This is a genomic window from Streptomyces sp. YJ-C3 (genome assembly GCF_053891275.1).
In genome coordinates, this window is record NZ_CM132685.1 from 970472 (window position 1) to 1082468 (window position 111997).

Genomic DNA, 111997 nt, shown 5'->3' on the forward strand with positions numbered 1-111997 from the left:
GCTGAACCAGGGATGAAGCGCCACACCATCCAGCCCCGCGACGGCTGGCAGCAGACCGTCGAGGAACAAGGGCTGATCTACCCCCTCACCCGCTACCCGGACGACTCCCTTCGCCCCTACTGGGACGAGAGCGCCTACTACGAGTTCTCCTTGCCCGAGGTCGAGGCGCTCGAGGAGGTCGTCGAGGAACTGCACGGGATGTGCCTGGCCGCAGCCGAGCACCTCGTCACCCAGGACCGCCTCGCCGACCTCGGAATCACCGACCCGCGCCTCGCATCACTCGTTCGTGAGTCCTGGCGCCGACGCGATGAACTCCCTTCCGTGTACGGCCGTTTCGACCTCCACTACGACGGCCGCACAGGAGGCCCGGCGAAGCTCCTGGAGTACAACGCCGACACGCCCACCTCCCTCGTCGAGGCCGCCAGCCCGCAATGGTTCTGGATGGAGGAGCGCTTCCCCGGCGCCGACCAGTGGAACTCCCTTCACGAGCGGCTGGTCGACGCCTGGAAGAAACAGGCCGCACTCCTCCCGCCCGGCAGCCCGCTGCATTTCGCGCACTCCGCCGAGGACGAACTCGGCGAGGACCTGATGACCGTGGCCTATCTGCGCGAGACCGCCGAGCAGGCCGGACTGGACACGGAATCCATCTCCGTGGAGGACATCGGCTGGGACCCGCTGTCACGGCGCTTCGTCGACAAGAAACTCCGCTTCATCCGCAGCTGCTTCAAGCTCTACCCCTGGGAGTGGCTGACCACCGATCGCTTCGCCCCGTACGTCCTGGACACACTCGACAACGGAGGCGGCACCGGCACCACTCTGTGGATCGAACCCGCCTGGAAGATGCTCCTGTCTAACAAGGCACTCCTGGCCGTGCTCTGGGAACTCTTCCCGGGCCATCCGAACCTCCTCCCCGCCTACCTGGACGGCCCGCGCGAACTCGCCCGCACCACCGGGTACGTCGCCAAGCCCCTCCTCGGCCGCGAAGGCGCCGGCGTCACTCTCCACGAACCGGGCCGCTCACCAACCGAAACGACGCCTCGTGAAGAGGCCTGCTGTTACCAGGAACTGAGCCTCTTGCCCGACTTCGACGGCAACCGGGTGGTGCTGGGTGCCTGGGTCGTGGAGAACGAAGCCGCGGGTCTCGGCATCCGTGAATCCTCGGGCCCGATCACGGACGAATACGCCCGCTTCCTGCCCCACGTCATCCTCTAGCGCCGACCGGGTCTGGGCCGCCGACCCCAGACCCGGCCTCGGGCCCTGATACGCCCCGGGGCGTCATCACTCTTCAGGTGTCAAGGAACTCTCGGATGTCTCCGGGCGCCGCCGTTCACGCGCCGAGTACCGCACGGAGCTGATCGAGCCCCCAGTCCAGATCCTCCTTCCTGATCACCAGGGGCGGGGCGATCCGGATCGTGGAGCCATGGGTGTCCTTCACGAGCACACCCCGATCCATCAACTTCTCCGAGATCTCCCGTCCCGTCCCGTACGCCGGATCGATGTCCACACCCGCCCAGAGCCCACGGCCCCGCACCTCGGTCACCTTGCCCGTCCCGGCCAACAGGCCCAGCTCGGCGTGCAGATGCTCACCCAGCTCCGCGGCCCGCTGCTGGAACTCCCCGCCCCGCAGCATCGCGATCACCTCGAGCGCCACAGCACAAGCGAGCGGATTGCCGCCGAACGTCGACCCGTGCTCGCCCGGTCGGAACACCCCCAGCACCGCCTTGCTCGACACGACCGCCGACACCGGCACGACACCGCCCCCGAGCGCCTTGCCCAGCACATACATGTCGGGCACCACGCCCTCGTGCTCGCAGGCGAACGTCCGCCCCGTCCGCCCGAGCCCCGACTGGATCTCGTCCGCGATGAACAGCACGCTGCGCTCGCGCGTCAGCTCCCGCACCGCCGGCAGGTATCCGGGCGGCGGCACCAGCACCCCCGCCTCACCCTGGATCGGCTCCAGAAGGACCGCCACCGTGTCCTCGGTCATCGCGTCCCGGAGCGCTTCCAGGTCGCCGTACGGGACGATGTCGAACCCCGGCGTGTACGGCCCGAAGTCCGCTCGGGCCTCCGGATCCGTGGAGAAGCTGACGATGGTCGTCGTCCGGCCGTGGAAGTTGTCGCTCGCGACCACGATCCGCGCCCGGCCGTCCGGCACGCCCTTGACCCGGTACCCCCACTTACGGGCGGTCTTCACCGCGGTCTCCACCGCCTCCGCCCCCGTGTTCATCGGCAGCACCATCTCCATGCCGCACAACTCGGCGAGCTGCGTACAGAACTCGGCGAACCGGTCGTGATGGAACGCCCGAGAGGTCAGGGTGACGCGCTCCAGCTGGGCCTTGGCCGCCTCGATCAGCCGCCGGTTTCCATGCCCGAAATTGAGGGCGGAGTACCCGGCGAGCATGTCCAGATAGCGGCGCCCCTCGACGTCCGTCATCCACGCGCCCTCCGCCGTGGCGACGACGACGGGCAGCGGATGGTAGTTGTGCGCGCTGTGCTCCTCGGAGGCGGCGATCAAGCCCTCCGTAGCAGCACGTGGGTCCTCGGCGGTGTGGGCGGGAGTCACAGAAGTCACGGGATCTCCGTTCTTACGGCTCTGAAGGCCTTGCGGCTCTTACGGCGCGAGACGGGTTTGTGGCCCCTTCCTATCGTCGCTCGCATCCTGGACGCGGAAACCTCGCGCACCGGCGCGCCCGGTAATGTGATTCCCGGGCCGTGACTGGCGCGCTGGGATGGGACCGACCATCGGGGAGCGGCCCGCGAACTGTGTGCCGTGCGCCTGGGCCGAACCGTGCAGCGCCCCGTCTGTCCGAGCCCGCTCGGACCGGGGAGAACCCGTCCCGGAGGTCCTTCATGCCAGAGCCCACCCCTTCCTCCTCCCTTTCCACCGAGTCAGTCGCCTTCCGCAGCGCCCTCGACGTGATCCGGAGCGTGGAGCCCCGGGTCGCCGACGCCATCGGCCAGGAGATCGCCGACCAGCGCGAGATGCTCAAGCTGATCGCCAGTGAGAACTACGCCTCTCCGGCCACCCTGCTGGCGATGGGCAACTGGTTCAGCGACAAGTACGCCGAGGGCACCGTCGGCCGCCGCTTCTACGCGGGGTGCCGCAACGTCGACACCGTCGAGTCCCTGGCCGCTGAACACGCCCGAGAGCTCTTCGGCGCCCAGCACGCGTACGTCCAGCCGCACTCCGGCATCGACGCCAACCTCGTCGCCTTCTGGGCCGTCCTCGCGGACCGCGTCGAGGCTCCCGCCCTGCAGCGAGCCGGGGTGCGCAACGTCAACGACCTGTCCGACGCCGACTGGGCAGAGCTGCGCCAGGCCTTCGGCAACCAGCGCATGCTCGGCATGTCCCTGGACGCCGGCGGCCACCTCACGCATGGGTTCCGACCCAACATCTCCGGCAAGATGTTCGACCAGCGCAGCTACGGCACCGACCCGGCCACCGGACTCCTGGACTACGAGGCGCTGCGCGCCACGGCCCGCGAGTTCAAGCCGATGATCATCGTCGCCGGCTACTCCGCCTACCCGCGCCTGGTGAACTTCCGCATCATGCGGGAGATCGCCGACGAGGTCGGGGCAACGCTGATGGTCGACATGGCTCACTTCGCCGGTCTTGTCGCGGGCAAGGTCCTCACCGGCGACTTCGACCCGGTGCCGCACGCCCAGATCGTCACCACGACCACCCACAAGTCGCTGCGCGGCCCGCGCGGCGGCATGGTCCTGTGCGACGACTCGCTCGCCGACCAGGTGGACCGCGGCTGCCCGATGGTGCTGGGCGGTCCGCTGCCGCACGTCATGGCCGCGAAGGCTGTCGCGCTCGCCGAGGCCCGCCGTCCTGACTTCCGTGGCTACGCCCATGCCGTCGTCGACAACTCCCGCGCCCTCGCCGAAGGCCTCACCCGGCGCGGAGCGACCCTGGTCACCGGCGGTACGGACAACCACCTCAATCTGATCGATGTCGCCACCTCCTACGGTCTGACCGGCCGACAGGCCGAGTCCGCGCTTCTCGATTCCGGCATCGTCACCAACCGCAACGCCATTCCTGCCGACCCGAACGGCGCGTGGTACACCTCCGGCATCCGTATCGGCACCCCCGCCCTCACCACCCGCGGCCTGGGCGCCACCGAGATGGACGAGATCGCCGCGCTCATCGACCGCGTCCTCACGGCGACCGAGGCCGGCACCACCAGCAAGGGCGCCCCCTCCAAGGCCCAGCACGTCCTGGAGGCCAAGGTCGCCGACGAGGTCTCCCACCGGGCCGGCGATCTGCTCGCCGGCTTCCCGCTCTACCCCGCCGTCGACCTCACCTGAGCCTCGACCCGCCGCCTTCGGAAGGGGCCCGTCCCTGACGGAGGCGGCGGCTGCGCCGGTCCGAGAACCTGCTCGCCAGGCGGTCATATGTCCCGCAGCTCCTGCCGTGGGCCTGACTCCCAGCGCCTGCGAGACGACGCCAGCGTCTCCGGCAGACGCATGACCAGCGGTCGAAGCAGCAGGGCTGCCGCCGCTCCAGCGCCCGCACAGGGGACCGCCCACCACCAGTCGATCCCGCTGCCCCGGGCCGTCGCCGCGGACGTGGCAGATGCAGTGGCGGCCGCTCCTGGAGCCGCTGCCGCGGGTGTCCCGGATATCTCCGAGCTGGGAAATACGGGAGGCGCCCCACCGGGAGCCCGCTTGCCCATCACACCCAGCCTGTGCAGCAGCGACCGCAGCTCATCCGGCTTCTGAGCCGTGTGCCAGTAGCCGCTGAACTTCTCCGGGATATCCGTCGACGTATGGATCCAGACCTCCTTGCTGCCCGGAGTGTCGGGATAGACGCGGTCCACCCGCCAGGGCTGCACATCGTGCAGCAGCCACGTCATGTTGAGCTGTCGTCCCGCACCGACACCGAGGCCGGGTGGCACCTTCTCCTGTCCCTCGCCCGGCTCACCGAGCAGGCTGCTCAGACGGCCGTACTCCTTGTCACTGAAGTAGAGCGACGCGCTCTGCTTGCTCTCCGGTGAGACGACGAGGACGCTGGTGGGCCCGCCGGCCAATGCTTGCGAACCGCTCCACAGCACCATGACCAGTGCCGCAGCCAGCGCTGTGGCCAGTGCCGCCACGCTTCGTACCGTACGCATTCGAACCCCCAGCCGATCCCTGCACGGCTCCTCCGTGCACTGTCACTTCTGGTACACCGCTCGAGCTGTCCGGGTTCCCGATTCGCCGGGATGTCTTTTCGTCTGCGTCGGCTATGGCCTGCCCGGCGGATCTTGCCGCCGGGGGTGCGTGCGTTGTGCCCTGAGACACATGGCGGGGTGCGAACGGGCGTCGTTGGCGACACTCACCGTCATCGAAGGGGGCTGTCACCTCACGCGGTCTGAGGCACCGGACGTGACCTAGCGCCGACCGCGCACCGACTTCGCGATTCTCAACGCTTCGTCCTCGGACTCGATGCCCTCCAGACGCAGCGTGAGGTCGGAGCCGTGTGTCCACAGCAGCGTCGGCCCAGCTGTGCGCTCCGCACGGTTCCACTGCTTGCCCTGCTCGTCGAGCATCCGGAAGCTCAGCCGATGCTCGTTCCTGAACCAGAGCCCGGTGTCCCCGGCCACCGTGACCCACTTCGGCGGCACAGCGACGGTCTTCACGAAGCCGATGTCGAGACGCGCCGGATACTCGTCGAGCCGAACCGTGCGGCCCGCGTCTCGCCAGCACAAGGTCAGCAGCGCGCGATCGTCCTGCTCGCGAGTGACCATGATCGCGTCGGGCGAGCCCAGCCCGGACGGGACCAGAGGCGTGAAGCCGGCCCGACGCACGGCCTGAGCCAGCGAGACGGAGTCACCGCAGCCAGGGACGTGGGCGCCCGTCGACGGTGCGGACGACGGGTCGTAGCGCACTTCGACCCCGCCGAAGCCGAACCAGTCCGCGACCGCAGCTCGCACGGGCGGGGTGAACACAACGATGGTCGCCACCCCACACAGTGCGGCGGCGAGCGCCCGCCAGCGAAGCCGTACCCACCCTCGTATCCGACGCAAGAAGCTGCGCGGCCCGCGAGGCTCGGCGACCGGCGTGGGCACACGCTCGGCGAGTATCTGCGCCAGCACGCGCTCGGCCATCGTCTCGCCCGCGCCTTCCGGGCCCTCCATCAGTCGGCCCAGCGAGCGCAGTTCGTCAGGCAGTCCTGGCTCGTCATCGCGACGCCCGCCCATGCTTGTCACCTCCCTCCCTCAGCCGCTGTGCCGGTACCGATGCGGAATCCTGCCGTGCGGGAAGCAGCTGGCCGAGCTTGCGCAGCGCGCGATTGAGCCGGGATTTGACCGTGCCGCGCGGCCAGCCGAGCGCCTGCGCCGTCTCCGCCTCGTCCATCTCCAACAGATAGCGGTAGGTGACGACGAGCCGATGCTCCTCGCTCAGCAGCTCCAGCGCGGCGAGCAGCTCGGACCGGCGCTCTATCTCGATCGCCGCCACCGCGGGATCAGCCGATTCCGGTATCAGCGGCTCGGCCTCGACCATCGCGGCTTCCCGGCCGATGGCGGAGCGCTGCCGCCCTGCCGATCTCACTGTGTTCCTCGTCTCATTGGCGACGATCTTGAGCAGCCACGGCCTGAACGCCGAGCCGTCCTTGAACCGCCCCAAGCTGCGATACGCCTTGAAGAAGGACTGCTGCACCACATCTTCCGCGTCCGCGCCCGCGCCCAGTGCCACCGCTGCCCGCAGCGCGATCCCGGTGAAGGCGCGGACCAACTCCGCGTACGCCTCCGGCTCCCCGGCGCGCACGCGTGCGATCACCGCACCCTCGTCGACGACGCGGCCCCCCTCCAGGACTTCCCCCTGTGCCCTCACACCTTTGATACACCGGCCGACAGCGATCGGTTCCCACCCGTCACGCACGAGTTCTCACAGTCCGTCACGTCTCGGCCTGTGCCCGCGCGCACGTTCTTTTTTCACAGAGCGTGTCCGCGTGGTGCACCTGGGCCCGAGCAATGAGAGACACCTGAGAGAATGAGGGGCATGGCCTCTGATAGTCCCCGCGTGCTCTCCGGTATCCAGCCCACCGCAGGCTCGTTCCACCTCGGCAACTACCTCGGCGCCGTCCGCCAGTGGGTGGCGCTGCAGGAGTCTCACGACGCCTTCTACATGGTGGTGGACCTGCATGCGATCACCGTTCCGCAGGACCCGAAGGAACTGCGTGCGAACACTCGACTCGCCGCAGCCCAGCTCCTGGCCGCCGGCCTCGACCCGGACCGCTGCACGCTGTTCGTCCAGAGCCATGTCCCCGAGCACGCTCAGCTCGGCTGGGTCATGAACTGCCTCACGGGATTCGGCGAGGCGAGCCGCATGACGCAGTTCAAGGACAAGTCCGCCAAGCAGGGCGCCGACCGCGCCACGGTGGGCCTCTTCACGTACCCGATCCTTCAGGTCGCGGACATCCTCCTGTACCAGGCCAACCAGGTTCCGGTGGGCGAGGACCAGCGCCAGCACATCGAGCTCACGCGTGACCTGGCCGAGCGCTTCAACGGCCGTTTCGGGGAGACCTTCACGATCCCGGCGCCGTACATCCTGAAGGAGACGGCCAAGATCTACGATCTTCAGGACCCGTCGATCAAGATGAGCAAGTCGGCATCGACCCCCAAGGGCCTCATCAACCTCCTCGACGAGCCGAAGGTCACCGCGAAGAAGGTCAAGAGCGCGGTCACCGACACCGACACCGTGATCCGCTACGACGCGGAGAACAAGCCGGGCGTGAGCAACCTCCTCACCATCTACTCCACCCTCACCGGCACCGGTATTCCGGAACTGGAGCAGAAGTACGAGGGCAAGATGTACGGTGCGCTCAAGACGGACCTGGCTGAGGTCATGGTGGACTTCGTGACGCCGTTCCGGACCCGCACCCAGGAGTACCTGGACGACCCGGAGACGCTCGACTCGATCCTGGCCAAGGGCGCGGAGAAGGCGCGAACCGTCGCCGCCGAGACCCTTTCCCAGGCGTACGAGAAGGTCGGCTTCCTGCCCGCCAAGCACTGAGACCGGACCGGCCGCACCTCGCGCCCGCACGCCCACCACACGACGACAGGAGTATGACGTGGGGACCGTAACGATCGGTGTTTCGATCGCGGTCCCGGAGCCTCATGGCAGCCTGCTCCAGGAGCGGCGTGCGGGCTTCGGTGACCCCGCGGCGCACGGCATTCCCACGCACATCACCCTGCTTCCGCCCACCGAGGTGGAAGCAGGGGACCTGCCGGCGATCGAGGTGCACCTGACGGAGGTCGCGGGCTCCGGCCGTCCCTTCGCGATGCGCCTCTCGGGGACGGGAACGTTCCGTCCGCTGTCACCCGTTGTGTTCGTGCAGGTCGTCGAGGGCGCGGAGGCCTGCACCTGGCTGCAGAAGCAGGTGCGCGACGCGTCAGGGCCCGTCGCGCGTGAGCTGCAGTTCCCGTACCACCCGCATGTCACCGTGGCGCACGGCATCGCCGAGGAGGCGATGGACCAAGCCTTCGACGAACTCGCCGACTACGAAGCGGCGTGGCCGTGCAACGGCTTCGCTCTCTACGAGCAGGGTGCGGACGGCATCTGGCGGAAGCTGCGGGACTTCACGTTCGGTAAGCCCAAGCTCCCTGCCCAGGCACCGGACCGCTCGACGCGCGGACGCCGTCTGCCCGCGCGCTGATCGGGCCCGGCCACCGCGTCAGGCGGCGGCACCGACCTTGATCTCAGGGAGCACCGCCTCCCGACGCAGGTCTCACCGGAACTGCACCGCTCAGCGCGTCCCGCGCGGGAGCGTCAGACCGGGAGCCTGCGGAACACCGGCCTCGGCACGTGGCGCAGCGCCGACATGACCACCCGCAGCGTCCCCGGCACCCACACCATCTCCGACCTGCGCCGCAGCCCTGTCTCGATGGCCTGGGCCACGGCCTCCGGAGTCGTGGCCAGCGGAGCTTCGGCCAGGCCCGCCGTCATCTTCGACCGTACAAATCCGGGGCGCACCACCATGACGTGGACCCCCGTGCCGTGCAGCGCGTCACCCAGCCCCTGCGCGAAGGCGTCGAGACCCGCCTTGCTCGACCCGTAGATGAAATTGGCGCGGCGGGCCCGCTCGCCCGCGACCGACGACAGCACGACCAACGAACCATGGCCCTGCGCCTGCAACGCCCGAGCACAGACCAGGCCGGCCGAGACGGCGCCGGTGTAGTTGGTCTGGGCGACGCGTACCGCCGACATCGGCTCGCCCTCGTCGCGGGCCTGGTCGCCGAGAACTCCGAAAGCCAGCAGCACCATGTCGATGTCGCCGTCGGCGAAGACCTTGCCGAGAGTCTCCTCGTGGGACTCCGAGTCCAGGGCGTCGAAGGGGACGGTGCGGGCGTCGGCACCCATGTCGCGCAGCTGCTTCGCAGCACTGTCGAGCGCAGGGGACGGCCGGCCCGCGAGCCACACCGTGCGAGTGCGCCGGGCGACGAGCCGGCGCGCTGTCGCGAGCGCGATCTCGGACGTGCCGCCGAGGATGAGCAGGGACTGGGGGGCGCCGAAAGCGTCCTTCATGAAAACCGAACTCCAATGGGGCGGGGCTGGTTGGCGGTGTGCCGGGCGGGAGTGAGCCGATCAGGTGCCGGGTGCCGGGTGCCGGGTGCCGGGTGCCGGATACGGAAATCGGGGATCGAGATCGGGAACCCGGTCGGCTCGAGCGGTGTATCAAAAGTGACGAGGGCGCGGAGAGCCGCGCAGGGAACGGAGCAAAGGGGGAAACGACGGTGCGAGTGGGTGAGTCGAGCGAAGCGCAAGCGGTCCGAATGACGGAATGGAGCGGAGAGCCGCGCCGACGCGCTCGCGTGTGGATAGGGGGAGCGGCCCGTGTTGCTTCTGAGCGCTCAGAGATCCAGCCGCCGCGAAAGATCCGAGCGGAATACGCCTCGCGGGTCCAATCGCGCCCGCAGGGAGCGGAATTCCTCCAGCCGCGGATACATGGTGGAGAGGAGTTCGGGGCGCAGTCGGGAGTCTTTGGCGAGGTAGATGCGCCCGTCGGCAGCGGCCACCTCCTCATCGAGTTCATCGAGGAACGCGCCGAGTTCCGGAAGGTTCGCGGGGATGTCGAGCGCCAGGGTCCAGCCCGGCATGGGAAAGGACAGCCAGCCGGGATCCCCTTCACCGAAGCGCTTGAGCACGGCCAGGAAGGACGGGCAGCCGCGCTCCGAGATGCGCTGCACAATCCGGCGCAGCGCTTCTTCCTTCCCATATCCGACGACGAATTGGTACTGCACGAAGCCGCTGCGGCCATAAATGCGGTTCCAGTGCGGGACACCGTCGAGGGGGTGGAAGAACGTCGACAGTTTCTGAATCTCGCCGACGCGGGAGCGAGGCGCTTTGCGATACCAGAGCTCGTTGAAGAGGCCGACGGTGGTCCGGCCCAGTAGGCCTTCGGGCAGGAAGGAAGGGGCGGAGGGCAGCCGGCCCGGGCGGAAGGCCAGCGGAGCCCGGCGTGCGCGGACGGGCAGCGCGTCCAAGGGAGCGTGGTCTCCACGGGTGAGAACTGAGCGGCCCATCGCGGCACCACGGGCCAGCAGATCGATCCAGGCGACCGAGTAGCGGTAGCGGTGATCAGTGGCGGTGAGGCGGGCCATCAAGTCATCGAGATCCACGGCGCGTTCGGTGTCGACGGACATCAGCGAGGTCTCGACGCGCTGCAGTTGGACGGTGGCCGTGAGGATGATCCCTGTCAGTCCCATGCCGCTGGCCGTGGCGTCGAAGAGCTCGGTGCCGCGCTCGACCATACGGACTTCGCCGTCGGCCGTGAGGAGTTCCAGCGCGAGGACGTGGCGGGCGAAGGATCCGGAGACGTGGTGGTTCTTGCCGTGGATGTCGGCACCGATCGCGCCGCCGACCGTGACATAGCGCGTGCCCGGGGTCACCGGGACGAACCAGCCGAGAGGAAGGAGGACTTCCATCAGCCGGTGCAGGGAGACGCCCGCGTCGCACAGCACGGTGCCGCCGTTGGCATCGATGGCGTGGATCCGGTTCAGACCGGTCATGTCCAGCACGGCGCCGCCCGCGTTCTGTGCCGCGTCGCCATAGGCCCGTCCCAGGCCACGGGCGATGCCGCCCCGGCGGCCGGGGGCAGCGCATTCCCGCACCGCCGCCACCGCCTCCTGGTAGGAACGGGGGCGAACCAGATGCGCGGACGTGGGAGCCGTGCGGCCCCAGCCGGTGACGGGCACGGTGTCGTAACCCGGGGCAGTCGGGTGCGGTGATGCACTGGGTGAGGAGCCGGCAGCAGATGCGGAGGACTCCTGTGCTGGAGCGGGAGTTGGCGCCGAGTTCGAGGGTGAGGCCGGAGGAGTCGCAGTCGTGGCCGTGGACTCGCGTGCGGATGCGGAGGTGGGGCCGGACAAGGGGGCGGCGACAGGTGTGGGTACGGAAGTGGGGGTGGAGACAGGGTCGGCAGCCATGTGCGCGACCGTATCGCCCGACAAAGGGGGCTTTGCACCAAATATAGCGATCCCTCACCGAAATGGGTGATTGAGGGAGTTTCACACTAAATTGCGCAAGCTGTGCGTCTTGTGGCATTCAGAGTGAGCCACATGGACGACATGGACCGCCGACTGCTGTCGGCACTGCGCGACTGTGGCACCGACCGGCGCATTGCCACGGCTGCGCGTGCGCTGTCCTGGGCCGGTGAGCACGGGGCGTTGTGGCTGGCCGCAGGCCTCGCCGGGGCTGCGGTCGACCGTGAGCGGCGCACAGCGTGGCTGCGCGGTACGGCTCTCACCGCTGGGGCCCATCTGGCCAGCATGGGGGTGAAGCGGGTGGTGCGCAGGCCCAGGCCCAGCGCGGAGACGGGCGTCGAGCCACTGGTGCGGACCGCGGGGAAGCACTCGTTCCCCAGCTCGCATGCGACATCGGCGGCAGCCGCAGCCGTCGCCTACGGGGCGCTGAGGCCGGTGGGCGCGCGTCTGGTGCCGCCCGTGGCCGCTGCGATGTGTGTCTCGCGGATGGTTGTCGGCGTGCACTACCCCTCCGATGTCGCGGCGGGAGCGGTCTTGGGTGCGCTGACGGCGAGGCTGGGGGCGCGCTGGATGAACGGGGGTGAGGTGCGGTGACAGAGCGCATGGAGAGGGCGGAACAGCAGCGCGGGGGAGTGGACGGCGCAGGCGAGGCAGGCGAGTTGGGTGTTCGCGGGGTGCTCGGCGACGGACCGGACGGACGGGGTGGGCTCGATGGTCATCGAGGGCAAGGGGGTGAGGAAGAGATGGTGAGCGGGAGCGGAGCTCGGCTCGTCGGGTCGGCACGGGGCGGCGGCGCTGCCACGGCGGTGCTGGAGCGGCCACGCGAACCGATGTCGATGGCGAAGGCGGTGACACCACTCGGGTTGCCCGCAGGGCTGTTGCGGACGGCGCGGCCCAGACAGTGGGTGAAGAACGTCCTGGTGGTGGCCGCGCCTGCGGCGGCGGGAGTGTTGTTCTCGCGGCATGCGCTGGTTCAACTGGCGCTTGTCTTCATCCTGTTCACGGCGGCCGCCTCGGCGGTGTACTTGATCAATGACGCGCGGGACGCCGAAGCGGATCGGGCGCACCCGGTGAAGCGGAACCGGCCCGTGGCGGCCGGGCTCGTTCCCGTACCGGTCGCCTATGCCGTCGGGGGGACGCTGGCCGTGCTCGCGCCGGCTGCGGCGGCGGTGCTGTGCAATCCGGCGACCGCGGCGCTGCTGACCGCCTATGTCGGCATGCAGTTGGCGTACTGCGTCAGCCTCAAGCACGTCTTGGTCGTCGACCTGGTCGTGGTGACCACCGGCTTCTTGATGCGGGCGATGATCGGCGGGCTGGCGCTCGGGATTCCGCTCTCGCGATGGTTCCTGATCACGACGGGATTCGGCGCGCTGTTCATGGTCTCGGCCAAGCGGTACTCCGAGGCGGTGCAGATGGCTGGCAAGGCGGGCGCCACGCGGGCTCTCCTGAACGAGTACACGACGGGATATCTGCGGTTCGTCTGGCAGCTGGCGGCGGGGGTGGCCGTGCTCGCGTACTGCCTATGGGCGATGGAGGAGGGGGGTGTCGCGCGCAGCAGTCTGTTGCCGTGGCGGCAGTTGTCGATGGTGGCGTTCATTCTCGCGGTCCTCAGATATGCGGTGTTCGCCGACCGGGGCACGGCGGGTGAGCCGGAGGACGTGGTGTTGAGGGATCGCGCGTTGGCGGTGATCGGGCTCGTGTGGCTGGCGATGTACGGGCTCGCGGTCGCGGACTGGTGAGAAGCAGGGGCAGGGGCGACGCGGGAAGAGCGGCGGAAGGCGCCGAGGGAGCGGGAGGCGACGTGGGGGAAGCAGCGGGGGCTCGGCGTGGAGTGGGCGCGCGGGTAAGGGAGTTGGGGCCCGAGTTGGTGGGTTTTGCGGTGGCCGGGTTGTGCGCGTACGCCGTCGACCTGGGGCTGTTCGTCTGGCTGCGGGGGACGGTCGGGCTGGATCCGATCTCCGCGAAGGCATTGTCGTTCGTGGCCGGTTGCTCGGTGGCCTACCTGGGGAACACGCTGGGGACGTACCGCAGGAGAGCGGCCGGGGTGTCGCGACTGCGGCAGTACGGGGTGTTCTTCGCGGTGAACGTGGCGGGGGCACTGGTCCAGCTGATGTGCATCGTGGTGTCCCACTATGCGTTGGGATTCACCTCGCCTCGGGCGGACACGATCTCGGGCGCAGGGGTGGGGATGGCCTTGGCCACGGTGTTGCGGTTCTGGGGTACCCGGACTCTGGTATTCGGTGCGAGGCCGAGTCGGAGGTCGGTCGGCGAGAGATCGGTCGGAGCAAGACCGGTCGAACCGGTCAACTAGGGCAGGCTGAGATCATGGACTGGCTGAAGAAACTACCCGTTGTCGGGCCGTTGGTCGCTTGGTTGATGCGCACCCATGCCTGGCAGGCGTACGAACGGCTCGACGAGGTGGTGTGGGCGCGGCTCGCGGCAGCGATGACGTTCATCAGCTTCCTGGCGTTGTTCCCGCTGCTCACCGTGGCGGCGGCGATCGCGGCCGGCACGCTCGGCGCCGATCAGCAGAAGACACTCGAGTCCAAGATCAGCGATCAGGTTCCCGGGATCGCCGATCAGCTGGATCTCGGAGCGCTGATCGACAATGCAGGCACGGTCGGGCTGGTGGCCGGAGCGTTGCTGCTGTTCACCGGTGTCGGGTGGGTCGGGTCGATGCGGGACTGTCTGCGGACCGTGTGGGAGCTGCCGGACACCGAGGAGAACCCGGTCCTGCGCAAGCTCAAGGACGCCGGGGTGCTGGTGGGGCTCGGGGGTGCGGGGCTCGCATCGTTGGTGGCGTCGACGGTGGCGTCCACGGCGGTGGGGTGGACCGCGGATCAGCTGGGACTCGACCGGGCGGGATGGGGCGGGGCGCTGTTGCAGGCCCTGGCATTCGGGATCGCGGTCCTGGCGGACTTCCTGTTGCTGTTGTACGTGCTGACGTTGCTGCCCGGGGTGCAGCCGCCGCGGCGGGACCTGATCACGGCGGCGTTGATCGGAGCGGCCGGGTTCGAGCTGCTGAAGCTGCTGCTCGGCGGCTATATGAAAGGCGTCGCGGCGAAGAGCATGTACGGGGCGTTCGGTACGCCCGTCGCGTTGCTGCTGTGGATCAACTTCACGGCGAAGCTGCTGCTGTTCTGTGCGGCGTGGACCGCGACGGGGCGGGCCACGGCGGAAGCGCAGGAGGAGGGGGATGCAGAGTCTGGTGAGGTCGGGGCGGACAGGGCCGACGGGTCGACTGGTGTCGGTGCCGGAGAAGCCGCTTCAGGTGGGGCTATTGCGGGTGGATCCACTGTCGCGGGGGCTGCGGGCGGGGATGCCGGGCCTGTGGCCGAGGCTGACAGGCCCTCTGGGAAGGGGAGTTGACGGGCTGCGCCGGTTGCTCGCCGGGGTGCGGGGCGGCGGACGGGCACCGTCCCCGGGAGCATCGGGCTGACAGGTCTGAGCAGCTGGTGCGAGCGCGGATCCAGTCGGGCAGATCCGGCTCGGCGGCTCGGGTAGCCCCGACCTGGCGACTCGGCGGCAGCTCCGGTTCGGCGGCTCGGGCAGCCCCGACACGGCGACTCGGGGTAGCCCTGGCTTGGCGGCTCGGGCAGTCTCGCCCCGGGACTCAGCGGCAGCCCCCGCCCGGCAATTCGGCGGTAGCCCTGGCTCGGCGGCTCGGGCAACCCTCGCCCGGTAACTCGGCGATAGCCCCGGCTCCGCGGCTCGGGTAGCCCCCGCCCGGCAGCTCGGCGGCAGCCCCGGATCGGCGACGCGGGGAGTCCCAGCCTGGGACTCAGCCGCAGACCCGGCCCGACGGCTCGGGTAGCCGCAGGACAGCTCAGCCCCGTCCGGCGCGGGGCATCGCAGGACAGCTCAACCCCGTCCGGCACGAGGCGGCGCAGGAAAGCTCAGCTCGTTGTGGCTCCGGCCGGCCCGCGACAGTTGGGCCGGCCCGCGTCGCGGTTCAGCCCTTCGTACGGAGGGGCCACTTCTTGCGGACGGCGAAGGCCGCGGCGGCGAGGACGACCAGGACGCCGCCGGTGATGGCGAGGGCGATGCCCATGCCGCTGGAGCCGCTCGTGGAGACCGCGGCGTGGGCGGCGGGCTTGGCGGGACCGGCGTCGCCCTGGGGGCTGGCCGCGCCGGAGGCGTCGGAGCCGGGGGAGGCGGCGCTCTTCGGAGGGACGAGCGTGCCGACGGGGGTGACCTTGCCGTCGGCCTGGAAGCCCCAGTCGAGGAGGCGGGCGGTCTCCTTGTAGACCGCGTGGCTCTCCTTCGAGTCGGGGTTCATGACGGTGACGAGGAGGACTCTGTTGTTGCGTTCGGCGACGCCGGTGAAGGTGGCGCCGGCGTTGGTGGTGTTGCCGTTCTTGACGCCCGCGATGCCCTTGTAGGCGTCGAGGCCCACGTCACCGGTGAGGAGGCGGTTGGTGTTCTGGATCGCGAAGCGTTCGGTGGTCTTCCCCTTCTTCTGCTTCATGGGGAACTTGGCGGTGGCCGTGGCGGCGTACTCGCGGAAGTCGCTCTTCTGCAGGCCGGAGCGGGCGAAGAGGGTGAGGTCGTAGGCGGAGGAGTGCTGGCCGGGGGCGTCGTATCCGTCGGGGCTGACGACGTTCGTGTCGTAGGCCTGGAGTTCCTGGGCGTGGGCCTGCATGTCCTTGACGGTCTGCGGGACGCCGTGGTTCATCGCGGACAGGACGTGCACCGCGTCGTTGCCGGAGCGCAGGAAGACGCCGAGCCACAGGTCGTGGACGGTGTAGGTGAAGTTCTCCTTGACGCCGACGAGGCTGGAGCCCGCGCCCATGCCGGCGAGGTCGGAGGGGACGACCTTGTGTGTCGTGGTCTTGGGGAACTTGGGGAGGAGGGTGTCCGCGAAGAGCATCTTGAGGGTGCTGGCGGGGGGCAGTTTCCAGTGCGCGTTGTGCGAGGCGAGTACGTCGCCCGACTCGGCGTCCGTGACGATCCAGGACTTGGCGGTCAGGTCCTTCGGCAGGACGGGGGCGCCGGCCCCCAGATTCACCTGGGTGCCCGACTTCCCCAGGAGGGGGCCGCCGATCTTCGACATGTCGGCCGGGGGCTCGGCCTTGTTCGCGGCGCTCTTGGTCGGCTTGTTGTCCGGCTTGTCCGTGGCGGACGCGGGGAGCGCGGCCGTCAGGGACAGAGCGGAGGCCGTGAGCAGGACCACGGAAGTCGTGAGCAGCGTGGAGCGCAGCGGGCCGGTCGCGCGCGCGGACTGTGTGGACTTCTTCTCGTACGACATGTACGACGCAGGGGAGGCAGACACGGTCGAGAACGTACATGTACCCGGCCCGTAAGTCTCCGCCGAGGTGTTCTGTGTCTCTCCGGCCCCACCCCGGCGGCGGTGCGTGAAGGCGCTTGGCGATACTGAACGCATGAAGCTCAGCCGCCCCGTCTCCTGGTTCCTGCTCGCCTTCGGGGTGTGGAGCTGGATCATCTGGATCACTTTCGTCAAGAACCTGTGGAAGGACGGCAGCGGCCTCGCCTTCGACGACGCCGGGGATCCGACGGCGTACTTCTGGGTGCACCTGACGCTCGCCGTCGTCTCCTTTGTCTTGGGGACGGTGGTCGGAGGCATCGGGTTCCGCGGAGTGCGTGCTCTGCGGCGGACTTCATAAGCGGAATCCAAAAGCGGAATCCGTAGGTGGAATCCATAGTCAGAACGGGCGAACGGGCGTACGGGGTCATGGTCGTTGTCTTTGTGCTGATCGCCCTGGCCGTGCTCGCGGCCCTCGCGGGGCTGCATTACTACGCGTGGCGCCGTCTCGTGCGGGACACGACGGCGGGGCCGGGGTGGCCGAGACGCGTGGGCACGGTGGTGTTCGTGGCGGGCCCGGTGCTGATGTTCGCGGCGGTGGCCGCGGAGCGGGCCGGGGCGCCGTTCCTGGTGCAGCGGATCCTGGCGTGGCCGGGGTTCCTGTGGATGGCGTTCGCGCTCTATCTGGTGCTCGCGTTGCTGGTGGGGGAGGTCGTGCGGCCGCTGCTGCGGCGGGTGCTGGACCGAAAGGCGGTCCCGAGCCCGGCCGCTGCCGAAGCCCCCGGCAGCGCTGTCGACCCTGCCAGCGCTGCCGGCGCTGCCGCCCCCGCTGAGACCACGGCCAGTACCCGAGCCTCCGCCCCAGCAGACCCCGAAGCACCCATCTCACCCCAAGAGACCTCATCCCAAGAGACCTCATCCCAAGAGACCTCACCCCAGGACCCGGCACCCCAGAACACCGCCCCCACCCGCCGTCTCCTCCTCGCCCGCACTGTCGGGGTCGCCGCCACCGTCGCCGCCGCGGGCATCGTGGGCCATGGTGCGTACGGGGTGTTGCGGGGGCCGAAGGTGAAGCGGGTGACCGTTCCGCTGGCCAGGCTTCCGCGCGCGGCCCATGGGTTCAGGATCGCCGTGGTCAGCGACATCCACCTCGGCCCTGTGCTCGGGCGGGGCTTCGCCGAGCGCGTCGTCGACACGATCAACGCCACGCAGCCCGACCTGATCGCGGTCGTCGGTGACCTGGTCGACGGGAGCGTGGAGGACCTCGCTCCCGCGGTCGCCCCGCTCGCCCGGCTCCGCGCCCGGCACGGCACGTTCTTCGTCACCGGCAACCACGAGTACTTCTCCGGCGCGGACCCGTGGGTCGCGCACGTCCGCGACATCGGTCTGCGCCCGCTGGAGAACGCCCGCGTCGAGATGGGCGCCTTCGACCTCGCGGGTGTCAACGACATCAGCGGGGAGAACTACGGCGAGGGGCCCGACTACGCGAAGGCGCTCGGCGACCGGGACCGGTCCCGCGCTGCCGTCCTCCTCGCCCACCAGCCGGTGATGATCCACGAGGCGGTGCGGCACGGCGTGGATCTCCAGCTGTCCGGGCACACCCACGGCGGCCAGTTGTGGCCCGGGAACTTCATCGCCGATGCGGCCAATCCGACCCTCGCGGGCCTGGAGCGTTACGGCGACACCCAGCTCTACGTCAGCCGGGGCGCGGGCGCCTGGGGCCCGCCGGTCCGGGTCGGCGCGCCGTCCGACATCACGGTGGTCGAGCTGGCCTCGAAGCAGGCCTGAACCCCTCCGCGCCCGCCCTGGTCCACCCGGGGCGGGTCCGCGCCGCGCGACGGCTCGTCTCACGCCTCGGATACCTCACGGACCTCTCTTCCCACGGCTCAAACTCCTGTGGTTCAGTGACCTTCGTCACTGGGGAGTGACGTGGGGAGGGACGCCGAATGCGCACGGTTCGCATACGGATCATCGCGACGCTCATGGTGCTCGTCGCGGCGGGGGTCGGCGGCTGGCAGCTGCTGCCGCAGAAGGACGACCCGGGGCGCACGGTCACGGTCGGCACGACGGACGTCATCACCTCGCTCGATCCGGCGGGGGCGTACGACGCGGGGTCATGGGCGCTGTACAGCAATGTGTTCCAGTCGCTGCTGACCTTCGAGCCGGGCAGCACCACGCCCGTGCCGGACGCGGCGCGCGGCTGCCGCTTCCTGGACGCGGGGCTGCGCACGTACCGCTGCGAGGTGCGCGCGGGCATCCGGTTCCCCAGTGGCCGGGCGATGACCGCGCAGGATGTGAAGTACTCCTTCGACCGGGTCAGGGAGATCCACGCGCGGGTCGGCCCGTCCTCGCTGTTCGACACGCTCCGCACCGTCGAGGCGCGCGGCCGCACGGTCACCTTCCATCTCTCCTCGCCCGATGCCACCTTCCCGTTCAAGGTCGCCACGGGCGCGGGTTCCATCGTCGACCGCAACGTCTACCCGGCGGACACGCTGCGCGCCGGCGGCAGCGCGAGTGCGGGCGACAGCGGCGTGGACGGCACGGGCCCGTACACGCTGAAGGTGTACAAGCCCGGCAGCCAGGCCGCGCTGGTCCCCAACTCCCGTTACAAGGGCGCCGCGAAGGTCCCCGACCACCCCACGACCCTGCGCTACTACAAGGACTCCGCCGCGCTGGAGACGGCCTGGAAGCGGCACGCCGTCGATGTCGCGGCGCGCCAGCTGCCGCCGTCGCTCCTCGCGACGCTGTCCACGAGCGACCCCGATCAGCGGCTGACGGAGGTCGACGGGGCGGAGACCCGCAACCTCGTCCTGAACGTTCGCGACGGCAAACCGCTGCATGATCGACGGGTGCGGCAGGCGCTCGCGTCGTTGATCGACCGGGACGAACTGGTCGAGTCGGCGTACCGGGGGACGGTCGACTCGCTGTTCTCCCTCGTTCCGCGCGGCATCACCGGGCACACGACCGCGTTCTTCGACGCGTATCCGAAGCCGGACCCGGCGCGGGCGCGCGAGTTGCTGCGCGGGGCCGGGGTGAAGGTGCCGGTCAGGTTCGAGTTCGCGTACTCGCGCGGGGCCGCGTCCAAGGCCGAGGCGGCGGAGATCGAGCGGCAGTTGGAGCGGTCGAAACTGTTCGAGGTGACGACCAAGTACTACGACTGGGAGGAGTTCCAGGAGCGGTACGCGGCGGGGAAGCTGGACGCGTACGCGGTGGGGTGGCTGCCCGACTTCCCGGATCCGGACACGTTCACCGCGCAGCTCGTACGTACCGGCTCCGGGATGCACAACGGGTACAGCAGCAAATCCGTGGACCAGTTGATCATGGCGAGTCAACAGTACGAGGATCGCAGCCGCACACTTAAGGACTTTCGCAGGCTGCAGGAGCTCGTGGCCCGTGACGTGCCGATCGTGCCGCTGTGGCAGCGCAAGGAGTACGTGCTCGGCACGGAGGACATCACGGGCGGCCAGTATTTGTCCGACGGGACCGGTGTGTTCCGGCTCTGGGAACTCGACTGGATCTGACCGGATTGCGGCGGGGGGACAGTGTTCGCAGTGACACACAGAGTGGCCGTAGCGCTACATCATGTGTCGAATCTGTGTTCATGAAGGTGGGGGAGGTGGCTACGTGTGTTGCGGCGCAGTGCGTTCAGACTGCCCCGACACCCGGCCTCGGTGGGGGTGGCGCGGCTGCGCGTGCGCGATCACCTGGCTGTCTGGGGTCACACGGGACCGGCCGACGCGCTCGACACCGCCGTCCTGCTCGTCTCCGAGCTGGCGACCAACGCGGTGCGGCACGGTCCGGCACGTGAGCGGGAGTTCGAGATCGCGGTGACGGTCCTGGCGGACGGCTCGTGCTTCATCGAGGTGTCCGACGAGTCGACGGCCGACCCCGAGATGAGACCTCCTCGCACGACCAACGACGAGAACGGACGCGGTCTGCACCTGGTCGACGCGCTCGCCGAGGCGTGGGGGGTGTGGCACCGGGGTCGCTACGGCAAAACGGTCTGGGCGTTGGTGCGTTCCTGATCCCGACCCTGATCTTGCCCTTGCCCTTGCCCCCGCCCCACCGAGCCGGGCCCTGCCCCCGCCCTCTCCGACTCCGACTCCGACTCCGGCTCCGACTCCGGCTCCGACTCCGCGGACGATGCCTTCGTGGACGGCCCCCGCGTGGACAGCCCCCGCGACGACGACCCCTCCGCGCACGAGTCCTCCAAGCCCACGGCCCTCCCCGCGCGGGCCGTCGGCTGATTCACCGGCGGACTCACCGGCGGATCCGTCGGTGGATCCACCGGCAGAGCCACCGTCACGGTCAGCCCCGCCCCCGGCCGGGTCCGCACCGACACCTCGCCCCCGTGGGCCGTCACCACCCCTTGCACGATGGCCAGGCCGAGCCCGCTGCCCGCGCCCCCGCCGGCGCGGAAGAAGCGGTCGAAGGCGCGGGCCGCGTCCTGGGGCGCGAGCCCGGGCCCCCCGTCGGCGACGGCGAGCCGCACCATCCCCGCCGCACGCGTCACGGACAGCGCGACCGGCGCGTCGCCGGGCGTGTGGACGCGTACGTTGCCGAGGAGGTTGCCCAGTACCTGCCGCAGCCCGGACTCGTCGGCGCGGACCAGGACCGCCCCGTCGGCGGCCACCGTCACCGGCCGTTCGGGCTGCTGCACCCGCAGATCGTCCGCCGCGTCGCGGACCAGGCGGCTCAGGTCGACGTTGCGCAGCCGCAGTTCGGGCCGCTGGTCCAGGCGGGCCAGGGTGAGAAGCTCGTCGACGAGCCGCTGCATGCGGTCGGCCTCGGCGTTCACCCGCTGCCAGGCGCGGGCCCGTTCGTCCGGGTCGCGCAGCATCCCCTTGTCGTAGAGCTGGAGGTAGCCGCGGATCGCCGACAGAGGGGTGCGCAGTTCGTGGGAGGCGTCGGCGACGAACCGGCGGAGCTGGGACGCGCTGCGCTCGCGTGTCTCGAAGGCCGACTCGACCTGGTGGAGCATCGAGTTGAGGGCGAGGCGCAGCTGCTCGGTCTCCTGGACGGGCGCGCGGCGCGAGGGCACACGCCGGGTCAGATCGCCCTCGGCGATCGCGGACGCCGTCTCCACCATGTCCTCCAGGGGACGCAGACGGCGGTGGGTGCCGAGCATCGTGACAACGGCGAGCAGCAGCAACAGTCCGATACCGAGCGCCAGATCGAGCCGGAGCGCCTTGCGGATGCCGGACTGCACGGCGCTGGTGGAGGTCGCCATCAGGATGGTGGTGTCGTCGGCGAGGCGGGCGCCGACCAGGCGGTACGGGTCGCCGCCGACCGTCAGATCGTGGACGGACGTGTCGCGTGCGAGGGCGGCCGGATCGTCGACGGCGGCGGCCAGTTCGCGCTGCCGTCCGGTCGGCCGCAGTGTGCCGACGGCGACCGGCTCACCGTTCTCGCCGACGGCGACGAACACCGACTCGGACCGCGGCAGCGACCCCACGTGCCCGGCTCCGCCCGGCGACATCTTGTCGAGGGCGATCCCCAGCTGGCTGAGCGCCTGCACCTGTTTGAGGGTGATCCCGGTGCGCTGGATGGAGGTGCGGGAGGCGCGCAGCTCCTGGTCGATGTTGTCGAGGAGGTAGTGCCGCATACCGATCAGGCTGACCGCGGTGGCGGCGGCGATGCCGAGGGCGAGCAGCGCCACGTTCGCGAGGGTCAGCTTGGCGCGCAGCGAACTCATGCCGCGCCGACGCCGCTTCATATCGCCGCCAGCCCGTATCCGACCCCGCGCCGCGTCATGATCAGCGGCGGTCCCAGCGCGTCGAGCTTGCGCCGCAGGTAGCTGATGTAGGTCTCGACGACGGTCGACTCGGCGGTGTGCTCGTACTGCCACACATGGCGCAGGAGCTGCTCCTTGGGCACGATCCGCCCGCCGTTGCGCACGAGGAACCGCAGCAGCGCGTACTCGGTCGGTGTCAACTGCACGGCGGTGCCTGCCCGGTGCGCCGTGTACGTCGCCTCGTCCAGTTCCAGGTCGCCGTACGTCAGCGGGGGCCGCTGCGGCAGGACGTCCTGGGGGCGAGTGCGGCGCAGTACGGCGTGGAGCCGGGCGACGACCTCGTCGATGTTGAACGGCTTGGTGATGTAGTCGTCGCCGAAGCCGAGGGCGCCGACGACCTCGGCGGGCGCGTCCCGCGCGGTCAGGAAGACCAGCGCCAGCTCGGGCCGGCGCGCGCGCAGTTCACGGCCCAGGCTGCGGCCGTCGCCGTCCGGCAGCATGATGTCGAGCAGCGCCGCGTCCGGCCTGGTCCGCTCGGTGAGGGCGAGGGCCTGGCGCACGGTGCCGGCCGTCATCACCTCGAAGTGGTGGTAGCGCAGTGCGATCGCGAGGACGTCGGCGATGCTCGGCTCGTCCTCGACGACGAGCACCGTCGCGGGACTTCCGCCGTTGACAGTCATGGCCCCAGTATCGGCGCGCGCCCCGTGGCAACGGCCGCGGGACTTCTTGGAGTTCCTTGAGAGTCATGGCCGCGTCGCGGAAATCGGGCGGCCCGCCGTCGGATGCTCGGAGCCCGGGGGACGACCACCGGCGCGAGAGGAGCACCGGCGCGAGAGACGCACCGGCGCAGGAGACGCACCGACGGCGGCGACGCATCGACAAGGAGCGAGCACGTGACGGCATTGGCACGGTGGTGCTATCGGCATCGTCTTGTGGTCCTCGTGCTGTGGCTGGGGGCGCTGTTCGGCCTCGGGGCCGCGGGCACGACGGCGGGCACCGACTACGCGAACGTCTTCTCCCTCCCGGACACCGACTCCAAGACCGCCCACGACCAGCTGACGAAGGAGTTCCCGGAGCGCTCGGGCGACACCGACACCGTGGTCTGGAAGACGGACGAGGGGTCCGTACGGGACCCGGCGGTCCGGTCCCGGATCGAACCCGCGCTGAAGGACATCGCCGCGATGAAGGGCGTCGGCGCGGTCACCGGCCCCTACGGCGGCGGCGCGCAGGGCGGGATCAGCGAGGACGGCACCATCGCCTACGCCCAGGTGACCTTCACCGCGCAGGCCAACGAGGTGCCGAAGCAGCTCGTCCAGGACGTCGTCGACCGCGCGCAGGACGCCGGGCGGAGCGGGCTCCGGGTCGACCTGGGCGGTCAGGCCATCACCCGGATCCAGGAGCCGCCGCAGGGTCTGTCCGAGGCCGTCGGTGTCGCGGCCGCCGCGGTCGTCCTGTTCCTGGCGTTCGGCTCGCTGTTCGCGATGGCGCTGCCGATCGTCGTCGCGATCATGGGCGTGGGCACGGGCCTGATGTCGACGGCGCTGCTCAGCCATGTCACCGACGTGCCCGAAGTGGCGCCGCTGCTCGGCTCGTTGATCGGACTCGGCGTCGGCATCGACTACGCCCTGTTCATCGTCACCCGGCACCGCAGGGGCATCCAACGCGGCCTGGAGCCCCAGGAGTCGGCCGTCCAAGCGCTCAACACCTCGGGCCGCGCGGTGCTGTTCGCGGGCGGCACCGTGTGCATCGCCCTCGCCGGGATGCTGGTGATGAACATGCGCTTCCTCGACGGCGTCGTCATCGCCACGTCCCTGACCGTCGTGCTCTCCGTCCTCGCCGCGATCACCCTGCTGCCCGCGCTGCTCGGCCTCCTCGGCCCGCGCGTGCTCAGCAGCCGCCAGCGCCGCCGGCTCGCCGCGCAGGGCCCCGACCCGGCCGAACCGAGCGGGCTCGCGGCGCGCTGGGCGTCGTACGTGCAGAAGCGGCCGCGCACGATCGGCGCGGCGGCGGTCGTCGTCATGCTGGTCCTCGCGATCCCGGTGCTCTCGCTGCGCCTGGGCGCCACCGACCAGGGCAACCACAAGGAGTCGACGACCACCCGGCAGGCCTACGACCTGCTCGCCGAGGGCTTCGGCCCCGGCTTCAACGGACCGCTGCAGGTGGTGGTGCCGGGCGGCGCCGACGCGACGGACCTGGTGGCGAGGATCCGGACGACCGAGGGCGTCGCGCAGGTCGCGGCGGCGCCGCCCGCGCACGGCGTCTCCGTCGTCCAGGTGGTCCCGACGACCTCGCCGCAGTCGGTGCGGACGGACGAGCTGATCGACCGGCTGCGCGACGACGTGATCCCCCGGTCCGGGGTCACGGCCCATGTCGGCGGCGTGACCGCGGTCTTCAAGGACTTCGCGTCGGTGACGGGCGACCGGCTCCCGTACTTCGTCGGCACGATCATCGCCCTCGGCTTCCTGCTGCTGCTCATCGCGTTCCGCTCGCTGGTCGTGCCGCTGACGGCGGCGCTGATGAACCTGATCGCCGCCGCGGCCTCCTTCGGCGTCCTCGTCGCGATCTTCCAGTGGGGCTGGGGCGCGGAGGCGCTCGGCCTCGGCAAGGAGGGGCCCATCACGGCCTTCCTCCCCGTCATCATGCTGTCGCTCCTCTTCGGCCTGTCCATGGACTACCAGGTGTTCCTCGTGAGCCGGATGCACGAGGAGTGGGTGCACACGAAGGACAACGCGCGGGCCGTGCGCGTCGGACTCGCCGAGACCAGCCGGGTCATCAACTGCGCGGCGCTGATCATGGTGTGCGTGTTCTCGGCGTTCGTCCTCAGCGGCGACATGGAGGGTGCGATGGCGGGCATCGGGCTCGCGGCGGCGGTCGCCCTCGACGCGTTCGTGCTGCGTACGGCGCTGGTGCCGGCGGCGATGCATCTGCTCGGCCGCGCCAACTGGTGGCTGCCGGCCGGCCTGGAGCGCAGGCTGCCGCACCTCGCGGTGGAGCCGCGTGAGGCCCCGCCGGCAGCGGAGCCGGTGGCGAAGGTGCCGGTGGCGAAGGTGCCGGAGCAGTCCGGCGGGGCCACGGTGGTCCACGGCTTCCTGCGCACCCCGGACGGCGACCCGCCGGCCGAGGCCACGGTCACGCTGATCTCGCGGGGCGGCCGCCAGCTGGACCGGGTCCGGTCGCTCGCCGACGGGGCGTACATCGTGTCGGCCCCCGCGCCCGGGTCGTACGTCCTCGTGGTGACGGACCGCCGACTGGCCCCGCTGGCCCGGCACATCACGGTGGGGGACCGGCCCCTGGTGTACGACGTCGAGCTGCCGGACGACGTGGATGCGGCGCCTCGGGGAGGGGGCTGAGCCGCCGGCCCCTCAGGCGCGCCGCCTCCCGGTCGGCCTCGCCCGGCGCCGCAGGGCCAGCAGGCCGCCGCCCGCCACCGCCGCCACCGCGGCGGAACCGCCCAGCGCCCAGCCCTCGCCGTGCCGGGCGGTGCCCGAGGAGACGACGGCCGGGGCGCCCGCCGCCGGGGACGCCGACTTCTTCGGCTGCTCGCTCAGCGGCGTGACCAGCTCGCCGACCGCGCTCACGGTGGAACCCGCCGCGAACCCCCAGTCCAGCAGCGCGGCCGTCTCCTCGTACACCGCCTCGTAGCCGGACGCGGGGTGCATCACGGTGACCAGGAGGGTGCGGCCCTTCCTGGTCGCGGCGCCGGTGAAGGTGTTCCCGGCGTGCGAGGTGTAGCCGTTCTTCACGCCGATGAGGCCCTGGTACGCGGCGACGCCCTGCCCGGTGAGCAGGCGGTCGGTGTTCTGGATCTGGAACGTCTTGCCGCCGCCCGCCGGGAAGTCGGCGACCTTCGTGGCGCAGTAGCCGCGGAAGTCGTCGTTCTTCAGGCCCGCCCGGGCGAAGAGCGTCAGGTCGTACGCCGACGAGACCTGCCCCTTGTGGTCGAAGCCGTCCGGGCTGACCACACGGGTGTCGCCGGCCTGGAGGTCCTCGGCGCGGGCCTGCATCGCCGCGACCGCCTTGCCGACACCGCCGTACATCGAGGCGAGCACGTGCACCGCGTCGTTCCCGGAGCGCAGGAAGACGCCCTGCCACAGCTGATGGACGGTGTACGTCGTCCCGGCCTGGATGCCGACGAGGCTGGAGCCCGCCGGGATCCCGGCCAGGTCCTCGGCCGTCACCTTGTGCTCCAGGCCGTGCGCGAACTTTGGCAGCACCGTGTCCGCGAACAGCATCTTCAGCGTCGAGGCGGGCGGCAGCGCGCGATGCGCGTCGAACGAGGCGAGCACCTCGCCGCTGTCGTGATCGGCGACCAGCCAGGCCTTCGCGTTCAGCTTCGGCAGCTTCGGCGCCCCCGCGCCGCGCGCCACCTGCACCCCGGGCGCCGCGAGCCGGGCGCCGCCGACGGCCGTCGCGGCGGACGCGCGCTGCGCGGGCAGGGCGAGGGCGGCCGCGGCGCCGAGGCCCATGCCGAGGGCGGTGCGGCGGCTGAACTGGGGGGACGGCGAGGGTGTGGGGTTCCCGGGCATCCCGTGACCGTACCGGTCCGATCTGAGGCCGAGGTAAGAGGGGCCCACGCCAGCCCCTACGGCCTGGACCGCGTCATCCCCGGCAGGAAGTCGATGAACAGCTCGTGCACCTCGAGCACCAGCGGCCGCAGCACCCGGAACCGGGCGAGTGCCACGCCCCGTGTGGTCAGCCGGGCCCCGCGGTCGGCGAGCCGCCGGCTGCGCTCCCGCCCCTCCGAGCTGTCGAAGACCCAGTACAGGACGAGCCCCATCTGGGACAGCCACATCAACTCGGGCAGGATCTGGGCCAGTTCGGCCGGGACCTTCGCCTTCGACCCTGCGAGCACCTCGCGGTGCAGATTGATCGCGGCCTCCCGGGCCCGTTCCGACTCGGCGGAGAACGGGCTGAGCGGCGAGTCCGGGTCGGCCGCGTTCTTGAAGAACTGGGCCGCGAACTCGTGGTACGGCTCGGCGATCTCCAGCCACGCCCGCAGCACGCCCGCGAGCCGCGCCTGGAGATCGGTCTCCGTGTCGAGGACGGACCGGACCGCCGCCTCGTGCTCGGCGGTGATCCGGTCGTAGAACCCCTGGATGAGGTGTTCCTTGCCCGCGAAGTAGTAGTACGCGTTGCCGACGGAGACGCCGGCCTCCTGCGCGATGGCCCGCATCGTGGTCCTGTCGTAGCCCCGCTCCCGGAACAGCCGCATCGCGGTCTCCAGGATCAGCGCCCGCGTCTGCTCGCTCTTGGCGGGCTTCTCGGCGGGTTTCCCGGCGGACGTGTCCGCGCTGCTCTTCTTCACGGCTTTCTCTGCTGCCACGGTCCCCGAGCCTAATCGGCCGCGCAGCGTCCGCTGTCACAGGACGGCGGCCCGCCCCCGTATCCGTACGCCTCCTGGAACCAGCCGCTCCCGGGGTCGTACGTCCACCCGTCCTTCGGGTCGTACCGCCAGCCGTCCTGCCGCCGGTACGCCCCGCCGCCGGCCTGCCGCCGCTGGTAGAGCTCCCGGTACTTGGCGGCGCCGAGCACCACCTGCTTGGCGACCTTCATCCCGGCGGGGGTGGCCATCCGGTGGGCGGTCGGCCGGTGCTCGCGCAGCGCCCACATGCACACGATCCAGGCGGCGGACCCGCGGTAGATCTGGCCGCTGTCGCCGATCACCGTGATGTCGCCGAGCGTCGCCGCGTGGTCGAGGTCCGGGAAGAGGGCCCGGGCCCGGGAGTGCCCCGCCGGCACCAGGTCGAGCGGCACCAGCTGGCGCTGCTTCACCAGCCAGTTCCGTACGAAGGTGCACAGCGGGCACTCCGCGTCGTACAGCACGGTGAGCCGGCGGACCGGGACGTCCCCCCGGGCGTCCCGGTCCACGGCCTTCCCCGTGCTTCCCACCGCTGTCACGCCCCGGCCACCGGAGCGGCCCACCCCTGCGGCGGGACCGGCGGCTGCTGTTCGCGCTCCATGACGCCGCGCCGCCGGATCTTGTTGAGGACGAAGACGTTGCCCAGGTGCATCACGCCGAGCACGAGCAGCACCACGCCGAGCTTGGTCGACAGGGCCTCGAAGACCTCGCGGGCGGTCCCGATGGTCTCGTCGCCGCTCAGGTAGAGGGCGACGAAGCCGAGGTTCACGAGGTAGAAGCCGACCACCAGGAGGTGGTTGACGGCGTCGGCCAGCTTCTCGTTCCCGTGCAGCACGTCGGAGAGGAAGACCCGTCCGTTACGGCTCAGGGTGCGCGCCACCCAGATGGTCAGCCCGATGCTGACGACGAGGTAGACGATGTAGGCGACAACTGTGAGGTCCATGCCCCACCCTCCTTGAACGCGTTCAAAAACGCTGACAGGCATGAATGTAGACCTGTTTTTGAACACGTTCAAGCGAGAGTTGTCGGACGTGACGCGGGTCTCAGGCGGTGCCTCGGGAGGCGGCCCGGGAGGGCCCGGGCGGAACGCTCAATTCCGCGCCAGCTCGGGGCGCTTGAGGTAGTCGGTGAACCCGATGACGTTGCCCCACGGGTCGGCGATCTCGACGACGTACCCGGTGGAGGTGGAGAAGGGCGGGTCGAGCGGCTCGATGTCCTCGGCGGTCAGCGCCCGGGCCGCGGCCCGGGCGTCGGGCACCTCCAGCCACAGCCGCGCCGCGGGCCACGGCGCCGGGCGGTGCCCGAAGCCGTCCTCGGCGCGCAGCAGCAGGCCGGGCGTCTCCTTGCCGACGGCGAGCAGCGCGATGCCGGCCTCGTCGAGGCGGAACTTCACGGGGAATCCGGCGCGCTCGTAGAAGGCGACGGCCTCGGGCAGGTCGCCGACGGGGAGCAGGGCGTTGTCGAACCCGAGGATCTGCAGGCCAGCTTCTTGTGACATACCGTCAGATTAGCCATGGATCGGGCAAATGCCGCTGAAGTGCTCAGCGGCGGATCCGTGGCGCCCCGGTCACGGCGGTCATCAGGGAGTACGCCGACGTCGAACCGGATGTTGTCGAACCGGCCGAGCCCCTCTCCCGCCTCGGCGAACACCTTGCCGTCGGAGAGGGTCCCGTCGTCGCGCACCTCGAAGACGCGCAGGGCGCCGCCGCGGGTGTCGGACACGTACAGCCGCGTCTCGTCGAGCGAGAAGACGAGCCCGTTCGGCGCGCCGAACCCGTCGGCCACGAGCCGCACCTCACCGCTGTCGGGGTCGATCCGGTAGACGTTGTCCGCGCCGATCTCGGACTCGGCGCGGAACCCCTCGTAGTCGCTGGTGATCCCGAAGTCCGGGTCGGAGAACCACACCGAGCCGTCCGAGCGCACCACCGCGTCGTTCGGACTGTTGAGCCGCTTGCCCTGCCAGCGGTCGGCGAGGACGGTGATCCGGCCGTCGTGCTCGGTCCGGGTCACCCGCCGGTTGCCCTGCTCGCAGCTGATGAGGCGGCCCTCACGGTCCAGCGTGTTGCCGTTGCTGTGTCCGGCGGTGGAGCGGAAGACGCTCACGGCCCCGGAGGCCTCGTCCCAGCGCAGCATGCGGTCGTTGGCGCCTCGGTCCTGGTGAAGGGGCGGTCGGCGACGACGGAGCAACTCCAGGACGTACTGGAGCGGTTGTACGCGATCGAGGGCGTGAGCGGGACGCAGGCGACGGTCGCGCTGGAGACGTTCTTCGAGCGGCCGGTGGCCGTCGTGACGGACTGATTGTCAGTGGTGCCTCGTAGCGTTCCTCGACATGGGAACGGTGACGTTCGTCGACGAGACGACATCAGGGGACAGGGGCGCGGCCTTCGGGCTGGAGATCGCCGAGGAGCGGCTCACCGTACGTGAGTTGATCCGCCGGCGGGTCTTCCAGGAGGTCGCGGAGCACAACGCGCGGTCCGCCCCGCGCGTGTTCCAGGGGCTGGTGCAGCCGAAGGACACGGAGCGCGTGCTGAACGGGTACGCGCTGCGCACCCCGCGCCGCATCGACCCCGAGGCCCAGACGGAGCGCGCGCTGGCCGCGTTCGCGGGGAACGGGTTCCTGGTGCTGGTCGGCGACCGCCAGGTCACCGAGCCGGACGAGGAGATAGAGCTGGCGCTCGGCGCCGAGGTCACCTTCCTGAAGCTCGTACCGCTGGTCGGTGGCTGATGGTGCATCTGCAGAGCCACATCGACAAGCTGCGCAACCACGTGGTGGCGCGGGACCCGCACCGCCTGGCGCGCGAGGCACTCAAGTCGGCCGTGGGCAACGACGGTTACCGGGGCCCCGCCCGGGACCGGATCATCGGGACGCTCCGGGAGCTCGACCCCGCCCTGCGCGCGCGGGTCGCGGACCAGCTGGCCCGGCAGTACGCGGACCTGGACGCCGACGCGCCCGCCCGGCTGAACGTCCTGGTGCTGCTCGTCGTCGTCGGCGCGGACCTGCCCGGCGACCCGCTGGCCGCCGAGCGCGCGGCGGAGCTGGCCAAGCTCGGCCGGGAGTCCTCGGTCTGGCGCGGCAGTTACGCGCAGGTCGTCGTGGAGGCCGAGCGGGCGGCGGGCCGTCCGCTGCCCGCCCCGGTCGTCGCGTTCTTCCGCAGATGCGCCCTGGAGGCGTACCGCGACCCGGAGTCGGTCGCCCTGGCCAAGACGATGCGGGAGCCCGTGCTGAACGTCGGGGAGGAGTGGGCCGAGCGCGCCCTCGCGGCCCTCGGCGGCGACCCGGACGACCCGTGGCGCGCCCTGCTCGCGCACGCCGCGACCGCCACCTCCGCGAAGCCCTCCGCCAAGTGGGACAAGGCCGCGCACGCCCTGATCGGGGCGCTCGGCCCGGACCGGGTGCGCGAGGCCGTCCTGCCCTGGCTCGCCCTGGTCGGCCGGCCCCGCACCTTCCCCCTTCGGGTCCTGCGGTACGGGCCCGACGCCAACCTCTGCTACGACCCGTTCAACGCGAACGCGCTGCGCGGTCTGACCTGGGTGCTGTCCCTGCTGCCCGCCCACCCGGACACCGCACGCGCCCTCGGCGCCCTCGTCGAGACCTCGCTCAAGAAGGTGGCCGGCCTCGGCCCGCGCAACCCCAAGGTCGCCAACGCGGGCGTGTTCGCCCTCGCCCGCATCGACAGCCAGGCCGCCCTCGCCGAGCTGGCCCGCCTGGCCACGCGGATCACGTACAAGGCGACGGCCAAGCTGCTCGACACCGCCCTCGAAGCCCGTGCCGAGGCCCTCGGCCTCACCCGCGAGGAGATCGAGGAACTGGCCGTCCCCGCCTACGGGCTGACCGAGGTGGGCCGCGCGGAGGTCCGGCTCGGAGACATCACCGCACTGCTGGAGGTCCAGGGCGCCAGGGCCGTCCTGCGCTGGCGCGGCGCGGCCGGCAAGGAGGCCAAGTCCGTCCCCGCCGCCGTGAAGCGCGACCACCCCGACGAGCTCAAGGAACTCAAGGCCGCCGCCAAGGACATCGACAAGATGCTCGGCGCCCAGGCCGAGCGCCTCGACCGGCAGTTCCTCGCCCGCCGCACCTGGTCGTACGGCACATGGCGCGAGCGCTACCTCGACCACCCGCTCGTCGGAACCCTCGCCCGCCGCCTGCTGTGGATCGTGGACGGCACACCGGTCGGCTTCGCGGACGGCGCGCCGCGCACCCTCACCGACGACCCGGTGACCACGGGCAGCGAGGTGACGCTCTGGCACCCCGTCGACCGCGAGCCCGCCGAGGTCGTCGCCTGGCGCGACTGGCTGGAGCGGCACGCGGTCACCCAGCCGTTCAAGCAGGCCCACCGCGAGGTGTACCTGCTCACCGACGCCGAGCGGACCACGGGCACGTACTCGAACCGGTTCGCGGCGCACATCGTCCGCCAGCACCAGTTCCACTCCCTGGCCGCCGTCCGAGGCTGGCGCAACAAGCTGCGGCTGTGCGTCGACGACGAGGCGCCGCCCGCCACCCGCGAACTCCCGCAGTGGGGCCTGCGCGCCGAGTACTGGATCGAGGGCGAAGGCGAGGAGTACGGCGTCGACACCACCGAGTCGGGCAGCTATCTGCGGCTGCGCACCGACCAGGTCCGCTTCTACCCGATCGACGCCCCGGGGAACTCGGCCCACTGCCACGGCGGCGAGTACCGCATGTGGCTGAGCGACGGCGCGGACCCGGTCGAGCCGCTCCCGCTCACGGAGATACCGCCGCTGGTCCTGTCCGAAGTCCTGCGCGACGTCGACCTGTTCGTCGGCGTGGCCAGCGTCGGCAACGACCCGACGTGGCAGGACGGCGGCCCCGGCGGCCGGTTCCGCACGTACTGGACGTCCTACGGCTTCGGCGAGCTGAACCAGAGCGCCGAGACCCGCCGCGTCCTCCTGGAGCGGCTCGTGCCGCGCCTCGCGATCGCCGACCGCTGCACCATCGAGGGCCGGTTCCTGCACGTCAAGGGCGAGCTGCGCACGTACAAGATCCACCTGGGGTCGGGGAACATCCTGATGACGCCCAACGACCAGTACCTGTGCATCGTCCCCAGGTCGAGCGCCGGCACCTCCGCGCAGACCGGCTATCTGCCCTTCGAGGGCGACCGGACCCTGGCCGTCGTGCTCAGCAAGGCGATGATGCTCGCGGACGACACGAAGATCACCGATCCGACGATCACCAGCCAGATACGCCGGTGATCTGCCGCTGAACGGCCGCGGGCCCCGCTCCCATCGAGGAAGCGGGGCCCACGGACCGGGACGACCCGGAAGATCAGTAGCGGCGCGTGATCAGCGCGCGCTTCACTTCCTGGATCGCCTTGGTGACCTCGATGCCACGCGGGCAGGCGTCCGTGCAGTTGAAGGTCGTGCGGCAACGCCACACACCGTCACGGTCGTTGAGGATCTCCAGGCGCTGCTCCCCGGCCTCGTCACGCGAGTCGAAGATGAAGCGGTGGGCGTTCACGATGGCGGCCGGACCGAAGTACTGGCCGTCGTTCCAGAACACCGGGCAGGACGACGTGCACGCGGCGCACAGGATGCACTTGGTGGTGTCGTCGAACCGCTCGCGGTCCTCGGCGGACTGCAGACGCTCACGCGTCGGCTCGTTGCCCTTGGTGACCAGGAACGGCATGACGTCCCGGTACGCCTGGAAGAACGGGTCCATGTCGACCACGAGGTCCTTCAGCACGGTGAGGCCCTTGATGGCCTCGACCGTGATCGGCTTCTCGGGGTTGATGTCCTTGATGAGCGTCTTGCAGGCAAGGCGGTTCTTGCCGTTGATGCGCATCGCGTCGGACCCGCAGATGCCGTGCGCGCAGGAGCGACGGAACGTCAGCGAACCGTCCTGCTCCCACTTGATCTTGTGGAGGGCGTCGAGGACGCGCTCCTTCGGGTCGATGTCCAGCTGGAAGTCGACCCAGTTCGACTCCGCGGAGACCTCCGGGTTGAACCGGCGGATCCGGAAGGTGACCGTGATGAGGTGCGAGCCGTTGTCCGCCTCGAGCGCCTCGAGCTTGTCCATGGTCGGAGTAGCCATCAGTACTTACGCTCCATCGGCTGGTAGCGGGTCTGGACGACCGGCTTGTAGTCGAGACGGATCGTCTCCGTGCCGTCGTCGCCGACCTCGCGGTACGCCATGGTGTGGCGCATGAAGTTGACGTCGTCGCGGTTCGGGAAGTCCTCGCGGTAGTGACCGCCGCGGGACTCCTTGCGGGCCAGCGCGGAGGTCGCCATGACCTCGGCCAGGTCGAGCAGGTTGCCCAGCTCGATGGCCTCGAGCAGGTCGGTGTTGAACCGCTTGCCCTTGTCCTGGATCGACACGTTGAGGTAGCGCTCGCGCAGCTCGGCGATCTTCTCGACGGCCGTCTTGATCGTCTGCTCGGTGCGGAACACCATCACGTTGGCGTCCATGCACTCCTGCAGCTCGTTGCGCAGGACCGCGACGCGCTCGGTGCCCGTCGAGTTCCGCAGGCGCTCGACCTGCTCCTCGACCAGCGACGCCGGGTTCTCCGGGAGCTCGACGAAGGACGCCGTGTGGGAGTACTCGGCGGCCGCGATGCCCGCACGACGCCCGAAGACGTTGATGTCGAGCAGCGAGTTCGTACCGAGGCGGTTGGCGCCGTGCACGGACACGCAGGCGACCTCACCGGCGGCGTACAGACCGGGAACGACGGTGGTGTTGTCCGCGAGGACCTCACCCTCGACGTTCGTCGGGATGCCGCCCATGGCGTAGTGCGCGGTCGGCTGGATCGGGATCGGGTCCGTGTAGGGCTCGATGCCGAGGTACGTGCGCGCGAACTCGGTGATGTCCGGCAGCTTGGCGTCCAGCTGCTCCGGCGGCAGGTGCGTGAGGTCGAGGTAGACGTGGTCGCCCTCGGGACCGCAGCCGCGGCCCTCACGGATCTCCGTGTAGATGGAGCGGGACACGACGTCACGGGACGCGAGGTCCTTCATGACCGGCGCGTACTTCTCCATGAAGCGCTCGCCGTCCTTGTTGCGGAGGATGCCGCCCTCACCGCGGGCGCCCTCCGTCAGCAGGATGCCCATGCGCCAGATGCCGGTCGGGTGGAACTGGAAGAACTCCATGTCCTCCAGCGGCAGCCCGCGCCGGTAGCAGGCGGCCTGGCCGTCACCGGTCAGCGTGTGCGCGTTCGACGTCACCTTGAAGAACTTGCCGGTGCCGCCGGACGCGTAGATGACCGACTTCGCCTGGAAGACGTGGATCTCACCGGTCGCGAGCTCGTAGGCCACCACACCGGCGGACTTCTTGACGCCGTCTTCCTCGACGATCAGCTGGTCCAGGACGTAGAACTCGTTGAAGAACTCCACGCCCTCCTTCACGCAGTTCTGGTACAGCGTCTGGAGGATCATGTGGCCCGTGCGGTCCGCGGCGTAGCAGGACCGGCGCACGGGCGCCTCACCGTGGTTACGGGAGTGACCGCCGAAGCGGCGCTGGTCGATCGTGCCGTCCGGGGTGCGGTTGAACGGCAGGCCCATCTTCTCCAGGTCGAGGACCGAGTCGATGGCCTCCTTCGCCAGGATCTCGGCGGCGTCCTGGTCGACCAGGTAGTCGCCGCCCTTGATCGTGTCGAAGGTGTGCCACTCCCAGTTGTCCTCCTCCACGTTGGCCAGCGCGGCGGCCATGCCGCCCTGCGCCGCGCCCGTGTGGGAGCGGGTGGGGTAGAGCTTGGTCAGCACGGCGGTGCGGCTGCGCTTGGTCGACTCGATGGCCGCGCGCATGCCCGCGCCACCGGCGCCGACGATGACGGTGTCGTACTTGTGAATCTTCACGGGTTCGCTCGCCTCGGCTTTAACGGATGTTCGGGTCGAAGGTGAAGATCACCAGCGTGCCCAGCAGGACGGTGAAGACCGTCGCGGCGTACAGCAGGCCCTTCAGCCACAGGCGGGTCTGGGGGCGCTCGGCGTAGTCGTTGATCACGGTACGCAGGCCGTTGGCGCCGTGCAGCATCGCGAGCCACAGCATCAGCAGGTCCCAGCCCTGCCAGAACGGGGACGCCCAGCGGCCCGCGACGAACGCGAAGCCGATCTTGGAGACGCCGCCGTCGAGGACGAGCTGGATCAGCAGGTGGCCGAGGACGAGAACGACCAGGACGACGCCGGACAGACGCATGAAGAGCCACGCGGCCATCTCGAAGTTGCCGCGGCTGCCCTTGCCGGTCTTCGAGGTGCGCTTGCGCGGCGCCTCGATGTACGGCGCGGGGTTGTCGACGTCGTAGAGCGAGACGCCCTCGACGGGACCGACGCCGGACGTGCCGTCCGTCTTGGTGAGGGTGGTGTCAGACATGTCTGGCCTCAGCTCCCGAAGAGTTCACGGACGGCGTGGCCGAGGACGGGGTACAGCGCCCCGACCATCAGGACGACCCAGATGCCCACGACGGTCCAGAGCATCTGCTTCTGGTAGCGCGGGCCCTTCGACCAGAAGTCGACGGCGATGACACGCAGGCCGTTGAGCGCGTGGAAGAGGATGGCGGCGACGAGGCCGTACTCAAGGAGCGCGACGATCGGCGTCTTGTAGGTGGAAACGACGTCGTCGTACGACTCCGGGGAGACGCGGACGAGAGCGGTGTCCAGCACGTGTACGAACAGGAAGAAGAAAATGAGGACACCGGTGACTCGATGAGCCACCCACGACCACATGCCTTCCCGGCCGCGGTACAGCGTTCCAGCCGGCACGGAAGAACCCTCCGGGAGCGGGGACTAGGGGCCGGCCGGCTTCGGTGTCGGACGAGCCCGGCCGGGTACGGTCCACCGGCCGCTCGTCATCGTATCGACGAGTTGTCGGCTCGTTCGCCCGGGGGCCACTGGTGTGATCAAACAGGCAATCAAACAGGCACGTACGGGCTATTGCCGATGCTTTCCCGTCGTGTGGTGCCCGGGGTCCCGGGCCGGGCGAGCGGCAGATCCGGCAGATCCGGCAGATCGCGGACAAGACGGGTGATGCGGCCCCGGGCGAGTCGGCGCAGCTCTTCCGCGGCGACCACCCGCTCCTCCTCCTTGTCGTTGCCGAGACGGTCCCGCAGCCCGGCGAGGAGGTGGTCGAGGGCCTCGGCGGGAGCGATGTCGTCCAGGCAGATCACGAAGGCGTGCCCGAAGCGGCTCTCGTAGGCGCAGTGCGCCGCGGCGAGCGCCGTGTGCGCGGCCGTGTAGCCGGCGGCGCCCGGCACGTGCGGCAGTTCCTCGCAGGCCAGAGCCTCGGCGAGGTCGTCGCGGGCGAGGTCGTACGCCGCCTCGTCGGCCGCGGCGAGCAGCGCGTCGAGGTCCGGGTACGGGCGGTGCGCGGCGACCCGGCGCGCCCACGCGCGGCTTCCGCAGCAGACGCGCAGGGCGTCCTCGGCGGCGTGCTGCGCCAGCGCGTTGAAGTCGGTGAGGCCCCCCGATGACGCGGCCCGTGCCGGTATGGGCAGACGGCCGGGATCGTGAGGGGCGCGGTGCGCGGCCAGCGGAAGCCTCCGGCGGGGACAGGTGGGGGGCGTGCGGTGCGTGTGTTTGTGGCGTAACGCTAGCGATGGCTGATTGCGGGTGTCCGACGGATGCGCGAATTTCACCCGGACGGGAGAGTTTGAGGGCCTGGGGTGGACTCTCGCCGGGCGCCGACTCGTCGTGACCGGTCGCGCGGGTCCCCGCGCCCCTCGGGGGCGGCGGTTACGGTCGGTCGGAGACAAGATCGTGAACGGAGGCGGGCGTGGAGCGAGAGCGGAAGGCTCTGTTGGCCGGGGGCGGGATCGTCGTGGCCGGGGCCGTGGTGGCCGCGGCGGTGCTCTGGCCGGACGGCGGCGACTCCTCCGCGGGCCAGGCCCCCTCCGACGGCAGGACCGGGCAGTCGAGCGCCTCGGCCACGCCGTCGCCCAGCCGGTCGTACCCGCTGTCCACGCCCCCGCGCACGATCCCCTCGGTGCGCGACTTCACCCCGGCGCGCGGCCCCGGCTGGAAGCCGGACGGCGGCCGGGTCGTCGTGCGGGACAAGGACCTGGCCGACGAGGGAGCGCTGATCGCCGGCGAGCTGGGGCTCGACTACGGGGGCGAGGGCGCCGAGGCCGGGCCCGGGGACGTCGAGCTGGCGCTCGGCGGGGCCGGCGGCGCGCAGGCGGAGTCGTACCGGATGACCGTGCGGGACGGGCGCGTGCGCATCGTCGGGCCGAGCGACACCGGCGTGTTCTACGGCACGCGCACCCTCAAGCAGGAGGTGCACGGCGGCGCCACCGCGCCCGAGGGCGTGGTCGCCGACGAACCGGCGAAGCCGCAGCGCGGATTCATGATGGACATCGCGCGCAAGAACTTCTCCGCCGACTGGATCAAGGACCGGATCCGGGAGATCGGCGACCTGAAGTTCAATCAACTGGGGCTGCACTTCTCCGACGACCAGGCGTTCCGGATCGAGTCCGACACGCACCCGGAGATCGTGTCCGCCGAGCACCTGAGCAAGGCGCAGGTCCGGGACATCCTGGCGCTGGCCGCCGAGCGGCATGTGACGGTCGTGCCCGAGATCGACTCGCCCGGTCACCTCGGCGCCGTCATCAAGGCGCACCCCGACCTCCAGCTGCGCGATGCGGGCGGGGCGGCGACGCGCGGCGCCGTCGACATCTCCAAGCCGGGCTCCGCGAAGATCGTGGACGATCTGCTGAAGGAGTACGCGGGCCTCTTCAAGGGCGCGTACTGGCACCTGGGCGCCGACGAGTACCAGGCCCTGACGCGGAGCAACCCGGAGGCGTCGTTCCCGCAGCTGGCCGCTGCCGCGCGGCAGAAGTACGGGGCGAACGCGCGGGTCAAGGACCTCGCCCAGGGCTGGCTCAACGACCGGGCGAAGACCATGGCCCCCTTCGACCGGAACCTGAAGGCCTGGAACGACGGGTTCTACACGGGCGGTGTCGTCGAGGCCGACAAGGACCTGGAGGTCGCGTACTGGACCGGCAAGGAGATCGGGGCGCGCGAGCCCGTCTCGTACCTGAGCCAGGGCCGGAAGCTGACCAACTACAACGACGAGTTCCTGTACTACGTCCTCGGCCAGCCCAACACCTTCGTCTACCCGACCGGGCAGCGGATCTACGAGAGCTGGACGCCGCTCGTCGTGCGCGGCACGACCCCCGTGCCCGCGAAGTACGACGACCAGATCCTCGGCGGCACCTTCGCCGTCTGGTGCGACCTCGCGCAGGCCCAGACCCAGGAGCAGGTCGCGCGGGGCATCCGGATGCCGCTGCGGGCGACGGTGCAGAAGCTGTGGGATCCGGACAAGCCGGAGCTGACGTGGCCGCAGTTCGTCGAGCTGGCGGGCCGGCTCAACGGCTGACCTGCGGATACGAGTGGACACTGCGGGCCGGTGGAACGTATGTTCCGCTGGCCGCGCGGCCGGGGGGCCGGAGTGTCAGCGGCGGTTCCCCGGGGAGGGCGCGCAGCCGTGCTGTGCAAGAGATGCGGGAAGAACAACGCGCTGGTCGAGGACGGGCTGTGCGCGCGCTGCGCGGACGAGGCGTTCGGGACGCTGACGGCCGCGCCGGGGCCCGACCCGGTGCCCGACGAGCCGGGGCCGCCCCGGCCGGTGCCGGGCCCGGGGTGGGGCGTGCCGTTGTCGCCGAACGGGCTCGCCGCGGCGGTGACCGTGCTGCTCGGCGTGGTGATCGCGGCCGATCTGTTCGCCGTGGTGACGGGCGTCCTGGAGTACCGGTTCGCGGCGGATCTGCTGGCGGACGGCTGGAAGGGCCGCAGCGAGGCGGATCTGGACCGGCTCGACGACCTGTACGCGCTGGCCGGCGCGGCGCAGCTGTTCACGTACGTCGCCGCGGGCATCGCGTTCGTCGTGTGGTTCTCCCGCGTGCGGCACAACGGTGAGGTCTTCGCGCCGGACGGGCACAGCAAGGCGCGGCCCTGGGTGCTCTTCGGTTTCGTGGTGCCGATCGCCAACCTGTGGTTCCCGCGGCGGATCGCACTCGACATCGCGCAGGCCAGCGCCGTGGAGGGGCGCGGGGTGCGTCGGCAGATCGAGTGCTGGTGGTTCCTGTGGCTGGCGAACCAGACCGTGACCTGGTTCATGGAGGCCTGGTACGAGAGCGCCGAGCGGCTCCCCGACATCAAGGACGCCACCGGCGCCGTGGTCCTGGCCGACCTCCTCGACATCGTCAGCGCCGTCTTCGCGATCGCCTTCGTGCGGGCCCTGACCGGGCTGCAGAACCGCAAGGTGGCTCACGCGCACGCCTAGTTCGCCTTTCCGGTGGCGAAGTCACGTATCGCTGTGGTGTATTCGGCCCGAGCCGTGAAGTACATCGGGACGGGGGCACGGGGTATGGGCTACTGGGGCTACTACGTGGTGGCCAGGAGCGAGCGTCCGCTGAAGGAACTCGAGGCCCTGAGCGGGGTGCGGGACGAGCTGACGCTGCTGGAGGAGCGGGCCGGGGCCTGGCAGGTGTGGGAGTGCCCCGGCGGGGGCGGCGAGCAGCCCAGGGACGTGGGCAGCATGAACGCCCTGGCCGCGGAGACGGGTTCGCCCGCTCTGTTCGCGTACGTCATGGACAGCCGCTGCGCCGTGGTCGAGGCGGCGGCGCCGCAGAGCGGGGCGTGGACGACGTGTCTGGGGCGCACCGCGATGACGGGGTACATCGGCGGGGACGAGCGGTCCCTGGAGGACTACTTCCTGCCGCCGCGGGACGCCGCCGAGCGGGCGGTCGCCTGGGCCGCGGAGGGCGGGCGGACGGTGGTGGCGCAGCCGCTGTCGGACGTGCTGCGGGCGGACGCGGAGCCGTCGGCGGAGGAGCTGTTCTTCCGGTTCCTGGACCGGCTCGGCGTGGCGGCGCGGTGACGCCGATGTGACGTTCCCGGCGGTCCAGGCGCAGTAAGTCCCAGTAGTCCCCAAGGGGAGCGGCGGGTCCGGGAGGCATACGTCCATGAGCCTGGTGGAACTGATCGCGCGGGCCGACGCACGGGCGCTCGCCGTGAGCGGCCTCGGCTGTCTCGACCGGTGTGTGCCGCTGCTCGGCGCCGACCCGGCCCACGACGAGGCGCTGCGGCCGCTGTGGACCTGCCTCGCGGGGGACCGCGCGGGCTGGGACGAGCGGCTCGTGGCGGCGCGGGCCGCGCTGGACGGCGGCGATGCGACGGGGGAGGCCGCGCAGGAGGTGCGGCGGATGCTGGCGACGGCGCCGCGGCAGACGGCGTCCGACGGCTGGCACGAGTGGGCCGACGCCTGCTCGGTGGCCGCGTTGCAGGCGCACCTGACGCTGGACGCGGCCGGGGCCCCGGTGACCGCCGCGGCGGCCTGGCGGGAGGGGCGTACGGAGGGCATGTCGCCGTTGCTCGCGGCCGAACTGCAACGCCAGACACGGATCTTGAGGCTGCTGGCCGAGAGCGGCGCGGGCGGGCTGCGCGAGGCGCTGGACGTGGCGACGGAGGGGCGCCGGGTGGTGCGTGCCGTGCTGTCGCGGCGGGCCCGCAGCGGCGCCTGACGTACCGGCCGGGCCGGCCCGCGGCGGACAGCCGCGGGCACGGACCCGGCCGCCCCCTCCTGCGGTCGGGGCCGTGCCCGTGGGGTGTAGTGATTAACCCAAGTTGCGTGTGTGACGCAAGCGTTGGCACAAATCGGGCGGCCTTTCGGCGCCGGGCCGTGGGGACCGAACGGCCCCCACGGCCCGGCGTGATCCGACCCGACCGCTACGGCGCCAGGTTGGTGCCCAGGCGGGCACCGTTCGGGGTACCGAGCGTGGCGTTGTTGAAGGTCTTCGCCGAGCTCAGACCCGGACCGCTGCTGTTGCTCGGCACGTACATCAGGGTGCCGTTGCCCGTGTCCTCGCCCGCCGTGCCGATGACCAGGTCGGCGCGGCCGTAGCCGGAGAAGTCGCCGAGGGCGACCGCCGAGCCGAGGTTGTCGTTCGTCTCGGTCGAGCCGGGAATGCCTTCGGTGTCCTGCGAGACGGCGATCGCCCCGGTGCCGGTCAGACCGGTCGACGAGCCCTTCAGGAGCAGCGACGTACCGGCGTTGGAGCGGTTCGAGGTACGGGTGATGTCCTCGTTCGGGGCGCCGGTCAGGACGTCCGCGTAGCCGTCGAGGTCGTAGTCGCCGACCGCGACCGACCAGCCCATCGCGTCGCCGGACTCGGCGGCGCCGGGCACGCCGGACGTGGACTGGCTGACCGACTTGGCGCCGGTGGCGGTCAGGCCGGTGCCGGCCACGCCCTTGACGAAGGTGACCTGGCCGCCGGCCGTCGCGCCGGACTCGGCGGTGTAGGGCTGGCCGATGGCGATGTCGTCGACGCCGTCGCCGTTGATGTCGCCGGCGCCGATGGAGCGGCCGCCCTTCACGGTCAGCGTGGCCGCCTTGCGCAGGCCGCCGGAGCCGCCCTTGTACCAGGTGACGCGGCCGATGCCGGTGGCGTCGCGGTAGTTGAGGGCGACGTCCGCGTAGCCGTCCTGGTCGAAGTCGCCGGACGCGGCGTCCGCGTAGGCCAGGTTCCCCTCGCTGCCGGTGATGGTGGAGTCGGTCTCCCAGCCCTCGCCGTAGCGGGCCGTCCAGGTGCCGCCGAGGCCGGTGGAGGCCGCGAACACGTCGGCGGTGCCGTCCGCGTTGAAGTCGCCGACGGCCACGGCCGAACCGAACCGGGCGCCGGTCAGCGCGTAGCTCGCGTCCAGGTTGATGCCGAAGCCCGAGGTGAAGTCCGGCCCGTACACGACGGTGGCGGCGCCGCGGTCCGCGTGGCCCGAGGTGTCGTCCTCGCCGGGCTGGCCGACCACGAGGTCGGTGTAGCCGTCGCCGTTGATGTCGCCGGTCGCGGTGGACGCGCCGAACTCGTCGCCGGACTCGGCCGCGCCGGGTACGTCCCCGGCCTGCGAGACGACCTTCTTGCCGGTGGCGCTCGGGCCGGACGCGGTGCCCGGCACGACGACGACCTGGCCGCCGCTCGCGCCCTTGGGCAGCCCGGTGACGATGTCCGCGGTGGCGTCGCCGACCACGTTCTGGGAAACCAGGGCGTGCGAGATGCCCGGGGTCGCGGCGAGGGTGCGGATGCGGGACAGCTTCGGGTACAGGTTCGCGCCGGGGCAGGCGGTGGCGTTGGTGTCCTTGTGGCCGAAGACGCGCGGCAGGGTCTTCGTCGTGCCCTTGGGGACGAGGTTGCCGTCGACGTTCAGGTCACCGTTGGAGGTCATCGTGACGGTGCCGGTCGGCGAGATGCCGTACTGGCCGAACTTCCAGGCGACGACCCGGGCTATCGCGTCGAGCGCGGCCTTGGTGGGCTTGGCCGTCTCGAAGTTGCCTATGTAGGAGATGCCGACGGTGTCCGTGTTGAAGCCGTAGTCGTGGGCCCCGTGCACCGGCAGGTCCACGCCACCGGTACGGCCCTCGAATATCTGGCCGCAGCGGTCGACGACGAAGTTGTAGCCGATGTCGTAGTAGCCCTTGCCGACGTGGTCCTGCTGGATCTGGCGCAGGCGCTCGGCGGACCTGGCGCAGGGGACCTGGTTGTCCGCGTCGACACCGGTGTGGTGGACGACGGCGGCCTTGATCTCCGTGTCGTAGGCGGGTGTTCCGTCGTGCGAGAGGCCCGGGCCCCACACCGACTGCGGGATGATCTGCGGCTCGGCGACCGTCGACGGGAGGGGCTCGGGGACGGTCTCGGTCGGATCCGGTGTCGGGGCGGCCGTCGTGGACGTGCTGTCCGAGGGGGCCGGGGACGTGGACGCCGGGGGCGTCGCGGTGTCGGTCGCGGCGGGCGTGGGGCTGTCCGTCGCCGTCGGGCCGGGCGTCGGCGTGGCCGTGTCCTCGCGGTACGCGGCCGGCTCGGCGAGGTCCGCGGCGGAGGGGCCGGTGCCGGGGTCGATCAGCTTGACGTCCATGCCGGCGGGCAGGCCGGAGGCGGTGCCGTCGGCGGCGATCACCCGGACCTCGACGCCGTTCGAGTCGTCCTCGGTCGGCACCGACGCGGTGCCGCCGCGGATCGCGGAGTGCTCGCGCTCGGCGCCGTCGGCGTCGTTCGTCTCCTGGGGCAGCGTCGTCCAGGCGCCCCAGGTGCCGCTCTCGGCGTCGCGGGCCCGGAACTGGGCCTTGCCGTCGATCTCGGCGTCGGGGTCCTTCCAGGTCACCGACACGGCACTGAACGTCCGGGTGGACTTCTGCGGCACGACCTTGCGGTCGCCCTTCGTCTCCAGCTTCAGCGTGTGGACCGCCGCGGCCCGGTGCTCGGCGCCCTTGGCCGAGGTGACCGGATCGGCCGCCATGGCGTACGTCGCCGCACCGGCGCCGCCGAGCACGACCGCGCCGACCGTGATCCACGCCCTGCGCCGCAGACTCAGCGGCTTGTACGCGTGCGAACTGCGCGCATTCTGGTGCCTGGCGCGCGAATGTCGCGGGCTCAAATGCCCCACCCCTTGAAGAAGTTCACAGAATTCCCGCGAGTACCGCGGGCAGATGTTCTATTCAGCGAAAGACAGTCGACGAGCGTCACAGGTTGCACACGTGTGTCGTGCGTCACGGCGGGACCGGAGGCGCCGCATGTGCGCCGGCAACTCACCTTCTTCTTTTGGCCAGTTGGCGGAATCCTTCGCTCGCGGAATCCTTCGCTCGCGGAGTCCTCCGCGACCGATGAGACGGGCGAAGGGTTGTAGGCCCGCGGCGAATCTCCTGTGTGAGAAGCGACATGTGAGAAACCTGTGACGTCTCCGTGCGTCCGGGCGCTGGGGGAGTGCGGGAAGAGCCGGAACCGCGCTCACCGCACGACCGGACCAAGGGGTGCACACCATGCCTGAGGGCGACAAACGGGCCGCTGAGATGCGGCGGTACGCGGCGGGCTTCGTCACGCGGATCGCCTCGCAGCGGCTGCCGCTCGACTACTCCGTCGCCAGCCTGCGGGTCGTCGACTTCCTCATCGACGGCCTGCGCAAGGGGAGTTCGGACCGGGCCCGGGCCGACACGGTCCTCACCGGGCTCGGCGCGTACGTCGGCGAGGTGCTCGTGCGGCGGGCCGGCGCCGTGTGGGTGGACCTGGACGAGGCGCAGCGCGCGTACTTCGGGCAGAGCGTCGGTGTGCGGATGCCGGACGGGCGGGTGTGGAACCCGCTGGGCAAGGTCGTCAACCGGTACGAGGCCGGGCCCGAGGAGTCCCTCGCGACCTTCTATCTGACCCTGCCGGGACGGAGCCGCGCGTGCGCCGCCCTGTGATCACCGGTGTGTTCGTCGTCGCGCTCGCCGCGGGCGGCGCGGTCTTCCGGCCCGTCGTACCGTCCGCGACCGTGACGGCGCTCGCCGAACCGCCCGCGAGCACCCGCCCGGCCGCCGACGCCGACGCCTCGGAAGCGCCCAGGCCGGTCGACCAGGTGCGCGGGGAGAAGCTGTTGAAGGAGTCGGGCACGCTGCTGCGGGACGCGCCCTCCGTGCGGATGGTCAGCGACGTCACCAAGGGCACGACCCACGTGCACAGCGACATGCGCATGGACCACGACGGGAACTGCGCGGGCACCGTCGCCGTCGAATCCGGCATCCGCGCCGAGATCGTCTTCCTCGCGGGCGACGGAGACGACGGAGACGACGGAGACGACGGGGACGACGGGGGCAAGGGCGGTTCGGCGGCTGAGGCGTACCTGAAGTACACCGACGCCTCCCTCGACGTGCTGCGGCGCAGGGCCGAGACGCAAGGCCCTGAAGTGGCCGAGCGGATGCGGCAGTTCGCCCTCCGGGCGCGCGGCAAGTACGTGAAGGCGATGCCGGGTCCGAAGGGCGCGAAGGCGATCGGCGCGCAGTGCGGCCTCGGCCGGTCCCTGGCCACGCTGATGACGGCGAACGCCGAGGGCACCCGGGCACGGCCCGTCGTGCGGCGCGCCGGGGACCGGATGGTCCCGCTCGTTCCGCCGGCCCGCGACGGCGAGAGCGGCGCGGTGTACGTCGAGGCGGACGGCGCCCCGTACCTGCGCTCCATCAAGGGGAAGGCCGGCGGCATGGAGGTCGACGTCGCGTTCTCCGCCTACGGCGCCCCGGTGCGTGTCCAGCGCCCCGACCCCGCGCAGGTCGTGGAGCCCCCGACGGACGGCGGCGCGGTGTTCGAGGTCTGACGCGCCCACCGGTGCCTGTGACGTTTCCGTACGGGCGGGCGCTGATCGGTACAAGGGGTCGCGGGCGGACGGGGATCCGCCCTCGAGGACGATCCGTCCCCGAAGACGTACGAAGAGGAAAGCGGTTGGGCCAGGGAGGGCAGCCCCGGCGTACACAGGCGTACGACGAGGAGTTGGGCGCGGCCGTCGAGCGGGCCCAGGCAGGTGACGAGGCGGCGTTCGCCGTGGCCTACCGGCTCGTGCAGCCGGGTCTGCTCGGCTATCTGCGCGGCCTCGTCGGCGACGAGGCCGAGGACGTCGCCGCCGACGCCTGGCTGGAGATCGCCCGGGACCTGGGGCGCTTTCGCGGGGACGGGGCGGGCTTTCGCGGCTGGACCGCGACCATCGCCCGGCACCGCGCACTCGACCTGCTGCGCCGTCAGAAGGCGCGGCCGCGGCCGTCCGCGCTGGAGCAGGACGTCCTCGAACTGCCCGCCGCGCACAACACCGCCGAGCAGGCCCTGGAGACCATCTCCACGGAACGCGCCTTCGCCCTCCTCGCCGCTCTCCCGCCCGACCAGGGCGAGGCGGTCCTGCTGCGGGTCGTCGTCGGGCTCGACGCGGCGGCCGCCGCGCGCGTCCTCGGCAAACGGCCCGGCGCCGTGCGCACCGCCGCGTACCGGGGGCTGCGACGGCTGGCGAAACAACTCGGTGTGACGGATGACGGGCCGCACACGCTGGGGGAGTCGAGATGACTGACAACACCCCGTCACCGGTCGGCCCGGGCCCCGCCGTGCCGGTGTCACTGGGCGACCTGCTGGCCGGCGCGGTCCGGCCGGACGCGCCCGGCGCGGAGGGCGAGCGGGCGGCGCTCGCCGCGTTCCGCGCCGCGCGCGACTCCGGTGCGCACACGGCGCAGGGGCGGACCCGGCGCCGCGACGACTGGCGGCCGCGCCGCCGGGCGCGCTGGTCGCTGCGCGCCGCCGCCGGGGTCCTGCTCGCGAGCGTCGCGGTCGTCGGGGGCGTCGCGGTCGCCGGGATCGGGACGGGCGGGAGCGCACCGTCGTCGGGCGGCCCGGAGCGTGCGCCGCGGCCCGCCCCCACCGTGACGGGCCCGCCCGCGCGGACCTCGCCCCCCGCGGCGTCGCCGTCGCGGCGGACCCCGCTCCCCGCCGCGTCGCCGTCGCGGCGGACCCCGCTCCCCGCCGCGTCGCCGTCGCAGCGGACCTCGCCCCTGGCGGTGTCGTCGTCCGAGCGGCCGGCGCACGGCCGCGACCGCGCGGCGCGCTGCACGTCCTACGAGAAGGGGCGCGGCCTCGACCGCTCGGAGCGGGCCTTCGAGGCATGCGGAACGCCGACGGCCGGCCCGCCCGGCAAGGGCGAAGGGCGCGACAACGGCCACAAGCACCAGGGCGAGAAGTAGCCACGCCGGCAACGGGCGCCACGGTGGCCACAGCGGTGACGCGGCGGACCGGAATCGGCCACGACGCCCACCCGGGCCGGGATCGGCGGGGCCGGAGGCCGCCACGGAGGACCGGATCCGGAAGGCGCCCGCACGGGGGCCGGAAATACGGGACGGCCGAGGTCGCCACCCCCCACAGGAGAGACCCCGGCCGCCGCGCGGTACGGGTCGCGAGCGGCCCGTACTCTCTTCAGCGCCACGGGTGCGTTTTCTGTCACACCCCGCTGGGTGACCCACTAGTTGCCCGTTGTACAAACATGGACGTGGGGGATTTCAGGCCGTAGCGTGCTGATTCGCGCTGGGGGCGCACGACGCCGAGTGGGCAGGCAGGGACTGGGAGTGCTGGGGGACGACGCGGAGCTGACCGCCGCGGTGCTTGCGGCACAGGACGGGGACGAGACCGCGTTCCGGACTGTGTACCGCGCCGTGCACCCACGGCTGCTCGGGTACATACGCACACTCGTCGGCGACCCGGACGCCGAGGACGTCGCCTCCGAGTCCTGGCTGCAGATCGCCCGGGACCTGGAGCGGTTCGAGGGCGACGCCGACCGGTTCCGCGGCTGGGCCGCCCGGATCGCCCGCAACCGGGCCCTGGACCACATACGCATGCGGGGGCGCCGGCCCGCCATCGGCGGCGACGAGACCGAACTCACCGGCAAACCCGCGCTCTCCGACACCGCCGACGAGGCGATGGAGTCCCTCGCCACCGGCACCGCCATGAACCTGATCGCCCAACTCCCGCAGGACCAGGCCGAAGCCGTCGTCCTGCGCGTCGTCGTCGGCCTCGACGCGAAGAGCGCCGCGCAGACCCTCGGCAAGCGGCCCGGAGCCGTCCGCACCGCCGCGCACCGCGGACTGAAGCGGCTGGCCGAACTGCTCGACAAGGACCCGAAGACCGCCGGCAGCCTCGGCGCCGTACCGCCTCCGAGGCAGCCGAGCACCCGCACGGTGACGTCCGCCGGTGTGACGCAATCGCGTACGCGGACGCAGAAGGACATGTGATGGCCGACGAGCACGACAAGTGGCTGGACCGCGACGCGGCGGAACGCCTGCTGCGCGGGGAGCCGCTGAAGGCCGTCACCGACGACGACATCCGGCAGGCCGAGCGGATCATCACGGCGCTCGACGCGCTGACCGTGCTTCCGGCCGGGCCCGAGGGCGAACTCCCCGGTGAGGAAGCCGCGTTGAAGGCGTTCCGGGAGGCCCGCGCCGTCCGTGCCGTGGACGACGCCGTGGACCGGGTGGTGATCGGCGCCGACCGCCCCGCCCGGGCCGGGCGGCACCGCGCGGGCGCGTCCGGAGCGCCGGCGCCGGCCGGTCCGGGGCGCGAGGCCGGGGACGGTCCGCGCTGGGGACGGCCGGTGCGGTTCGGGATGGCCGCCGCGCTCGCCGCGTGCATGGTCGGCGGCGTCGCCGTCGCCGCCGGGACCGGGGTGCTGCCCTCGCCGTTCGGCGGCGGGAATCCGACACCGGCCGCCTCCGTGTCGGGTGCGGCCAGCCCCGACCGGCCGCTCGTCTCGTCCTCGCCCTCGCCGAGCGACACGGACCGCGACGAGGTGCTGCCCGACGGCTCGGCGACACCCGACGGCTCCGGCGCGCCGAGCGCGGATCGCCGCGAGGAGAGACCCGAGCGCAAGAGCACGACCCGCGCACCCGCCCCGCGCACCGGCGACAGCGGCCGGACGGCCGAGGGAGTGCGCCGCCGCCTGGTCGAGGCCTGCCTCAGATACCGCGGCGGACAGCTCGGCTCGGACGAACAGCAGCGACTGCGCGACTCCGCGAGGAAGTACGGCAGGAGCGCGGCCGACCTCAACCGGTTCTGCGACCGCGTGCTCGGCCGCTCCGACGGCACCTACGGCTTCGGCGGGTCGAACGGCTCGGGCGGCTCCGACGGCTCGGGCGGCTCGGGCGGCTCGGACGGCCACAACGGTGGCCAGGACGGCGACGAGGACGACGACGCCGGCGGCGACGACGGACAGCACGCCGGGAACACCCCTGCCCCGCCCGCCCCCGAACCCTCACCGGGCCTCTCCTACAGCGCCGCGCCCGGCCTCCCCACAGCGACGGCCACGCCCTCCCCGTCCGTCTCGTCAGCCCCGTAAAAGCGGCCCCTGACCTGCGCAGATGCAGTTGTCCAAAAAAGAGTCGCGACAGGTGTGACGTTTTTGGCGGGGGAGACGCAGTACTGAGTGAGCCGACTGGTCATCGGCCGGCGCGCGAGCCGGGGTTCCCCCCGTACCTACGGCTCAGTGCCACCGGCGTGGGTGGGACACGTTCCCCCGGTCCCACCCACGCCCCCAACATCCAGGAGCCGGAGCCGTGGCCGGCACCGCCCTCACCAGTAGATGACGACCTTGTCGCCGTTGCGCACCTGAGCGAACAGGCTCGCGATCTTCCCTTCGTCCCGTACGTTCACGCAGCCGTGCGAAGCGCCGGCGTAGCCGCGGGCCGCGAAGTCCGACGAGTAGTGCACCGCCTGGCCCCCGCTGAAGAACATCGCGTACGGCATGGGCGAGTCGTAGAGCGTCGAGACGTGGTGCCGGGACTTCCAGTACACCTGGAAGACGCCCTCGCGGGTGGGCGTGTACTGCGCGCCGAACCGCACGTCCGTCGTCATCAGCCGCTTGCCGTCCACCATCCACGACAGCGTCCGGCTCGTCTTGCTGATGCACAGCACGCGCCCCGTCATACAGCGCGGGTCCGGCTTCGCCGGGGGCCGGCCGCCCGACGCGTACAGCTCGTCGCGGGTCGGCTCGTGCGTCATCGCGAGCAGTCGCTGCCAGGTGACGGTGTCGGTGGTGCCGGTGCGCGGCAGACCGCGCTTGCCCTGGAACCCCTTGACCGCCGCGGTCGTCGACGCCCCGTACGTGCCTGTCGGCCCGTCGAACAGCCACGCCACCTGACGCAGCCGCGCCTGCAGCGCGCGCACGTCCTTGCCCTGGTCACCGGGGGCGAACAGGACCTTGGGCGCGGGAGTCGCCGACGCCCGGGGCGTGCCGGACGGCTTGGCGTCGACCGGGTCCGGGGCCCGCGACGGGGCGGAAGCGGAAGGCGCGGACGCACTCGGCGCGGCCGGCTGCCTGCCGCCCGTGCCGGCCGCCTGCGCCGTGCATCCGCCGACCAGGGCCAGTACCCCGGTGGCGGCGAGTGTTCTCCGTATGACAGCTGTCCGCATGACGTCCCCCGCCTGCCGCGCCCATCTCTCTTGTCACCTCAGATGCTGCCCGCGCCCGAATGGTTGCGAACAGAGGGCCCGGCAGCGGGTACAACCCTGATGCGGCTCTGTGAGGAAGGTCCCAGCGCGGTCCTCTCCACTCGCCGCACGCCCGCCGCTACAGTCCGTCGCGAGAGCCGCGACTACTGATGAGTAACACGTGCGGGCGTCGCAGGCACACACGATCAATCTGCAGATCGCTGGAGGCACAACCATGGCGCGCGAATCCGAGTCCGGACTGCCCATCGAGCCGGTGTACGGCCCGTCGGCCCTGGACGGCTGGGACCCGGAGCGGAAGCTGGGGGAGCCGGGCGCCTATCCGTTCACGCGGGGTGTCTATCCCTCCATGTACACGGGCCGTCCGTGGACGATGCGCCAGTACGCCGGATTCGGCACGGCCACCGAGTCCAACGCCCGCTACAAGCAGCTGATCGCGAACGGCACGATGGGCCTGTCGGTCGCCTTCGACCTGCCGACCCAGATGGGCCACGACTCCGACGCCCCCATCGCCTCCGGCGAGGTCGGCAAGGTCGGTGTCGCCATCGACTCGATCGACGACATGCGCGTCCTGTTCGGCGGGATCCCGCTGGACAAGGTCTCCACGTCGATGACGATCAACGCCCCCGCCGCCCTGCTGCTGCTCATGTACCAACTCGTGGGCGAGGAACAGGGCGTACCGGCGGACCGGCTCACCGGCACGATCCAGAACGACGTGCTCAAGGAGTACATCGCCCGCGGCACCTACATCTTCCCGCCCAAGCCCTCCCTCCGGCTGATCGCGGACATCTTCAAGTACTGCCGGGCAGAGATCCCGAAGTGGAACACCATCTCGATCTCCGGCTACCACATGGCCGAGGCGGGGGCCTCGCCCGCGCAGGAGATCGCCTTCACGCTCGCCGACGGCATCGAGTACGTGCGCACCGCGGTGGCGGCCGGCATGGACGTGGACGACTTCGCGCCGCGGCTGTCCTTCTTCTTCGTGGCCCGCACCACGATCCTGGAGGAGGTCGCCAAGTTCCGTGCCGCGCGCCGGATCTGGGCGCGGGTGATGAAGGAGGAGTTCGGCGCGCAGAACCCCAAGTCGCTGATGCTGCGCTTCCACACCCAGACGGCCGGGGTGCAGCTGACCGCGCAGCAGCCGGAGGTGAACCTGGTCCGCGTCGCCGTCCAGGGCCTGGGCGCGGTGCTGGGCGGCACCCAGTCCCTGCACACCAACTCCTTCGACGAGGCCATCGCGCTGCCCACCGACAAGTCCGCCCGCCTGGCCCTGCGCACCCAGCAGGTCCTGGCCTACGAGACGGACGTGACGGCCACCGTCGATCCGTTCGCCGGGTCCTACGTCGTCGAGAAGATGACCGACGACGTCGAGGCCGCCGCCCTCGCCCTCATGGAACGCGTCGAGGACCTGGGCGGCGCGGTGAACGCCATCGAGCACGGCTTCCAGAAGTCCGAGATCGAGCGCTCCGCCTACCGCATCGCCCAGGAGACCGACTCCGGCGAGCGCGTCGTGGTCGGCGTCAACCGCTACCAGCTCGACGCGGAGGAGCCCTACGAGCCGCTGCGCGTCGACCCCGCCATCGAGGCCCAGCAGGCCGAACGGCTGGCGGCCCTGCGCGCCGAACGCGACCAGGCCGCCGTCGACGCGGCCCTCGCCGCCCTGCAGAAGGCCGCCGAGGGCGACGACAACGTCCTCTACCCGATGAAGGACGCCCTGCGCGCCCGCGCCACCGTCGGCGAGGTCTGCGACGCCCTGCGCGAGGTGTGGGGCACCTACATCCCCTCCGACGCGTTCTGACCGGCGAACTCCCCGCTGACCTGTGATCTTCCGCCAGCTGGAACCCCTGGGCGGAGTGTCGAGCAGCTGTGCGACACTCCGCTCATGCTGGGTGTCATCGATCTTCCGACCTATCTCGCGGGTCTCGTCCTCATCGTCCTCCTCCCCGGACCGAACTCGCTGTACGTGCTCTCCGTCGCCGCCCGCCGCGGCATACGCACCGGCTACAAGGCCGCCGCCGGAGTCTGGTGCGGCGACACCGTTCTGATGACGCTGTCCGCCGCCGGTGTCGCCTCCCTCCTCCAGGCCAACGCCGTGCTCTTCGGGATCGTGAAGTACGCGGGCGCCGGATACCTGACCTGGCTCGCGGTCGGGATGCTGCGCGCCGCGTGGGGGATGTGGCGGACCCGCCGCGAGCGGATCGCCGCCGCCGAGGCCGGCACCTCCGAGGTCCCCGCGGCCCAGGAGCGGCCCTTCCGCCGGGCCTTCGTCATCAGCCTCCTCAACCCGAAGGCGATCCTGTTCTTCATCGCCTTCTTCGTGCAGTTCGTGGACAGGTCCTACGCCTATCCCGCCCTCTCCTTCGTCGTGCTCGGCGCCTTCGCCCAGCTCGCGAGCGTGCTGTACCTGTCGGCCCTGATCTTCAGCGGCACCCGGCTGTCCGCCGCCTTCCGCCGCCGCAAGCGGCTGTCGGCCGGTGCGACCTCGGCCGCCGGGGTGCTGTTCCTGGGCTTCGCGGTGAAGCTGTCGCTGGCCAGCGCATAGCCCCTCCGGCAGCCGGACCCCGCTCGGGGTGAGCCCGGCCGGAGCGACCCCCTCCGGGTCGACCCCGGCCGGGGCGAGCGCCCGGCGCCCGCGTGCGGGGACGTCACTCAGGAGCGGCCTCACCGCGTCCCGGCACCACCCCGACCTCCGCCAGGTACTCCCGTACCCCCTCCGCCGTCTCGCCGGCCCACCCCACATATCCGTCCGGCCGCACCAGGAACACCCCGGTGCCATAGGCCTCGTACGCCGGGATGCGCACCGCCCGTATGCGCTCGCCGTCCACCGGCGGCAGCTCGGCGTCCGTGCCGACCGCCAGCAGCGTCCAGTGCGGCCCGCGGAAGGCGTCGAACAGCCGGACCCCGCCGCGCCGCCCGTCCGGCGCCCGGTCCCCGGCCCGCAGCGCGCCCTCCGGAAGGCCCGTCCGGGTCTCCCGGGTCAGCGCCGACTCCCGGTACCCGATGCCCAGTTGCTGCACTTCCTTGCCGCGCTGCACGGCCCTGCTGTCCGCGCCCGCGCGGTGGATACGGGTACTGATGCCGAGGATGTCCTCCGCGATCGGCACCCGCTCCTCCTCGTACGTGTCCAGGAGCCGGGCGGGGGCGCCGCCGAGCACCGCGGCCAGCTTCCACGCCAGGTTGTAGGCGTCCTGCACGCTCGTGTTCAGCCCCTGTCCGCCTGCGGGGGAGTGGACGTGTGCCGCGTCGCCCGCCAGGAAGATCCGGCCCTCGCGGAAGCGGTCGGCCAGTGCCGCGCGCGCCCGGAAGTCCGAGGCCCAGATCACCTCCGCGACGTGCTCCTCCCGCAGCGGCGTACGGGTCGCGAGGAGCTTGGCCACCGCGCCCGGTGAGGTGTCGGGGACCGCCGCCTCGTCCGCGTACTGCGCGGCCAGCTGGAAGACGCGGCCCTCGTCCGACGGCAGCGGGCAGAAGGCCACGCCGCCCTCCGGCGCCTTCGGCCACACGTGCCAGTGCGTGTCCGGGACCGGCGCGTCCTCGGTGATCCGCACGTCCGCCACCAGCATCGGCTTGGGGTCGACGGTCTCGCCGGTCATGCCGATGCCGAGCGCCCGGCGCACCGTGGAACGGCCGCCGTCCGCCGCCACCGCGTACCGCGCGCGCACCGTCGAGCCGTCGTCGAGCGTCGCCGTCACCCCCTCGGCGTCCTGCTCCAGGCCCGTCAGGCCGGCGCCGAAGCGGACCTCGCCGCCCAGCTCCCGCAGCCGCGCGTACAGCACCGCCTGCGTGCGGGCCTGCGGTATCAGCCAGCCGTTCGCGAACGGAACCTGCTCGGTCGGCTCGGTGCGCTCGAGCATGTCCCACTCCTGGCCCGGCTCGTCGCCCTCCCAGATCAGCATCGTCGGGTACTCCGTGCCCGCCGCGCGGACCGCGTCCAGCACCCCGAGGTCGAACAGCACCTCCTGCGTGCGCGGCTGCAGGCCCTTGCCGCGCGAGCCGGGGAACAGGCTCTCCGCGCGCTCCACCAGCAGCGCCCCGACCCCGCGCCGCGCCAGGTCCGCCGCCAGCACCAGGCCGGTCGGGCCCGCGCCCACGATCAGGACATCCGTCGTCACCGCACCCGCAGCAGCCATCACCGTCTCCTTAACGTCGTTAAGTCCGCCGTTCACCGAGCATGGGCTTAACGGCGTTAAACTGTCAAGCGTGGCTGAGCAGAGGAACCCGAAAGAGCAGAAGAAGGCCAAGCCGGAGAAGGCCAAGCTCGACAAGGCGTACGTGGCCGACACCGCGCTCGACCTGCTGAACGACGTGGGTCTGGAGGGCCTGACGCTGCGCGCCATCGCCAAGGAGCTGAACGTGCAGGCGCCCGCCCTGTACTGGCACTTCAAGAACAAGCAGGCGCTGCTCGACGAGATGGCGACGGTGATGTTCCGGCGGATGACCGGCGCCGGCCGGGCGGGCGCCGGGGAGGTCGCGTACGAGCCCTCCGGCAGCTGGCAGGAGTGGCTGATGCGGGGCAACCGGCAGCTGCGCGCCACGCTGCTGCGCTACCGCGACGGCGCGAAGGTCTTCAGCGGATCGCGGTTCACCGGGACCGACCACGGGCCCGAGATGGAGGCGAACCTGAGGTTCCTCGTGGCCGCCGGATTCGAGCCGGACCAGGCCGCGTGGGCGAGCTCCACCGCGTACATGTACACGCTCGGCTTCGTCACGGAGGAGCAGGGCATGCGGCCCTACGCCGAAGGGGAACCGCCGGCCGTCGATGTCGCCGAGCGGGCCCGGACGCTGGCCGACTACCCGCTCGCCGCCGCCGCGGGCGGTCAGCTGTTCGCGGCGTACGACGAGCGGTTCGAGGAGGGGCTGCGGCTGATCGTGGCGGGGATCGAGGTGCGCTACGGGGTGAGTTGAGGCTGGGGCCGGCGGTTCAGCACCCGGCGCAGCAGCGGCGTCGCCCACTCCTCGACGTAACGGTTCAGCAGCCAGGCCAGCGTCAGCATCACGCCGATCGTCGCCCCGAACGTGACCCACGACGGCAGGCCGGCGTGCCGGTGCAGGGCCTCGATCGCCACCCAGCCCAAGTGCTCGTGCACCAGATAGAACGGGTACGTCAGCGCGCCCGCGACGGTCAGCCAGCGCCAGTTCGCCCACGCCGTCCAGCCGAGCGCGATCGCCGCCACCGCCGCGAAGCCCACGGTGACGACCGCGATGATGCCGACCGAGGTGCGGTACGAGAAGAAGTCCGGGTTCGGGGTGTGCCACAGCCGGTCGACGGCGAAGTGCTGCCCGATCAGCCAGCTGACCGCGACGATGCCCCAGGCCGTCACGTCGCGCCGGTCGCGGTGCACCAGGTACAGGCCGATGCCGCCGATGAAGAACGGGGCGTACTCCGGCATCAGCGCCAGGGTCAGCAGGGGTTCGCCGGTGGCCTCCGCGAGCGCCGCGGCCAGCGTCCACACCGCGCAGAACAGCACGACGCGGTGCCGGGTCGCGCCCGGCAGGACGACGCACAGGGCGAACAGCGCGTAGAAGCGGAGCTCCGCCCACAGGGTCCAGCACACGCCCAGCACCCGGTCCGCGCCCAGGGGCTGCTGGAGCATCGTGAGGTTCACCAGGGCGTCGCTGGGCGAGACCGTCCGATACACCACCACGGGCAGCGCGAAGACCGCGGTGACCAGCACGATCGCCACCCAGTACGACGGCAGCAGGCGGGACGCGCGGGAGGCGAAGAAGGAGCGCAGGGGCCTGCCCCAGCCGCTCATGCAGATCACGAAGCCGCTGATGACGAAGAAGATCTGCACCCCGAGACAGCCGTACGCGAACCAGCCGTGCAGGGACGGGAACTGGACGCGCGGCGAGGTGCCCCAGGCGTGGGACACCTCGCCGTCGCGCCCGCCGTAGTGGTACGCCGCCACCATCAGCGCGGCGATCAGCCGCAGCCCGTCGAGGGCGTACAGGCGCGGTGCGGCGCGCCTGGCCCGTGGGGGCGGGGCGGCCGCCGACCCGGGTGCGGCCTCGGGGAGCGCGGTCGTGTCGGTGACGGTCATCCGAGTGCGGCCCGTTTGAAGGAGCGGGCCCGTCGCGCGACTCTGCGCACCGCCGCGTTGCGCGGGATGAACGCGAGCTGCGTCGGGATCGCGCCGGGCAGGCCGAGGGAGGTCAGCCGACGGCGCTTGAAGTACCGCCAGGTGTGATCGTTCAGCCGGGTCGAGAGGAAACGCTCGGCCGCGGGCCGCAGCTCCGGGTAGATCTTGGCCTGCATCGCGAAGCCGACCGCCCGCAGGAGATCGGTCAACTCGGCCACGGACAGGGGCTGTTCCTGCGAGGCGACGCCCGGCCGGTCCGTCAGTTCGGGCAGCAGTGCGTCGACGATCGTGACGGGGACCCGGTTGCTGTTCTGGTACGGGGCGAGGCGGTCCAGCAGTATGGACGTGCCGACCCGGGCCACCGGGATCCCGTACAGCGCCGACGCGGTGAGCAGTGCCGTGGAGAAGCAGCCGACGACCAGCGCCGGGCGCATCCGCTGGTACAGCACCTCGGCGAGGACCGGTGTGGTCAGGACGGTCAGCTCGATGCCGAGTCGCTCGGCCTCCTTCTCCAGCGTGCGCGACCAGCGGGCCGGTGCCGTAGGGTGCGGCTTGAACACGATGTGCCGGTGCCCGAGTTCGGACGCCCCGCGCATCATCCGTACGTGCAGGTCCTCTTCCTCCTCGGCCGAGAGGATGTCGAGGGCGGAGAGGTACTGGCCGAGCAGGAGCGCCGGTTCACCTTCTACGTGCGGCAACTCGCCCGCCGTGTCGCCTAGTTCGGCGAGCACCTTGACGAAGGCCTCCGTCGGGACGATCTCGGGCTCGACGTCGAACTCCGTGAGCAGCAGCGGCTTCAGGCCCGGCACGAGGTCGAGGTGGAGCAGACGCCGTACGCGCGTGCCGACCAGCGGGTCGATCTTGTTCCGGGTCGGTCCGTAGCTCATCAGGCCGTCCGCGTACACGTCGACCGGCGCGCCCGTGAAGATCTGCGCGACCGCCATCGCCGGGTTCACCTGGATGGACTCCACGGCCAGCTCGACCTCGTCGTCCCCGAGGCTCCAGAGCAGCCGCAAGTGCCGCTCCCACAAGGGGAGATCGTCCGAGCGCGGTGTCCAGCCGCCCGGGTGGAACGGGGAGATCGCCTCGTTCCAGGACAGGACGTCGTCGAAGCGGCCGCGCAGCAGCTCGAAGCCGGGCATCTCGTCGACGGCCGGGGTGGTCTCGGGCGTCGCCGCGTTGTTGGCGACCAGCAGGATCGTGCGGTCCGCCGGGGCGAAGCGGTCGGTGTCCAGTGCGGCCGCGAGCGTCGCGGTGCCGTACAGGGTCGAGGCGAGGAGAATGCGCGTCGTCATGCGGCGGCCTCCGCGCTCACCGGGCGGCGGCGCAGCCGGCGCAGCCGGGTGGCGCGCTCGACGTCCATCGAGTCGAGCGCCTCGTCGAGCACCTGTTGGGGCATGCGCTTGAGCGCCGCCGCGCTGAGGGACTTCAATTTGCGCGCCACGGCCGGTTCGAACCTTTCGATGGATCCCAAGTGATGGGAAATGATGGCGCAGTACGTGCGCACGGCTTTCGGGAGAAGCTGATCCGCGTCCCGGTCCTCGGCTGTTTCCCGTACGACCTGGTCGAATGCGCGAATGAAATCGAGCTGGCGTACGTCGCCGATCTGGGTGAGCGAGGACGCGACACCGCGCCGATAGAAGACGCCCAACAGACTCACCGCGGCGAAGGATTTGGCCTCGCGGTGCAGCCGCCAGATCCACGGCCGGTCCTCCGCCGTGCGCAGCCCGTCGGTGAAGTGCAGCAGCCCCTCGTCGGCGAGACGCCGGTGGTACATGCCGGCCCACGCGTACGCGTAGTCGACGGACGTCGAGCGGTCCGCCGGCAGGATCGCCCGCCGCGGATCGAGGACGACACCGCGCAGCCCGTGCGGCACCCGGTGGATCGTGCGGGCCCGGGCCGTGCACTGCACATGGTCCGCGCGGACGAAGTCGCAGCCCAGCCCCTCCATGGCGGCCAGGAGCCGCGGGTAGTAGCCCGGCGCGAGCCAGTCGTCGCCGTCCAGGAACGTGAGGTACTCGCCGCGCGCCGCGTCCAGGCCGGTGTTGCGGGCCGTGGCGAGTCCCCCGTTCTGTTCGTGTCGCACGACGACCGCGCCGGGCAGCTCGCGCTCGGCGCGCGCGAGAATGTCCGGTGTCCCGTCCTTGGAACAGTCGTCGACGAGAATGAATTCGAAGTCGTCACGTGCGTTCGCACGGAGACTTCTCAGAGTGTCGGGCGCGTATTGCTGCACGTTGTAGAACGGCACGATGACGGAGAGCTTGACCACGTCGGTGACGTTAGGCGGCGGCCCGGCATTCGTCTTGACCGGCGGCTTGATGTCAGGTGAACGACGTGTGGCGGGACCGTGAACCGGCCCCTCCGAAAGGCAATTCCCGGGCTGATTCGCCATTCGTCGGCATGCTGTTAACCGTTTGTTGCACTCCGGTTGGGCCGCGGCTCTCCATGCCTTCCTAACTTCTTCGACGTGCCAGCAAGTACAGCCGAGCAACGGCGGATCGCCGTACTCGCAGACTCCGACACCCGATGGAAATGGGGCGCGCTCACCGCGGCCCGCATCGCCTCCGACAACGTCGCGCTCGACGGATTCCTGCTGCGCGGCCGTGCCACCCCCACCGCCCGCCAGCTCACCGAGGTCGGCGTGAGCGCCGACTCGCTCCGCGAGGTCACCGCGGTCGAGTTCCTGCGGGAGATGGAGCGCTCCGGCCGGCAGGAGTCCGGATCGTACGACGTGGTCGTCCTCGCCCTCGTCGGCGGCGCCGTCCAGGCCGTACTGCACGGACTCGCCCACGCCTGGCAGGGGCGGGCCGAGCGCCCCGTCGTCGTCACCGGCTACGTCGGCGTCGTCTACGAGAAGCTCGCCGACGGGCTGCTGCTGCGCCACGGCGCGGACGTGGTGCTCGCCAACTCGGCCTACGACGCGGAGCGGTTCCGCGCCGTGTACGAGGGCGTGGGCGCCGACGCCTCGGCGGTCACCGAGTGCGCGCTGCCGTTCCTCGGCGGCGCCGCCTACCAGGACGTGCACGACCCGTACACGGTGGTCTTCGCCGCGCAGCCGTCCGTGCCGGACACCCCGGCCGACCGGATGTACCTCCTGGAGCGACTGGTGCGGCACGCCCGCTCGCACCCGGAGCGCGAGGTCCTCCTGAAGCTGCGCAGCAAGCCCGGCGAGCACACCACGCACATCGAGGAAGTGCCCTACCAAAAGCTCGTCCAGCGGCTGGATCCGCCGCCCAACTTCCGTCTCGTGTACGGGAACATGGGCGAGGTCCTCGACCGTACGGACCTGCTCGTCACGGTCAGCTCCACGGCCGCGCTGGAGGCACTGCACCGGCGCATCCCCACTGCGCTGCTCACCGACCTCGGGGTGCGCGAGGCGCTCGGCAACCACCACTTCACCGGCTCCGGCTGCCTGCTCTCCTGGGACCGGCTGGACGCCGGGGAGCTGCCCGCGCCGGACCCCGCGTGGGTGGCCCGGCAGGGCGTCGCCGCCGACGGGTCGTACGAGAGCGCCTTCGACGGGGCCCGCGCCAGGGTCGCCGCGCTGCTCGGCCGGGACCGCCCGGCCCTCGCCCCTTACTACAGCCGCACCACCGCCCCCGGCTATCTGCCGCGCATCCTGGCCCGCCACCACCTGGCGCCCGACGGCAGCCCGCTGCCCGGGGCGCCCGCCGCCGACCGGGAGCCCGGCGCCGTCCGGCAGATCGTCCGGCGGGCCGCCCGTGGCGCCTACCGGCACGGCGTGCAGCGCGTCGCCCCCGTGATCCGGCGGATGGGGGAGCTGTGACCCCGCGCGCCGGCCGATCCCCCGAACTCCCCGAGCTCCCCGAACTCCGCGAAGGAGAACCCCACATGACCGACCCGGAAGCGGGACAGGCGGCCCCGGTCCGCCGCGTCCTCGCCGTGATCCCCGCCCGCGGCGGCTCCAAGGGAGTACCGGCCAAGAACCTCGCCCCGGTCGGCGGCGTGCCCCTGGTGGTCCGCGCCGTGCGCGAGTGCCTCGCCACCCGGCAGGTGACGGACGTGGTGGTCTCCACCGACGACGCGGCCATCGCGGCCGCCGCGCGGGAAGCCGGCGCGGAGGTCGTCACCCGGCCCGCCGCGATCGCCGGCGACAAGGCCACCTCCGAGGCCGCCGTGCTGCACGCCATGGACGCGCACGAGGCGCTGCAGGGCGCTGCCGTGGACGTGGTGCTGCTCGTGCAGTGCACCAGCCCCTTCATCGTCCGCGAGGACATCGACGGGGTGGTCGCCGCAGTCGTCGAGGGCGGGGCCGACAGCGCCCTGACTGTCGCCCCCTTCCACGGCTTCGTGTGGCGGGACGGATGGGACGCTGTCGATGAGCCGCGGGCGATCGCCGGCGAACGGGCCGCGTCCGTGGGCGGCACCGGCACCCTCCTCACCGAGGCGCCCGCGACCGGCGGCGGCTACGGCGTCAACCACGACAAGTCCTTCCGGCCCCGCCGCCAGGACCGCCCCCAGGACCTCCTGGAGACCGGCGCCGTCTACGCGATGGAGGCCACCGGCTTCCGCCGCCACGAGCACCGCTTCTTCGGCCGTACGGAACTCGTCCGCACCGACCCCGCGCGGGTCCTGGAGATCGACGACCCGCACGACCTGGCCCGCGCCCGCGCGCTGGCCCCCCTCTTCGACCAGCGCGCCCTCCCCACCCGGGAGGACATCGACGCGGTCGTCCTCGACTTCGACGGCACCCAGACCGACGACAAGGTGCTGATCGACTCCGACGGACGGGAGTTCGTCACCGTGCACCGCGGTGACGGCCTCGGCATCGCGGCCCTCCGCAGGAGCGGCCTGTCGATGCTGATCCTGTCCACGGAACAGAACCCGGTGGTCGCCGCCCGGGCCCGGAAGCTCAAGATCCCGGTCCTGCACGGCATCGACCGCAAGGACCTCGCACTGAAGCAGTGGTGCGAGGAGCAGGGCATCGCGCCGGAGCGCGTGCTCTACGTCGGCAACGACGTCAACGACCTCCCGTGCTTCGCCGTCGCCGGCTGGCCCGTGGCGGTCGCGAGCGCCCATGACGTCGTACGCGGCGCCGCACGCGCGGTCACCACCGTCCCCGGTGGCGACGGCGCGATCCGAGAGATCGCCAGCTGGATCCTCGGCCCTTCTCTCGACTCCCTCGACAAGTAAGGAACGTATTCCCCATGTCTGCCCAGTCCGCCCAGTCCTCGCCCTTCGGTCTCAACTCCCGCCTCCGCACCTTCGGTTCGCGCACCGCGGGCCCCGGTCAGCCCGTCTACATCACCGGTGAGATCGGCATCAACCACAACGGTGACCTGGAGAACGCGTTCAAGCTGATCGACGTCGCCGCCGAGGCCGGCTGCGACGCCGTCAAGTTCCAGAAGCGCACCCCCGAGATCTGCACCCCGCGCGACCAGTGGGACATCGAGCGGGACACCCCCTGGGGCCGGATGACGTACATCGACTACCGCCACCGCGTCGAGTTCGGCGAGGACGAGTACCGCGAGATCGACGAGCACTGCAAGAAGCGCGGCATCGACTGGTTCGCCTCCCCGTGGGACACCGAGGCCGTCGCCTTCCTGGAGAAGTTCGACGTCCCCGCCCACAAGGTCGCCTCCGCCTCGCTCACCGACGACGAGCTGCTGCGCGCCCTGCGCGCCACCGGTCGCACCGTCATCCTCTCCACCGGCATGTCGACGCCGAAGCAGATCCGCCACGCGGTCGAGGTGCTCGGCTCGGACAACATCCTGATGTGCCACGCCACGTCGACCTACCCGGCGCAGGCCGAGGAGCTCAACCTCCGCGTCATCAACACCCTCCAGGCCGAGTACCCGAACGTCCCGATCGGCTACTCCGGCCACGAGACCGGCCTGCAGACCACGCTCGCCGCGGTCGCCCTCGGCGCCACGTTCGTCGAGCGCCACATCACCCTCGACCGCGCCATGTGGGGCTCCGACCAGGCCGCCTCGGTGGAGCCGCAGGGCCTGCAGCGCCTGGTCCGTGACATCCGCACCATCGAGCAGTCCCTCGGTGACGGCGTCAAGAAGGTCTACGAGTCCGAGCTCGGCCCGATGAAGAAGCTGCGCCGGGTCGCGGGCGTCGTCGCCGAGTCGGAGATCGCCGTCGCGGCCGGCGAGCCGGTCGGCGTCTGATCATCAACTCCCCGGCGGTCCGGCGCGGTCGAGCGCGCCGGACCGCCACGGCGTCCCCGGGGAGGGCCGCATGTCTGGCAATGGCAGTACGTTGTGCTTCGTCGAGAGCCCGGTACAGCTCCTCAACGTCCTGGAGTGGGCGCACCACGACCAGGTCACCGCGACCGTCGTGGTGCTCTCGCCCACCGACCCGATGACCCGCGGCCAGCTGCGCCGCATGGCCGAACTCGCCCGCGGGGAAGGCCACTCGGTGCGCTGGGAGGAGGCGCGCGGCGGCGCGGGAGCCCCCTTCCAGACCGTCGGCGGTCTCGCAGGCGCGCTGCGCGGCGCCGACCGGATAGTGATCGGCGACCCGTTCTCCCGCTACGTGCAACTACTGCTGATGATCACCCGCGCCCGCGACCTGGTCGTCGTGGACGACGGCACGGCCACGATGGAGTTCATCTCCCAACTGGCCCGCGGCGAGAAGCTCGTGCGCTGGCACCGGCGCGGCGGCCGCCCCGGCCCCCGCGACCTGGTCTTCGGCCCCGTCTCCGCCGCCGCCCGCCGAAGACTCACCCCGCGCCCCGGCCGGCGCACCGTGTCCGTGTTCACGTCCATGCCGGTGGACGAGGTGCCCGACGGGGTGACGGTGACGGCGAACGACTACGCCTGGACCCGCGCCCGCTTCGGCCCGCCCCGCCTGACGCGCGGCGCCGACCTGGTCGGGACGTCCCTGGTGGAGACCGGGGTCGTCGACCTCGACCGCTACCTGGAGGCGGTCCGCGAACTCGCCGCGGCCCACGGCGCCACCCGCTACTTCGCCCACCGCCGCGAGGCCGCCGACAAACTCCACCGGCTCGCCACCGAGACCGGTCTGGAGGTCGTCCGCCCCGACCTGCCGCTCGAACTCATCGCCCGCCGCGGCCCCATAGGCCGTACGATCCTCAGCTTCCCCTCGACGGTCGTGCACACCCTGCCGATCGCCCTGGAGGGCACGGGGGTGAAGGTCGCGGTCTGCGAGATCGACCCCGCCTGGCTCAGCCAGGGAGTCTCGGACCACGCGCAGGGATTTCTCGCGGGGATCGCCGGGTCGGCGCGGGGGGTGCGGACCGTGTGAGTTCCGGGCGCGGTCGGCGGGCGGTCGCGTCGCGGTCCGGGGACCTTCGCCGGGCGGCCTGGGCCGACGCCTGTCCCGCCCAGGCGAAATCCGCTGGCCCTCCCTCGACCGCGCCCCCTACCCTGCCCTGCATGAGCAGCCCCGAGTCCGACAGACTCCGGCCACCGGTAGCCGTCCGGTGGCCTTCTTCCGCGCGGCGTTGAGACGGTCCCGTCTCCGCTGACGCCTGCCATCGCCCGGACTGCCGTACCGCGACCTCTCTCCTTCTCGCACGGTCACGGAGTCCGCTGTGCCCTTCCCGCTGTACCTGCTCGCCCTTGCCGTCTTCGCGCAAGGAACCTCCGAGTTCATGCTGTCCGGCCTCGTCCCGGACCTCGCCCATGACCTGGGCGTCTCCGTCCCCGCCGCCGGATCCCTCACCTCCGCGTTCGCCGTCGGCATGATCGTCGGCGCGCCCCTCGCCGCGGTGCTCGCCGCGCGGTGGTCGCGGCGCGCGGCCCTCTCCTGCTTCCTCGCGGTGTTCCTGCTGGCCCATGTGGCGGGAGCCCTGACCGGCAGCTACGGCGTCCTGCTCGGCACCCGCTGCGCGGCCGCGCTCGCCAACGCCGGGTTCCTCGCGGTGGCCCTCACCACCGCCGCGTCCCTGGTCGCCCCCGACGCCAAGGGGCGGGCCACCTCGGTCCTGCTCGGCGGCACCACCCTGGCCTGCGTCGCCGGTGTGCCCGGCGGGGCCTGGCTCGGCCAACTCCTCGGGTGGCGGGCCGCTTTCTGGGCGGTCGCGGCGCTCTGCCTGCCCGCGCTGGCGGCGGTGGCGCGCTGGGTGCCCGCACAGGCGCCGACCGGCGCGCGACCGGACGTGCGCGCGGAGCTCCGGGCCCTGCGCGGCCCCCGGCTGCGCACCGTCCTGCTCCTCGGCGCCCTGGTGAACGCGGCGACCTTCTGCACGTTCACCTACCTCGCGCCCCTCGCCACCGAGGTGACCGGCATCGGCGCGGACCGGGTGCCCGCGCTCCTCGCCCTGTTCGGGCTCGGGGCGTTCGCCGGTGTGAGCGCGGCCGGGCGGCTCGCGGACACCCGGCCGGTGCCCCTGCTCGCCGGCGGCGGGGCGGCCCTGCTGCTGGGCTGGGTCCTGCTGGCGCTGACGGCGGGCAGCCCGGGGGCCGCCCTCGCCCTCGCCTTCGTCCAGGGCGCCCTGGCCTTCGCCGTCGGCTCGACCCTGATCGCACGGGCCCTGTACGCGGCGAGCGGCGCGCCCGCCCTCGCGGGCGGACTCGCCACGGCCGCCCTCAACGTCGGCGCCGCCCTCGGCCCCTGGGCCGGCGGCCGGGCGATCGGGGCGGGACTCGGGTACCGGGCCGTGCCCCTGGTGAGTGCGGGGCTCGTGGCGCTCGCCTGCGCGGTGGCGGCCGGCGTCGCGGTCCGCGCCCCGCGCCGCGGCCCCGTCTCCCGCTGACGCCCCACCGGCACCAGCCGTGACGCAGCGGCGGCCGGTGCCGGAACCCGCAGGTCGAAAGAGTTGTCTTACCCCCTCCGCGCGATCGACATGCGCACCAGCGCCAGATTTCTTACGTCAATCTGGCTGAACTTTTGTTGATCGAGGGTTAGTTGGCCCGTGCATCGCCCTACCCTTCAGAGGGTGAACCAGTTGATGTCCCGAGAGTCCGAGGCCGACCGGCCGGGGGAAGCCGTCCCCGGCGACGCGCTCCCCGGTGTCCTGCCCGAAGCGCTCCGTGCGGAACTCGTCGCCTTCCGACGCGACTTGCACATGCACCCCGAGCTGGGCAATCAGGAGTTCCGTACCACCGTCGCACTCAAGACCCGCCTGGAGAAGGCCGGGCTCGCGCCGCGCGTGCTCGGGATCGGTACCGGCCTCATCTGTGACATCGGTACCGAGACGGGCGAGTGGACCGGCGGGCCCGGCATGCTCGCGCTGCGCGCCGACATCGACGCGCTGCCCATCCCGGACACCAAGGCCGGCTGCGCGTACCGGTCCACCGTCCCGGACCGCGCGCACGCCTGCGGCCACGACGTGCACACCACGGTCGTGCTCGGCGCGGGCCTCGTCCTCGCCGAGCTGCACCGGCAGGGCCGGCTCCCGCGCCCCGTGCGGCTGATCTTCCAGCCCGCCGAGGAAGTGCTGCCCGGCGGCGCCCCCGACGCGATCGAGTGCGGCGTCCTCGACGGCGTACGCAAGATCGTCGGCGTGCACTGCGACCCGAAGGTGGACGCCGGGCGGATCGGACTGCGGCACGGCGCCATCACCTCCGCCTGCGACCGCCTGGAGGTCGCCCTCGACGGGCCCGGCGGCCACACCGCCCGCCCGCACCTGACCACCGACCTCGTCACGGCCGCCGCCAAGGTCGCCACCGAGGTCCCGGCGCTGGTCGCCCGCCGGATCGACGCCCGCTCCGGGCTCGCCGTCACCTGGGGCCGCATCGAGGCGGGCCACGCGTGCAACGTGATCCCCCAGCACGCCGAGCTCTCCGGCACCGTCCGCTGCCTGGACCTCGACGCGTGGCGGCAGGCGCCCGACCTGGTGCACGGCGCCATCCAGGAGATCGCCGAGCTGTACCGGGCCAAGCCCGTCGTGAACTACATCCGCGGCGTGCCGCCCGTCGTCAACGACCCCGCGGTCACCGACCTCCTCCGGGACGCGATGATCTCCCGGCTCGGCCCCGACGCCGTCGAGGACACCCAGCAGAGCCTGGGCGGCGAGGACTTCTCCTGGTACCTGGAGCACGTGCCCGGCGCGATGGCGCGCCTGGGCGTGAAGACCCCGGGGGACCGCACGTCGCGCGATCTGCACCAGGGCGACTTCGACGCGGACGAGTCGGCGATCCGGGTGGGCGTGGAGCTCTTCACGGCCACCGCGCTGCTGGACGCGGTCGAGGTCGTGCCGGGCGACTGACCGGTCGGTGCCGCGTCAGCCCCGGTGACCCGTTCGGTCCCCTTCGCCGGAGTGGTTCACCGGGGCGTAACCGACCAGCGGCACGAATCGGTAACGGCAGGCACCAAGGGCGTTCCTCGGCGTGTCTACGCGCGTTATCGTGCGCCGAACTGAGCGCCGTACAGGGCGTGTTGGACGAAGGGGAACTTCCTGATGCGTCGAATATCGCGGGTCACGCGTATCGCCGTCGCCGTCACCGGCCTGGCGCTCGCCGCCACCGCCTGCGGCGGCACCAGCAGTGAGAGCGACAAGGGGGGTTCGTCCGGCAAGGGCGACCTGGGTCTGGCCATCGCGTACGACGTCGGCGGCAAGGGTGACCAGTCGTTCAACGACTCCGCCTACGAGGGCCTGCAGAAGGCCCAGAAGGAGTTCGGCTACAAGACGGCCGACCAGGAGCCGAAGGACGGCGAGTCCGACGACGACAAGGCCCAGCGCCTGGTCCAGCTGGCGAAGGCCGGCTACAACCCGGTGATCGGCATCGGCTACGCCTACGGCCCGGCGATGGAGAAGGCGGCGAAGAAGTACCCGAAGACCACCTTCGGCATCGTGGACTCGGTCGTCGCGGGCAAGAACGTCACCTCCCTCGTCTTCGCCGAGAACGAGTCGTCGTACCTCGCCGGTGTCGCCGCCGCCAAGGCCACCAAGAGCAACCACGTCGGTTTCGTCGGCGGTGTCGACAACGAACTGATCAACAAGTTCCAGGCCGGCTTCGAGCAGGGCGTCAAGGACACCAAGAAGGGCGTCGAGGTCGAGGTCCAGTACCTCGACGAGGACCCGGCCAAGGGCTTCGCCAGCCCCGACCTCGGCGAGGCCGCCGCGGACAAGCAGCTGGAGGACGGCGCCGACGTGATCTACCACGCGGCCGGTCTCTCCGGGCAGGGCGTCATCAAGGCGGTCGCCGAGCAGAAGAAGTGGGTCATCGGCGTCGACTCCGACCAGTACAAGCAGGCGTCGCTGGCCAAGTACAAGAAGTACATCCTCACCTCCGCGCTCAAGGAGGTCGGCGGCGCCGTCTACGCGCTGGCCAAGTCGGTCAAGGACGACAAGCCGCTGACCGGCACGCAGACCTTCGACCTCAAGGTCGACGGCGTCGGCGCCGCCGAGTCCAACCCCGAGTTCACCAAGATCGACGGCCTGGCCGACGCGGTCGCCAAGGCCAAGCAGGGCATCGTCGACGGCTCGATCAAGGTGGCGACGAAGCCGTAGCGACCGACGGGCGTCGCACGGACGCGCAGTCGCCGCACCGTCGGGGACGTCATACGTACAACGCCAAGGGCGGGCACGGAACCTCTCCGGGCCCGCCCGTTGTTGCGTTCGGGAAGGGCGCCCGAGCGTGTGTCAAAGGTCCTGCATCGCCCCGATAACGAGATGGACAGAAGGGGTTTTATGTTTTGTCTACGCGCGTTACTCTGCGGCGAACTCAGCGTCGGACCCCTCCGTTTCGGCGCTTGTACGAAGGAGCACTTCCCCATGCGCCGGGTTTCCCGCATAGCGGTCGCAGGCACCGCCACCGCCTCTCTCGCCCTCGCACTCGCCGCCTGTGGCGGGACCTCGTCGGACAAGCAGTCCGACGGCGGCAAGGACAAGGGCCTCGCCATCGCCTACGACGTCGGCGGCAAGGGCGACCAGTCCTTCAACGACGCCGCCTACGAGGGCCTGCAGAAGGCCAAGTCCGAGTTCGGCTACGAGGTCGCGGACCAGGAGCCGAAGGACGGCGAGTCCGACGACGACAAGACCCAGCGCCTGGTGCAGCTGGCGAAGGCCGGCTACAACCCGGTCGTCGGCATCGGCTACGCCTACGCGCCCGCCGTGAAGGAAGCCGCGGCCAAGTACCCGGACACCACCTTCGGCATCGTCGACGACGCGACGGTCGACGCCAAGAACGTCGCGGACCTGGTCTTCCAGGAGAACGAGGTCTCCTACCTCGCCGGCGTCACCGCCGCCCTGAAGACCAAGACCGACCACGTCGGCTTCGTCGGCGGTGTGGACAACGCGCTGATCAACAAGTTCCGCGCCGGCTTCGAGCAGGGCGTCAAGGACACCAAGAAGAACGTCAAGGTCGACGTCCAGTTCCTCGACGAGGACCCGGCCAAGGGCTTCGCCTCGCCGGACCTGGGCAAGGCCGCCGCCGAGAAGCAGCTGGAGGACGGCGCCGACGTCGTCTACCACGCCGCCGGCCTCTCCGGCCAGGGCGTCATCGAGGCCGCCGCCACCGCGAAGAAGTACGCGATCGGTGTCGACTCCGACCAGTACAGCCAGAAGCCGCTGGCGAAGTACAAGCAGGCGATCATCACCTCCGCCACCAAGGGCGTCGCCGAGTCGATCTTCAAGCTGGCCAAGTCGGTCAAGGACGGCAAGCCGGAGACCGGTGTCATCACCGGCAACCTGAAGTCCGGCGAGGTCTCGCTCGCCGACTCCAACCCGGAGTTCAAGAACGACAGCAAGCTCCAGGCCGCGCTGAAGAAGGCCGAGGCGGGGATCGTGGACGGCACCATCAAGGTCGCCGCCAAGTAGGACCGCGAGCCGTGACGCCGTAGAGGCGACGGAGACGCCCGGACCGCGCGTGCGACGCGGTCCGGGCCGACCGGTCGGGAACCGGGTGCGGGGACGTTTTTCCCACCGAGGGACGCTTCTTCCCCGTAACACGTCCGTGGGATCCTGCTGGGACTCGAACTCACTTCTCGCACATCGCTGTTGGGGCGCTACGCGTGTAGGCGGCCCCCCTTCCCAGGAGAGTGCGCCATCGCCACGTCAAGCTCCCCGCCGACCGCCGTCGCCGTAGAACTCACAGGCATCACCAAGCGGTTCCCGGGCGTCGTCGCCAACCACGACATCTGCCTCACCGTCCGCAAGGGCACCGTGCACGCCCTGGTCGGCGAGAACGGGGCAGGCAAGTCCACGCTGATGAAGATCCTCTACGGCATGCAGAAGCCGGACGAGGGCACCATCACCATCCACGGGGAGCAGGTCTCCTACTCCTCGCCCGCCGACGCGATCGCCCGCGGCATCGGCATGGTCCACCAGCACTTCATGCTCGCGGACAACCTCACGGTCCTGGAGAACGTCGTCCTCGGCAGCGAGAAGCTGTACGGGATCGGCGGCAGGGCCCGCCGCAAGATCCTCGAGATATCCGAGCGGTACGGGCTCGGTGTCCGCCCGGACGTGCTGGTCGAGGACCTCGGTGTCGCCGACCGCCAGCGGGTGGAGATCCTCAAGGTCCTGTACCGCGGCGCCACCACCCTGATCCTGGACGAGCCGACCGCCGTGCTCGTCCCGCAGGAGGTCGACGCGCTCTTCGACAACCTGCGGGGACTCAAGGCCGAGGGCCTGGCCGTCATCTTCATCTCGCACAAGCTCGGCGAGGTCCTGTCCGTCGCCGACGAGATCACCGTCATCCGGCGCGGCACCACCGTCGGCACCGCCGTACCCGCGGAGACGACCTCGAAGCAGCTGGCCGAGCTGATGGTCGGCAGCGAACTGCCGACGCCCGAGACCGCCGAGTCCACGGTCACCGACCGTCCGGTGATCGAGGTCGAGGACCTGCGGCTCGCCGCCCCCGGGGGCGGCAAGCCGCTCCTCGACGGCATCACCTTCACCATCCACGCCGGTGAGGTCCTGGGCCTCGCGGGCGTCGAGGGCAACGGCCAGACCGAGCTGATCGAGGCCCTGATCGGCCTGGAGCACGCGGACAGCGGCGCGATCAGGATGCTCGGCGAGGACATCACCGGCCTCGCGACCCGCAGACGCCGCGAGGGCGGCGTCGGCTACATCCCCGAGGACCGCCACCGCCACGGCCTGCTCCTCGACGCCCCGCTGTGGGAGAACCGCATCCTCGGCCACGTCACCGAGAAGCCGAACAGCAGGGGCTTCTGGCTCGACCCGAAGGCCGCGCAGGCCGACACCGAGCGGATCGTCAAGGAGTACGACGTCCGCACCCCCGGCATCGACGTCACCGCCGCGTCCCTGTCCGGCGGCAACCAGCAGAAGCTGATCGTCGGCCGCGAGATGTCGCACAGCCCGAAGTTCCTGATCGCCGCCCACCCCACCCGCGGTGTGGACGTCGGCGCGCAGGCGCAGATCTGGGACCAGATCCGCGAGGCCCGCCGCGAGGGCCTGGCCGTGCTGCTCATCTCGGCCGACCTCGACGAGCTGATCGGACTCTCCGACACCCTCCGGGTCATCTACGACGGCCGCCTGGTCGCCGACGCCGACCCGGCCGCCATCACCCCGGAAGAGCTGGGATCCGCCATGACCGGTGCCGCCTCGGGCCACCTGGAGCACACGGAAGACGGTGCCTGACCATGAACATCCTCAAGCGCTGGGATTCCGAGCGGGTCCTTCTCGCGGCGGCCGGACCGGTCATCGCCCTGGTCGTGGCCTTCGGACTGACCTCGATCGTGCTGCTCGCCTCCGGCGAGAACCCGGTCGAGCCGTTCTCCATCATGTTCGAGCAGGCGACGTTCTCCGACGTCCAGGTGCTGATCATCAATGACGCGGCCGGCCTCTACATCGGCGCGCTCGCGGTCGCCGTCGGCTTCCGCATGAACCTCTTCAACATCGGTGTCGAGGGCCAGTACCGGCTCGCCGCCTGCGTCGCCGCGATCGTCGGCGCGCACATCGCGTTCCCGGCCTTCCTCCAGATCCCGATCCTCATCCTCTCGGCCGCCCTGGCCGGTGCGATCTGGTCCGGCATCGCCGGTCTGCTCAAGGTGACCCGCGGCGTCAGCGAGGTCGTCTCCACGATCATGCTCAACTCGATCGCGGCGTCGGTCATCTCGTACCTGACCCTGGAGGACGCCTTCGGCGTCGCCGTCGGCAACAACCGCACCACCGGCGAGATGGACAAGGCCGGCTGGTTCCCCGGCATCGACATGGGCGACCAGGTGGGCACGATCTACGGCTTCGTGGTCGTCGCCGTCGTCCTCGGCGTCGTCTACTGGGTGATGCTCAACCGCACCCGCTTCGGCTTCGACCTGCGCGCCTCCGGCGCCTCCGAGACCGCGGCCGCCGCGTCCGGTGTCTCCGCCAAGAAGATGGTGCTCACCGCGATGCTCCTGTCCGGCGCCATCGCCGGCATGGCGGGTCTGCCGACCCTGCTCGGCTCCACGCACACCTTCTCCGACTCCTTCCCGGCCTCGCTCGGCTTCAACGCCATCACGGTGGCGCTGCTCGGCCGCAACAGCCCGGCGGGCATGGCGCTCGCCTCGCTCCTGCTGTCCTGGCTCTTCAACGCGGCCGACCCGCTCGACCTCCAGGGCTACAGCTCCGAGATCGCCACGATCATGCAGGGCCTGATCGTGATCGCCGTGGTCGTCTCCTACGAGTCCGTGCGCGTCTGGGGCACCCGCCGCCAGCAGCAGCGCGTCGGCGCCGAACTCGCCGCGGGCCACGTCCTCGGCACCACCGACCCCACCGAGAAGAAGCAGGAGGTGGCCGCCTGATGAGTACGGCTCCCGTTCTCGACAAGCCGGCCGCCGCCCCCGCGGCCCGGCGCAAGCTCAGCCTCCCCGTCCTGCTCCTGGCCGTCGCCGGACTGCTCTGTCTGGTCTCCGCGGTCCGCCTGATCACCGACGCGAACGGCCTGACCTCGGTCAGCCAGATGTCCACCGCCCTGCGGCTCGCCGTCCCGATCGGCCTGGCCGGTCTCGGCGGCCTGTGGGCCGAGCGGGCCGGCGTGGTCAACATCGGCCTCGAGGGCATGCTGATCCTCGGCACCTGGTTCGGTGCCTGGGCCGGTTACCAGTGGGGCCCCTGGGTCGGGGTGCTCGCGGCCCTGATCGGCGGCGCGATCGGCGGCCTGGTGCACGCCGTCTGCACCGTCACCTTCAACGTCAACCACATCGTCTCCGGCGTGGCCATCAACATCCTGGCCCTGGGCGCCACGCGCTACCTCTCCGTCCTGATGTACGACGGCATGGAGGGCGCCACCTCCCGCCAGTCCCCGGCGGTCCCGAACCTCGGCGAGTTCACCGTCCCCGGCCTCGCGGACGCGCTCTCCGACCTCAACAAGCAGGGCTACTTCCTGATCTCCGACATCGCCGGACTGCTCGGCGGCGTCATGACGGGCGTGTCCTGGCTGACCCTGATCGCGGTCGTGCTCGTGCCGTTCTCGTGGTGGGTGCTGTGGCGCACCAGCTTCGGTCTGCGGCTGCGCTCCTGCGGCGAGAACCCGGTCGCGGCCGAGTCCCTCGGCGTCAACGTCTACAAGTACAAGTACATCGCCGTGATCATCTCGGGCGGTCTGGCCGGCCTCGGCGGTGCCTTCCTCTCGATGGTCTCCTCCAACTACTACCTGGAGGGCCAGACCGGCGGACGCGGCTACATCGGCCTCGCCGCGATGATCTTCGGCAACTGGATGCCGGGCGGACTCGCCCTGGGCGCCGGCCTGTTCGGGTACAGCGACACCCTCAAGGTCCGCGGCGGCACCGAGAACACCCACGCGCTGCTCCTGCTGGTCGCGATCCTCGCGCTGCTCGCCGTGGCCTGGCTGATCTGGAAGAAGAAGTACGTCGGCGGCGTCGTCACGCTCGCCGTCTCCGTCCTCCTCTTCTTCTGGTACGCCTCCACCGACTCGGTCCCGAGCCAGGTCGCCACGGCCATGCCGTACGTGCTGACGATGATCGTCCTCGCCCTCTCGGCCCAGCGCCTGCGCATGCCGAAGGCGGACGGGCAGCCGTACCGGAAGGGGCAGGGCACGTGACCGACGCCGACTGGGAGGGCCTGCGCGCGGCCGCGCGCGAGGCCATGTCCCGTGCGTACGCCCCCTATTCGGGCTTCCCGGTCGGGGCCGCGGCCCTCGTCGACGACGGCCGTACCGTCACCGGCTGCAATGTCGAGAACGCCTCGTACGGACTCGGCCTGTGCGCCGAGTGCGGCCTGGTCTCGCAGCTGCAGGCCGGCGGCGGCGGCCGCCTGACCCACTTCACGTGCGTGGACGGCAAGGGCGAGATCCTGATGCCGTGCGGGCGGTGCCGTCAGCTCCTGTACGAGTTCGGGGGCCGGGAACTGCTCCTGGAGACGCCGTCGGGGGTGCGGACGCTGGGGGAGATGCTGCCCGACGCGTTCGGGCCGGAGCATGTGAACTGACCTGTTCCGCAGATGACTCGAGGGCCGTTCCTCCCCGGGGAGGAACGGCCCTCGGCCGTGTCGGACCGGTGGCCGCCGCCGGATCACCCGGACGCCTTCACGTCCGGCATCTATGCGCGTAGAGTCAACGGGCGCACGCAAGCCGGAGCTGGAAGGAATGCCATGGACGTCATCTCCGTCATCCGTACGAAGCGGGACCGGGGCCGTCTCACCGACGCGCAGATCGACTGGGTCGTCGACGCGTACACCCGCGGCGAGGTCGCCGACGAGCAGATGTCGGCGCTGGCCATGGCGATCTTCCTGAACGGGATGGACCGCGCGGAGATCGCCCGGTGGACGGCCGCGATGATCAACTCCGGTGAGCGGATGGACTTCTCGGTGCTGGCCCGGCCCGCCGCCGACAAGCACTCCACGGGCGGCGTCGGCGACAAGATCACGCTGCCGCTCGCCCCGCTCGTCGCGGCCTGCGGCGCCGCGGTGCCACAGCTGTCGGGCCGGGGCCTCGGCCACACCGGCGGCACGCTCGACAAGCTGGAGTCGATCCCGGGCTGGCGCGCGAGCATCTCCAACGACGAGATGATGCGCACGCTGGAGGACGTCGGCGCGGTCATCTGCGCGCCCGGCAGCGGTCTCGCCCCCGCCGACAAGAAGCTCTACGCGCTGCGCGACGTCACGGCCACCGTCGACTGCATCCCGCTGATCGCCTCCTCGATCATGTCGAAGAAGATCGCGGAGGGGACGGGTTCCCTGGTCCTGGACGTGAAGGTGGGCACCGGTGCCTTCATGCGGGAGCTGGACCAGGCGCGTGAACTCGCCCGCACGATGGTGGGGTTGGGCGCGGACCACGGACTGCCGACCGTCGCGCTGGTGACGGACATGAACACCCCGCTGGGCCTGACGGCGGGCAATGCGCTCGAGGTCCGGGAATCCGTCGAGGTGCTGGCGGGCGGCGGCCCCGCCGACGTCGTCGAGCTGACCCTCGCCCTGGCCCGCGAGATGCTCGACGCGGCGGGCCTGCACCACGCCGACCCCGCGAAGGCCCTCGCCGACGGCTCGGCGATGGACGCGTGGCGCCGGATGATCGCGGCGCAGGGCGGCGATCCGGACGCGGCGCTGCCCACGGCCCGCGAGACGCACGCCGTCACGGCGCCGGAGTCCGGGGTGCTGACCCGCCTCGACGCGATGGGCGTCGGCCTCGCCGCCTGGCGCCTGGGCGCGGGCCGCTCCCGCAAGGAGGACCCGGTGCAGGCCGCCGCCGGCGTCGAACTGCACGCCAAGCCCGGCGACTCGGTCTTCGCGGGCCAGACCCTGATGACGTTGCACACGGACACGCCCGAGCGGTTCGACTACGCGCTGGAGGCGCTGACCGGCGCCTACGACATCGCGCCTGCCGGCACGGACTTCACGGCGGGCCCGATCGTGCTGGAACGTATCGCCTGACCTGGCATTTCCTCGTTCGGGTGAAGGGGATCGGTGGACTGCCACCGGTCCCGTTCGGCATGCTGGACCCGGTGACGAGCGAGAGGATCACCGCCATGAGCGCACTCGCCGTCGGGCCCGGGCCGTCCGCCGGCTCGGACTGGGACGCGACCGTCCGCCTCTGGGAGGAGACGGACGCCCCCGAGGGCTGCAAGGTGGAGATCATCGCGGGGATCGTCACCTTGGCACCGCCGCCTTCCGAAGAGCACAACGACGCCGCTGAACTGGTCACCGAGATTCTCTGGCCAGCAGGTCCCAAGGACTGTGGGACCTACCAGACGCTGGGTCTGGTCGCGGCCGACGCCGGGTGAAGAAGGCGCACGGCTACGCGAAGGCGGGCGTGCCCCTCTCCCTGCTGCTGGAGCCCTGGCACTCAGGGCGCCCGACGGCGACCCTCTACGGGGAGCCCGCCAACGGCACCAACCGAGTGCTCGCTTCCGTGGAGTACGGCGAGGAGCTGACGCTGCCCGCGCCCTTCGACGTCACCCTCGACACGAACGTGCTCCCCCTCCGGGACTGACGTCACCCGAGCAACGCCGCCACGACCACCAGCACCGGCACCGAAGCCATCGTCGACAGCAGGATCGACTCCCGGGCCAGGCGCTCGCCCACCCGGTACCGGCTCGCGTACGTGAACAGGTTCTGGGCCGCGGGGAGGGCCGAGGTCACCACGACGTCCAGCAGCCGGGCCCCGGTCAGGCCGAAGACGTACGACGCCAGCGCCCAGGCCGCCACCGGCTGGCCCACCGCCTTCAGGGCCGTCGACAGCAGCACCGGCACCCGGTCGGCACCGCGTCCGCCGGGCCAGGAACTCCCGCACAGGGAGATGCCGAACGCGATCAGGATCGCCGGCACCGACATGTTCCCGATCAGTTCCAGGGGATCGAAGACGGGGGACGGGACGGTCCAGCCCGTCGCCGACACCAGCACCCCGGAGAGCGCGCCGATCGCGATCGGATTGCGGAACGGGGTCAGCAGCCGCTGCGGCCACGTCTGCCGGGTCCCGGACGCCTCCGCCAGATCGAGGATCGTCAGCGCGACCGGCGTCACGACGATCTGCTGGAACAGCAGCACCGGCGCCACCAGCGAGGCATCGCCGAGGACGTACACCGCGATCGGGATGCCGAGGTTCCCCGCGTTCACGTACGAGGAGCACAGCGCGCCGATCGTGGTGCGGCCGACTCCCCAGCGGCGCACGACGGCCACCGTCACGAAGACGCCCGCCATGGCCACCGTGGACAGCGCGGTGACCAGCAGGCTCGGCGACAGGATCAGGGACAGGTCGGCCTTGGCGAGCATCGTGAACAGGAGCGCGGGGGTGGCCACATGGAAGGCCAGCTTGGTGAGCACCTCGCGGCCGCCGTCGCCGAGGTAGCCGCGGCGGCCGATGACGTAGCCGACCGCGATGACGATCGCGATGACCGCGAACCCGTTGAGTACCCCCTGCACGTACTCCAGCCTCGGCCGGGACCGAACCGCAGGTCAACCTTGATCGTTATCAACGTGATCGAGCACACGCCCCGCATCCGGACGGCACCGATGAGTTCCCGTCGGCCGCCCGGTCCCCCTCTACGTGGCTGCTTCCTCGTCTCCTCCTGTCGTGATGGTCGCCGGGCCGATCCGCCCCGGCGACGCACCCCAGTGGTGCGACCGCGTCCGCGCCGCCGCCGAGGCCCACGGGCCGCCCGGCGGAGCGACCGTGATCTGTGATGTCGCCGGGGTCACGACCACCGATCTCGCCACCGTCGACGCGCTCGCCCGGATGCAGCTCGCGGCCCGCCGGGCCGGGGGCCGGATCCGGCTGCGCGATCCGTCCCCGAAGCTCGCCCTGCTCATCCAGCTCGCCGGACTGGCCGGTGCGCTGGGCGCGGACGACTCAGGCGTCGAGGTGGTCCGGGACGCCGAACAGCGGGAACCACCGCTTCGTGTCCAGGAAGCAGTGGAAGCCCGCGATCCGCCCCTCTGAGATCTCCAGGACCTGGATCGCCCAGGGCGTGAACCCGCCGTTGTCCGGGTCCGGCTTGTAGTGGGCGAACGCCGGCGTCCCGTTCGACACCACCGGCAGGAGCCGGGAGTCCGCACATGACGCGCCCATCGTCGTCATGAATCCGGTGATGTCCGGCGTGCCCCGCAGCCACAGGTCGAACGGCGGCATCGTCATGACGGCGTCCTCGGCGAGCAGCTCGGTCAGCGCCTTCATGTCATAGCCCTCGAAGGCCGCGACATAGCGCTCCAGGAGCTTCTGCTGCTCCTCGTCGAGGGGGTCCGCCGTCGCCGAGTCGGCGGGCGGCGCGTCCGCGAGCGTCGCCCGGGCCCGCTGCAGCGCGCTGTTCACCGACGCCACCGACGTGCCGAGCAGCTCGGCGACCTCACTGGCCTTCCACGCGAGGACCTCACGGAGGATCAGCACCGCCCGCTGCTTGGCGGGCAGCTGCTGCAGGGCGGCGACGAAGGCCAGGCGCACCGACTCCCGCGCCACCGCCGCCTCCGCCGGGTCATGGAGCGTCGGCAGTACGCGGGCGTCCGGCATCGGCTCCAGCCACACATGGTCGGGGCGCGGGTTCAACGCGGCTTGGGCGAGCGGGGCCGCGGCCGTCAGGTCCATCGGACGGGCCCGCTTGTTCCCCGCGGTCAGCAGGTCCAGGCACACGTTCGTCGCGATGCGGTAGAGCCAGGAGCGCAGGCTGGAGCGGCCCTCGAACTTGTCGAAGCTGCGCCAGGCCCGCACCATCGTGTCCTGCACGGCGTCCTCGGCCTCGAACGCCGAGCCCAGCATCCGATAGCAGTACCCGGTCAGCTCGACCCGGTGTTTCTCCAGGTCTTCGAGTCCGGCCTTCGTCGCAGTGTCGCTCATGGTCCAACGCCCCCATCGCCGCTGTGAGTCCCAGCACTTCGCAAGCTACCGCAGCCCACTGACAACGGCCCCCGGACCAGGGAAAACCGCAGGTCCAGGGGCCGATGTGGAAACGAACGGGACGGGTGTGCCGATATCAGTGCTGTCGCTGTCGCTGTCGCTGTCGCTGTCAGCTGTCAGCTGTCAGCTGTCAGCTGTCAGTGCGCGGCGACCGCCGTCGCGGCCGTCCGGTGCCGCTGCGCGCGGGCCGCGTAGGTGCCCCACACCGTCAGCGAGACCACGCCGAACACGGCGACGAGACCGAGGCCGACCGTGCCGCCCCAGCCCGCCGCGTGGAAGGCCACGGCGCCGACCGCCGAGCCGACGCTCGACCCGATGTAGTAGGCGGACTGGTACAGCGCGGACGCCTGCGCCCGGCCGTGCGTGGCGGTGTGGCTGACCGACGAGGAGGCCGTCGCGTGCCCCGCGAAGAAGCCCGCCGTGATCAGCACGAGGCCGAGCAGGACGACGAGGATGTTCGGGACGAGCGCGAGCAGCAGGCCCGCGGCCGTCGTGCCGGCGCCCAGGTAGAGCGTGCCCCGCCGGCCGAGCCGCGCGACCAGCTTGCCGGCCGCCGCCGACGAGACCGTACCGACGAGGTACACCAGGAAGATCGAGCCGACGATGCCCTGCGGCAGGGAGAACGGCGCCGCGGTGAGCCGGTAGCCGATCACCGTGTAGACCGCGCCGAACACCATCATGAACAGCGCGCCGATCAGGTACAGGCGGCGCAGCAGCGGATTGGCGAGGTGGCTGCCGACCGTGCGGGCCAGGGCCCGGGGCCGCAGCGAGCCCGGCGTGAAGTGGCGCGGCGCCGGCAGCAGCAGCCGGAAGGCGAGGGCGCAGACGACGGCGAGCACGCCGATCGTGCCGACGGCCGCCCGCCAGCCCCACTCCTGCGCGATCCAGCCGCCGATGACCCGGCCGCTCATGCCGCCGATCGAGTTGCCCGCGACGAACAGGCCGATCGCCGTGACCAGCGCCTTCGGCCGCACTTCCTCCGCCAGGTACGCCATCGCGGAGGCGGGCAGACCGGCGAGGGCCGCGCCCTGCAGGACGCGCAGCGCGATCAGGACACCGAGGTTCGGCGCGAAGGGGACGAGCAGACCGACCGTGACGGCCACGGTCAGCGAGGCGGTCATCACCGTGCGCCGCCCGAACCGCTCGGACAGGGCGCTCAGCGGCAGCACGCACAGCGCGAGCGCGCCGGTCGCCCCGGAGACCGTCCAGCTCGCCGCGCTCGCGCTCGCGCCGAAGCCGGCGGAGACGAGGGGGAGCAGGGCCTGCGTCGAGTAGAGGAGGGCGAAGGTGGCGACACCGGCGAGGAACAGGGCGAAGCTCATACGGCGGTAACCGGGCCCGCCCGGGCTCATGCGCGTATCGGCCACGTCGTCGACGGAACGGGGGACGGCGACCGCGTCGGTGGAGGCGGCCGCCCGGCTACTGGCAGGCATACGAAGAACGTAGGACTCCATGATTCATGCGTCCAATGCATGAACGCCCCATAATCGTTCCCATGGAGCATCAGCACAGGTCACGCTCGCCACTGGTGCGGAACAGTGACACACAAGACAGGCCGAGCGACGAGATCGTGCGGCTGCTCGCCCCACGGCTCGCCTACTTCGCCGGGGTCGCCCGCACCGAGCACGTCACCCGCGCCGCCCAGGAGATGTCGGTGCCGCAGTCGACGCTGTCGCGCGCCATGGTCCGGCTCGAACACGACCTGGGCGTCGACCTGTTCGCCCGCCACGGCCGCACCGTCTCCCTCACCCCCGCGGGCCGCACCTTCCTCGCCTCGGTGGAGCGGGCGCTCGGCGAGGTGGAGAAGGCCGCCGAGTCCGTACGCGCCGACGCCGACCCGGAGTCCGGCAAGGTCGCCTTCGGCTTTCTGCACACCATGGGCACGGAGACCGTCCCCGGCCTGATCCGCGCCTTCCGCGCCGACCACCCCCGCATCCGCTTCAGCCTCGTCCAGAACTACGGCGAGGCGATGCTGGAGCGGCTGCGCGCCGGCGAGCTCGACCTGTGCCTCACCTCGCCCGTGCCGGACGCGCCCGACCTGGTGGCCCGGCGCCTCGACGAGCAGCGGCTCCGGCTGGTCGTCCCCGAGGACCACCGGCTGGCGTCCCGCAAGCGGATCCGGCTCGCCGAGGCGGCCGACGAGGTCTTCGTGACGCTCGAACCCGGCTACGGGCTGCGCCGCATCGCCGACGACCTGTGCGCGGAGGCGGGCTTCACGCCCCGGATCGCCTTCGAGGGCGAGGAGGCGGAGACGCTGCGCGGCCTCGTCGCGGCGGGCCTCGGCGTCGCCCTGCTGCCGCCACCGGCCGTGCCGCGCCCGGGAGTCGTGGAGCTGACGGTCACCGGACAGCGCGCCGTCCGCGAGATCGGCGTGGCCTGGCTGGACGGACACCCGGACACCCCTCCCGTGGCGGCGTTCAAGAAGTTCCTGCTGTCGCGGCGCGGGCGACTGCTGCCGGAGCACGCGGGGCTGTGACCCCCCGGCCTACCGGAGCGACTGTCCGAACCCCGACGCCAGCGGCATCCGCAGACCGATCGGCGGCGGCGCCGCGAGGGCGTCCTGCAGTGGGCGCGAGAACGGGCGGCCGAACAGCGTGCCCAGCATGAAGTCGACGGCCAGCGCGGTGACTTCGGCGCGGTGCTGCGACAGGCGGTGCCCGTCGGAGTGCACCTCGAAGCGGCACACGTCGCGGTTCGCCTTCTTCGCGCGCCCGGCGAGCCGGAACGACAACTCCGGGTCGGTGCGCCGGTCGTCGGTGCCGTGCACGAGCAGCACCCGTCGCCCCGCGAGCTGTTTCACCGGTTCGGGGGGCGAGGCGACGTCGTCCTCGGGCAGCCAAGGGGCAAGGGCGAGAACGGAGTTGACGGCCGTGTGGCCGGCCGCGTGCAGTGCCGCGCGGCCGCCCATGTCGATCCCGGCGAGACAGATCGGCACGTCGCCGTAGCGGCGCACCACCTCGTCCGCGGCCCACTCGGCGTCCCGCGCCGCCTCGGCCTGGGCCCCGTTCCATCCGCGGTAGCGGTAGTGCACGACATGCGTGACCAGGCCCTCGTCCCGGCCCGCCCGCGCGAGGCCGCGGGCGAGCGGCCGCAGGGCCACGGCCGCGAGCGGCGAGGGTCTGCGCACGGACGTCTCCTCGCCCGCGGGCAGCAGCAGCACCACGCCACCGACCGCCCCGGGCACGGGCCCGACCGCCTTGCCGAGCCTGGCCTCACGGGCCGGCGTCGCTTCCTGCTGCATGACAGAACAGTGTCAGAAGCGCTGGTGTACGCCACCCGTCCGCAGGGTCACCGTTGCGTATCGACAGATCACTTCCGGGCGAGATCTACGCGCGTAGGAGTTAGAGTGCCGAAATGACGAGCCAGACCACCGCGCACCCCGACAGCCCCCAGGCTCCGACCGCGGACCAGATCCGCCGCGCGCCCAAGGTGCTCCTGCACGACCACCTCGACGGCGGCCTGCGCCCCGGCACCGTCGTCGACCTGGCCCGCGAGCAGGGCTACGACAACCTGCCGGAGACCGACGCCGACAAGCTCGGCCTCTGGTTCCGCGAAGCGGCCGACTCCGGTTCCCTGGAGCGGTACTTGGAGACGTTCGCCCACACCTGCGCCGTCATGCAGACCAAGGAGGCCCTCTTCCGGGTCGCCGCCGAGTGCGCCGAGGACCTCGCCGAGGACGGCGTCGTCTACGCCGAGATCCGCTACGCGCCCGAGCAGCACCTGGAGCGGGGCCTCACTCTCGAAGAGGTCGTCGAGGCGGTCAACGACGGCTTCCGCGAGGGCGAGCGCCGCGCGAAGGAGAACGGCCACCGCATCCGCGTGGGCGCCCTCCTCACGGCGATGCGGCACGCCGCCCGCGCCCTGGAGATCGCCGAACTCGCCAACCGCTACCGGGACCTCGGCGTCGTCGGCTTCGACATCGCGGGCGCCGAGGCGGGCTTCCCGCCCACCCGCCACCTCGACGCGTTCGAGTACCTCAAGCGCGAGAACAACCACTTCACGATCCACGCCGGCGAGGCCTTCGGGCTCCCCTCCATCTGGCAGGCCCTGCAGTGGTGCGGCGCCGACCGCCTCGGCCACGGCGTGCGCATCATCGACGACATCCAGGTCGCCGACGACGGCACCGTGAAGCTCGGCCGCCTCGCGAGCTACGTGCGCGACAAGCGCATCCCGCTGGAGATGTGCCCGACCTCCAACCTGCAGACGGGAGCGGCCAGTTCGTACGCCGAGCACCCCATCGGGCTGCTGCGCAAGCTGCGGTTCAGGGTCACCGTCAACACGGACAACCGCCTCATGTCCGGTACGTCGATGAGCCGCGAGTTCGAGCACCTGGCCGACGCGTTCGGCTACACGCTGACGGACTTCGAGTGGTTCACCGTGAACGCGCTGAAGTCGGCCTTCGTCCCGTTCGACGAGCGCCTGGCGATGATCAACGACGTCGTCAAGCCGCGCTATGCCGAGCTGCGCTCCGAGTGGCTCTTCCGTTAGAGGCTGCGGTCAACATGGGGTTGACGGTGATCGGAGGATCGCCGTCCGGCCTCCATCGGGGCCGCCATGCCCTTCTGACCTGCGGTTCAGTCCTCCGGGCCGAGGCCGGTCCGGACGGGGTGGGCGAGGGTCGGCAGTAACTCCTGAGGGATGCGGCGTGTTTGCCGGGCACGGAACCGCATCCCCCAGGAACAAGGAACAAAGGACCCCATGAAGCAGTCTGCTGCCAAGACCCTCGGTGTTGCCGCTCTCGGTGTCGCCTTCGCCGCCGCCGGTGCCGGTGCCGCGAACGCCGCCCCGGCCGTGCCGGACGCCGCGGGAGCCCTCGGCTCCGTGACCTCGGGCCTGCCCGTCGAGCAGGCGGCGAGCGCGCTGCCCGCCGGCGGCCCCGAGGCCGTGAGCGCCGCGCAGAACGCTCTGGGCAGCGGCCTGACCGCCGCCAAGCCCGTCGTCGAGAAGGCCACCGACGGTGGTGACCCGGTCTCCGGGCTGCTCGGCGGCCTGCCCACCCAGGGCCTGCCCGTCGGCGGCGGCCTGCCGGCCCTCGGCTGACCCCGAGCACGACGAAGGGGCGCACCCGCGATTCGCGGGTGCGCCCCTTTTTCCGTACCGGCTTCCGGGTCTTTTGTACCGGCGCCCGGGTCACCAGGCCTGGCGGGCCTTGTTCTCACTCGGGAACAGCACCCACAGCGCGATGTAGAGCAGGAACTGCGGGCCGGGCAGCAGGCACGACAGCAGGAAGATCACGCGCATCGTGGTCGCGGAGGTGCCGAAGCGCCGTGCCAGCGCTGCGCACACTCCGCCGATCATCCGTCCGTCGGTGGGGCGGGTAAGGGCGGTCATGGTGGGCTCCTTCGCGAACCTTCGCCGTGTGGTGCTTACGTATTCGAAGGTACGGCCGCACAGCGGGCGAAGCGTCAGCTCACGGGGCGATGCCGACCCTGGTAATCGTCGGGGTAGGACCCTGAGACGGCTCCTGCCGGGGGAGGGGGGCGGCCTCGGCCCTGCGGCGGAGCCGGGCCCGCAGCGCGGGCACCACGGCGAGATGGGCGAAGGCCACGCCCACGGTGTTCAGCAGCAGCGAGTCGACGTCCACGACCTGCCCGGGCACCCCGGTCTGCAGCAGTTCGATGCCGAGCGAGATCAGCGCGCCCGCCGCGACCGTGCGCAGCAGCGAACCGCACACGGACACGTCCAGGCGGCCGCCCGCGAGGGGCAGCAGCACACCGAGCGGGGCGAGCAGGACCAGCCCCTCGCCGATGCGCGCGGCGCCCTCCTGCCAGCCGAGCGCCAGGTCGGCCCGGATACCGGCCAGGGGATGCAGGTTCGGCGCACTGACCCAGGGCACGTCGAGGGGACGCAGGGTGACCCACGCGACGAGGAAGAGGTGCACGGCGAGGAGAACGAGCCCTGCCGTACGGAAGCGGATGGCGGCCCCGTGGCCGCCCGAGCTGTGGCGCTGCACGACCCCCTAGACGCCGGTGGCGGGACGATCGGTTCCGGGGGGCCGACGATGACGTGGGTCACGCCGTCGGCGCCGGCTAGCTCACCGTCTCGGCGGGGGCGGGCGCGATACCGGGCCGGGCCTTGACCGCGTCCGAGCACTCGTAGCTGCGCAGCGGATCGTCGCCGGGGCCGCCGAGCACCACGTGCCCGCCGTCGTCCGCCGCGACCTTGCTGTTCGCGAACGTGCAGACCACCTGCGCCAAGGCGTACGGGGACAGGTCGTCCGGCGGGGTGTTCAGGCGCAGCGCGTCGACCGGGTCGCCCTTGAGCGGGCCCGAGACCTTCGTGCCGCGGCCGACGTCCGTGCTGTATCCGGCTTCCTTCTCCTCCGCGGTGAGCGGCTTGGCCAGCTGCCCGAGGAGCTCCTGGGCGACGCCGACCCGGTCGGAGTTCTGGTCGCGCTCCAGGGTGACGGTCCGGTCGACCGTCACCAGCTGCGACGTGCAGACGAGGAAGACCTGCACGGCGAACTCGCCTGCCGCGCGCGCCGCCACGTCGTTCGAGCCGGACAGGGAGCAGCCCACCCGCGTGGGCGCGGGCCCGAAGTCGGTGGGCACCTCCGTGGAACGGATCCCGCAGCCGGTCAGCAGCACGGCCGCGAGTCCGAGCAGTACCGACAGCCTTGTACGAGGCCTCACTTGACGACACCGCCTTCCTGGGGGTCCTCGGGGTCCTTGGCCTCGTCGTCGGCGTTCCGGGTCAGCGGCGAGGCGTCGACCGGCAGCCGCAGGGTGAACACGGCGCCGCCCTCGGGGGAGTTGGCGGCGGTGATCTCGCCGCCGTGCACATGCGCGTTCTCCAGGGCGATGGACAGCCCCAGGCCGCTGCCCTCCGACCGCGGCCGCGAGGCGCTGGCCTTGTAGAACCGGTCGAAGACGTGCGGCAGGACGTCCTCGGGGATGCCGGGCCCGTGGTCGCGTACGGCGATGACCAGCTCCTCGCCCTCCGTCCGCACCGAGACCCGCACCGGGGAACCGCCGTGCTTGAGGGCGTTGCCGATCAGGTTGGCGAGGATCACGTCGAGGCGGCGCGGGTCGAGACGCACCATGTTGCCGCGCTCGGCGTCGAGCTCGACGGCGTCCAGCCAGGCGCGGGCGTCGATGCACGCGGTGATCTGGTCGGCGATGTCGACCGTGTCGACGACGAGCCGGGCGGTGCCCGCGTCGAAGCGGGTGACCTCCATGAGGTTCTCCACTAGGTCGTTCAGCCGCCGGGTCTCGCTGACCACGAGCCGGACCGCGGGCTCGATCATGGGGTCGACCGACCCGGTCTCGGCGTCGAGTTCCTCCTCCAGCACCTCGGTGACCGCGGTGATCGCGGTCAGCGGCGTACGGAGTTCGTGCGACATGTCGGCGACGAACCGGCGCGAGGCCTCGTCGCGCGCACTCATGTCGGCGACCTGCTTCTCCAGGTTCTCGGCGGTCTTGTTGAACGTCCGCGACAGCTCGGCCAGCTCGTCGGTGCCGGAGACCCGCAGCCGGGTGTCGAGCTTGCCCTCGCCGAGCCGGCGGGCGGCCACGCCGAGCCGGTGCACCGGCTTGAGCACGGTCGTCGCGGCGGCCTGCGCGAGCAGCGCCGAGCCGATCAGTGCCAGCCCGGTGGCGATGCCCAGCGACCAGGCCAGCGAGTTGAGGTCCTTGGCCTCCGGCTCCAGCGACTTCAGCATGTAGCCGGTCGGCCCGCCGTCCACCTTCGCGCCGCCCACCAGGAACGGTGTGTCGTCCTGCGTGGTGCGCTGCCAGTACAGGTGGTACGGGTGCTTGTTGTTGTCGTTGACCGGCTGCTTCCGGTTCACCGCGTCCTGCAGCGACCGCGGTACGTCGGCGACCGTGAAGGCGTCGAGATCGGAATTGCCCACGACCTTGCGGCCGTTCTCGTCCGTGCCGATGAGCAGCACGCTGAAGTGCTGGCTGCTGTCGGCCATCAGGTTCGCCGCGTGCTGGAGCTCGCCCTGCGTGGGGTGCTCGGGCAGTACGGCCGCCCGGTTCTGCATCTCCTGCTGGAAGTCGCTGAGGGTCGAGTCCTGGGTCCGGGTCAGCACGGCCTCGCGGTTGAGCCAGTACGCGATCCCGGACGCGGACACCGCGGCCGTCAGGGCGACGAGCGCGAACACCACGACGAGACGCAGCCGCAGGCTGGTGAAGCGCAGGCCCGCCAGTATCGCCTTCTTGGCCGCGGCCCAGCCACGGAGCTTGTCGTGCGGTTTGGTCACTGAGGAGAGTCCAGCCGGTAGCCCACGCCGCGCACGGTACGGATCAGCGTCGGTGACGACGGCACGTCCTCCACCTTCGCGCGCAGCCGCTGTACGCAGGCGTCGACGAGCCGCGAGTCACCGAGGTAGTCGTGCTCCCACACCAGGCGCAGCAGCTGCTGCCGGGACAGGGCCTGTCCGGGCCGGCGGCTCAGCTCCAGGAGCAACCGCAGCTCGGTGGGCGTCAGTTGGAGGTCCTCGCCGTTCTTGGTGACGGTCATCGCGGCGCGGTCGATGACCAGGGAGCCGAACGACGCCGCGTCGTTGGCCTCGCGCTCGCCGCGGCGCAGCACGGCACGGATCCGGGCGTCGAGGACCCGGCCCTGCACCGGCTTGACCACGTAGTCGTCGGCGCCGGACTCCAGCCCCACGACCACGTCGATGTCGTCGCTGCGCGCGGTGAGCAGGATGATCGGCAGCTGGTCCGTGCGCCGGATGCGGCGGCACACCTCGAACCCGTCGATGCCGGGCAGCATCACATCGAGGACGATCAGATCCGGCCGTTGCTCGCGCAGCAGCTTCAGACCGTCCTCGCCGGTGGCAGCGGTGGCCACCCGGTGACCCTGGCGCGTCAGAGACAGCTCCAGTGCCGTGCGGATGGCGTCGTCGTCCTCGATCAGCAACAGGGAAGGCACAAGCGCCATTCTGGCCCATCAGAGGCCTTTAGTTCGACCGCCGGAGCGCTCCCACACGCGACCCGCACAGCCGAAGCCGCTGTGACAGGCCTGTGACAGTCGACGGACACCGTCATGAAGTCCCCCGGGCAAGCTTTTGGACATCGCAAGGAACGACCACACGGAACACCGGACTCCACGACGGGGGGCGCGAGATGAACACGCTGCACAGCACCACCTCAAGCGCAGTTGTCACGCGTCTGCACGACGTCGTCACGGTCCGGTCCGAGAAGTCCGGTGCCGTGAGCGGGCGGGGGTGCGCTCGCGGCACCGGGCGTCAGCACGCCGCGTACATGACGGTGGTTGACGCGCACCAGGCGGCGCCCGAGGGTGCCGCTCACGGGGGAACCGCGTACAGGGAGGAATCGGGGGAGCAGCGTAAGTCCCTGTCGGAGGCCGAGTTCACGGCCTACGTCCAGGAACGCCGCGCCTCCCTGTACGCGACCGCCTACCACCTGACCGGTGACCGGTTCGAGGCCGAGGACCTGCTGCAGAGCGCACTGTTCTCGACCTACCGCGCCTGGGACCGGATCAGCGACAAGGCGGCGGTCGGGGGCTATCTGCGCCGCACCATGACCAATCTGCACATCAGCGCGTGGCGCCGCCGCAAGCTGAACGAGTACCCGACCGAGGAGCTGCCGGAGACGGCCGGCGACACGGACGCGATGCGCGGCACGGAGCTGCGCGCGGTGCTCTGGCAGGCGCTTGCCCGCCTTCCCGAACTGCAGCGCACGATGCTCGTGCTCCGCTACTACGAGGGCCGTACGGACCCCGAGATCGCGGAGATCCTCGACATCAGCGTCGGCACGGTGAAGTCGAGCATCTGGCGGTCGCTGCGGCGACTGCGCGAGGACGAGGTCCTGAGCTTCGGCCGGGACCAGGAGGAGTGCTTCGGGGAGCTTGTCGCCTAGGCACTACGGAGGGGGAAACGGGGGGCCCTGCTCGGGGGAGCGGGGTGGTCACGGGGGAGCGGTAACCGGGGGGATCACGGGGGATCGCCGCGGGGGGGAACGAGCGGGACCAGGAGGCCGGGGGGTCTTTCTGGTCCCGCTTCGTCGTGTGCGCCTGCGCGCCGCCCCTTACGGCGTGGCCCGCGCCTTCACGCAGCGGCCCGCGGCGGCCGCGGCCAGGCGGCCCAGTGCCTCGTCCTTGCCGCACGGGTGCGCGCCGAGCGCCGCCTGGCGGGCCACGATGGCACGCTCCGCGCGCATCAGGCGCCAGCCGCGGCGCAGCAGGAACGGGACCGACTTGCGGCCCTCCCTCAGATCGCGGAGCAGCCGGCGGCGGAACGTCGTCGAGGGGCGGCCGCGCAGGCACAGCGCGTCGGCCAGCACGCCGAGCTCCCGGCAGCGCTCCACGATGTCCGCCGCGAAGATGCCCTCCGCGATGAACAGGGGCGTGCGCTCGATGTCGAGCGCCTCCTCGCCCACCCGTGCGCTGATGGAGATGTCGTAGACCGGGACGTTGGTACGCCCCTGCTCGCACAGCGCGACGATCGCGGCGCACGCCGCGTCCGCGTCCCAGGACACCGGTGAGTCCCAGTCGATGTCCGAACTCCCCGGCACCAGCGGCAGGGTCGGGTCGTCGGCCTCCTTGTAGAAGTCGTCGAGGCACAGCACGGGAAGCCCGGAGCGGGCGGCGAACGACGATTTCCCGGAGCCGGAGGGCCCTGTCAGCAGGACGACCCGGGTCGGTATCGGAGGATGCGAACTCACGAGAGACCAGTGTGCGGCATGGACGCCGCGACGCCGACCCCGCGTGGTGACGTTGTGGCGCGCACCACGTCAACTACGCTGTGTGGTTCTGTCGTTACCCGATCCGAAAGGCTCAGGCGCAAAGATCATGGCTCGACACGCAGCCCGCAAGAACCCGATGCCCGCGTCCGGGACCCGCCGCGCCCTGCTGCGCGCGGGCCTGACCGTGACCGCCGCCGGTGCGGCCGTCGCCGCGGGCGCCGTGACCGCGAGCGCCGCGCCGGCCGAAGGCGTGGACACGTCGGGTCCCGTCCAGACGCTGACCCAGGCGGTGAACGCCTCGACCACGTACGGGCTCGGCCCCGCCAAGGACCTGCAGCTCGACCCGCTGGCCGGGACCGGCGTCGACCCCCTCGACAACGTCGTGGGCACCCAGGTCGCGGACTTCAAGCCGGTGGACACCGGAATGGTCACCGACCCGCTGACGTCGGGGAGTTCACTGTCCGAGCTGCCGGTCGTCGGTCCCGCGACGGGCGTCCTGCCCGGCTGAACCGGCCGGCCGGTCGCCGGACGACGGCGCGGGGCGGGTCCGCAGCGGCACCTCGCGCACGGCCCACGCCGCGGCGAACGCCACCGCGCACAGTGCGGCCGTGCCCAGCGCGACCCCGTGCACCCCGTCGACGACGCTCGCCCGGAACACCGCGGGACGTGCGCCGTCCCGCACCCGCTGCGCGAACACCGACCCGAGCACCGCGACCCCGAGCGAGCCGCCGACCGTGCGCAGCAGCGTCTGGGTGCCGTTCGCCGCCCCGAGGTCCCGTGGCGCGGCGCTGTTCATGGTGAGCAGCATCGCGGGCTGCAGCAGGCATCCCAGGCCCGCGCCGAGCAGCAGGGTCAGGGCGGAGGCCGCCCACAGCGCCGTGTCCGTGCCGAGCAGGAGCAGGGCGAGCGCGCCCCCGGTCGCCAGCGCGCCGCCCACGATCGGATAGCGGCGGTAGCGCCCGCCCGCGCCGACCCGGCGGCCGATCGCCAGTTGGGCGGCCATCATGCCGAGCATCAGCGGGAGCAGCAGCAGCCCGCTCGCTGTCGCCGACATGCCGCGTGCGCGCTGCAGGTACTGCGGCAGGTAGCTGGCCGCCGCGAGCATGGCCGCCCCGGCCGTGAAGCTCAGGACCTGCGCGACCGTGAAGTTCCGGTCGCGGAACAGGCGGGGCGGGATCACCGGCTCGGCCGCGCGCCGCTCCACCCGCACGAATCCGGCGAGGGCCGCCGCCGAGACGAGCGCGAGGCCCAGGATCTGCGGTGACGTCCACGCGTACGTCGGGCCCGCCCAGCTCGCCAGCAGCGTCAGGCTGAGGGTCGCCGTGGTGAGCAGGGCCGCGCCCGCGAGGTCGGCGCGGGCGCGGATGCGTGCCGTACGGACCCGGACGCCGACGGCGATGATCGCGAGGGCGACGATGCCGACGGGGACGTTGACGTAGAAGGCCCAGCGCCAGTTCAGCTGGTCGGTGAGGAAGCCGCCGAGCAGCGGGCCGCCGATCATGGCGGCGGGCAGCAGGACGCCGATGAGCGACTGGGAGCGGCCGGCTTCCGCCGGGGTCAGCAGCGTCCCGAGGAGCGAGAGCGCGCCGACGAACAGGCCGCCAGCGCCGAGCCCCTGCACGGCCCGGAACGCGATCAACTGCCCCATGTCCTGGGCGAGTCCGCACAGGACGGAGCCGGCGAGGAAGACGGTGATGGAGGCGAGGTAGCTGCCCTTGCGGCCGTAGAGGTCGCCGATCTTTCCCCACAGCGGTGTGGCGACGGCGGTGGTCAGCAGGTACGCCGTCACCACCCACGACAGATGGGCGAGGCCGCCCAGGTCGTCGACGATCACGGGCAGCGCCGTGCCGATGATGGTCCCGTCGAGCGTGGCGAGCACGATGCCGAGCAGCAGGCCGAGGATCACCGGGCGGGACGGCGTCGCGGCGGCTCCCTCCTCGCCGGTCCCGGTGGTCTCCGTGTGCGTGATCATGGTTCCCCCTCGGGCGATGCGACGGTCCGTCAGGCGGCGTACGGGCGGACCGACTTCGCGTCCCGCAGGGCGTGGGCCCACCAGGTGAGCTGGTCGAGCATCGCCTTCGCCGCGGTGTCCACGGCCGGGTCGTCGACGCGGCCGTCCGCCGCGAAGGCGCCGTAGGCGTTGTGGAAGCTGACCGTGTTGCGGATGGTCGTGGCGTTCAACTCGGCCATCACGACGCGGAGTTGCTCGACCGCCCGCAGGCCGCCGGACAGGCCCCCGTACGACACGAACGCGATCGGCTTGCCGTGCCACTGCTCGTTGTGCCAGTCGATCGCGTTCTTCAGGGCCGCCGGGAAGCTGTGGTTGTACTCGGGCGTGACGAAGACGAACGCGTCGGCGGCCGCGAGGCGCGGGGTCACCCGGGACAGGGCCTCCTCGGTGCCGGGCGGCGGCGCCTGGCCGAAGGCCGGCAGGACGGTGGGCAGCGGCGTCTCGGTGAGGTCGACGACATCGGCGCGCAGATCGTCGCGCTGTCCGAGGAGGCCGGTGAGCCACCTGACGACCACGGGCGCGAAGCGGCCCTCGCGGGTGGAGCCGACGAGGACGGCGACGCGGAGCGGAGCGGTGCTGGACACGGTGAACCCCCTGATTGTGTACGGCGTATCCGTTGGCGTACAACGTACACATCAATGTGTACAGCGTCTACTGGGGATACGCTGTACACGACATCGAGCGAGAGGAGCCGGGCCGTGGCGGCACGGAAGGACGACGGCGGTACGGGCGAGAGCCGGCTGGTCGAGCCCTCCCTCTGGGAGCGCCTGGAGCGGCCCGCGCCCACCCGGCGTGCCTCGCTCACGCTGGAGGGCATCGCCGCGGCCGCCGTGGAGCTGGCCGACGAGGAGGGGGCGGGCGCCGTCACCATGCGGCGGCTCGCCACGAAGCTCGGGGTCGCGCCGATGGCCGCGTACCGGCACGTCTCGGGCAAGGGTGATCTGTGGGCGCTCATGTTCGACCGGGTCTCGGCCGAACTCGCGGTGCCGGACGAGGTGACCGAGTGGCGTGCGGTGCTGCGCTCCTTCGCCGTGCAGACCCGCGACCTGATGCTGCGGCACCCGTGGCTCGGACGGGCGCCGCTGCCGACGATCTCGCTCACCCCGGCCCGGATGGCGCTCGCCGAACGGCAGTTGAGGTCGCTGGCCGCCCATGACCTGGACGCCGACTCGATGATGGCCGCGTTCCGTGCGGTCAGCGCCTATGTGCACGGCTCGACGCAGGCCGAGATCGCGCTGCGCGAGTACAAGGAGGAGCAGGGCTGGAAGAGCGGCGACGAGACCCGGCAGGCACTCGCGCCGCAGATGAACTACCTGATGGGGACCGGCCGTTACCCCACCTACCGGAAGTACGGCCTCTCCGCGACGCGCAAGGACGATCCCGCCTGGGAGTTCGAGCTCGGCCTCGACTGCGTGCTCGACGGGATCGCGCAGCGCCTCGGCATCTGAGGACCCGGGAACGGGCGAGGCCCCGGCCCCTCCCGGACGGAGGAGGGGCCGGGGCCTCGGGCTCGGGCGGCCCTAGTACGAGGAGCCGGACGCGCCCAGCGAACCCGTCGGGTGCCAGACGGTCTTGGTCTCCAGGAACGTCGTCAGCCGGTCCGTGCCCGGGTCCGCGGTGAAGTCCTCCCCGGACCGGGGACGGCGCACCCGCTTCAGATTGTCGGCCGCGGCGATCTCCAGCTCCTTCGCGAGGTCCGCGTCGGCGCCGGTGAGATCGATGCCGTTCACGTCCTGGTGCGCGGCGAGCGACGGGGCGATCTCCGACGCCTTGCCGGACAGGATGTTGACCACGCCGCCGGGCAGGTCGGAGGTGGCGAGCACCTCGCCGAGCGACAGCGCGGGCAGCGGGGACTTCTCCGACGCGATCACGACGACCGTGTTGCCGCTCGCGATGACCGGGGCGATCACCGAGACGAGGCCCAGGAACGACGACTCCTGCGGCGCGACGACGGCGACGACACCCGTCGGCTCGGGCGTGGAGAGGTTGAAGAACGGCCCGGCGACCGGGTTCGCCCCGCCCACGACCTGGCCGATCTTGTCGGTCCAGCCCGAGTACCAGACCCAGCGGTCGATCGCGGCGTCCACCACGGCGGCCGCCTTCGACTTGCTCAGGCCCTCCGCCGCGGCGACCTCACGGTCGTACTGCTCGCGGCGGCCCTCCAGCATCTCGGCGACGCGGTAGAGGATCTGCCCGCGGTTGTGCGCGGTCGCGCCCGACCAGCCGCCGAACGCCTTGCGCGCGGCGACCACGGCGTCCCGGCCGTCCTTGCGGGACGACAGCGGCGCGTTCGCGAGCCACGTGCTGCCCTTGGAGTCGGTCACTTCGTACACCCGGCCGCTCTCGGAACGCGGGAACTTCCCGCCCACGTACAGCTTGTAGGTCTTGAGGACACTCAAACGGTCAGACACTGAGGTACGCCTCCAGGCCGTGGCGGCCGCCCTCGCGGCCGAAGCCCGACTCCTTGTAGCCGCCGAAGGGCGAGGTCGGGTCGAACTTGTTGAACGTGTTGGCCCAGACGACGCCCGCACGGAGCTTGTTCGCGACCGCGAGGATGCGCGAGCCCTTCTCCGTCCAGATGCCGGCCGAGAGCCCGTACTGGGTGTTGTTGGCCTTCGCCACCGCCTCTTCCGGGGTGCGGAAGGAGAGCACGGACAGGACCGGGCCGAAGATCTCGTCGCGGGCGACGGTGTGCGCCTGCGTCACGTTCGTGAAGAGCGTCGGGGCGAACCAGTAGCCGGAGGAGGGCAGTTCGCACGGCGCCGACCAGCGCTCGGCGCCCTCGGCCTCGCCGGTCTCGGCGAGCGCCGTGATCCGGGCCAGCTGCTCGGCGGAGTTGATCGCGCCGATGTCGGTGTTCTTGTCGAGCGGGTCGCCGAGCCGGAGCGTCGACAGGCGCCGCTTGAGCGAGTCGAGCAGCTCGTCCTGGACCGACTCCTGCACGAGGAGGCGCGAGCCCGCGCAGCAGACCTGCCCCTGGTTGAAGAAGATGCCGGTGACGATGCCCTCGACGGCCTGGTCGATCGGGGCGTCGTCGAAGACGATGTTGGCGCCCTTGCCGCCGAGTTCGAGCGTGAGCTTCTTGTCCGTGCCCGCGACCGTGCGGGCGATCTCCTTGCCCACGGCCGTGGAGCCGGTGAAGGCCACCTTGTTCACATCGGGGTGCGCGACCAGCGCGGCGCCCGCGTCGCCGTATCCCGGAAGGATGTTGACGACGCCCTTGGGGAGCCCGGCCTGGCGGCAGATGTCCGCGAAGAACAGGGCGGACAGCGGTGTCGTCTCGGCGGGCTTGAGGACGACCGTGTTGCCCGTGGCGAGCGCCGGGGCGATCTTCCACGCGAGCATCAGCAGCGGGAAGTTCCACGGGATGACCTGGCCCGCGACGCCCAGCGCCTTCGGGTCCGGGCCGAAGCCCGCGTGGCCGAGCTTGTCGGCCCAGCCCGCGTAGTAGAAGAAGTGCGCGGCGACGAGGGGCAGGTCGGCGTCCCGCGTCTCCTTGATGGGCTTGCCGTTGTCGAGCGTCTCCAGGACGGCCAGCTCGCGGCTGCGCTCCTGGATGATCCGCGCGATACGGAACAGGTACTTGCCGCGCTCGGCGCCCGGCAGCGCCGACCACTTCTCGAAGGCCTTGCGGGCGGCCTTCACGGCCCGCTCCACATCGGCCGCACCGGCCTGCGCGACCTCGGAGAGGACCTCCTCGGTGGACGGGGAGACGGTCTTGAAGACCTTGCCGTCGGCCGCGTCGGTGAACTCGCCGTCGATGAACAGCCCGTAGCTGGGGGCGATGTCGACGACCGAGCGGGACTCGGGCGCCGGGGCGTACTCAAATGCGTTTGCCATGGGTGATCAGTCCACCGTCACGTAGTCGGGACCGGAGTAGCGTCCTGTGGCCAGCTTCTGGCGCTGCATCAGCAGGTCGTTGAGCAGGCTGGAGGCGCCGAACCGGAACCAGTGGTTGTCGAGCCAGTCCTCGCCCACCGTCTCGTTCACGATCACGAGGAACTTGACGGCGTCCTTCGAGGTGCGGATGCCGCCGGCGGGCTTCACGCCGACCTGCACGCCGGTGGCGGCGCGGAAGTCGCGGACGGCCTCCAGCATCAGCAGCGTGTTCGCGGGGGTGGCGTTGACACCGACCTTGCCCGTCGAGGTCTTGATGAAATCGGCCCCGGCCAGCATGCCGATCCAGCTCGCGCGCCGGATGTTGTCGTACGTCGACAGCTCGCCGGTCTCGAAGATGACCTTGAGCCGGGCGGCCCCGGAGGCCTCCTTCACGGCGCGGATCTCCTCGTAGACCTTCAGGTACTTCCCGGCGAGGAAGGCGCCGCGGTCGATGACCATGTCGATCTCGTCGGCGCCCGCCGCGACGGCCTCGCGGACGTCCCCGAGCTTGACGTCGAGGGCGGCGCGGCCGGCCGGGAACGCGGTGGCGACGGACGCGACCTTGACGTCGGTGCCCGCGACGGCGGCCTTCGCGGTGGCCACCATGTCCGGGTACACACAGACGGCGGCGGTGCGCGGGGTGGTCCGGTCGGTCGGGTCGGGGTGGACGGCCTTGGCGCCGAGGGCCCGGACCTTGCCCGGGGTGTCGGCGCCCTCCAGGGTCGTCAGGTCGATCATCGAGATGGCCAGGTCGATGGCGTACGCCTTCGCCGTGGTCTTGATGGAACGGGTCCCGAGCGCGGCGGCGCGGCCCTCCAGGCCCACCGCGTCGACGCCAGGCAGGCCCTGGAGGAATCGGCGCAGGGTGGCCTCGGAAGCGGTGGCGTCGGCCAGCGCGTGTTCGTTGGCTGGTGCGGGTGCAGTGGGCATGGTCACGAGGGGAGCATATCTACGCGCGTAGCGGCTGTACAGAGGAGCTCCGCTCGGGAGCGGGGGTACTGGGGAGCTGGGCGAGGAGCCATGACGAATCGGCACCCGGGGACGGTCCCCGGGCCCCGGGGCTCTGCCCCGGACCCCGCTCCTCAATCGCCGGAGGGGCTTGACGGGGCGGAGGGGCTTGAGGGGGCGGAAGGGCTTGGTGTGCCGGACGGGTTCAGCGGCGCGTCAGGCAGAATCGACCTCATGACGAGCGAAACCACGTCCCCGGACCGCATCTACCGGTCGCCCGCCGGCATCGCGGGCGGCGTCGTGCTGCTCGCGCTCGGCGCCTGGCTCGGTGCCGACGCGGTGATCGGCGGTACCGGCCGCACCCCGTGGCTGGCGCTCGCCGGGCTGCTCTTCGCGGTGCCGCTCGTCGTCGCCTTCACGATCCGCCCCGCCGTCTACGGCAACGACGACCGGCTGCGCGTGCGCAACCCGTTCCGCGTCATCACCCTGCCCTGGGCGACCGTGGCGAGCTTCCGCTCCGGGTACTCCAACGAGGTGTTCGACGAAGCGGGCAACAAGTACCAGCTCTGGTCCATCCCGGTCTCGCTGCGCGCCCGCCGCAAGGTCCAGCGCCGCCATCTGCGGGCCCAGTCCGCCGCCCGCGGCCAGCAGGACGCGACGGCGCCCCTGGCCGAGCAGCGCGCCCCCGCCGACAAGTCCATGGACGAGCTGCGCGAGCTGTGCGAGGCGCGGGCCGCGGCGAGGACGTCGCAGGGCGAGCCGAGCGTCCGCTGGGCGTACGAGATCATCGCCCCGGCCGTGGCCGGCGCCGTCCTGCTCGCCCTCCTCATCGCGCTGGGCTGAGCGGCCCGGACCTCACGGCGCGCTGGGCCACACCAGGATCATGTACCCGCCGCAGTACGCCGCGCCGAGCACCGCCCCCGTCACCCCGAGCACCAGGAACCGGCGCGACGCCCGCGCCATCACCAGCGCGAGCGGCAGCAGCAGCGGGAAGGCGGGGAGCAGGAAGCGGGCCCGGGAGAAGTAGACGCCGCCGCTGCCGAGCGTGATCACCAGCAGGACCCCGGTGAAGACCAGCAGCGGCAGCGGCTGACGGTCCCGGAGCGAGAGCGCGTACAGGACGACACAGGCGAGCAGCGTCGCCGTCACCATCACCAGGAACAGCTCGGGAGTCGAGTCGTAGGCCAGCAGCTCCCGGATGCGGCGCAGCGTCTCGACGCCGCCGTCCAGCTCGTTGTGCCACAGCCGCTGCACGGCGAAGTAGCCGTCCCAGCGGCCCAGGCGCAGCCCGACCCAGCCCACGTACGCGAGCCAGCCCAGCGGGGCCAGCAGCACGCCGGTCAGCACCCGCCACGAGAACCGGCGGCGCAGCGTCAGCAGGCCGCACACGACGAGGGCCGCGGCGAGCGCGACGCCGGTCGGCCGGGTCAGCCCGGACAGCGCCGCGAGGGCGCCCGCCCACACCCACCGGCCGGTCAGCACCGCGTACAGGGACCACGCCACGAACGCCGTGAACAGCGACTCGGTGTAGCCCATCCACTGGACGATCCCGACGGGGAAGCACGCCCACAGAAAGGTGAGCAGGACGCCGACGCGGCGGCCGTGCAGCCGGTCGCCGACCGCGAAGATCCCCCAGGCGGCGGGCAGCGAGCAGACGGCGGCCAGGATCAGCCCGACGCTCGCCCGCGAGCCCGGTGTCACGACGGCGATCGCCTTCACCAGGTACGGATAGAGCGGGAAGAACGCGAGGTTGTTGGCGTCGTACTCGGTGCCGAGCGTGCGCTCGTAGCCGTGGTCGGCGATGCCCAGATACCACTTGGAGTCCCAGTCCGCGGCGAGCGCGGGCCAGATGCCGTGGCCCTCCTTGTGCGCCCAGACGGCGAAGACGAGGAGGGCGAACGTGCGGACGGCCGCGTACGCGAACAGGGCGGGCGCCGCGCGTCGCAGGGAGCGCGCGGCGCGGGAACGCAGTCCGTCGGCCGAGGCCGACGCGGTGGCGCGGCCGCGCCGTGCCGGAGGGAGGAGCGGAGCCTCGGTGGCGGTCGGGGGCACGTCGGCGGCTCCTGGGAGTCGGGGCGGAACAGGCGGGGGCAACGTTCCCGTCGCACCCCGCTGTTGTCGCCCCGCGTTCCGTCAACCGAACCGCATAAATCACCCGTCCGAGTGGCGCGGTGGCCCCGTCAGATGCCCGCGGCCGCCGACAGGTCCCGCTTGATCGCGGCGAGCAGCCCGGCGGCCGTCTCCCGCGCCGCGGGCAGCGCCGCCCGGTCGGTCACCGGCACCACGACCTCCAGGTAGCACTTCAGCTTGGGCTCCGTGCCGGACGGGCGGACGATGACCCGCGCGCCGTCCAGCGTGTAGCGCAGGCCGTCCGTGGGCGGCAGCCCGCCCGCGCCCGCGGACAGGTCCTCGGCCCGGACCACCCGGAGCCCGGCCAGCTCCGCCGGGGGCTGCTCGCGCAGCCGGCGCATGGCGTCCGCGATCACGGAGAGGTCCTCGACCCGCACGCTCAACTGGTCCGCGGCGTGCAGCCCGTGGGCGAGCGCCAGGTCGTCGAGCGCGTCCAGGAGGGTGCGGCCCCGCTCCTTCAGCCCGCTCGCCAGCTCGGCCACCAGCAGCGCCGCCGTGATGCCGTCCTTGTCGCGCACGCCCTCGGGGTCGACGCAGTAGCCGAGCGCCTCCTCGTAGCCGTAGCGCAGGCCCTCGACGCGGGCGATCCACTTGAAGCCGGTCAGCGTCTCCTCGTACGGGAGGCCGGCCGACCGGGCGATCCGGCCCAGCAGCGACGACGAGACGATCGACTCCGCGAGGACGCCGCTCACGCCCCGGGCCACCAGGTGCGCGGCGAGCAGCGCCCCGACCTCGTCGCCGCGCAGCATGCGCCAGCCGCCCGCCGAGGAACCGTCCGGCACCGCCACCGCGCAGCGGTCCGCGTCCGGGTCGTTGGCGATGATCAGGTCGGGGGCCTCGGACTGCGCGCGGGCCGTCGCGAAGGACAGGTCCATCGCGCCCGGCTCCTCCGGGTTCGGGAACGCGACCGTGGGGAAGTCCGGGTCGGGCTCGGCTTGTTCGGGCACGAGGACCGGCTCGGGGAAGCCCGCGCGGGCGAAGGCGGCCAGCAGGGTGTCCTTGCCGACGCCGTGCATCGCCGTGTAGACGGCGCGGGCCGACCGGGCGGACCCGGCGGCGAGGACCGCATCCGTACGCGCCAGGTAGGCCTCCAGGACCTCCTCGCCGAGCGTGTGCCAGCCGGACTCCGGGCGCGGCACGTCGTGCAGCGAGGCCACCGCGTCGATCTCGGCGGCGATCTCCGCGTCCGCCGGCGGCACGATCTGCGAACCGTCGCCGAGGTACACCTTGTAGCCGTTGTCCCGGGGCGGGTTGTGGGAGGCGGTGACCTCCACCCCCGCCACCGCGCCCAGGTGCCGTATGGCGAAGGCGAGCACGGGCGTCGGCAGCGGGCGGGGGAGCAGCGCCGCGCGCAGCCCGGCACCCGCCATCACCGCCGCCGTGTCCCGCGCGAAGTCCGCCGACTTGTGGCGCGCGTCGTACCCGATGACGACGACGCCGCCCGTCTGCCCCGTGGCCTTCAGATACGCGGCCAGGCCCGCGGCCGCGCGGATGACCACCGCGCGGTTCATCCGCATCGGGCCCGCGCCCAGCTCGCCGCGCAGCCCGGCCGTGCCGAACTGCAGCGTCCCGGCGAAGCGCTCGCCGAGCCCCTGGAGATCCCCGGCCTCGATGAGCTTGCCGAGCTCCTCACGCGTCTCCTGGTCGGGGTCCTCCGCGAGCCAGGTCCTCGCCCGGTCGAGCAGTTCGCTGCCAGATACGGTCACGGTTCGATTCCTTCAGACGTCGGGCGTACGGGAACGGCTCAGATCTTGGCGAGGACCTTGGTCAGCAGCTCGCCCATGCGGGCGGCGGAGTCCCGGCCGGCCTGGAGGACCTCCTCGTGGTTCAGCGGCTCGCCGGACAGGCCCGCGGCGAGGTTGGTGACCAGGGAGATGCCGAGCACCTCCGCGCCCGCCTCACGGGCCGCGATGGCCTCCAGGACGGTGGACATGCCGACCAGGTCGGCGCCGAGGATGCCGGCCATCCGGACCTCGGCCGGGGTCTCGTAGTGCGGGCCGGGGAACTGGGCGTAGACGCCCTCCTCCAGCGTCGGGTCGATCTCCTGGCACAGCGTGCGCAGGCGCGGCGAGTACAGGTCGGTGAGGTCGACGAAGTTGGCGCCGACGATCGGCGACGTCGCCGTCAGGTTGATGTGGTCGGAGATGAGGACCGGCTGGCCCGGACGCATGCCCTCGCGCAGGCCCCCGCAGCCGTTGGTCAGCACGATGGTCTTGCAGCCCGCGGCGGCGGCGGTGCGCACCCCGTGCGCGACGGACGCGACACCACGGCCCTCGTAGTAGTGGGTGCGGCCCAGGAAGACCAGGGCGCGCTTCTCACCGACCTGGTACGAGCGGACCTTGCCGCCGTGCCCGGCCACGGCGGCACCGGTGAACCCGGGCAGCTCGGTGAAGGGGAACTCGGCGGCCGGTGCGCCCAGCACCTCGGCGGCCGGCGCCCAGCCGGAGCCCATCACGAGGGCGACGTCGTGGGTCTCGGCACCGGTGAGCTCGCGCAGGCGCGCGGCGGCGGCGTCGGCGGCGGCGTAGGGGTCGCCCTGGAGGTTGTCCGGAGTAACAGATGCGTTCACGCGCTTGAGGGTAGCCGCTCAAGTCCTACGCGCGTAGATGATGAGCCGCACGGTCTTGCGATCGTTGTCTTGTCGTTTCCGACGAACCTCGGTCCGCGCGCCGTGTCCGGGCCCGTTCCCGCGCCCGGCTAGCAGGGCCGTTTGCGCAGCTCCATCACGTAGTCGTGGGGGGCGCCGGCCGACTCGGCCGCGTCGCCGATCTCGCCCAGGTAGCGCGCGGAGGGGAGGCCGCCCTCATATCCGTTCAGGACGTACAGCCAGGCGGGTTCCCCGCCCTCCAGGGTGTCCACGCGCACCCGCATCCGCCGGTAGATGTCGAGGCCGACACCCTCCCAGCGGTCCATCGACTCCTCGTCCATGGGGGCGATGTCGTACAGCGCGACGAAGACCTGTGAGCGGGGCGCCTCCACGATCGTGGCCAGGGCGCCCTCCCAGCCCATGTGCTCGCCCCCGAACGTCAGCCGCCAGCCGTTGAGCCAGCCCGTCGCGCGCAGCGGCGAGTGGGGGGCGCGGCGCGTCATGAGCCGCGGGTCGAGATTGCCGGCGTACGCGGCGTAGAGCGACATGGGATCGAGGGTACGGCAGTCGGCTCGCGTGCTTGGAGCGAAGCGCACCGCACCCCGCCAGGGCGCCCTCTTGAACGGTGCGGGACAATGGCGTACGTGACTCGGATCGTGATCATCGGTGGCGGACCTGGCGGATACGAAGCGGCCCTGGTGGCGGCCTCGCTCGGCGCGGAGGTGACCGTCGTCGACTGCGACGGTCTCGGCGGCGCGTCGGTGCTGACCGACTGCGTGCCGTCGAAGACCCTGATCGCCACCGCCGAGGTGATGACGACGTTCGACTCCTCGTACGAGGAGCTGGGCATCATCGTCGAGGACGACACCCCCGACCCGGACAGCCCGGCCCGTGTCGTCGGCGTCGACCTCGGCAAGGTCAACCGCCGGGTGAAGCGCCTCGCGCTCGCCCAGTCCCACGACATCACCGCCTCCGTCACGCGCGCGGGCGCCCGTGTCCTGCGCGGCCGGGGCCGTCTGGAGGGCCAGCAGGACCTCGACGGCTCCCGCAAGGTCGTCGTCACCGCCGCCGACGGCACCGAGGAGACCCTCACCGCCGACGCCGTGCTCATCGCGACCGGCGGCCACCCGCGCGAGGTCCCGGACGCCCAGCCCGACGGCGAGCGGATCCTCAACTGGACGCAGGTGTACGACTTGGAGGAGCTCCCCGAGGAGCTCATCGTGGTCGGTTCCGGTGTCACCGGCGCCGAGTTCGCCGGTGCCTACAAGGCGCTCGGCTCCAAGGTCACCCTCGTCTCGTCCCGCGACCGCGTGCTGCCCGGCGAGGACCCGGACGCCGCCGCCGTCCTGGAGGACGTCTTCCGGCGCCGCGGCATGAACGTCATGGCCCGCTCCCGCGCCGCCTCCGCCAAGCGCGTCGGCGACCGGGTCGAGGTCACCCTGGCCGACGGCCGGGTCATCTCCGGCACGCACTGCCTGATGGCGGTCGGCGCCATCCCGAACAGCAGCGGGATGGGCCTGGAGGAGGCCGGGGTCAAGCTCAAGGAGTCGGGCCACATCTGGACCGACAAGGTGTCGCGCACGACCGCTCCCGGTGTGTACGCGGCCGGCGACGTGACCGGAATCTTCGCCCTCGCGTCGGTGGCGGCCATGCAGGGCCGCATCGCGATGTACCACTTCCTGGGCGACGCGGTCACGCCGCTGAACCTGAAGACGGTCTCCTCGAACGTCTTCACCGACCCGGAGATCGCGACGGTCGGTTACTCGCAGGCCGATGTCGACGCCGGGAAGATCGACGCCCGTGTCGTGAAGCTGCCGCTGCTGCGCAACCCGCGCGCCAAGATGCAGGGCATCCGCGACGGCTTCGTCAAGATCTTCTGCCGCCCGGGCACGGGCATCGTGGTGGGCGGTGTGGTCGTGGCGCCCCGCGCCTCGGAACTGATCCACCCCATCTCGATCGCGGTCGACAACAATCTGACGGTCGAACAGATCGCGAACGCGTTCACCGTGTACCCCTCTCTTTCGGGCTCGATCGCCGAAGTGGCGCGGCAGCTGCACACGCGGAAGATCGCCGAGGAGGGCTGAGCCCGGACCGGGGCCGTTCCCTGGTGCATTCAACTAGCCGCAGGTCACGGTGAGTTGCGGCCCATGCGGTTGGCATAGGCGCGACGGGTAGGCATCCGGTCGCGCCTATACCACTTCCAGGGAAGTTGTGCGAACAGAACCTGTAATTCGGCGCAAACAGCTGAAAGCAGACGGTCGTTGGGGTTACTGTCAGTTTCGTGTTCGCTGCAGAACGTCGTCAATTGATCCTCGAAATGGTGCGCGCCAACGGGGCGGTATCGCTCCGTGAGCTCGCCCGCGTCGTCCAGACCTCCGAAGTGACCGTACGGCGGGACGTGCGCGCACTGGAGGCAGAAGGACTCCTCGACCGCCGGCATGGCGGTGCGGTATTGCCGGGCGGATTCACGCGGGAGTCCGGTTTTCCGCAAAAATCACATCTCGCGACCGCAGAGAAAACGGCCATCGCCGATCTCGCCGCGGGTCTCGTCGAAGAGGGCGAAGCCATCGTGGTGGGCGCGGGGACGACCACGCAGGAGCTGGCCCGCCGGCTCGCGCGTGTGCCGGGACTGACCGTGGTCACCAACTCCCTTCTGGTGGCCCAGGCGCTGGCACATGCCAACCGCGTCGAGGTCGTCATGACCGGTGGCACACTGCGGGGTTCCAACTATGCGCTGGTGGGCAGCGGGGCGGAGCAGTCCCTCCAAGGGCTGAGAGTGTCCCGGGCCTTCCTGAGCGGCAGCGGCCTGACGGCCGAGCGCGGGCTCTCCACGTCCAACATGCTCTCGGCGTCGGTGGACCGGGCCCTCGTGCAGGCCGCGGCGGAGGTCGTCGTGCTCGCCGACCACTCCAAGCTCGGCACCGACACGATGTTCCAGACGGTGCCGACGGACGTGATCACGCGGCTGGTGACCGACGAGCCGCCCGCGCACGACGACCGGGCCGCCACGGAACTCCAGGCGCTGGCCGACCAGGGCGTGCAGATCGCCGTCGCCGGGTCGGGTCCCGCGTCGTCGTCGGGGGGCGGTGATTCCGTTCCGGCACGACAGCAGCGCCGGGATGTGCCGCTGCCGGGGCAGCGCCGGGGGCAACTCCCCGGCGGGAGCCATCCGTTGCGCAGCGCGGCCGCGCTCGACCCCGGTCCTGAACGGTCCGCCCGGGTCGCGGATCTGCGGCGCCGCTGAGGGGCGGGGAACCGAGACCCGGGGCGCTCCGCCCCGGACCCCCGCTCCTCAGGCATCCCCCGGACGTCGTCCGGGGGCGCCCCCAGCGGAGTTCGCGTTGGCCGCTGTGATCCCCCGGAGGGTGAGGCGCAGCAGGCGGTCCGCCAGATCCGGGTCCGACGGAGTCTCCTCCGCGGCCAGCGCGATCGCGTTGGTGAGCTGGAGCAGGTCCGTGATGGAGACGTCCTGGCGCACCGCGCCGGCCTGCTGGGCCCGGGTCAGCAGCGCCTGCCCCGCCTCCCGCATCGGCGTACTGCACCGTGCGAGCGCCGAACTCGCCTCCCGGGAGGCCGACATGAGCGCCCCGGACAGACCCCGGTACTCGCTCGCGTGCGTGATGACCTCGCGCAGCCATGTCACGAGCGCCGCACACGGCTGCGGTGCGTCGAGCAGGGCCCGGGAGCGGGCGAGCAGATCGCTCACCGCCTCCTCGAACACGGCGCTCACCAGGGCGTACCGGTTCGGGAAGTGCCGGTACAGCGTGCCGATGCCGACCCCGGCGCCGCGGGCCACGTCCTCCAGGGACGCCCCCGTGCCGTGCTCGGCGAACGCCTTGCGGGCCTGGGTGAGCAGCCGCTCGTAGTTGCGGCGCGCGTCCGCGCGCATGGGGCGGGCGCGCTCGTACTCCGTGCCGGACGTCATCGGGCCTCCCTGGGCGTGCGCGGGGCCTTCAAGGATGCCTGATCATTCCGCGGCGCCGACGCGGAGGGCGGGCCACCGCGGGGACGTCCGGCAAGAAACGTCCTGGAGCATGCCATGGACATCGGCGACCGGCACGTACGGGCTGCGCCCGGCGTCGCACGGGAGCCGTGACGGCACGCGGCCGGGCGGGGGAGAGCGCCGAAGCGCCCGCCGGTCCGCAGTACGGTCCGACGGGCGCTCCGCGCGGGCTGGTGGTGCGTCAGTCCTTGATCTCGCAGATCGCGGCGCCCGAGGTGAGGGAGGCGCCGATCTCGGCGGACAGACCCTTGACGGTGCCCGACTTGTGGGCGTTGAGGGGCTGTTCCATCTTCATGGCCTCCAGGACGACGATCAGGTCGCCCTCCTTGACCTCCTGGCCCTCCTCGACGGCCACCTTGACGATGGTGCCCTGCATCGGGGAGGCGAGGGTGTCACCGGAGGCGGCCGGGCCGGACTTCTTGGCCGCGCGCCGCTTCGGCTTCGCGCCGGCCGCCAGACCGGTGCGGGCCAGCGACATGCCGAGCGACGACGGGAGGGAGACCTCCAGGCGCTTGCCGCCGACCTCGACCACGATCGTCTCGCGGTCGCCGTCCTCGTCCTCGGCGTCCGCGCCCGCCGGGGCGAACGGCGGGATGTCGTTGACGAACTCGGTCTCGATCCACCGGGTGAAGATGGTGAACGGGTCCTGCGAGCCGGTCAGTTCGGGCGCGAACGCCGGGTCGACCACGACCTTGCGGTGGAACGGGATGGCGGTGGCCATGCCCTCGACCTCGAACTCGGCCAGCGCGCGGGCGGCCCGCTGCAGGGCCTCCTTGCGGGTGCGGCCGGTCACGATCAGCTTGGCCAGCAGCGAGTCCCAGGCCGGGCCGATCACGCTGCCGGACTCGACGCCCGCGTCCAGGCGGACACCCGGGCCGGCCGGGCCCTCGAACCTGGTGACGGTGCCCGGCGCGGGCAGGAAGTTGCGGCCCGGGTCCTCGCCGTTGATGCGGAACTCGAAGGAGTGACCGCGCAGTTCGGGGTCGCCGTAGCCGAGCTCCTCGCCGTCGGCGATCCGGAACATCTCGCGCACCAGGTCGATGCCCGCGACCTCCTCGGTCACCGGGTGCTCGACCTGCAGACGGGTGTTGACCTCCAGGAAGGAGATCGTGCCGTCCGCGCCGACCAGGAACTCCACGGTGCCCGCGCCGACATAGCCGGCCTCCTTCAGGATCGCCTTCGAGGAGGAGTACAGCTCCTCCAGCTGGGCGTCCGAGAGGAACGGGGCCGGGGCCTCCTCCACCAGCTTCTGGTGGCGGCGCTGCAGCGAGCAGTCACGGGTGGACACGACCACCACATTGCCGTGGCTGTCGGCCAGGCACTGGGTCTCCACGTGCCGCGGCTTGTCCAGGTAACGCTCCACGAAGCACTCACCGCGGCCGAACGCGGCCACCGCCTCGCGCACCGCGGAGTCGTACAGCTCCGGCACCTCCTCGAGCGTGCGGGCGACCTTCAGGCCGCGGCCGCCGCCGCCGAAGGCGGCCTTGATCGCGATCGGCAGGCCGTGCTCCTCGGCGAACGCCACCACCTCGTCCGCACCCGAGACCGGGTCCGGGGTGCCGGCGACCAGCGGGGCACCGGCGCGCTGCGCGATGTGCCGGGCGGCGACCTTGTCGCCCAGGTCCCGGATGGCGTGCGGCGGCGGGCCGATCCAGATCAGCTCCGCGTCCAGCACGGCCTGGGCGAACTCCGCGTTCTCCGACAGGAATCCGTAGCCCGGGTGGATCGCGTCCGCGCCGGAGTCCTTCGCCGCCTGCAGCACCTTCTGGATGTCCAGGTAGCTGGTCGCGGGGGTGTCACCACCCAGCGCGAAGGCCTCGTCGGCCGCGCGGACATGCAGAGCGTCCCGGTCCGGTTCGGCGTAGACGGCAACGCTCGCGATCCCGGCGTCCCGGCACGCCCGGGCCACGCGGACAGCGATTTCGCCACGGTTGGCGATGAGCACCTTGCGCACGATGGCTCCCTCCTTGAAACAAGCCGAGTTTAGGGACTGCCGACACGGGCTTACGACCCGTCCCCAATGGTGAGCTTGCCCACACGGAGTGTGACTCGAGGCTCGCTCGGTCCGCGAAATCCCTTGTCTCGCCTGGCTGTGCGGGATCCCTCGGTGGAACCCTAACCCTCGGATGTGGTCAAGGTCTCTGTGAGACCGCGCTGCGGCCCGTCGGCATTCTTTGTGGAGTCCCTACGAATGGCCCAACGATTCTTTGCGTTCGGCAGAACCCTTGTACGGAGGTTTACCCGTTAGTAGCGTTCGCGATGTCTCGAACGTACTCGGGGTAACCGACAGTCGTACGCGGAAGTGGGTGGGACCGGTGGCGCGCAGACCGGTGGCGTGGGTGGCCGCGATCGTGTTGTTCGTGGAGGCGATCGGGATCGTGCTCCTGAACGGATTCCTGGGGCTGGTCGTCGACCGGCAGGACATGTCGCTGGCCGGGCTCGACCCGCGGGCGATGTCCGTGGGGGCCTGGGTGGCGGGCGCGGTGTTCGGGCTCTACCTGGTGCTGTGCGCGTTCGTCCTGGCACGGGCGGCGGCCACCGACCGGTCGCCGGGCGGCTTCGGGCGGATCCTGCTGATCAGCGCGGCCGTGGTGCACGGCCTGCTCGGCGCGTTCTCCATCGGCCTGGTGGGCTGGCTCGCCTTCGTGGCGATGATGGTCGTGCTCGCGCTGATCGTGCTGACGCTGGTGGCGTACGACCGCCGGGACAGCGCCCCGGAGGGCGACGACAAGGGCGCCGCCGCTCCGCCGGCTCCGCCCGCTAGTTCACCGGAGCCCACAACTCCGTGATGCCGACGCCCAGTTCGGCCAGCAGCCGGCGGAGCATGGGCAGCGACAGGCCGATGACATTGCCGTGGTCGCCCTCGATGCCGTCGATGAACGGCGCCGAGCGGCCGTCGAGCGTGAACGCGCCCGCGACGTAGAGGGGTTCACCGGTCGCCACGTACGCGGCGATCTCCTCGTCGCTCGGCTCGCCGAACCGCACGACCGTGGACGCGGTGGCCGAGGCGTACCGGCCGGACGCGGTGTCGTAGACGCAGTGGCCGGTCTGCAGGGTGCCGACGCGGCCGCGCATCGCCTTCCAGCGGGCCGTGGCGTCCTCGGCGTCGGCGGGCTTGCCCAGCGCCTCGCCGTCCAGGTCGAGGACCGAGTCGCAGCCGATGACGATCGCGCCGTGCGCGTCGGGCCGGGCGGCCACGACGGACGCCTTGGCCTCGGCGAGGGCGAGGGCCAGCTCGGCCGGGGTGGGCGCCGTCACCGCGTCCTCGTCGACACCGCTGACGATCACCTCCGGCGCGAAGCCGGACTGACGCAGCAGGCCCAGACGGGCGGGGGACTGGGAGGCGAGGATGAGGCGGCGCGCGGCTGTCATGCGGGCCAGCGTAGGGGAACCGCCCTCCCTCAAAGAACGCCGAGTCCCAGCACCACCATCGCCACGAACATGGCGAGAGCCACCAGGAGGCCCGCACGGCGCAGCATCTCCTGCGTCTCGCGGAGCTCCTCGGGGGGCTCGTTCTCGGGGTCGGACCACAGCACACCACCGATACTGCGGCGCCCCCGCGCGGAGCGCCTGAGTACGCGTACTCAGGCGCTCCGTCGCGCGGGTACTAATTCCCCCGGGCCCGGTTCACCCGGGCCAGTAGGTGCGCGACCAGCTCGTCGGGCCCGGTGCCGGCAGCCCGCGCCGGGCGATGCGGGAAGGGTCGGCCCACGCGTCCCGCTCCGCCGCGGCGGCCGGGGCGTCGGACACGGCCGCGGCGCGGGCCTGGACCACCGCCAGTGCGGCGGCCAGCTCCTCGGGGGTCGGATTTCCCCGTACGACCTTGATCATCATGATCCGGGCTCCTCGCGGGGTCGGGGTTACAGGGGGATGTTGCCGTGCTTCTTCGGCGGCAGCGACTCGCGCTTCGTCCGCAGCTGGCGCAGGCCCTTCACGACGTGGGCGCGGGTGTCGGAGGGCAGGACCACGGCGTCGATGTAGCCGCGCTCGGCCGCCGTGTACGGGTTGAGGAGCGTGTCCTCGTACTCCTGGATCAGGCGGGCCCGCGTCTCCTCGACGTTCCCGTCCGCCTCGGCCGCCGCGATCGTCTTGCGGTGCAGGATGTTCACCGCGCCCTGCGCGCCCATGACGGCGATCTGCGCGGTGGGCCAGGCCAGGTTCAGGTCGGCGCCCAGGTGCTTGGAGCCCATGACGTCGTACGCGCCGCCGAACGCCTTGCGCGTGATGATCGTGATCAGCGGGACGGTCGCCTCGGCGTACGCGTAGATCAGCTTCGCGCCGCGCCGGATGATGCCCTCGTGCTCCTGCTCGACGCCCGGCAGGAAGCCCGGCACGTCGACGAAGGTCAGCACGGGCACGTTGAAGGCGTCGCACGTGCGGACGAACCGCGCGGCCTTCTCGCTCGCGTGGATGTCGAGGCAGCCGGCGAACTGCATCGGCTGGTTGGCGACGATGCCGACCGGGCGGCCCTCGACGCGGCCGAAGCCGGTGAGGATGTTCGGCGCGAACAGCGACTGCGTCTCGAAGAACTCGGCGTCGTCCAGGACGTGTTCGATCACCGTGTGCATGTCGTACGGCTGGTTCGCGCTGTCCGGGATGAGCGTGTCGAGCTCACGGTCCTCGTCGGTGAGCGTGAGGTCCGCCTCCTCGGGGAAGGCCGGCGGCTCGCTCAGGTTGTTCGAAGGCAGGTAGGACAGCAGCGACTTGACGTACTCGATCGCGTCCTTCTCGTCGCCCGCCATGTGGTGCGCGACACCCGACCGGGAGTTGTGCGCCCGCGCGCCGCCCAGCTCCTCGAAGCCGACGTCCTCGCCGGTGACCGTCTTGATGACGTCGGGCCCGGTGATGAACATGTGCGAGGTCTGGTCGACCATCACCGTGAAGTCGGTGATCGCGGGCGAGTAGACGGCGCCGCCCGCGCACGGGCCGACGACCAGCGAGATCTGCGGGATGACACCCGAGGCGTGCGTGTTGCGGCGGAAGATCTCGCCGTACATGCCGAGGGCCATGACGCCCTCCTGGATGCGGGCGCCGCCGGAGTCGTTGATGCCGATGACCGGACAGCCCGTCTTGAGGGCGAAGTCCATCACCTTCATGATCTTCTGCCCGAAGACCTCGCCGAGCGCACCGCCGAAGACGGTGAAGTCCTGCGAGAACACGGCGACCGGACGGCCGTCCACGGTCCCGTAACCGGTCACGACGCCGTCGCCGTACGGCTTGTTGGCGTCCAGGCCGAAGTCCGTGGAACGGTGCCGTGCGAACTCGTCCAGCTCGACGAACGAGTCCTCGTCCATGAGCAGCTCGATCCGCTCACGGGCCGTCAGCTTGCCCTTGGCGTGCTGCTTCTCGACGGCGCGCGCGGAACCCGCGTGCGTCGCCTCGTCGATCCGGCGCCGCAGATCCTCGATCTTGCCTGCGGTGGTGTGGATGTCGGGTGTCTCTTCCAACTCGGACATCGGGATGCGGCTCCCTGCCTGGCTCGACGCTGCTCACGGGGACGGGTGTACGGGGAAAGTACGTGGGGCTACTGACTCGTAGGGTAGTGGCGCGAATACCGTTCGGCAGTGCGGTCTTTGCCACACCTAGGCTGGGTTGCATGACGCCACGAGATGGTTCAGACGCGCACGACAACCGTTGGTCCGACCTGGACCGGCCGCCCCTGGGAGTGGCCGGACTGCGCCGCTCCCTCGTCCGGGGCGAGGGACTGTGGTCGTCCGTGGATGTGGTGCCCCGTACGGGGTCGACGAACACGGATCTGGTGGCGCGGGCCGCGGCCGGCCCCGTCGAGGAGGGCGCCGTGCTCGTCGCCGAGGAGCAGAGCGCGGGGCGCGGGCGCCTGGACCGGCGCTGGTCGGCGCCGCCGCGCTCGGGCCTCTTCTTCTCCGTGTTCCTCAAGCCCGGCGAGCACGAGGTGCCGGTGGCGCGCTGGGGCTGGCTGCCGCTGCTCACCGGGGTCGCCGTCGCCACCGCCCTGTCCGCCACGGCCGGGGTCGACACGGCGCTGAAGTGGCCCAACGACGTGCTCGTCACCGTCGACGGCGAGGAGCGCAAGGCCGGCGGGATCCTCGCCGAGCGGGCCGGTACGGACGGTGTCGTCGTCGGCATCGGCCTCAACGTCTCGCTCCGCGCCGACGAGCTGCCGGTCCCCGGCGCGGGGTCGCTGGCGCTGGCCGGGGCGAAGGTGCTGGACCGGGAGCCGCTGCTGCGGGCCGTGCTCAGGTCCTTCGAGCGGTGGTACGTGGAGTGGTGCGCGGCGGAGGGCGATCCCGCGCTGTCCCGGTTGCAGGAGACGTATGCGGCGGGGTGCGCGACGCTGGGCCGTTCGGTGCGGGCGATCCTGCCGGGGGAGCGGGAGCTCTTGGGAGAGGCGGTCGCCGTGGACGCGGACGGGCGGCTCGTCATCGCGGGGCCGTCGGGTGTACGCGAGCCCGTGGGCGCAGGCGACATCGTCCATCTGCGGCCTTTGTAGGGGCGCGGGGAACCGCGCGAGAAGCCCCGCCGGACCCGCACTCGCCGACGCCACCACAAGAGGCACCCCCGGACAGCGCCACGACCCGGCGCACCCATGTCAAGCGGCGCCCGGGAAACACCCGCCCCGAACGGAGTGACCTGGCGCACAGGTGCTGCCGTAGAGTTGAGCCCGGTCGATACCTGACCGCGGCAGATCGGAAGGGCAGCAGGCGTGACCGTCGACGACTCGGGCTCCGGCACGGGCTCCCCACCCGACCCCGAGAAGCCGGAGGGGGATGACAAGGACGCAGCGGACGCGGCGGATCCCCTCGCGCTGCGGCTCGAACAGCTGATCCTCGGGGCCGAGCGCCGCTACACCCCGTTCCAGGCGGCCCGCAGCGCGGGCGTCTCCATGGAGCTGGCCTCCCGGTTCTGGCGGGCCATGGGCTTCGCCGACATCGGGCAGGCCAAGGCGCTGACCGAGGCCGACGTACTGGCCCTGCGCCGGCTGGCCGGTCTCGTCGAGGCGGGGCTGCTCAGCGAGGCGATGGCCGTGCAGGTCGCCCGGTCGACGGGGCAGACCACCGCGCGGCTCGCCGAGTGGCAGATCGACTCCTTCCTGGAGGGCCTGACCGAGCCCCCGGAGCCGGGCATGACCCGCACCGAGGTCACGTATCCGCTGATAGAGCTGCTGCTGCCCGAGCTGGAGGAGTTCCTCGTCTATGTGTGGCGGCGTCAGCTCGCCGCGGCCACCGGGCGCGTGGTGCAGGCCGGGGACGACGAGGAGATGGTGGACCGGCGGCTCGCGGTCGGGTTCGCGGACCTCGTGGGGTTCACCCGGCTGACGCGGCGCATGGAGGAGGAGGAACTCGGCGAGCTCGTCGAGGCCTTCGAGACCACCGCGGCCGATCTCGTCGCCGCGCACGGCGGACGCCTCATCAAGACGCTCGGCGACGAGGTGCTGTTCGCCGCCGACGACGCGGGCACGGCCGGGGAGATCGCGCTGCGGCTCATCGAGACGATGAGCAACGACGAGACGATGCCGGAGCTGCGGGTCGGCATGGC

General features: G+C 71.5%; 104 protein-coding genes, 4 pseudogenes and 1 riboswitch (2 of these 109 cut by a window edge). Of the genes and pseudogenes, 57 read left to right on the forward strand and 51 right to left on the reverse strand.

Going from position 1 to position 111997, the window contains the following annotated elements; all coding sequences use genetic code 11:
• Positions 1 to 5, forward strand: partial view of a hypothetical protein gene (locus tag ACVHNB_RS04255; protein ID WP_428952757.1) — the 3' end only. 385 nt of this gene lie to the left of the window's left edge; 5 of the gene's 390 nt are visible here — the last part of the coding sequence; its start codon lies off the left edge, out of view; the stop codon is at positions 3 to 5.
• Positions 6 to 12: 7 nt separating this feature from the next.
• Positions 13 to 1212 carry a glutathionylspermidine synthase family protein gene (locus ACVHNB_RS04260; RefSeq protein WP_456227440.1) on the forward strand — a complete coding sequence of 400 codons (1200 nt, stop codon included), beginning with the start codon at positions 13 to 15 and terminating at the stop codon, positions 1210 to 1212.
• A gap of 115 nt (positions 1213 to 1327) precedes the next feature.
• On the opposite strand, the gene rocD is transcribed toward ACVHNB_RS04260, so the two are convergent.
• Positions 1328 to 2563, reverse strand: coding sequence for an ornithine--oxo-acid transaminase (gene rocD / locus ACVHNB_RS04265; RefSeq protein ID WP_428957575.1), 1236 nt, complete (start codon positions 2561 to 2563; stop codon positions 1328 to 1330).
• Between the two features lie 139 nt (positions 2564 to 2702).
• Positions 2703 to 2789, forward strand: a riboswitch (ZMP/ZTP riboswitch).
• A gap of 61 nt (positions 2790 to 2850) precedes the next feature.
• On the opposite strand from rocD, the gene ACVHNB_RS04270 reads away from it, so the two are divergent.
• On the forward strand, positions 2851 to 4311 hold the full coding sequence (locus ACVHNB_RS04270) for a glycine hydroxymethyltransferase (RefSeq protein WP_456227441.1): 1461 nt from the start codon (positions 2851 to 2853) through the stop codon (positions 4309 to 4311).
• Positions 4312 to 4394: 83 nt separating this feature from the next.
• Here the strand turns inward: ACVHNB_RS04270 and ACVHNB_RS04275 are convergent, their stop codons facing one another.
• The 3 genes from ACVHNB_RS04275 to ACVHNB_RS04285 all read right to left on the reverse strand — a co-directional run bounded on the left by ACVHNB_RS04275 (position 4395) and on the right by ACVHNB_RS04285 (position 6765).
• A complete protein-coding gene (locus tag ACVHNB_RS04275) occupies positions 4395 to 5099 on the reverse strand; it encodes a hypothetical protein (protein WP_456227442.1) in 705 nt (234 codons plus the stop codon).
• A gap of 276 nt (positions 5100 to 5375) precedes the next feature.
• Positions 5376 to 6185, reverse strand: a complete 810-nt coding sequence (locus ACVHNB_RS04280; protein WP_456227443.1) for a hypothetical protein — start codon at positions 6183 to 6185, stop codon at positions 5376 to 5378.
• Positions 6166 to 6765: an RNA polymerase sigma factor gene (locus ACVHNB_RS04285; RefSeq protein WP_428952752.1), complete on the reverse strand. Its 600-nt coding sequence runs from the start codon at positions 6763 to 6765 to the stop codon at positions 6166 to 6168. The genes ACVHNB_RS04280 and ACVHNB_RS04285 overlap by 20 nt, the downstream gene beginning before the upstream one ends.
• A gap of 222 nt (positions 6766 to 6987) precedes the next feature.
• Between ACVHNB_RS04285 and trpS the strand changes: the two genes are divergently transcribed.
• Together trpS and ACVHNB_RS04295 are read left to right on the forward strand one after the other, a co-directional pair.
• On the forward strand, positions 6988 to 8001 hold the full coding sequence (gene trpS, locus ACVHNB_RS04290) for a tryptophan--tRNA ligase (RefSeq protein WP_428952751.1): 1014 nt from the start codon (positions 6988 to 6990) through the stop codon (positions 7999 to 8001).
• A 58-nt stretch (positions 8002 to 8059) separates the two neighbouring features.
• On the forward strand, positions 8060 to 8644 hold the full coding sequence (locus ACVHNB_RS04295; RefSeq protein ID WP_428952750.1) for a 2'-5' RNA ligase family protein: 585 nt from the start codon (positions 8060 to 8062) through the stop codon (positions 8642 to 8644).
• Positions 8645 to 8757: 113 nt separating this feature from the next.
• Here ACVHNB_RS04295 and ACVHNB_RS04300 read toward each other — a convergent pair whose 3' ends face one another.
• Both ACVHNB_RS04300 and ACVHNB_RS04305 read right to left on the reverse strand, forming a co-directional pair.
• A complete protein-coding gene (locus ACVHNB_RS04300; protein ID WP_428952749.1) occupies positions 8758 to 9513 on the reverse strand; it encodes a decaprenylphospho-beta-D-erythro-pentofuranosid-2-ulose 2-reductase in 756 nt (251 codons plus the stop codon).
• A gap of 326 nt (positions 9514 to 9839) precedes the next feature.
• Positions 9840 to 11183: an FAD-binding protein gene (locus tag ACVHNB_RS04305; protein WP_456227444.1), complete on the reverse strand. Its 1344-nt coding sequence runs from the start codon at positions 11181 to 11183 to the stop codon at positions 9840 to 9842.
• Between the two features lie 363 nt (positions 11184 to 11546).
• Between ACVHNB_RS04305 and ACVHNB_RS04310 the strand changes: the two genes are divergently transcribed.
• From ACVHNB_RS04310 to ACVHNB_RS04325, 4 genes are all read left to right on the forward strand, one after another.
• The gene (locus ACVHNB_RS04310) at positions 11547 to 12065 is read left to right on the forward strand and encodes a phosphatase PAP2 family protein (RefSeq protein WP_428952747.1); all 519 of its coding nucleotides are present in this window, start codon (positions 11547 to 11549) and stop codon (positions 12063 to 12065) included.
• 236 nt (positions 12066 to 12301) lie between these two features.
• Positions 12302 to 13210: a decaprenyl-phosphate phosphoribosyltransferase gene (locus ACVHNB_RS04315; RefSeq protein ID WP_456228834.1), complete on the forward strand. Its 909-nt coding sequence runs from the start codon at positions 12302 to 12304 to the stop codon at positions 13208 to 13210.
• 92 nt (positions 13211 to 13302) lie between these two features.
• A complete protein-coding gene (locus tag ACVHNB_RS04320) occupies positions 13303 to 13782 on the forward strand; it encodes a GtrA family protein (protein ID WP_428952746.1) in 480 nt (159 codons plus the stop codon).
• A gap of 14 nt (positions 13783 to 13796) precedes the next feature.
• On the forward strand, positions 13797 to 14840 hold the full coding sequence (locus ACVHNB_RS04325) for a YihY/virulence factor BrkB family protein (RefSeq protein WP_428952745.1): 1044 nt from the start codon (positions 13797 to 13799) through the stop codon (positions 14838 to 14840).
• A gap of 583 nt (positions 14841 to 15423) precedes the next feature.
• Here the strand turns inward: ACVHNB_RS04325 and ACVHNB_RS04330 are convergent.
• Positions 15424 to 16719, reverse strand: coding sequence for a D-alanyl-D-alanine carboxypeptidase family protein (locus ACVHNB_RS04330; RefSeq protein WP_456228835.1), 1296 nt, complete (start codon positions 16717 to 16719; stop codon positions 15424 to 15426).
• A 133-nt stretch (positions 16720 to 16852) separates the two neighbouring features.
• On the opposite strand from ACVHNB_RS04330, the gene ACVHNB_RS04335 reads away from it, so the two are divergent.
• The 4 genes from ACVHNB_RS04335 to ACVHNB_RS04350 all read left to right on the forward strand — a co-directional run bounded on the left by ACVHNB_RS04335 (position 16853) and on the right by ACVHNB_RS04350 (position 20759).
• Positions 16853 to 17095, forward strand: a complete 243-nt coding sequence (locus tag ACVHNB_RS04335; RefSeq protein ID WP_365577868.1) for an SCO4848 family membrane protein — start codon at positions 16853 to 16855, stop codon at positions 17093 to 17095.
• 68 nt (positions 17096 to 17163) lie between these two features.
• Positions 17164 to 18522, forward strand: coding sequence for a metallophosphoesterase (locus ACVHNB_RS04340; RefSeq protein ID WP_456227445.1), 1359 nt, complete (start codon positions 17164 to 17166; stop codon positions 18520 to 18522).
• 158 nt (positions 18523 to 18680) lie between these two features.
• On the forward strand, positions 18681 to 20255 hold the full coding sequence (locus tag ACVHNB_RS04345) for an ABC transporter substrate-binding protein (protein WP_428952742.1): 1575 nt from the start codon (positions 18681 to 18683) through the stop codon (positions 20253 to 20255).
• Positions 20256 to 20360: 105 nt separating this feature from the next.
• Positions 20361 to 20759 (forward strand): ATP-binding protein, encoded by a 399-nt coding sequence (locus ACVHNB_RS04350; protein ID WP_428952741.1) that lies wholly within the window; start codon positions 20361 to 20363, stop codon positions 20757 to 20759.
• 260 nt (positions 20760 to 21019) lie between these two features.
• Here the strand turns inward: ACVHNB_RS04350 and ACVHNB_RS04355 are convergent.
• Together ACVHNB_RS04355 and ACVHNB_RS04360 are read right to left on the reverse strand one after the other, a co-directional pair.
• Positions 21020 to 22450 (reverse strand): annotated as a pseudogene (locus tag ACVHNB_RS04355) (ATP-binding protein); the annotation flags it as partial.
• Positions 22447 to 23148 (reverse strand): response regulator transcription factor, encoded by a 702-nt coding sequence (locus ACVHNB_RS04360; RefSeq protein ID WP_456227446.1) that lies wholly within the window; start codon positions 23146 to 23148, stop codon positions 22447 to 22449. The pseudogene ACVHNB_RS04355 and the gene ACVHNB_RS04360, both read right to left, overlap by 4 nt.
• A 222-nt stretch (positions 23149 to 23370) precedes the next feature.
• Between ACVHNB_RS04360 and ACVHNB_RS04365 the strand changes: the two genes are divergently transcribed.
• Positions 23371 to 25818 carry an MMPL family transporter gene (locus ACVHNB_RS04365; protein ID WP_456228836.1) on the forward strand — a complete coding sequence of 816 codons (2448 nt, stop codon included), beginning with the start codon at positions 23371 to 23373 and terminating at the stop codon, positions 25816 to 25818.
• Positions 25819 to 25830: 12 nt separating this feature from the next.
• Here the strand turns inward: ACVHNB_RS04365 and ACVHNB_RS04370 are convergent, their stop codons facing one another.
• The 6 genes and pseudogenes from ACVHNB_RS04370 to ACVHNB_RS04395 all read right to left on the reverse strand — a co-directional run.
• The gene (locus ACVHNB_RS04370; RefSeq protein ID WP_456227447.1) at positions 25831 to 26994 is read right to left on the reverse strand and encodes a D-alanyl-D-alanine carboxypeptidase family protein; all 1164 of its coding nucleotides are present in this window, start codon (positions 26992 to 26994) and stop codon (positions 25831 to 25833) included.
• 56 nt (positions 26995 to 27050) lie between these two features.
• Positions 27051 to 27680, reverse strand: coding sequence for a TetR family transcriptional regulator (locus ACVHNB_RS04375; protein ID WP_428957571.1), 630 nt, complete (start codon positions 27678 to 27680; stop codon positions 27051 to 27053).
• A 122-nt stretch (positions 27681 to 27802) separates the two neighbouring features.
• Positions 27803 to 28366: a thiol-disulfide oxidoreductase DCC family protein gene (locus tag ACVHNB_RS04380; RefSeq protein ID WP_428952738.1), complete on the reverse strand. Its 564-nt coding sequence runs from the start codon at positions 28364 to 28366 to the stop codon at positions 27803 to 27805.
• Positions 28363 to 28770 carry a hypothetical protein gene (locus ACVHNB_RS04385; protein ID WP_428952737.1) on the reverse strand — a complete coding sequence of 136 codons (408 nt, stop codon included), beginning with the start codon at positions 28768 to 28770 and terminating at the stop codon, positions 28363 to 28365. The genes ACVHNB_RS04380 and ACVHNB_RS04385 overlap by 4 nt, the downstream gene beginning before the upstream one ends.
• A gap of 147 nt (positions 28771 to 28917) precedes the next feature.
• Positions 28918 to 29325 carry a VOC family protein gene (locus tag ACVHNB_RS04390; protein WP_456227448.1) on the reverse strand — a complete coding sequence of 136 codons (408 nt, stop codon included), beginning with the start codon at positions 29323 to 29325 and terminating at the stop codon, positions 28918 to 28920.
• A 98-nt stretch (positions 29326 to 29423) separates the two neighbouring features.
• A pseudogene (locus tag ACVHNB_RS04395) lies at positions 29424 to 29969 on the reverse strand (SMP-30/gluconolactonase/LRE family protein); the annotation flags it as partial.
• Here ACVHNB_RS04395 and ACVHNB_RS04400 point away from each other — a divergent pair.
• The 3 genes and pseudogenes from ACVHNB_RS04400 to ACVHNB_RS04410 form a co-directional block, all read left to right on the forward strand.
• Positions 29970 to 30125: pseudogene (locus ACVHNB_RS04400) on the forward strand (Lrp/AsnC family transcriptional regulator); the annotation flags it as partial.
• Between the two features lie 31 nt (positions 30126 to 30156).
• The gene (locus tag ACVHNB_RS04405) at positions 30157 to 30552 is read left to right on the forward strand and encodes a hypothetical protein (protein ID WP_456227449.1); all 396 of its coding nucleotides are present in this window, start codon (positions 30157 to 30159) and stop codon (positions 30550 to 30552) included.
• Positions 30552 to 33032: a DUF4132 domain-containing protein gene (locus tag ACVHNB_RS04410; protein ID WP_456227450.1), complete on the forward strand. Its 2481-nt coding sequence runs from the start codon at positions 30552 to 30554 to the stop codon at positions 33030 to 33032. Before ACVHNB_RS04405 ends, ACVHNB_RS04410 begins: the two co-directional genes overlap by 1 nt.
• Before the next feature lie 73 nt (positions 33033 to 33105).
• Here the strand turns inward: ACVHNB_RS04410 and ACVHNB_RS04415 are convergent, their stop codons facing one another.
• The 5 genes from ACVHNB_RS04415 to ACVHNB_RS04435 form a co-directional block, all read right to left on the reverse strand.
• Entirely contained in the window at positions 33106 to 33870 is a 765-nt protein-coding gene (locus tag ACVHNB_RS04415; RefSeq protein ID WP_428952733.1) for a succinate dehydrogenase iron-sulfur subunit, read from the reverse strand.
• The gene (sdhA, locus tag ACVHNB_RS04420; RefSeq protein ID WP_428952732.1) at positions 33870 to 35624 is read right to left on the reverse strand and encodes a succinate dehydrogenase flavoprotein subunit; all 1755 of its coding nucleotides are present in this window, start codon (positions 35622 to 35624) and stop codon (positions 33870 to 33872) included. The genes ACVHNB_RS04415 and sdhA overlap by 1 nt, the downstream gene beginning before the upstream one ends.
• Before the next feature lie 19 nt (positions 35625 to 35643).
• A complete protein-coding gene (locus ACVHNB_RS04425; RefSeq protein ID WP_428952731.1) occupies positions 35644 to 36138 on the reverse strand; it encodes a succinate dehydrogenase hydrophobic membrane anchor subunit in 495 nt (164 codons plus the stop codon).
• Between the two features lie 8 nt (positions 36139 to 36146).
• On the reverse strand, positions 36147 to 36491 hold the full coding sequence (gene sdhC, locus ACVHNB_RS04430) for a succinate dehydrogenase, cytochrome b556 subunit (RefSeq protein WP_203643630.1): 345 nt from the start codon (positions 36489 to 36491) through the stop codon (positions 36147 to 36149).
• A 185-nt stretch (positions 36492 to 36676) separates the two neighbouring features.
• A complete protein-coding gene (locus tag ACVHNB_RS04435) occupies positions 36677 to 37258 on the reverse strand; it encodes a 2-oxo-4-hydroxy-4-carboxy-5-ureidoimidazoline decarboxylase (protein ID WP_456228837.1) in 582 nt (193 codons plus the stop codon).
• A 278-nt stretch (positions 37259 to 37536) separates the two neighbouring features.
• Between ACVHNB_RS04435 and ACVHNB_RS04440 the strand changes: the two genes are divergently transcribed.
• From ACVHNB_RS04440 to ACVHNB_RS04455, 4 genes are all read left to right on the forward strand, one after another.
• Positions 37537 to 39138 (forward strand): beta-N-acetylhexosaminidase, encoded by a 1602-nt coding sequence (locus tag ACVHNB_RS04440; protein ID WP_456227451.1) that lies wholly within the window; start codon positions 37537 to 37539, stop codon positions 39136 to 39138.
• Positions 39139 to 39246: 108 nt separating this feature from the next.
• Entirely contained in the window at positions 39247 to 40044 is a 798-nt protein-coding gene (locus tag ACVHNB_RS04445) for a DUF4328 domain-containing protein (RefSeq protein WP_428952728.1), read from the forward strand.
• Between the two features lie 84 nt (positions 40045 to 40128).
• Positions 40129 to 40641 (forward strand): hypothetical protein, encoded by a 513-nt coding sequence (locus tag ACVHNB_RS04450; protein WP_428957570.1) that lies wholly within the window; start codon positions 40129 to 40131, stop codon positions 40639 to 40641.
• 85 nt (positions 40642 to 40726) lie between these two features.
• Complete coding sequence (locus tag ACVHNB_RS04455) at positions 40727 to 41284, forward strand: hypothetical protein (RefSeq protein ID WP_428952727.1); 558 nt, start codon at positions 40727 to 40729, stop codon at positions 41282 to 41284.
• Positions 41285 to 41489: 205 nt separating this feature from the next.
• Here the strand turns inward: ACVHNB_RS04455 and ACVHNB_RS04460 are convergent, their stop codons facing one another.
• Positions 41490 to 44186, reverse strand: a complete 2697-nt coding sequence (locus tag ACVHNB_RS04460; protein ID WP_456227452.1) for an N-acetylmuramoyl-L-alanine amidase — start codon at positions 44184 to 44186, stop codon at positions 41490 to 41492.
• A 382-nt stretch (positions 44187 to 44568) separates the two neighbouring features.
• Between ACVHNB_RS04460 and ACVHNB_RS04465 the strand changes: the two genes are divergently transcribed.
• The 6 genes from ACVHNB_RS04465 (at position 44569) to ACVHNB_RS04490 (ending at position 49418) form a co-directional block, all read left to right on the forward strand.
• The gene (locus ACVHNB_RS04465) at positions 44569 to 44988 is read left to right on the forward strand and encodes a hypothetical protein (protein ID WP_456227453.1); all 420 of its coding nucleotides are present in this window, start codon (positions 44569 to 44571) and stop codon (positions 44986 to 44988) included.
• Positions 44973 to 45875 carry a hypothetical protein gene (locus ACVHNB_RS04470; RefSeq protein WP_456227454.1) on the forward strand — a complete coding sequence of 301 codons (903 nt, stop codon included), beginning with the start codon at positions 44973 to 44975 and terminating at the stop codon, positions 45873 to 45875. Before ACVHNB_RS04465 ends, ACVHNB_RS04470 begins: the two co-directional genes overlap by 16 nt.
• A gap of 125 nt (positions 45876 to 46000) precedes the next feature.
• A complete protein-coding gene (locus ACVHNB_RS04475; protein ID WP_456227455.1) occupies positions 46001 to 46609 on the forward strand; it encodes an RNA polymerase sigma factor in 609 nt (202 codons plus the stop codon).
• The gene (locus ACVHNB_RS04480) at positions 46606 to 47277 is read left to right on the forward strand and encodes a hypothetical protein (protein ID WP_456227456.1); all 672 of its coding nucleotides are present in this window, start codon (positions 46606 to 46608) and stop codon (positions 47275 to 47277) included. The genes ACVHNB_RS04475 and ACVHNB_RS04480 overlap by 4 nt, the downstream gene beginning before the upstream one ends.
• Positions 47278 to 47655: 378 nt before the next feature.
• Complete coding sequence (locus ACVHNB_RS04485; RefSeq protein WP_428952721.1) at positions 47656 to 48318, forward strand: RNA polymerase sigma factor; 663 nt, start codon at positions 47656 to 47658, stop codon at positions 48316 to 48318.
• On the forward strand, positions 48318 to 49418 hold the full coding sequence (locus tag ACVHNB_RS04490; RefSeq protein WP_456227457.1) for a hypothetical protein: 1101 nt from the start codon (positions 48318 to 48320) through the stop codon (positions 49416 to 49418). Before ACVHNB_RS04485 ends, ACVHNB_RS04490 begins: the two co-directional genes overlap by 1 nt.
• Positions 49419 to 49651: 233 nt before the next feature.
• Here ACVHNB_RS04490 and ACVHNB_RS04495 read toward each other — a convergent pair whose 3' ends face one another.
• Positions 49652 to 50491: a L,D-transpeptidase family protein gene (locus ACVHNB_RS04495; protein ID WP_428952719.1), complete on the reverse strand. Its 840-nt coding sequence runs from the start codon at positions 50489 to 50491 to the stop codon at positions 49652 to 49654.
• A gap of 253 nt (positions 50492 to 50744) precedes the next feature.
• On the opposite strand from ACVHNB_RS04495, the gene ACVHNB_RS04500 reads away from it, so the two are divergent.
• The gene (locus ACVHNB_RS04500; protein ID WP_428952718.1) at positions 50745 to 52325 is read left to right on the forward strand and encodes an acyl-CoA mutase large subunit family protein; all 1581 of its coding nucleotides are present in this window, start codon (positions 50745 to 50747) and stop codon (positions 52323 to 52325) included.
• 84 nt (positions 52326 to 52409) lie between these two features.
• Positions 52410 to 53069 (forward strand): leucine efflux protein LeuE, encoded by a 660-nt coding sequence (leuE, locus tag ACVHNB_RS04505; RefSeq protein ID WP_428952717.1) that lies wholly within the window; start codon positions 52410 to 52412, stop codon positions 53067 to 53069.
• Positions 53070 to 53172: 103 nt separating this feature from the next.
• Here leuE and ACVHNB_RS04510 read toward each other — a convergent pair whose 3' ends face one another.
• Positions 53173 to 54657, reverse strand: a complete 1485-nt coding sequence (locus ACVHNB_RS04510; protein WP_456227458.1) for an FAD-dependent monooxygenase — start codon at positions 54655 to 54657, stop codon at positions 53173 to 53175.
• Between the two features lie 70 nt (positions 54658 to 54727).
• Here ACVHNB_RS04510 and ACVHNB_RS04515 point away from each other — a divergent pair, with 70 nt between their 5' ends.
• Positions 54728 to 55432, forward strand: a complete 705-nt coding sequence (locus ACVHNB_RS04515; protein ID WP_456227459.1) for a TetR/AcrR family transcriptional regulator C-terminal domain-containing protein — start codon at positions 54728 to 54730, stop codon at positions 55430 to 55432.
• Here the strand turns inward: ACVHNB_RS04515 and ACVHNB_RS04520 are convergent.
• Genes ACVHNB_RS04520 through ACVHNB_RS04530 form a run of 3 tightly spaced genes read right to left on the reverse strand, consistent with a single transcriptional unit; the run spans position 55417 to position 58876 of the window.
• Complete coding sequence (locus tag ACVHNB_RS04520; RefSeq protein WP_456227460.1) at positions 55417 to 56568, reverse strand: acyltransferase family protein; 1152 nt, start codon at positions 56566 to 56568, stop codon at positions 55417 to 55419. The genes ACVHNB_RS04515 and ACVHNB_RS04520 overlap by 16 nt on opposite strands.
• Positions 56565 to 57902, reverse strand: coding sequence for a polysialyltransferase family glycosyltransferase (locus tag ACVHNB_RS04525; protein ID WP_456227461.1), 1338 nt, complete (start codon positions 57900 to 57902; stop codon positions 56565 to 56567). The genes ACVHNB_RS04520 and ACVHNB_RS04525 overlap by 4 nt, the downstream gene beginning before the upstream one ends.
• Entirely contained in the window at positions 57899 to 58876 is a 978-nt protein-coding gene (locus tag ACVHNB_RS04530) for a glycosyltransferase family 2 protein (RefSeq protein ID WP_428952712.1), read from the reverse strand. The genes ACVHNB_RS04525 and ACVHNB_RS04530 overlap by 4 nt, the downstream gene beginning before the upstream one ends.
• A gap of 198 nt (positions 58877 to 59074) precedes the next feature.
• Between ACVHNB_RS04530 and ACVHNB_RS04535 the strand changes: the two genes are divergently transcribed.
• The 14 genes and pseudogenes from ACVHNB_RS04535 (at position 59075) to ACVHNB_RS04600 (ending at position 75875) form a co-directional block, all read left to right on the forward strand.
• Positions 59075 to 60394, forward strand: coding sequence for a DUF6716 putative glycosyltransferase (locus ACVHNB_RS04535; protein WP_456227462.1), 1320 nt, complete (start codon positions 59075 to 59077; stop codon positions 60392 to 60394).
• Positions 60395 to 60459: 65 nt separating this feature from the next.
• Positions 60460 to 61761, forward strand: coding sequence for a cytidylyltransferase domain-containing protein (locus ACVHNB_RS04540; protein ID WP_428952710.1), 1302 nt, complete (start codon positions 60460 to 60462; stop codon positions 61759 to 61761).
• A 14-nt stretch (positions 61762 to 61775) separates the two neighbouring features.
• Positions 61776 to 62744, forward strand: coding sequence for an N-acetylneuraminate synthase family protein (locus tag ACVHNB_RS04545; protein WP_456227463.1), 969 nt, complete (start codon positions 61776 to 61778; stop codon positions 62742 to 62744).
• A 70-nt stretch (positions 62745 to 62814) separates the two neighbouring features.
• Positions 62815 to 63843, forward strand: a complete 1029-nt coding sequence (locus ACVHNB_RS04550) for a hypothetical protein (protein ID WP_456227464.1) — start codon at positions 62815 to 62817, stop codon at positions 63841 to 63843.
• A 289-nt stretch (positions 63844 to 64132) separates the two neighbouring features.
• Positions 64133 to 65296 carry a Cmx/CmrA family chloramphenicol efflux MFS transporter gene (locus ACVHNB_RS04555; protein WP_456227465.1) on the forward strand — a complete coding sequence of 388 codons (1164 nt, stop codon included), beginning with the start codon at positions 64133 to 64135 and terminating at the stop codon, positions 65294 to 65296.
• Between the two features lie 195 nt (positions 65297 to 65491).
• The gene (locus tag ACVHNB_RS04560) at positions 65492 to 66751 is read left to right on the forward strand and encodes a M20 family metallopeptidase (RefSeq protein WP_456227466.1); all 1260 of its coding nucleotides are present in this window, start codon (positions 65492 to 65494) and stop codon (positions 66749 to 66751) included.
• Between the two features lie 192 nt (positions 66752 to 66943).
• Positions 66944 to 67996 (forward strand): BMP family lipoprotein, encoded by a 1053-nt coding sequence (locus ACVHNB_RS04565; protein ID WP_428952705.1) that lies wholly within the window; start codon positions 66944 to 66946, stop codon positions 67994 to 67996.
• 264 nt (positions 67997 to 68260) lie between these two features.
• Positions 68261 to 69304 (forward strand): BMP family lipoprotein, encoded by a 1044-nt coding sequence (locus tag ACVHNB_RS04570; RefSeq protein ID WP_428952704.1) that lies wholly within the window; start codon positions 68261 to 68263, stop codon positions 69302 to 69304.
• Positions 69305 to 69532: 228 nt separating this feature from the next.
• Positions 69533 to 71089, forward strand: a complete 1557-nt coding sequence (locus tag ACVHNB_RS04575; protein ID WP_428957569.1) for an ABC transporter ATP-binding protein — start codon at positions 69533 to 69535, stop codon at positions 71087 to 71089.
• A gap of 2 nt (positions 71090 to 71091) precedes the next feature.
• A complete protein-coding gene (locus tag ACVHNB_RS04580) occupies positions 71092 to 72231 on the forward strand; it encodes an ABC transporter permease (RefSeq protein WP_428952703.1) in 1140 nt (379 codons plus the stop codon).
• Entirely contained in the window at positions 72231 to 73490 is a 1260-nt protein-coding gene (locus ACVHNB_RS04585) for an ABC transporter permease (RefSeq protein ID WP_428952702.1), read from the forward strand. Before ACVHNB_RS04580 ends, ACVHNB_RS04585 begins: the two co-directional genes overlap by 1 nt.
• A gap of 44 nt (positions 73491 to 73534) precedes the next feature.
• The gene (locus ACVHNB_RS04590; RefSeq protein ID WP_456228838.1) at positions 73535 to 73876 is read left to right on the forward strand and encodes a cytidine deaminase; all 342 of its coding nucleotides are present in this window, start codon (positions 73535 to 73537) and stop codon (positions 73874 to 73876) included.
• Positions 73877 to 74038: 162 nt separating this feature from the next.
• Positions 74039 to 75316, forward strand: coding sequence for a thymidine phosphorylase (locus ACVHNB_RS04595; RefSeq protein ID WP_428952700.1), 1278 nt, complete (start codon positions 74039 to 74041; stop codon positions 75314 to 75316).
• A gap of 95 nt (positions 75317 to 75411) precedes the next feature.
• Positions 75412 to 75875 (forward strand): annotated as a pseudogene (locus ACVHNB_RS04600) (Uma2 family endonuclease).
• 2 nt (positions 75876 to 75877) lie between these two features.
• Here ACVHNB_RS04600 and ACVHNB_RS04605 read toward each other — a convergent pair.
• On the reverse strand, positions 75878 to 76804 hold the full coding sequence (locus ACVHNB_RS04605) for an AEC family transporter (RefSeq protein WP_428952699.1): 927 nt from the start codon (positions 76802 to 76804) through the stop codon (positions 75878 to 75880).
• Positions 76805 to 76958: 154 nt separating this feature from the next.
• Between ACVHNB_RS04605 and ACVHNB_RS04610 the strand changes: the two genes are divergently transcribed.
• Positions 76959 to 77321, forward strand: a complete 363-nt coding sequence (locus ACVHNB_RS04610) for an STAS domain-containing protein (RefSeq protein ID WP_428957568.1) — start codon at positions 76959 to 76961, stop codon at positions 77319 to 77321.
• On the opposite strand, the gene ACVHNB_RS04615 is transcribed toward ACVHNB_RS04610, so the two are convergent.
• Positions 77232 to 78209 (reverse strand): sigma-70 family RNA polymerase sigma factor, encoded by a 978-nt coding sequence (locus ACVHNB_RS04615; protein WP_428952698.1) that lies wholly within the window; start codon positions 78207 to 78209, stop codon positions 77232 to 77234. The two genes, ACVHNB_RS04610 and ACVHNB_RS04615, sit on opposite strands and share 90 nt — an antisense overlap.
• Positions 78210 to 78406: 197 nt before the next feature.
• Complete coding sequence (locus ACVHNB_RS04620; protein WP_428952697.1) at positions 78407 to 79702, reverse strand: MFS transporter; 1296 nt, start codon at positions 79700 to 79702, stop codon at positions 78407 to 78409.
• Between the two features lie 62 nt (positions 79703 to 79764).
• Here ACVHNB_RS04620 and ACVHNB_RS04625 point away from each other — a divergent pair, with 62 nt between their 5' ends.
• Positions 79765 to 80745 carry a LysR family transcriptional regulator gene (locus ACVHNB_RS04625; RefSeq protein ID WP_428952696.1) on the forward strand — a complete coding sequence of 327 codons (981 nt, stop codon included), beginning with the start codon at positions 79765 to 79767 and terminating at the stop codon, positions 80743 to 80745.
• 9 nt (positions 80746 to 80754) lie between these two features.
• Here the strand turns inward: ACVHNB_RS04625 and ACVHNB_RS04630 are convergent, their stop codons facing one another.
• Complete coding sequence (locus tag ACVHNB_RS04630) at positions 80755 to 81510, reverse strand: alpha/beta hydrolase family protein (protein WP_428952695.1); 756 nt, start codon at positions 81508 to 81510, stop codon at positions 80755 to 80757.
• Positions 81511 to 81623: 113 nt separating this feature from the next.
• Between ACVHNB_RS04630 and ACVHNB_RS04635 the strand changes: the two genes are divergently transcribed.
• Both ACVHNB_RS04635 and ACVHNB_RS04640 read left to right on the forward strand, forming a co-directional pair.
• Positions 81624 to 82757: an adenosine deaminase gene (locus ACVHNB_RS04635; protein WP_428952694.1), complete on the forward strand. Its 1134-nt coding sequence runs from the start codon at positions 81624 to 81626 to the stop codon at positions 82755 to 82757.
• Positions 82758 to 82967: 210 nt separating this feature from the next.
• Positions 82968 to 83309, forward strand: a complete 342-nt coding sequence (locus ACVHNB_RS04640; protein ID WP_428952693.1) for an ATP-binding protein — start codon at positions 82968 to 82970, stop codon at positions 83307 to 83309.
• Between the two features lie 90 nt (positions 83310 to 83399).
• Here ACVHNB_RS04640 and ACVHNB_RS04645 read toward each other — a convergent pair whose 3' ends face one another.
• The 5 genes from ACVHNB_RS04645 to afsQ1 all read right to left on the reverse strand — a co-directional run bounded on the left by ACVHNB_RS04645 (position 83400) and on the right by afsQ1 (position 87149).
• Complete coding sequence (locus ACVHNB_RS04645; protein WP_428952692.1) at positions 83400 to 83600, reverse strand: PspC domain-containing protein; 201 nt, start codon at positions 83598 to 83600, stop codon at positions 83400 to 83402.
• A 79-nt stretch (positions 83601 to 83679) separates the two neighbouring features.
• Positions 83680 to 84222, reverse strand: coding sequence for a VanZ family protein (locus ACVHNB_RS04650; RefSeq protein WP_428952691.1), 543 nt, complete (start codon positions 84220 to 84222; stop codon positions 83680 to 83682).
• A gap of 76 nt (positions 84223 to 84298) precedes the next feature.
• Positions 84299 to 84901, reverse strand: coding sequence for a hypothetical protein (locus tag ACVHNB_RS04655; protein ID WP_456227467.1), 603 nt, complete (start codon positions 84899 to 84901; stop codon positions 84299 to 84301).
• The gene (locus tag ACVHNB_RS04660) at positions 84898 to 86475 is read right to left on the reverse strand and encodes an ATP-binding protein (protein WP_428952690.1); all 1578 of its coding nucleotides are present in this window, start codon (positions 86473 to 86475) and stop codon (positions 84898 to 84900) included. Before ACVHNB_RS04660 ends, ACVHNB_RS04655 begins: the two co-directional genes overlap by 4 nt.
• Complete coding sequence (afsQ1, locus tag ACVHNB_RS04665; protein WP_161300939.1) at positions 86472 to 87149, reverse strand: two-component system response regulator AfsQ1; 678 nt, start codon at positions 87147 to 87149, stop codon at positions 86472 to 86474. Before afsQ1 ends, ACVHNB_RS04660 begins: the two co-directional genes overlap by 4 nt.
• Positions 87150 to 87343: 194 nt before the next feature.
• Between afsQ1 and ACVHNB_RS04670 the strand changes: the two genes are divergently transcribed.
• On the forward strand, positions 87344 to 88099 hold the full coding sequence (locus tag ACVHNB_RS04670) for a SigE family RNA polymerase sigma factor (RefSeq protein ID WP_456227468.1): 756 nt from the start codon (positions 87344 to 87346) through the stop codon (positions 88097 to 88099).
• A 168-nt stretch (positions 88100 to 88267) separates the two neighbouring features.
• Here ACVHNB_RS04670 and ACVHNB_RS04675 read toward each other — a convergent pair whose 3' ends face one another.
• Positions 88268 to 88903 (reverse strand): ATP-binding protein, encoded by a 636-nt coding sequence (locus tag ACVHNB_RS04675; protein ID WP_428952688.1) that lies wholly within the window; start codon positions 88901 to 88903, stop codon positions 88268 to 88270.
• A 127-nt stretch (positions 88904 to 89030) separates the two neighbouring features.
• Between ACVHNB_RS04675 and ACVHNB_RS04680 the strand changes: the two genes are divergently transcribed.
• A complete protein-coding gene (locus ACVHNB_RS04680; RefSeq protein WP_428952687.1) occupies positions 89031 to 89432 on the forward strand; it encodes a hypothetical protein in 402 nt (133 codons plus the stop codon).
• Here the strand turns inward: ACVHNB_RS04680 and ACVHNB_RS04685 are convergent.
• Positions 89379 to 90896, reverse strand: a complete 1518-nt coding sequence (locus tag ACVHNB_RS04685; RefSeq protein ID WP_456227469.1) for a DHA2 family efflux MFS transporter permease subunit — start codon at positions 90894 to 90896, stop codon at positions 89379 to 89381. The two genes, ACVHNB_RS04680 and ACVHNB_RS04685, sit on opposite strands and share 54 nt — an antisense overlap.
• A gap of 29 nt (positions 90897 to 90925) precedes the next feature.
• Positions 90926 to 91519, reverse strand: coding sequence for an NADPH-dependent FMN reductase (locus tag ACVHNB_RS04690; RefSeq protein WP_456227470.1), 594 nt, complete (start codon positions 91517 to 91519; stop codon positions 90926 to 90928).
• A gap of 114 nt (positions 91520 to 91633) precedes the next feature.
• Here ACVHNB_RS04690 and ACVHNB_RS04695 point away from each other — a divergent pair, with 114 nt between their 5' ends.
• A complete protein-coding gene (locus ACVHNB_RS04695) occupies positions 91634 to 92383 on the forward strand; it encodes a TetR/AcrR family transcriptional regulator (protein WP_428952684.1) in 750 nt (249 codons plus the stop codon).
• A gap of 72 nt (positions 92384 to 92455) precedes the next feature.
• On the opposite strand, the gene ACVHNB_RS04700 is transcribed toward ACVHNB_RS04695, so the two are convergent.
• Genes ACVHNB_RS04700 through deoC form a run of 3 tightly spaced genes read right to left on the reverse strand, consistent with a single transcriptional unit; the run spans position 92456 to position 95750 of the window.
• On the reverse strand, positions 92456 to 93346 hold the full coding sequence (locus ACVHNB_RS04700) for an aldehyde dehydrogenase family protein (RefSeq protein ID WP_456227471.1): 891 nt from the start codon (positions 93344 to 93346) through the stop codon (positions 92456 to 92458).
• A complete protein-coding gene (locus ACVHNB_RS04705) occupies positions 93339 to 94775 on the reverse strand; it encodes an aldehyde dehydrogenase family protein (RefSeq protein WP_428952682.1) in 1437 nt (478 codons plus the stop codon). Before ACVHNB_RS04705 ends, ACVHNB_RS04700 begins: the two co-directional genes overlap by 8 nt.
• A 6-nt stretch (positions 94776 to 94781) precedes the next feature.
• Entirely contained in the window at positions 94782 to 95750 is a 969-nt protein-coding gene (gene deoC, locus ACVHNB_RS04710) for a deoxyribose-phosphate aldolase (RefSeq protein ID WP_428952681.1), read from the reverse strand.
• Between the two features lie 246 nt (positions 95751 to 95996).
• Here deoC and ACVHNB_RS04715 point away from each other — a divergent pair, with 246 nt between their 5' ends.
• On the forward strand, positions 95997 to 96605 hold the full coding sequence (locus tag ACVHNB_RS04715) for a PH domain-containing protein (RefSeq protein ID WP_456227472.1): 609 nt from the start codon (positions 95997 to 95999) through the stop codon (positions 96603 to 96605).
• A gap of 12 nt (positions 96606 to 96617) precedes the next feature.
• Here the strand turns inward: ACVHNB_RS04715 and ACVHNB_RS04720 are convergent, their stop codons facing one another.
• From ACVHNB_RS04720 to ACVHNB_RS04735, 4 genes are all read right to left on the reverse strand, one after another.
• Positions 96618 to 97814: a glycosyltransferase family 39 protein gene (locus ACVHNB_RS04720; protein ID WP_428952679.1), complete on the reverse strand. Its 1197-nt coding sequence runs from the start codon at positions 97812 to 97814 to the stop codon at positions 96618 to 96620.
• A 128-nt stretch (positions 97815 to 97942) separates the two neighbouring features.
• The gene (locus ACVHNB_RS04725) at positions 97943 to 99598 is read right to left on the reverse strand and encodes a phospho-sugar mutase (protein WP_456227473.1); all 1656 of its coding nucleotides are present in this window, start codon (positions 99596 to 99598) and stop codon (positions 97943 to 97945) included.
• A gap of 38 nt (positions 99599 to 99636) precedes the next feature.
• Complete coding sequence (locus ACVHNB_RS04730) at positions 99637 to 100461, reverse strand: purine-nucleoside phosphorylase (RefSeq protein WP_428952677.1); 825 nt, start codon at positions 100459 to 100461, stop codon at positions 99637 to 99639.
• Positions 100462 to 100589: 128 nt separating this feature from the next.
• A complete protein-coding gene (locus tag ACVHNB_RS04735; RefSeq protein ID WP_428952676.1) occupies positions 100590 to 101027 on the reverse strand; it encodes a gamma-glutamylcyclotransferase in 438 nt (145 codons plus the stop codon).
• A gap of 87 nt (positions 101028 to 101114) precedes the next feature.
• Between ACVHNB_RS04735 and ACVHNB_RS04740 the strand changes: the two genes are divergently transcribed.
• Positions 101115 to 102563 (forward strand): NAD(P)H-quinone dehydrogenase, encoded by a 1449-nt coding sequence (locus ACVHNB_RS04740; protein ID WP_428952675.1) that lies wholly within the window; start codon positions 101115 to 101117, stop codon positions 102561 to 102563.
• 233 nt (positions 102564 to 102796) lie between these two features.
• Positions 102797 to 103723 (forward strand): DeoR/GlpR family DNA-binding transcription regulator, encoded by a 927-nt coding sequence (locus ACVHNB_RS04745; RefSeq protein ID WP_456228839.1) that lies wholly within the window; start codon positions 102797 to 102799, stop codon positions 103721 to 103723.
• Positions 103724 to 103771: 48 nt separating this feature from the next.
• Here ACVHNB_RS04745 and ACVHNB_RS04750 read toward each other — a convergent pair whose 3' ends face one another.
• Together ACVHNB_RS04750 and ACVHNB_RS04755 are read right to left on the reverse strand one after the other, a co-directional pair.
• Positions 103772 to 104404, reverse strand: a complete 633-nt coding sequence (locus ACVHNB_RS04750; RefSeq protein WP_456227474.1) for a TetR/AcrR family transcriptional regulator — start codon at positions 104402 to 104404, stop codon at positions 103772 to 103774.
• Between the two features lie 259 nt (positions 104405 to 104663).
• The gene (locus tag ACVHNB_RS04755; protein ID WP_428952672.1) at positions 104664 to 106436 is read right to left on the reverse strand and encodes an acetyl/propionyl/methylcrotonyl-CoA carboxylase subunit alpha; all 1773 of its coding nucleotides are present in this window, start codon (positions 106434 to 106436) and stop codon (positions 104664 to 104666) included.
• Between the two features lie 352 nt (positions 106437 to 106788).
• On the opposite strand from ACVHNB_RS04755, the gene ACVHNB_RS04760 reads away from it, so the two are divergent.
• Positions 106789 to 107271 (forward strand): hypothetical protein, encoded by a 483-nt coding sequence (locus ACVHNB_RS04760; protein ID WP_456227475.1) that lies wholly within the window; start codon positions 106789 to 106791, stop codon positions 107269 to 107271.
• On the opposite strand, the gene ACVHNB_RS04765 is transcribed toward ACVHNB_RS04760, so the two are convergent.
• From ACVHNB_RS04765 to ACVHNB_RS04780, 4 genes are all read right to left on the reverse strand, one after another.
• Entirely contained in the window at positions 107243 to 107854 is a 612-nt protein-coding gene (locus ACVHNB_RS04765) for a Maf family protein (protein WP_456227476.1), read from the reverse strand. The genes ACVHNB_RS04760 and ACVHNB_RS04765 overlap by 29 nt on opposite strands.
• Positions 107855 to 107883: 29 nt before the next feature.
• Positions 107884 to 108018, reverse strand: a complete 135-nt coding sequence (gene mmpB, locus ACVHNB_RS04770) for a morphogenic membrane protein MmpB (RefSeq protein ID WP_456227477.1) — start codon at positions 108016 to 108018, stop codon at positions 107884 to 107886.
• A gap of 91 nt (positions 108019 to 108109) precedes the next feature.
• Positions 108110 to 108316: an acyl-CoA carboxylase epsilon subunit gene (locus ACVHNB_RS04775; protein WP_456227478.1), complete on the reverse strand. Its 207-nt coding sequence runs from the start codon at positions 108314 to 108316 to the stop codon at positions 108110 to 108112.
• A 26-nt stretch (positions 108317 to 108342) separates the two neighbouring features.
• On the reverse strand, positions 108343 to 109938 hold the full coding sequence (locus ACVHNB_RS04780) for an acyl-CoA carboxylase subunit beta (protein WP_456227479.1): 1596 nt from the start codon (positions 109936 to 109938) through the stop codon (positions 108343 to 108345).
• A gap of 140 nt (positions 109939 to 110078) precedes the next feature.
• On the opposite strand from ACVHNB_RS04780, the gene ACVHNB_RS04785 reads away from it, so the two are divergent.
• Both ACVHNB_RS04785 and ACVHNB_RS04790 read left to right on the forward strand, forming a co-directional pair.
• A complete protein-coding gene (locus ACVHNB_RS04785) occupies positions 110079 to 110951 on the forward strand; it encodes a biotin--[acetyl-CoA-carboxylase] ligase (protein WP_456227480.1) in 873 nt (290 codons plus the stop codon).
• Positions 110952 to 111164: 213 nt separating this feature from the next.
• Positions 111165 to 111997, forward strand: partial view of an adenylate/guanylate cyclase domain-containing protein gene (locus tag ACVHNB_RS04790; RefSeq protein ID WP_428952668.1) — the 5' portion only. Its footprint extends 298 nt past the window's final position; the window shows 833 of its 1131 coding nt (coding positions 1–833); the start codon lies at positions 111165 to 111167; its stop codon lies off the right edge, out of view.

Excerpts from the sequence above, each read along its gene's own strand:
- ACVHNB_RS04260 (WP_456227440.1), top strand. The coding sequence starts at position 13 with ATGAAGCGCCACACCATCCAGCCCCGCGACGGCTGGCAGCAGACCGTC.
- ACVHNB_RS04270 (WP_456227441.1), top strand. The coding sequence starts at position 2,851 with ATGCCAGAGCCCACCCCTTCCTCCTCCCTTTCCACCGAGTCAGTCGCC.
- ACVHNB_RS04280 (WP_456227443.1), bottom strand. The coding sequence starts at position 6,185 with ATGGGCGGGCGTCGCGATGACGAGCCAGGACTGCCTGACGAACTGCGC.
- trpS (WP_428952751.1), top strand. The coding sequence starts at position 6,988 with ATGGCCTCTGATAGTCCCCGCGTGCTCTCCGGTATCCAGCCCACCGCA.
- ACVHNB_RS04300 (WP_428952749.1), bottom strand. The coding sequence starts at position 9,513 with ATGAAGGACGCTTTCGGCGCCCCCCAGTCCCTGCTCATCCTCGGCGGC.
- ACVHNB_RS04310 (WP_428952747.1), top strand. The coding sequence starts at position 11,547 with ATGGACGACATGGACCGCCGACTGCTGTCGGCACTGCGCGACTGTGGC.
- ACVHNB_RS04315 (WP_456228834.1), top strand. The coding sequence starts at position 12,302 with ATGTCGATGGCGAAGGCGGTGACACCACTCGGGTTGCCCGCAGGGCTG.
- ACVHNB_RS04325 (WP_428952745.1), top strand. The coding sequence starts at position 13,797 with ATGGACTGGCTGAAGAAACTACCCGTTGTCGGGCCGTTGGTCGCTTGG.
- ACVHNB_RS04330 (WP_456228835.1), bottom strand. The coding sequence starts at position 16,719 with ATGTCGTACGAGAAGAAGTCCACACAGTCCGCGCGCGCGACCGGCCCG.
- ACVHNB_RS04335 (WP_365577868.1), top strand. The coding sequence starts at position 16,853 with ATGAAGCTCAGCCGCCCCGTCTCCTGGTTCCTGCTCGCCTTCGGGGTG.
- ACVHNB_RS04340 (WP_456227445.1), top strand. The coding sequence starts at position 17,164 with ATGGTCGTTGTCTTTGTGCTGATCGCCCTGGCCGTGCTCGCGGCCCTC.
- ACVHNB_RS04345 (WP_428952742.1), top strand. The coding sequence starts at position 18,681 with ATGCGCACGGTTCGCATACGGATCATCGCGACGCTCATGGTGCTCGTC.
- ACVHNB_RS04360 (WP_456227446.1), bottom strand. The coding sequence starts at position 23,148 with ATGACTGTCAACGGCGGAAGTCCCGCGACGGTGCTCGTCGTCGAGGAC.
- ACVHNB_RS04370 (WP_456227447.1), bottom strand. The coding sequence starts at position 26,994 with ATGCCCGGGAACCCCACACCCTCGCCGTCCCCCCAGTTCAGCCGCCGC.
- ACVHNB_RS04375 (WP_428957571.1), bottom strand. The coding sequence starts at position 27,680 with ATGCGGCTGTTCCGGGAGCGGGGCTACGACAGGACCACGATGCGGGCC.
- ACVHNB_RS04385 (WP_428952737.1), bottom strand. The coding sequence starts at position 28,770 with ATGGACCTCACAGTTGTCGCCTACATCGTCTACCTCGTCGTCAGCATC.
- ACVHNB_RS04390 (WP_456227448.1), bottom strand. The coding sequence starts at position 29,325 with ATGTCACAAGAAGCTGGCCTGCAGATCCTCGGGTTCGACAACGCCCTG.
- ACVHNB_RS04405 (WP_456227449.1), top strand. The coding sequence starts at position 30,157 with ATGGGAACGGTGACGTTCGTCGACGAGACGACATCAGGGGACAGGGGC.
- ACVHNB_RS04410 (WP_456227450.1), top strand. The coding sequence starts at position 30,552 with ATGGTGCATCTGCAGAGCCACATCGACAAGCTGCGCAACCACGTGGTG.
- ACVHNB_RS04415 (WP_428952733.1), bottom strand. The coding sequence starts at position 33,870 with ATGGCTACTCCGACCATGGACAAGCTCGAGGCGCTCGAGGCGGACAAC.
- ACVHNB_RS04425 (WP_428952731.1), bottom strand. The coding sequence starts at position 36,138 with ATGTCTGACACCACCCTCACCAAGACGGACGGCACGTCCGGCGTCGGT.
- sdhC (WP_203643630.1), bottom strand. The coding sequence starts at position 36,491 with ATGTGGTCGTGGGTGGCTCATCGAGTCACCGGTGTCCTCATTTTCTTC.
- ACVHNB_RS04450 (WP_428957570.1), top strand. The coding sequence starts at position 40,129 with ATGGGCTACTGGGGCTACTACGTGGTGGCCAGGAGCGAGCGTCCGCTG.
- ACVHNB_RS04455 (WP_428952727.1), top strand. The coding sequence starts at position 40,727 with ATGAGCCTGGTGGAACTGATCGCGCGGGCCGACGCACGGGCGCTCGCC.
- ACVHNB_RS04465 (WP_456227453.1), top strand. The coding sequence starts at position 44,569 with ATGCCTGAGGGCGACAAACGGGCCGCTGAGATGCGGCGGTACGCGGCG.
- ACVHNB_RS04480 (WP_456227456.1), top strand. The coding sequence starts at position 46,606 with ATGACTGACAACACCCCGTCACCGGTCGGCCCGGGCCCCGCCGTGCCG.
- ACVHNB_RS04490 (WP_456227457.1), top strand. The coding sequence starts at position 48,318 with ATGGCCGACGAGCACGACAAGTGGCTGGACCGCGACGCGGCGGAACGC.
- ACVHNB_RS04495 (WP_428952719.1), bottom strand. The coding sequence starts at position 50,491 with ATGCGGACAGCTGTCATACGGAGAACACTCGCCGCCACCGGGGTACTG.
- ACVHNB_RS04500 (WP_428952718.1), top strand. The coding sequence starts at position 50,745 with ATGGCGCGCGAATCCGAGTCCGGACTGCCCATCGAGCCGGTGTACGGC.
- leuE (WP_428952717.1), top strand. The coding sequence starts at position 52,410 with ATGCTGGGTGTCATCGATCTTCCGACCTATCTCGCGGGTCTCGTCCTC.
- ACVHNB_RS04510 (WP_456227458.1), bottom strand. The coding sequence starts at position 54,657 with ATGGCTGCTGCGGGTGCGGTGACGACGGATGTCCTGATCGTGGGCGCG.
- ACVHNB_RS04520 (WP_456227460.1), bottom strand. The coding sequence starts at position 56,568 with ATGACCGTCACCGACACGACCGCGCTCCCCGAGGCCGCACCCGGGTCG.
- ACVHNB_RS04525 (WP_456227461.1), bottom strand. The coding sequence starts at position 57,902 with ATGACGACGCGCATTCTCCTCGCCTCGACCCTGTACGGCACCGCGACG.
- ACVHNB_RS04540 (WP_428952710.1), top strand. The coding sequence starts at position 60,460 with ATGACCGACCCGGAAGCGGGACAGGCGGCCCCGGTCCGCCGCGTCCTC.
- ACVHNB_RS04545 (WP_456227463.1), top strand. The coding sequence starts at position 61,776 with ATGTCTGCCCAGTCCGCCCAGTCCTCGCCCTTCGGTCTCAACTCCCGC.
- ACVHNB_RS04550 (WP_456227464.1), top strand. The coding sequence starts at position 62,815 with ATGTCTGGCAATGGCAGTACGTTGTGCTTCGTCGAGAGCCCGGTACAG.
- ACVHNB_RS04560 (WP_456227466.1), top strand. The coding sequence starts at position 65,492 with ATGTCCCGAGAGTCCGAGGCCGACCGGCCGGGGGAAGCCGTCCCCGGC.
- ACVHNB_RS04565 (WP_428952705.1), top strand. The coding sequence starts at position 66,944 with ATGCGTCGAATATCGCGGGTCACGCGTATCGCCGTCGCCGTCACCGGC.
- ACVHNB_RS04570 (WP_428952704.1), top strand. The coding sequence starts at position 68,261 with ATGCGCCGGGTTTCCCGCATAGCGGTCGCAGGCACCGCCACCGCCTCT.
- ACVHNB_RS04580 (WP_428952703.1), top strand. The coding sequence starts at position 71,092 with ATGAACATCCTCAAGCGCTGGGATTCCGAGCGGGTCCTTCTCGCGGCG.
- ACVHNB_RS04585 (WP_428952702.1), top strand. The coding sequence starts at position 72,231 with ATGAGTACGGCTCCCGTTCTCGACAAGCCGGCCGCCGCCCCCGCGGCC.
- ACVHNB_RS04590 (WP_456228838.1), top strand. The coding sequence starts at position 73,535 with ATGTCCCGTGCGTACGCCCCCTATTCGGGCTTCCCGGTCGGGGCCGCG.
- ACVHNB_RS04595 (WP_428952700.1), top strand. The coding sequence starts at position 74,039 with ATGGACGTCATCTCCGTCATCCGTACGAAGCGGGACCGGGGCCGTCTC.
- ACVHNB_RS04610 (WP_428957568.1), top strand. The coding sequence starts at position 76,959 with ATGGTCGCCGGGCCGATCCGCCCCGGCGACGCACCCCAGTGGTGCGAC.
- ACVHNB_RS04615 (WP_428952698.1), bottom strand. The coding sequence starts at position 78,209 with ATGAGCGACACTGCGACGAAGGCCGGACTCGAAGACCTGGAGAAACAC.
- ACVHNB_RS04620 (WP_428952697.1), bottom strand. The coding sequence starts at position 79,702 with ATGCCTGCCAGTAGCCGGGCGGCCGCCTCCACCGACGCGGTCGCCGTC.
- ACVHNB_RS04625 (WP_428952696.1), top strand. The coding sequence starts at position 79,765 with ATGGAGCATCAGCACAGGTCACGCTCGCCACTGGTGCGGAACAGTGAC.
- ACVHNB_RS04630 (WP_428952695.1), bottom strand. The coding sequence starts at position 81,510 with ATGCAGCAGGAAGCGACGCCGGCCCGTGAGGCCAGGCTCGGCAAGGCG.
- ACVHNB_RS04635 (WP_428952694.1), top strand. The coding sequence starts at position 81,624 with ATGACGAGCCAGACCACCGCGCACCCCGACAGCCCCCAGGCTCCGACC.
- ACVHNB_RS04640 (WP_428952693.1), top strand. The coding sequence starts at position 82,968 with ATGAAGCAGTCTGCTGCCAAGACCCTCGGTGTTGCCGCTCTCGGTGTC.
- ACVHNB_RS04645 (WP_428952692.1), bottom strand. The coding sequence starts at position 83,600 with ATGACCGCCCTTACCCGCCCCACCGACGGACGGATGATCGGCGGAGTG.
- ACVHNB_RS04670 (WP_456227468.1), top strand. The coding sequence starts at position 87,344 with ATGAACACGCTGCACAGCACCACCTCAAGCGCAGTTGTCACGCGTCTG.
- ACVHNB_RS04680 (WP_428952687.1), top strand. The coding sequence starts at position 89,031 with ATGGCTCGACACGCAGCCCGCAAGAACCCGATGCCCGCGTCCGGGACC.
- ACVHNB_RS04685 (WP_456227469.1), bottom strand. The coding sequence starts at position 90,896 with ATGATCACGCACACGGAGACCACCGGGACCGGCGAGGAGGGAGCCGCC.
- ACVHNB_RS04705 (WP_428952682.1), bottom strand. The coding sequence starts at position 94,775 with ATGGCAAACGCATTTGAGTACGCCCCGGCGCCCGAGTCCCGCTCGGTC.
- ACVHNB_RS04715 (WP_456227472.1), top strand. The coding sequence starts at position 95,997 with ATGACGAGCGAAACCACGTCCCCGGACCGCATCTACCGGTCGCCCGCC.
- ACVHNB_RS04735 (WP_428952676.1), bottom strand. The coding sequence starts at position 101,027 with ATGTCGCTCTACGCCGCGTACGCCGGCAATCTCGACCCGCGGCTCATG.
- ACVHNB_RS04740 (WP_428952675.1), top strand. The coding sequence starts at position 101,115 with ATGGCGTACGTGACTCGGATCGTGATCATCGGTGGCGGACCTGGCGGA.
- ACVHNB_RS04745 (WP_456228839.1), top strand. The coding sequence starts at position 102,797 with ATGGTGCGCGCCAACGGGGCGGTATCGCTCCGTGAGCTCGCCCGCGTC.
- ACVHNB_RS04750 (WP_456227474.1), bottom strand. The coding sequence starts at position 104,404 with ATGACGTCCGGCACGGAGTACGAGCGCGCCCGCCCCATGCGCGCGGAC.
- ACVHNB_RS04765 (WP_456227476.1), bottom strand. The coding sequence starts at position 107,854 with ATGACAGCCGCGCGCCGCCTCATCCTCGCCTCCCAGTCCCCCGCCCGT.
- ACVHNB_RS04775 (WP_456227478.1), bottom strand. The coding sequence starts at position 108,316 with ATGATGATCAAGGTCGTACGGGGAAATCCGACCCCCGAGGAGCTGGCC.
- ACVHNB_RS04780 (WP_456227479.1), bottom strand. The coding sequence starts at position 109,938 with ATGTCCGAGTTGGAAGAGACACCCGACATCCACACCACCGCAGGCAAG.
- ACVHNB_RS04785 (WP_456227480.1), top strand. The coding sequence starts at position 110,079 with ATGACGCCACGAGATGGTTCAGACGCGCACGACAACCGTTGGTCCGAC.